Below are 115,343 nucleotides of genomic sequence, written 5' to 3' on the forward strand. Positions count from 1 at the left end.
GGGACCTGCGGTCCGGGGCGATGCGCGGGTGAAAGGTCAGAAGATCCGCGCCGGCGTCCTCGAAACGCCTGGCCAGATCCACGGCCAGGTCCGGAGAATTTTCCCAGCCGCTGCGAAACTTGACCATGACCGGACAGCGCACGGCCTGCCGCACGGCCCGCACGATGGCCACGGCCCGCTCGGGATCTTTCAGCAGCGCAGCCCCGTAGCCCTTCTTGCAGATGGCGGCCACGGAACAGCCCATGTTGATGTCCACGCCCATGAGCCCTTCGGCCTCGATGCGCCGGGCCGCAGCAGCCATGACTTCGGGCTCGCCACCGAAGATCTGGCAGACAAGACGCGCCGCCTCCTCGTCGCGCCAGCGGAACACGGGAGAATGATGGCGGCTTTCCTGCGGCACGGCGCGGGCGTTGCACATCTCCGTGACCATGAAACCATACCCTCCGAATCCGTCAAGCACTTCCCGGAAGGCCGCATGCCCAAGACCGGCCATGGGCGCCAGGACAAGGCGCGAAGGCAGGATCATGGAACCGATGTTCAAGGGATCTGAAAAAAAGTCGGGATGCTGCATGGACACGGTCTCCACAAAACCGGAAAAACAGGGGGCCAGAGCCGGAACGGCCAGGAGTGGGAAAGCTGAAAAAGCGCCCTCCACCGTAGGGGGAAGAGCGCTTGGGGGACAAATCGGACGAGCAGGGATCAGGACATCAAGAATAAACGAATGACGCCGATTCCGGTGACCACTTCCGCCAGCGCCAGAAGCACGGCCAACGTGTTGAAAACAGCGTGCGCCAGAGGCAGATAGCGGCGTTTCTTCCTGTTGCGGTCCATGATCACGCCCGTGATGTAGCCGCCCGCGATACAGGGCATCATCAGTTGGCCGATCCAGTAATGGTTGCCGGTGATGGTGTTCTGACCCCAGTGCTGGGCAACGGCATAGAGGCCAAGAACCAGTCCGCTCATCCAGAGAATATGCGCGTACTTGCCGAACCGGACATGCTCGGCCCACATGAACTTGCCTTTCTTTCCCAAGTGGTTGGCCTGAAAACGCGGCCACCCGAGGGACAAGACGTACAGGGCCAGACCGGTGGCCACGAGTTGAAGCAGAGGATGAATCCAGAGCATTGTGCACTCCTTGAAAGGCAATGTGTGAGCGAAAGCTTCCGCCTTGGTGGAAGCGGGCTGGTGAGTGCATAGATGAGGGGGGCATGATTGACAAGGTCCAACCCCCCGCATCCAGCGCCAGGCAGGCGACCTAGGCTGGCGTTTCGGTTCTTGCCGCCCTGCGGCGGGCCCACCACCCCCTGGCTCCGTCCTGCAGGGAGCAGAGCACCGGCACCACGACCAGAGTCAGCAAAGTGGCCACGAGAAGGCCGAAAATGACCGCCACGGCCATGGGACCCCACCACTGCGCGGACTCCGATTCCGTGATCAGCGCCAGCTTGAAGAAGTCGAAGCTCACACCGAGAGCCATGGGCAAGAGACCAAGGATCGTGGTCACGGCCGTAAGCAGTACCGGACGGAAACGGGTCAGTCCGGCCGTCATCAGCGCCTCGCGCGTCTCCATGCCCGTGGCTTTGAGCTGCTCGAAATAGTCGATGAGCACGATGGCGTTGTTGACGACCACCCCGGCCAGGGAGATGACGCCAACGCCGGTCATGATGACCCCGAAAGCCGTGCCGGTGAGCAAAAGGCCCGCGAACACGCCGATGAAGGACAGCACCACCGAGGTCAGCACGATGAGCGGAGTGATCATTGAATTGAACTGGGCCACCAGCACCATGAAGATGAGAAAAATGGCGATTACAAAGGCCTCGCTCAGGAATTCCTGGGCCTTGCGCTGTTCTTCCTGTTCGCCCGCGAAGCTGTAGGTATACCCGCGCGGCCAGGCCATGGCCCCGAGCTTGCCGTCCAGTTCGCGGATGATGTCGTTGGCGAGCCTGCCGCTGACGTCCGACGAAACCGTGACCACTCTTTTCTGGTCCTTGTGATTGATGGCCCCGAGCCCGCTGGCCAGCTCCACCCGGGCCAGGGTGGTCAGGGGTACCGGCTCGCCGTCCGGTCCCGAAACCGTGATGCGTTTCAGTGACTCCACCGACTCCCTGTCCCTGCGCGGCAGCTTGGCGACGATGTCGTATTCATCCTTACCCTCGCGGAACACGCCGACCTTGGCCCCGTTGATGGCCGCTTTCACGGTATAGGCCACGGTGTAGGTGTCCAGTCCAAGGAGCGCCGTCTTCTCCTTGTCCACCCGGATCTGGATCTCCGGTTTGCCGGTGACCAGGTTGTCCTTCATGTCGACGATGCCGGGGATGTCGCGCATGAGCGCGCGGACCTGCTCCACGATCCCGGCCAGCACCTGCATGTCGTCGCCGTAGATCTCAAGGCTGACGGGATCGCCGGTGGGCGGCCCTTCGTCTTCCTTCTCCACGCGCAATTCCACCCCGGTGATCTGCGCGGCAAGTTTCTTTCGAACCTCCGAGACTATCTCCGATGAGTGCCTTGTGCGTTCGCTGATGGGTTTGAAATCGAGGGTCACGGAGCCCAGATGGGTGCCGCTTCCCCCGCCGCCGAAATCCCCGCCCGTGGCCGCACCCGTACTGCCGATGACATAGCGCACGTCTTCATATTCGGAGCAGACGCCCTCAATGATCCTTATGTAACGATCCGTGGCGTCGAGGCCCGTGCCCACGGGCAGCTTGATGTTGGCATAAGCCCGTTTGGGTTCAGTTTCCGGAAAAAACTCCACGCCCTTGCCGAATTTGCCAAAAGCCAGGGCCGAACCGAAAAACATGACCACGCAAATCCCCAGAACCAGCGCTCTGTGATTCAGGGCCCAGTCCAAAAACCACATGTAGACTCTCTTGGACCGGGACTTGGCAACGTTTCCGTCACCGGCGAAGCGCGGAGGGGCGGCGGTCTGATAGCGCGCGGAGAGGACCGGATTGATCACCAGGGCCACGAAAAGAGAGCCCATGAGCGCCAAAATGACTGTCTTGGGCAGAAAGGACATGAATCCGCCCATGATTCCGGGCCAGAATATCATCGGGAAAAACGCGCCGATGGTGGTCAGGGTCGAGGTGATAACCGGCCAAGCCACTTCACTGGTACCGTCGAGGGCCGCCTGGAAGCGGTCCTTGCCCTCCTGCATGTGACGATAGATGTTCTCCACGATGACGATGCCGTTGTCGACAAGCATGCCAAGGGCCAGAATGAGGGAAAAAAGCACGACCATGTTCAGAGTGATGTCCAGGAGGCGCAGGAGCGCGAAGGTGATGAGCATGGACACCGGGATGGCCACGGAGACGAACACGGCGGAACGCCCTCCGATGAAGATGAGCACCACGAACAGGACGAGAATGAGTCCGGTCAGGATGTTGTTCTCCAGATCGGCGACCATGTTGCGGATATCCTCGGCCATGTCCGCGGTCAGGCTGATGGTCAGGGTGGGCGGCAGATATTCGCGCATCTCCTCGACAACGGTCGCTATCCGGTCGTTGATGTCGATGATGTTCTCGCCGCTGCGCTTGATCACCTGCAGGGTAACCGCGTTCTCCCCGTTCAGGCGGCTGAGCGTGGTGGGGTCCTTGTAATGATCGCGGATGCTGGCCACATCGCGCAGATAGACGGGCTTGCCGTCACGCACGAAGGCTACGATAGAATCGATCTCCGCCGGATTCTGAAAATCCTCGGGAACGCGCACCTGATAGCGCATGTCGCCGATGTCCATGGAACCGCCGGGCATGTTCACATTGCCCCTCTCCACCGACTGCAGCATGGCTGTGAAAGGCACCCTGTATGCGCCGACGCGGTCGAGGTCGAATTCGACATGAATTTCGCGTTCGAGCCCACCAATGATCCGGGCGTCGAGCACTCCGGGAATGGACTCGAACCTGTCTTCCAGATCCTCGGCGAAGACCTTCAGCCGTTTCAGGCTGAAAGGGCCGGACAGGACCACCTGAATGATGGGCATGTCGGAAAAGTTCATCTCGCTGACAACCGGATCGTCCTCAAGGTCAGAGGGCAGGTCTCCGGAGGCCTGATCGACCTTGTCCCGGACCTTCTGCAGGGCGTCGTCGATGTCTTCGCTGGGCAGAAACTTGATGGCGATGGTGGACTCGCCGTCATTGGACTGCGAGGTCAGCTCCTCTACGCCCTCCAGCCCCTTGAGTTTGCGCTCCAGGGGAATGGTGACGAGCTTCTCCATGTCCTCCGGGGCCACGCCCTCGTAAGTGGTGGTCACGAAGATGTAGGGGATCTGGATGTCGGGGGCGGCCTCGCGCGGAAGCTTCACGTAACCGTACAGTCCGGCCACGATGATCAGCAGCAGGGAGACCAGGACCAGGGGCTGCCTGCGCTGCGCTGTTTCGTTGACAATCATCGCACGTTCACCTTTGTCCCGTCCTCGACCTCGGTGTGTCCGGCCACGATGAGCCTGTCACCCGCGATGAGCCCGCTGAGCACCTGCACATGATCACCCTCGATAACGCCCAGCTCAACGGTGCGGGCCTGGGCCACTCCGTCCTGCTCCACGAAAACAACCCGCTCTCCCCCCTTGTCCTGCACGGTGAAGAGAGGCACGGTCACGGCGTCCTCGATCAGGCGTCGCAAAAACGCCGCCCGCGCGATCATGCCGGGCCGGATCTTGCCGTCGGCATTGTCCACTACCACCCGGACCTGAAAAGTGCGGGTCGCGGGGTCGGCCTTCCAGGCCACGAAATCGATCTCGCCTGTCCACTGCCGCTCGGGATAGGTGTCCACGAGCACCGATACCTTTTGTCCTTCGGCCAGAAAGCGCACGTCGCCTTCAGGCACGTTGAAGTTGATGCGCATGGTGCCCACGTTGACGATATCCGCCACGGGTCCTCCCTCGGCCACGAATTCGCCGGGGTCGACGTGAACCTTGTTGACCACACCGTCGAGAGTCGACGAAACCGTGCCGTGGTCATACTCGACCTCGGCCTCGCGCAGCCGCGTCCTGGCCGAGGTCAGCTCGTTCTGGGCCTGCTCCAGCTCCTCCCGGGCAAGAACGCCCTGCTTGTGAAGCTCGGTTCTGCGCCGCAACTGATCTTCGGCCAGCCGCACGTTTGCCCGCGTGCGATCGCGGGCGGCGCCAAGAGCCGAGAGGTCTATGCGGGCGACATGATCTCCGGTGCGCACGAGGCTCCCCTCGGTCACACCGACCCATTCCACGACACCGCCGCGCTGGGCGGCCAACCGCACATCATGCAGAGCCTCGGTCTCCCCGGGCAGAACCAGGATGTCACGCATGGTGACGGTCCTTATCTGCTCGATCATGACATTGACCACGTGCACAGGCCTTTCAGGCCCAGAAGCCTCTGAGGCAGGGACAGCCTTGCCGTCTCCGACAGCGCCGGAAGTGTCCGCAGGCGCATCCGAGCAACCGGCCAGAAGGCCGAAAAGGCAAAGGACAAGTGCGATGCGATTCAACATATTCTTTTCCCGAATCATTTTCATTTCATGTGCTCCGAAATATGTGTGATCCCGCCCAGCGAAAAACGGGTGATGTGCAGGGCCGCCTCCGAAACCTCGTCGGGAGTGAAAGGCAGGCCGTCGCGCTGGGCCATGAGCGCATCCCTGTTCGTGTTGTAAAAAAGAATCTGGGCCACGATGGAGCGCCCCATCATCTGGATGCGCATGTCGTCACGGCCGTCCGCAACCATGCCCCCTTCCAGGGCAAGATCAAGCAGCAGAGGAGCCAGATAATTCCGGACATCGGCCCTGTGCCTGCGGGCGTGGACCTCGAAAGGTGGCATAGGCCGGACAAAAGCCTCGGACAGCATCTGCCCGAGCATGCACTCGTCCTCGCGGCCCGCGGGGAGCAAAATGCGGCACAGGAACGCAAACACGAATCCATGCAGGCGCTCGGCCGCAGGGGCGTCGTCCGCCACTCCTCCGTTCATGGGATATATTGCCAGCAGTTCGTCCAAAAGGATGCGCAGGACCTCCGCCAGGAGTTCCTCCTTGCCGCCGAAATGATAGTTCACGGCAGCACCATTGGCCCTGGCGGCGAGGCATATCTCCCGGACCGTGACCGCACGCCCCTTGCGCCCGAACACCTCCCGCGCGGCCAGCAAGAGCCGGTGCCGCGTCTGGACGTCCGCTGCCGAATCCCTGCCGTCCTGTCCGCAGCACGGACCACAGCCTTCAATAACTCCCCGCGCGGCCGTCAACAACCGCTCCGCAACCCTTTGCAATGTCATGGGCACCCCTTGTTTCAAACGGCGTTTGAAACAAGGTTTTGTTTTCGTCAAGCATAAAAATGCTCAACCTTCGCGCCCTGGCGCCCAAAAAAACCCGTCTGGGCACGCGCACAGACGGGAAAGCAGAATTGCGGAAATAAAGCCTCAAGGCGCTTTCAGCGCCCGTAGACGTCCTCGAAGCGCCTACTACATTAAGCTCAGCTTTTGCCCGCAGCAACGCGGCGACGCAGCAATCGGGCCTTTATCGCCCCTCACCGGCCGTAGACGTCTTCGAAACGGACGATATCGTCCTCGCCAAGATAGCTCCCGACCTGCACCTCGATCAGCTCAAGCGGAATCTTGCCCGGATTGGCCAGGCGGTGCACCGCGCCAAGAGGCAGGTACACGGATTCGTTTTCGCGCAGCATGATCTCCTCGCCGTCCCGGGTCACCACCGCCGTGCCATGGACCACCACCCAATGCTCGGCGCGATGAAAATGCTTCTGCAGGGACAGGACCTGCCCCGGGAGGACCGCAATGCGCTTGACCTGATAGCGCGCGCCGTCGCCGATGGACTCGTAATGTCCCCAGGGCCTGAAGACCTTCTTGTGCGAGACGGCCTCGATGCGATTCTCGGCCTTGAGCTTGTCCACGATCTTCTTGACTTCCTGCACCCGGTCGCGCGGCGTGATGAGCACGGCGTCGGAGGTCTCGACCACGATGTGGTTCTCAAGTCCAACGGCAGCCAGGAGGCGCGTCTCGGCGTGCAAATAGGAATTGTGCACGTCGCAGAGCACCACATCTCCCCTGGTCACGTTGCCGCTATCGTCCTTGCCCCCGGCCTGCCACAGGGCGTCCCAGGAGCCAAGATCGTTCCAGCCGCAGGACAGCGGGACCATGACACCCCGGTCCGTCTGCTCCATGACCGCGTAATCAACGGAATCCTCGGGGCAGGCGGCAAAGGTTTCCCGGTCCAATCGCAGAAAATCGAGATCCTGTCCGGCAAGCTCAAGAGCCTTGCGGCAGGACACGACGATGGCCGGTGCAAAGCGGTCCAGTTCGGTCAAAACGGCTTTTGCCCGGAACACGAACATGCCGGAGTTCCAGAAATATTGTCCCGAGGCGACATAGCCCTCGGCCGTAGGCAGATCGGGTTTCTCCACGAAACGCTCGATGGCGCGGGCCGTTGAGTCCGGAAGCGCCGGTCCCTGCAGGATATAGCCGTACCCGGTCTCGGGGGCCGAAGGGACGATGCCGAAAGTGACCAGATGATCCGCAGCGGCATGCACGGCGGCCTGACGCACGGCATCGTGGAACCGCTCCGGATCGCCGATGAGGTGATCCGCCGGAAGCACGAGAAGTACGGCCTCGGAATCGGTCTCAAGAGCCTTGAGGGCCGCGATGGCCACGGCCGGTGCAGTGTTTCTGCCGACGGGCTCGAGGATGATCGCTGCCGGGGACACGCCAAGGGCACGCATCTGCTCGGCGATGATGAAACGGTGATCTTCGTTGCAGATGATGATGGGCTGCGCGACTTCGTCCAGGCCGTGCAAGCGCAGCAGCGTGTTCTGGACCAGGGTCCGGTCGTCGACGAGCGGCAGCAGCTGCTTGGGATACAGTTTTCGCGAGAGGGGCCAAAGCCTTGTGCCGGACCCTCCGGCAAGAATGACTGGTATGATCATGTTCTGCTCCAAAAAAAAGAAATGGGGGACATGCGCGCCAAAACCTGGCCTATGTACCTTGGATGATGACAAAATCAAATGGCAATTTCATGGCCCCTTGCCATGCGGGGCGGGGCATGCGCCAACCGCCGACCCCTGCCCGGTTCTGCCCGGCAAGGGGTCTGGATTTATGAAAGTCTTTGCCGTACAGGGAGGGCTAACGCCAACCGCGGCACACAAAGAGGCAGGGTGATGAGCAGACAAGTGATAGATATCTTTCCCGATGAGCTTGAAGAACTCAAAAGCAAGACCAGAGAGCGCGACTATCTGCTGATCGACGTCCGTCAGCCTGGAGAATTCGCCCAGGGCCACATCCCTGGCGCCCAGCTCATCCCGCTGCCGGAAATCGAAAGCCGCATGACGGAGCTGGACGGAGAAAAAAACCTCATCCTGTATTGCCGCACCGGCGGCAGGTCATCCGTCGCGGCCGCCCTGATCAAGGACGCAGGACCCAGGCAGGGGGCGCTCTACAACCTGGTCGGGGGGATCGCCGGGTGGGAAGGCAAGGGCCTCAAGGACATCCCGCACCTGGAACTTTTTCCCCGGGACATGGCCCTGAACCAGACCCTTTACCGGGCCATGAACATGGAAAAGGGTGCATGGCTGTTCTACAATGAGCTGGCCCAAGAATACAAGGGCGCGGAACTCGGCGACATGATCAAGGACCTTGGCGGCATGGAAGAGGTTCATGCCCGCGCCATCTTCACCTACTGGAAGAAAAACAGCCCCACGCCCATCACCGACGGTTTCGAGGAAACGTTCGAGCGCCTGGACGGACGGATCATGGAAGGCGGCAAGCCCATCTCGGCCTGGATGGCCCGCCTGGGCAAGGACCCGCAGGATCGCATGCTGCGGCTTCTGGAACTGGCCTGCGAGATCGAGTACTACGCCTACGATCTCTACCGGGGCCTGGCCAAGCGTGACCGCGACACCGAGGCGGTCAAGACCTACCTGCTGCTGGCCGAGCAGGAAAAAGCCCATGTCCGTGTCGTCACCAAAGCTCTGGACCGGTTTTTTGGTGATTGAGGTCTTCCTGAGGCAGACGCCGGACTACACCCATGCCGCTGGCATGATCCCGGAACTGCTCGACAACGTGCTCCCGGACATCGCCGGTTCCCGACTGCTCATCAAACCCAACTTCGTGGCGCTGCGCGGCTCGCACCTGTGCTGCACCCATCCCGCCGTCATCGCCGCCGCCGCAGGACACTGCGTTGCACGCGGGGCGCAGGTCACCGTCGGGGATTCGCCCGCCTTCGGCACGGCCCAGACCATAGCCAAGGGCATCGGACTGACCGAACTGCTGCGCCCCCTTGGCGTGGAGGTGGTCACCCTGAACAACGGGGTTTGCGTCAAGAGCGGACCCGTGCAGGTCCAGGTCTCGTCCGTCGCTCTGGGCGCCGACCTGATCGTAAATCTCCCCAAGTTCAAGGCCCACTCGCAGATGCGCTTCAGCGGCGCGGTGAAAAACCTGTTCGGATGCGTGACCGGCGTGCGCAAGGCCTGGCTGCACGCCCGGCACGGCGACAAAAAGAACCGCTTCGTCGACATGATCTGCGGACTCATGCAGGTATTGCCACCCACGGTCAGCCTCATGGACGGCGTGCAGGCCATGCACCGCACCGGGCCCATTGCAGGCGATGCATATGCGCTGGGTTTCATGGGGGCGAGCTCCAGCCCCGTGGCCCTGGATACCGCAGCGGCAATGGTTTTGGGCACGGGGCCCGAATTCATCCCCATCTGGGCCCACTGCCTGCGCGAGAAGCTGCCCGGAGCCGAAACGGCAACCCTGGACTTTCCCCTGCAAAGACCCGAGGATTTCGACGCTGCGGACTTCATCCTCCCTGCGTCCCTCAAACCGGAATCGTTCCGGCCGGACATCCTGATCAGGAGTCTCATCAAACGCATGTGGCTGGCACGATTCAAGCCCTGAAACAGACGGCGCAGGATTCAATCCAACAATACGGACGTTACAACACCGGATTCTTCAAATGCTCATGCAACGCTGGAAATGGATCATCACCGGAGGGGTGCAAGGGGTAGGCTTTCGGCCCTTCGTCTACAAGGCGGCCCTGCACGCAAAGGTCACGGGGCGGGTGCTGAACACCCCCGAAGGAGTGCTCATCGAGGTACAGGGCACCCTGGACCAACTTGCCACCTTCGAAGACACCTTCTCCGCCACCATCCCGCCCTTGGCACGCATCGTGACCTTGGACCGGGAGGTGATCCCGCCGCTGTCCGGCGAGGACGCCTTCCGGATCCTCAAGAGCACGGGCGGACACGGACATCAGGTGCTCATCAGTCCCGACGTGGCCACCTGCGACGACTGCATCGCGGACATGCGCGACCCGTCGGACCGCAGATACCGCTATGCCTTCACCAACTGCACCAATTGCGGACCGCGCTACACCATCACCCGCGCCATCCCCTACGACCGCGCCTGCACCTCCATGAGCTGTTTTCCGCTCTGTCCGGACTGCCTCGAAGAATATGAAAATCCACTGGACAGGCGCTTCCATGCCCAGCCCAACGCCTGCCCCGCGTGCGGCCCGAAACTGTGGCTGACGGACAGGACGGGCCGGACACTGTGCGAGAACGACGAAGCCGTGCGCCGCACCTCCGCCCTGCTGCTCAAGGGCGGACTTTTGGCCATGAAGGGTCTGGGCGGATTCCATCTCGTCTGCGACGCCCGCAACCAGGTGGCGGTGCAGGAACTCAGGACCCGCAAGAACCGCAAGGACAAACCCCTGGCGATCATGGTTGCGGACCTCGATGCGGCCCGGGCCTTCTGCGTCCTCAGCGAGGCCGAAGAGGAGCTGCTAATCGGCAGGCAGCGGCCCATCGTCCTGGCCAAGGCCCGCAAAGGCTCGGGACTCGCGCCGGGCCTGTCCCCGGACACCGCCTTTTTGGGAGTGATGCTGCCTTATACGCCCCTGCACCACGTGCTCTTCGACTATCTCGGACGCTCCGAAATTCTGCCCGCGGCCCTGGTCATGACCTCGGGAAACCTGAGCTCTGATCCAATTTGTCTCGGCAATCGCGAGGCCCTCAGGCGCCTTGGAAGCATTGCCGACAATTTCCTGCTGCACGACCGCGACATCCTGATCCGCTGCGACGATTCGGTGCTGCGGGTGGTAGACGAAAAACCCCAGTTCATCCGCAGGGCGCGCGGCTACACCCCCGCCCCCATCGACCTGGCCAAGGACGGCCCCGTGGTGCTTGGCGTCGGCCCCCTGCTGAAGAACACTCTCTGCCTGACCAAAGGGCGACAAGCCTTTGTTTCGCAGCATATCGGCGATCTGGAACACCTCGAGGCCTACGGCTTTTTCCGGGAGATCTGCGCCCATCTGCAAGACATCCTGCAAGTGGAACCAAAGGCCGTGGTCCATGACCTGCATCCGGATTTTCTGAGCACCGGCTTTGCCCGCGAGTCCGGGCTGCCCTGCCTGCCCCTGCAGCATCATTTTGCGCACATCCATGCTGTCCTGGCCGAAAACAGATACATCGGGGCGGCCATCGGGCTGGCCCTGGACGGAGTTGGGCTGGGCGACGACGGAACCATGTGGGGCGGCGAGGCCCTGCTGGTCGATACGTCAAAGCTCGAACACAGGCGGCTGGCGCGCTTTTCACAAATCATGCTGCCCGGCGCGGACGTGGCCACACGCGAACCCTGGCGGCTGGCGCGGGCCCATCTGCATGCCCTGAACATCCACGTCCCGGACGAAAAACCCTGGCCATGGCTAGAGAAACATGCCGCCGCCGACAAGGTCGTCGGGCAGGTGCTTGAGCGCCGCATCAATTCGCCGCTCTCCTCCAGCTGCGGACGACTTTTCGATGCAGTGTCGGCCATGCTCGGCCTTTGCGAATGCATCTCCTACGAGGGTCAGGCGGCGATCCGGCTGGAGGCGGTGCAGGACAAAGATGAAAAAGGTGTTTATTCGTGTTCCGTAATCGAATATGACCAAATCGTGGAACTTGATACCTTGGAACTTTTTGCGCAGGTTCACGCACAGTGGCGCGAAGGTGAATGCCCGGCAAAAATAAGCAGGCGCTTTCACCTTGGTCTCATTGACGGTCTGAGCAGGCTTTACTCCCATCTGGCCGCACGGTGCTCATGCAACACCGTGGCCCTGAGCGGCGGGGTCATGCAGAATCTGACCCTGGCCACTGAGCTTCCCAAGGCTCTGGCCGCACAGGGAGCAACCGTGCTGACCCACTGCGAACTGCCGCCCAACGACGCCTGCATTTCTCTTGGCCAGGCCGCCTACGGCCAACTGGTCCTGCAACCCTAACAGGAGCGCATCCCGTGGAAATATTCGCCCGCCTGAAAACAATCCTGAGCTTCCTGTGGAAGGTCCTTGGCACCACCAGAGTCGTGATGGCCAACATCTTCTTCCTGCTGGTGGTCATCATCATCTTAGGAGCCTTTTTCTTCGACTCCGAGGAATCGTTGCCCCAGAACTCCGTGCTGGTAATCAACCCGGCCGGCTCCCTGGTCGAACAGCGCAGCACGCCGGAAGCGGCCGAGGCTCTGCTCAAAAAACTGGGCCGGGAGACAGCCAGGGCCGATGAGACCAAAACCCAGGACGTCATCGACGCAATCCGCAGGGCCGCCACTGATCCGAAAATCCTGGCCATGGTCATCGATCCCCGGGACCTTCAGGGCTGCGACACGACCAAGCTCCTCGACATCGGCAAGGCCATCCTCGATTTCAAGGAGACGGGAAAACCCGTGCTCGCGCACTCAATGGTCTACACCCAGGGCCAGTATCTGTTGTCGTCCTATGCCGACACGATCTCCGTCAATCCGCTGGGAGGAGTGCTGATCACCGGATTCGGCATGTACCAGACCTATTTCAAGGGCCTGCTGGACAAGACCCGTATCAATTTTCACGTCTTCCGCGTGGGCGACTACAAGACTGCCGTGGAGCCCTTCGTACGCGAATCCATGTCCGAGGAAGCCCGGGAGGCCGGCCGGGACTGGCTGAACGGTCTCTGGCAGGCCTATCTTGACGAAGCTTCCAAGAATCGCGGCGTCTCCCCTTCCGACATCATATCTTATGTGGAGAATATCGACACCAGACTCGCCGCCACGGGCGGAGATGCCGCGCGCCTGGCCGTGAATGCGCAACTGGTAGACGAAATCAAGACCTCCACCCAGTTCGACCAGCTGCTGGCCGGCAAGACCGGAAAGAAACTCGAAAGCCTGCACCGGATCGACTTTCAGGACTACCTCGCCATGTCGCCCCCGGTTCAGCCCAGCGGCAAGGAACTCATCGGCATCATCAGGGCCCGGGGAGCCATCCTGCCCGGCAAGCAACCGGAGAACATGACCGGCAGCGAATCCATCGCCGAACTCTTTCAGAAGGCGCGTCAGGATCCCGCCATTCTGGCCGTGGTGCTGCGCCTGGACAGCCCCGGCGGAAGCGCCGCCGCTTCCGAGGAAATCCACCACGAGATCGCCCGCACCCAGGAGGCCGGCAAGCCCGTCGTGGTTTCCATGGGCAGCGTGGCCGCATCGGGAGCATACTGGATCGCTGCCGGCGCCAACCGCATCGTGGCGGCCCCGACCACATTGACCGGCTCCATCGGCATTTTCGCGGCCTTCCCCACTTTTGAAGATACGGCCATGAATCTGGGCATCACCACCGATGGTATCGGAACGACCCCTCTTGCCGATCTCGGCAACCCGCTGCGTCCCCTGTCCGCCCAAAGCGAGAGGGCCATCGGGCAGTTGCTGCGTTTCGGCTACGACCTCTTCATAAACCGCGTGGCCAACGGCCGCAGACTACCCGCCGCCGAAGTCGAAAATTCGGCTCAGGGACGGGTCTTTCTGGGTCAGGAAGCCCATGGCCGCAAGCTGGTCGACCAGCTCGGCAATCTGGACGACGCTCTGAAAACCGCCGCAAGCCTGGCCGGACTGACCGTGGTCAACAGCAAGGAACTGCGCCGCGAGCCTTCATCCCACGAAAAAATCTTGCAGGCCTTCACGTCTTCGGCAGAGGCCATCTTCCCGCAGCAGTCCCCGGCCGTCTCAAGATTGCTGAACATGGTCGAGACCCAGGCCCGGGTTTTTGAAAGCTTTGCCGATCCGAACCATATCTATGCCCGCAGCCTGGAATGCGAAGGGTCCCTCTTCTGATTAAACTCCCCGCCCGGCGCTGGTCGCCGGGCGGCCTCCCTCTTTTTGCGCCTTGCCAACCCATCGCCTTATGTTTAAAAATTTAGTTTTGCCTGACCGCGAACCTTTTTTTCGCGTCCCGTCCAAAAACCGCAGCGGCCGCCTGCCGGCCTTTCATATGGAACCGACATGCCTCAAAAAGGACCACATATCTCCCTTGCTCCCGAACGCCTGGTCAAACGCGTTCTGGGACTCCCCCTTGAAGAATTCCAGACCTGGCCGGAATATCTGCAACAGTTGGCGCTGGATTTGGCCGAAGAACTGTTCATCATCCGCTATAACCCCTTCATTCCGGCCAAGGATGTACGCCAGAGCGTAAACGCCCGCCTGCAGGCCGAACGCGCGGCCCTGTCCCCCGAATACTACCGCGAGCTGTCCGGTTGCCTGGAGCGTTTCTGGCAAAGCTATGAAGCCGACCAGAAGTTCAAGGCCACGCTGATCTCGCGCCTGTCCTCGATCATGAACAAGGAACAGGTCGTCTCGACCTCGAACAACCTCATCGAGTGCTCTACCGACGCCACCGACCTGCGCATGGAACTGCCTGCCCTGGTAGTCTTTCCGGAAAACACCTCCCAGATTCAGGGCATTATCCGTCTTGCCAACGAGATGGGCTTCCCCCTCGTGCCCCGCGGCGGCGGTTCCGGCCTGACCGGCGGAGCCGTGCCCGCCAAGCCGCGCAGCGTGATCCTGAGTCTGAGCCGCTTCAAGGATATCCTCGACATCGACGTGCAGGCCCGGACCATCACCGTGCAGTCCGGGGTCATCACCCTGACCGCCATCCAGGCGGCTGCGGCCAAGGGGCTGCTCCTGACCGTGGACCCGGCCTCCAAGGCGGCCTCGTCCATTGGCGGCAACGTCTCGGAGAACGCAGGTGGCCCTTTCGCTTTCGAATACGGCACCACCCTCGACAACCTGCTGTCGTACAAGATGGTCCTGCCCACGGGCGACGTGATCCAGATCAACCGCGTCGATCACCCCCGGCACAAGATCATGCCGGAGGACACTGCGGTATTCGAGGTCCTGGACGAATTCGGCAACAGCCGAGACGTCATCACCCTGCAGGGCGACGAGATCCGTGGCACGGCGCTGGGCAAGGACGTGACCAACAAATTTCTGGGCGGTTTGCCTGGCGTGCAGAAGGAGGGCGTTGACGGCATCATCACCGAAGCGACCTTCACCCTCTACCCCATCCTGCCTCACTCGCGGGTCATGTGCCTGGAATTCTACGGGAATTCCATGCGCAACGCCATGTTCGTCATAAAAGACATCGTGGCCCTGCGCGACGAGATCCGCAATCAGGGAGACCTGGTCAAGCTCTCGGCCCTGGAGGAGTTCGGGATCAAGTATGTCCAGGCCATCGAATATTCCAAGAAATCCCAGAAGTTCGACGGCATCCCCATCTCGGTTCTCATCGTGCAGCTCGACTCCATGGATGAATCCGCGGTCTTCGATGCGGTGCGCCGCATCACCCAGATCTGCGAACGCTACGACAACGTGGACAGCTTCATCGCGGCCGACGCCCACGAAGCCGAGGTTTTCTGGCACGACCGTCACCAGCTTTCGGCCATCTCCAAGCGCACCAGCGGATTCAAGCTCAACGAGGACATCGTCATCCCCCTCGAGGTCATCCCGGATTTCGCGGATTTCTTGGAAGAGCAAAATCTTTATTACCTGGCCATCGCCTACCGCGACGCCCTGCACCAGGTGCAACTGCTGCCTGGCATCGAGGTCGACGACGAGTTCATCCGCATGGAAATGGACGTGGCCTCGTCCATCATCAAGGGCAAGACCACCAAGGAGAGTCTGCCCGAACAGGAACTGGAGCTGCAGACCTCCTTCTTCTTCCAGCATTTGAAATCCAAGTACACAAAGCTGCATGAAGAACTGACCAAAATCTTCGACAACATGCAGAGCACTCGCGTGGTCATCGCCAACCACATGCATGCCGGCGACGGCAACTGCCACGTCAACCTGCCGGTCAACTCCAATGACCCGCGCATGCTGGGGCTGGCCGAAGAGGCTGTGGAAAAGATCTTCCACAAGGTACTCGAATTCAAGGGACAGGTTTCGGGCGAACATGGCATCGGCATCACCAAGATCGGCTTTCTGGCCGAGGAAAAAATCGCGGCCCTGCGCACCTACAAAAAAAAGGTCGATCCCAACAACATCTTCAACCCCGGCAAGCTGACCCAGCGCGACCTGGTCGTGGTGCCCTACACGTTCTCCTTCAACCGGCTGATAAAAGACATCAACAAGACCGCGCTGCCGGGCAAGGAGAGCCTGATCAATCTGCTCCTTAACGTCCAGACCTGCACCCGCTGCGGCAAGTGCAAGCAGGTCTGTCCCATGTATCTGCCCCAGAAGGGACTGCTCTTCCACCCGCGCAACAAGAACATCACCCTCGGCGCGCTGGTGGAGGCCATCTACTACTCGCAGCTGCAGAACGGCGAACCCGAGACGCGGCTGCTGGGCGAGCTGCGCAAGATCCTGGAACATTGCACGGCCTGCGGCAAATGCTACGCCATCTGTCCGGTCAAGATCCGCACCCAGGACGTGACCCTGCAGATGCGCGCCTACCTCGAGGAAAAGGGCGCAGGGGGCCATCCGTTCAAGAACAGGGTTCTGAATCTTTTAAGCCAGGACCCCCAGACCACCCTGCCCAGGATGGCCAAGATCGCGGGCATCGGTCAGGAGATGGGCAACCGCGCAGTAAACCTGTTGCCCGCCAAATGGAGGGAGCGCCTGGACAGCCCGCTGCTGCGCGGCAAGGGACCAAGCACCCAGTTCAGAAATCTGAAGGAAGGCCTCGGTCTGGCCAGGGGCAACATCATCACCGCCGAGAACCTCGGAAGCAAGCGCGCGGTGATCTATTTTCCGGGTTGCGGCGCGGGGCTCTTCTACCGCTCAATCGGCATGGCTGCGGTGCGGCTGCTCCTCGACGCCGGCGTGAGCGTGATCCTGCCGCCGGATCACCTGTGCTGCGGCTATCCGCTCCTGGCTTCGGGCTGCAAGGATCAGTTCGAGCGCATCGGCATGGAGAACCAGAAGGTCATGGAAAGGCTGGTCCGCCAGGCCGAAGCGGCGGGATTCGTCATCAAGTCGGTGCTGACATCGTGCGGCACCTGCCGTGAAGGCATCCGCAACTACCGGCTCAAATCCCTGGAGACACGGCAGGTCGAATTCCAAGACGTGGTCCAGTTCGTCATTCAGCAGGGCAAGGGCGGTTTCGGGCAAGGCCCCGAGCAGCTGCTCTACCATGCGGCATGTCATCACGAATGGACGGGAGTTGCGCCCCTCAAGGCCGGAGAAATCTACGCTTCGGAGCTGGGCAAAATGGTCGGCTCGCAGGTCGCCATTTCGCCTCATTGCTGCGGAGAATCAGGCCTGGGCGCGCTGACCTCGCCCAAGATCTACAACCGTCTGCGACTGCGCAAGAAGGAGCAGCTCTCCTCCGACCTTTCCGGCTACCCCTCAGACAGTCCCGTGATCGTCGGCTGCCCTTCCTGCAAGATCGGCATCAGCCGCACGCTGCTTGAGATGGGCGTCAAACGCGAGGTCGTACACACGCTCGAATTCCTGGCCCGTCTCAGACATGGCGACACCTGGCGCAAGGATTTCCACAAGCAGCTGGCCAAAGCTGCCGTGCAGAACGAAGTGCAGACGCTCACGCGGATTCCATGAAGATACTCGGCATCGATTACGGACAAAAGAGAATCGGACTGGCCATGGCCCGGCACGGCATGGCCTTTCCGTACAAGACCGTGGAAAAAAGCACCCGCGACAAGCTCTTCGCCGACCTCATGGGCATCATCGAGGTCGAAGGCGTGGAGACCATCGTGCTGGGCCTGCCCCTGGACATGAATGGAGAAGAAACCCTCACCACACGGCAGGTCCTGAACTTTCGCGACAGTCTGGCCAGACGGACAACGCTTCCGATCCATCTCGTCAACGAGGCCCTGACCTCTTTTGACGCCCGGCAACGGCTGCGGGAAGCCGGCGTGCCGGAGCGGAAGCACAGGGAAATGCTCGACCAGATGGCTGCCGTCTGCATTCTTGAAACATATCTGGGGAATTCATGAAACTTTGGCTGAAGCTCTTCCTGGCAGGACTTGCGCTCATGCTGCTCGCGGCGGGAGCCACGTTCTTCGCGGCCCGGCAGTTCATCGAAACTCCTCTGGACCTGGCCTCAAACGGAACGGTGATTTTCAATGTGGAACCGGGTGAAAACCTGTTCACGGTCTCAACGCGACTTGAGCGGGAGGGGCTGGTCCGCTGGGGTGAGGCTTTCCGGACCTACGGCCGCTTCAGGAAGGCCACCCTTCAGGCCGGAGAATTCGAGCTCTCCGCGAGCATGTCGCCAAGAGAAATTCTTGAAGTCCTGGCCTCCGGCAGACCAATCCTCTACCGCCTGCACTTCCCCGAAGGCCTGACCATGCGTGAAGTGGCCCTGGCCGTGAACGCCACAGGGCTGAGCACTGCGGAAAAATTCCTCGCGGCCTGCCGCGACCGTGACTTTCTTTTGAGCCAGGGGATAAACGCCACCGACGCCGAAGGCTATCTCTTCCCGGAAACCTATTTTTTCCCGCGCATTCCGGGTCAGAATCCGTACCCCATCCTGAAAACCCTGCTGGACCACTTCAAGTCCACCGTCGCGAACCTGCCCCAGTCACGGGACCCGGAAGAACTGCACCGCATGGTCATTCTGGCCTCGCTGGTGGAAAAAGAGACGGCCGTTCCCTCCGAACGCGGCACCGTGGCCGGTGTTTATGCCAACCGTCTTCGTGTCGGCATGCTCCTGCAATGCGACCCGACCATCATCTACGGTCTGGGTGAAAATTTTGACGGCAACCTGCGCCGCTCCCATCTGCAGGACCCCAAAAACCTCTACAACACCTACGTCCACCCGGGCCTGCCCCCCGGCCCCATCTGCTCTCCCGGCGCTGCTGCCCTGCAGGCCGCGTCCAGCCCTGAACAACACGACCTGTTCTATTTCGTGGCCAGACAGGACGGATCCCACCACTTCAGCCGGTCCCTGCGCGAACATACCAACGCGGTCATCAAATACCAGCGCCGGGGCAAGCCGTTCCCGAGCAACCAGAGCGGGCAAGGCAATTGACGGCGCGGCGGGCAGCCATTTCCAATCCCTGATCTGACAGTTCGTCCTGAATTCCTGCGACCATTCATGGTCCGCCCTTTCGACCAAACAAAACCGATTATATATCCGTAAGGAAAATTTTTCGCTTCAGTTATTTTTCATAATCAGCTATATGTATCGCCGCCTCGCCATCTACGGCCAGGTACTGATCAGATCGTTTTGCCAAATACTTACCAACCAACCCAAGCTCATGTGAACCCCCCGTCGGGATGTTCCCGGCAGGACGTTATACCGCTTCATCATTCAAGGAGGTTGTTTGTGAAAAAACTGCTCTTTTTCGCACTGGCATTCATTTTTCTGGCCACGGCTGCCCAGGGCAAAACCCTGAAGATGGCCCTCGACGCCGACCCGGAGTCCATGGACCCCCATGTTCAGCTCTCCGGCGGCATGCTGCAGTACACCCATCTGTGTTTTGATCCGCTCATCCGCTGGACCAAGGACATGAAATTCGAGGCGCGTCTGGCCACCAAGTGGGAGCGCATCGACGACCTGACAGTGCGTTTTCATCTGCGCGAAGGCGTCAAGTTCCACTCCGGCAACACCTTCACCGCCGCCGACGTGGCGTGGACCCTGGACCGCCTGAAGAAGAGCGAAGACTTCAAGGGCCTCTTCACCTCTTTCGCCACGCCCAAGATCATCGACGACTACACCATCGACATCATCACCACCGAGCCCTATCCGCTGGTGGAAAACATGGCTACCTACATCTTTCCCCTTGATTCCAAGTTCTACACTGGCACCGACGAAAAAGGCCTGGCCAAGGACGCCATCGTCAAGACCGAGTACTCTTTTGCCAACCAGAACCAGTCCGGCACCGGCCCCTTCTACGTGGAATCCCGCGAGCAGGGCGTAAAGTTGGTCTACAAGCGCTTTGCCGACTACTGGGACAAGGACAGCAAGGGCAACGTGAGCGAGCTCATCCTCACCCCCATCAAGGAAAACGCGACCCGCACGGCGGCTCTTTTGTCCGGCGGCGTTGACTTCATCGCCCCTGTTCCGCCCCAGGATTTCGATCGCCTGAGCACCAACAAGGACATCAATCTGGTCAGCATGGCTGGCAGCCGCATCATCACCTTCCAGCTCAACCAGAAGAGAAAGCCCGAATTCGCCAACCTCAAAGTCCGTCAGGCCGTCATCGCGGCCATCGACAACGCCGGCATCGTGGCCAAGCTCATGAAGGGCACCGCCACCGCCGCCCAGCAGCAGGGCCCCGAAGGCTTCGACGGCTATGTGGAAGGCCTGGCTCCCCGCTTCGATCTGGCCAAAGCCAAGCAGCTCATGAAGGAAGCCGGTTTCGAAAACGGCTTCGAGGCGACCATGATCGCCCCCAACAACCGTTATGTGAACGATGAAAAGATCGCCGAAGCCGTTGTTTCCATGCTCTCCAAGATCGGCATCAAGGTCAGCCTCAAGACCATGCCCAAGGCCCAGTACTGGGATGAATTCGACGCCCAGGTGGCCGACATCCAGATGATCGGCTGGCATTCGGACACCGAAGACTCCGCCAACTACTCCGAATACCTGCTCATGTGCCCCAACAAGGACACCGGCAAGGGCCAGTACAACAGCGGCAACTACTGCAACCCCAAGCTTGACGAACTGGTCAACCAGGCCAACGTCGAGAACGACCGCGCAAAGCGCAAGGCGCTGCTGCAGGAAGTTGAAAAGCTCGCCTACGAAGATGCCGCCTATGTGCCCCTGCACTGGCAGAATCTGTCCTGGGCGGCCAAGAAGGGCGTGAACATCGAGCCCGTGGTCAACATCATGGACTTCCCCTACCTTGGCGACCTGGTCGTGGAATAGTCCTCTTTGAAGACTTGATCCATTTGCCAAGACTGTGTACGCGGGGCAGGCTTTTCACGAGGCCTGCCCTTTTTCGAACAAACACCCCCCGTCCGCGCGGCCGCCAGCGCTCCTGACCGTCAGGACGGCAACGGATTCACACATGTTTGCATTCACTGTACGCCGTATTCTTCAAGCCATCATCGTCATGCTCATCATCAGCTTCATCGGCTTCGCCCTCAAGCAGAGCGTGGGCGACCCCGTCCGCGAGCTGACCGGCATTTCGGTTTCAGCCGCAGAGCGAGACGCCATCCGCGAGAAACTCGGGCTCAACGACCCGTTTTTCATTCAGTACGGACGATTTTTGAAAGGCGCCATGCAGGGCAACATCGGCCAGTCCTTCTTCTACAAGAAGCCGGCCATGGAGGTCATCCTGAACAAGGCTCCGGCCACCATCGAGCTGGTCATGTGCTGCACGGTGCTCATTGTCATCCTGTCCATACCCATGGGCATCTACAGCGCCATCTATCCCAAAAGGCTGCTTTCAAGGCTGATCATGGGCCTGAGCACCATCGGCGTGTCCGTACCCATTTTTCTGATCGCGATCCTGCTCATCTATGTCTTCGCCATCGAACTGAACTGGTTGCCGTCCTACGGGCGCGGAGAAACCGTGAACGTCTGGGGCTGGGAATCGGGGCTGCTGACCCTGGACGGCCTGCGGCACCTCATCCTGCCGACCACGGCCCTGACCGCGCTGATGCTGCCGCTCTTCGTACGCCTCATCCGCTCGGAGATGATGGAAGTTCTGGAGAGCGAATACGTCAAGTTCGCTTGGGCCAAGGGCCTGCCGCGCATGCGCATCTGGTTCGTGCATGCCTTCAAGAACACGCTCCTGCCCGTCATCACCGTCGGCGGCGTGCAGATCGGCACCATGATCGCCTTCACCATCCTGACCGAGACGGTTTTTCAGTGGGGCGGACTCGGTTTTCTTTTTCTCGAAGCCGTCGAGCGGGCCGACACCTCGCTCCTGGTAGCCTATCTGATTTTTGTCGGCGTCATCTTCGTCGTGGTGAACACCGCCGTTGACATCATCTATGGCCTGGTCAATCCCATGGTCCGCATCACAGGAAGGAAATAATGAGACTTTGGAAGCAATTCCGCGGCTCGTACTTTTTGTACAGTTTTCTGCATGACCCCGTGGCCATGAGCAGCTTCGTCGTGCTGGCCGTCCTGGCCCTGTCCGCCTTCGGCGCGCCGGTCATCGCTCCCCACGACCCCTACGACACCACAACCATCAACATCATGGATTCGGAAATTCCGCCCGTGTGGATGGACGGTGGCGACAAAAACTTCACCCTCGGCACCGACGCCCAGGGCCGGGACATGCTCAGCACCATGCTCTACGGCATGCGCATCTCGCTGATCATCGGCATCGGCGCGACCTTCCTGCAGGCCGTCATCGGCATCGTTCTCGGGCTCCTGGCCGGATACAAAGGGGGCAGGATCGACAGCTTCCTGATGCGCATGGCCGACGTGCAACTCAGTTTCTCCACCCTCATGGTGGCCATCTTCCTCTCGGCCATCTTCCAGGCCGTCTTCGGCGTGGCGTCGTTCGAGCGCATGGCGGTGCCGTTTCTGGTGCTGGTCATCGGCATCGCCGAGTGGCCGCAATACGCACGCACCGTGCGCGCCTCGGTCCTGGCAGAAAAAAAGAAGGAGTACGTGGAGGCGGCGCGGGTCATGGGCCTGCCAGCGAGCCGCATCATGTGGCGGCACATCCTTCCGAACACCATGTCGCCCATCCTGGTCCTGTCCACCGTACAGGTGGCCCACGCCATCATGAGCGAAGCCGCCCTGTCCTTCCTGGGGCTGGGCATGCCCATCACCAAGCCGTCACTGGGGTCGCTCATCAATTCCGGCTTCGACTACATTTTCAGCGGCTCGTGGTGGATCACCATGTTCCCCGGATTTCTGCTGGTGCTCCTCATTCTGGTCATCAACCTGCTCGGCGACTGGGTGCAGGACGTCCTCAACCCCAAACTGTACAAAGGATGACCAATGACCCATCTTCTTGAAGTGCAGGATCTGGTGGTCAAATTCGGGCTGCGTTCCGGAGACCTCACGGCCCTGAACGGCATCAATTTCACTCTGAATCCCGGCGAGCGCATGGGCCTGGTGGGTGAATCGGGCGCGGGCAAATCCGTGGCCGGATTCTCCATCATCAACCTGATCAGCAAGCCCGGCTTCATCGCCTCCGGCCGCGTCCTCTTTGAAGGCGAGGAGATCAGCTCCTATCCGCTGGAACAGATGCGCGACATTCGCGGCAACCGCATCAGCATGATCTTTCAGGACCCGATGATGACCCTGAACCCCGTGCTGACCATCGGCACCCAGATGGTCGAGACCATCCAGGCCCACAACCAGGTCAGCACCGCCCATGCCCGCGAGATCGCGCTCGAAAAACTCCAGAAGGTCTACATCTCCTCACCCGGCAAGCGCCTCGGCCAATACCCGCACGAACTCTCGGGCGGCATGCGCCAGCGCGTGGTCATCGCCATTTCGCTCTTGACCAACCCGAGCCTGATCATCGCCGACGAGCCCACCACGGCCCTGGACGTGACCATCCAGGCCGAGGTCATGGCCCTGCTCCTTGAACTGTGCAAGCACGAGAACATGGGGCTCATCCTCATCACCCATGATCTGGGCGTGGTCTCGCAGGTCACGGAGAAAATCGCGGTCATGTACGCCGGACGCATCGTGGAGCAGGGGTCGACGGCAAGCATCGTCACAAATCCACGGCACCCGTACACCAAGGGCCTGATCCAGGCGCTGCCCCAGGGCGGAAGCGGACGCGGACGATTGCACCAGATTCCGGGCATGATGCCCAACCTGACCAGCATCCCTCCGGGCTGCGCCTTCCACCCACGCTGCGAACACGCCATGGACATCTGCCGGCGTGAAACACCCCAGCTTTTTGGCGACGCGGAAAATTCGGCCCTTGTGGCCTGTCATCTTTACTCGCAAACCAGGTAGACCATGACAGATAACAAATCCCTCGTGCGCATCAGCAATGTGGTGAAGCACTTCGACATCTCCGGCGGCTTTCTGGACCGGATCAGCTTCTCCGGCGCCATGCCGACCCTGACCACGACCACGGTCAAGGCCTTGAACGATGTCTCCCTCGATATAGTGCAGGGCGAGATCCTCTCCGTTGTCGGCGAATCGGGCTGCGGCAAGTCCACCCTCGGACGCACGGTACTGGGCCTTTATCCGCCTACCAGCGGTGAAATCGCCTTTCGCGGACAGCGCATCGACAATCTCTCGCCACAGGAGATGCTCCCCTACCGCCGCAAGATGCAAATGGTCTTTCAGGACCCCTACGCGTCGCTGAACCCGCGCATGACCGTGCGCCAGATTCTCGAAGAGCCGACCCATTTCCACTTCCCCGACCTTTCGAACTCCGAGGTCCAGGACAAGGTGGCCGAGGTCATGCGTCAGGTGGGAGTCGACCCGGCCTGGGCCGGACGTTTCCCCCATGAATTTTCCGGGGGCCAGCGCCAGCGCATCAGCATCGCACGCGCGCTGATGGTCGACCCGGAGTTCATCGTGGCCGACGAGCCCATCTCCGCCCTGGACGTATCCATCCAGGCGCAGATCCTGAACCTGATCATGGACTGTCAGGAACGCTTCGGCCTGACCTACATGTTCATCACCCACGATCTCTCGGTGGTCGAGCACATCAGCACCCGCGTGGCCGTCATGTATCTTGGCACGCTCTGCGAACTGGCCAGCAAGGAAAACCTCTACGGAGACCCCAGGCACCCCTATTCCCGCGCGCTGCTTTCGGCCATCCCCAAGCTCGGCGGCAAGGGGTTTTCGCACATCCGCCTGAAGGGCGAGGTACCCACGCCCATCCTGCTGCCCACGGGCTGCGTGTTCCACACCCGCTGCCCGTTCGCCGACGAACGCTGCCGCCGTGAAATTCCGCCTCTTCTGCCCCAGCCGGGCGGGAGCCAGGCAGCCTGCCACGCACTGGAAGAAGGGCGACTCACATGACCGCCCCCGCCCGCAAGGTCAGCGAAAGCGAAACCCTCATGACCCACCGCGCCCTGCCCGAAGACGCCAACCCCGCCGGCAACGTGCACGGCGGGGTGATATTGAAGCATCTCGATTTGGCCGGAGCGGTCTGCGCCATGCGCCACGCGCGCATGAGCGTGGTCACGGCCTCCATCGACCGCATGGAGTTCAAGGCCGCCGTGAAGGTGGGCGAGCTCATGTTGCTGCACGCCAGTGTAAACAGGGTCGGCAAACAGTCCATGGAGATCGGGGTGCGCGTGGTGGTGGAAGAGCTCATGACCGGCGAGCAGCGTCATGCGGCTTCGGCCTACCTGACCTTCGTGGCCATGGGCCCGGACAAAAAACCGGCATCCGTGCCGGATCTGATCCTCGAAACTCCGACCCACCAGCGCCGCAACCGTGAAGCCATGATGCGCCGCGAGTTGCGCCTGGAAGAGCGCAAACGCGAACGCCTGGCCCAGGAGTCCGAGCAGATCTGAACGAAAAAGTCCGAAGAACGCCTTTTCCTGACCAACCGCCCGCTCCAATCCGGCATTTACAGTCCAGCCTCTTCAGTCTAGGGAAAAGCCCGAATTCATCTTCCGGAGCATCCCATGAACGCAATCGTCATTCTCGTGGCGTCCTATATCGCCCTGCAAATTTTTTCCGATGTCGGATCCCTGCGCATCGTCATGCTCGGCGGCATGTCCATTGACGCCGGAACCTTCATCTATCCCCTGACCTTCACGCTGCGCGACATGGTCCACAAGACCATGGGCAAGCAGGGGGCGCGACTCATGATCGTCACAGCCGCGGCCTTCAATCTGCTCATGGCCGCCTATTTCTGGATGGTTTCCGTATTGCCGCCGGACATGGGCGTGGGCACGCAGGCAGAGTTCGGACAGGTGCTGGCCCCACTGTGGAGGCTTGTCTTCGCGTCCATCATCGCCGAAGTCATCTCCGAACTGACCGACACGGAAATCTACAGTCTGTGGAAGGAAAAGGTCACGGCCCGACACCAGTGGTCCAGGGTGCTGGTCAGCAACGCGGTCAGCATTCCGCTGGACAGCCTCATCTTCTGCTGGATCGCCTTCGGAGGCCTGTTCGAGGGGGCCGTGGTCTGGTCCATATTCTTCAGCAACACCCTGATCAAATTCGTCACCACCCTCGTCTCCCTGCCAGCCATCTACCTGGTCAAGGAAAAGGACAGCAACTCCGACGTCGCAAACCACTGCTGACCGCAGCGGCACACCAAAATCGAGTACTCGAATACTCCTGAAAGCCGGGCAACCGGCTTTTTTTCATCCTCTTTTCTGTAGCGATCAGGCATTCATGCCCGTCAGCAAAATGCGTTTGAGAAGAGTATTTCCTCTTAAAAAACGCTGGATTTATCTTGTTCAATTCGTATATGCATACAGGTGATATCCCCTTGATTCCAGCCACCACATCAACCCATTCCCAGCGCGGAAGGAGAACCGAATGAAGCTGTCCATTCGAAAAAAGCTTCTGTTGGCCTTCACCATCACCATCCTGACCTCGATCCTGATCATCTGTGTCGTATTGGGACTCCAGATTAGGGATTCGTCCATCACCACGTTTCACGATTCGGCTGGCAAGGAATTGTCCCAGATTGACCGGGCCATCGGCATCTTTGTCGACAAGGCGCTGAAGATGACGACCATGATCGCCCGCGACGCTCTGGTGCGCCAAGCCGATGAATCCCTGCACAGCTATGTGAACGAGACCGTGAAGAAAGCGCCCAAGGACATCGACCGCAGTCCACTGGAAGATCAAATGGCGCAGTTTTTCAAAAACATTCACGTCTCGCATCCTGAATACGTCGAAGTATTCATCGGCACCAAATGGGGAGGCTTCGTCTCTTCAGGAGAGAGCGAGATGCCGCCCGGTTACGATCCGCGAAAACGACCTTGGTACACCACGGCCATGGCAACACCTGACAAGGCTTCCATTTCTCCCGCCTACCTGTCGACTACCGGCGAGGCGGTCATCAGCAACATGTTCCCCATCACCTCCGATGGCGGAGAGATCATCGGCTGTACGGGACTGGACGTGGGGCTTGGGGTGCTGACCGAATTGATCGAAAAATCTCCAATGGGCCAGACCGGATACGTGATCCTCGTGCAGGACGACGGGACAATCCTGGCAAATCCCAGGCATGAAAATCTCAATTTCAAGAAAATGAACGAAAGCGACGTCCCGGCCCTGGCACAACTGGACACGATAGACCAGGGAGGAATGGACGTGCGCATGGACGATAAGGACTGGTTTGCCCAGGTGCACACCATCGAGGGCCTGGGCTGGAAGCTCATCGGAGTCATCGAAAAAGAGGAGGTCATGACCGGATTCAACGCCATGCTGCGCAAGATGGCGATCATGGCAGTGATCCTCGTGGCTATATTCCTGACCTTGGCCGCATTCTTCGCCAACTCCATGGCCAGACCCGTCATCAACGCCACCGGCATGCTCAAGGATGTGGCCGAGGGAGAAGGAGACCTGACCCGCAAGCTCGAAGTGACATCAAGCGATGAGATCGGCGAGATGGCCCGCTGGTTCAACACCTTTCTGGACAAGCTGCGTGCCATAATCAGCGAGGTCATTTCAAACGGCGGCAGCCTGAACAACGCTTCGGACCGTCTGCTGTCCATCTCCCAGGCCCTTACCTCCGGCGCGAACGAGGCGGCCCGCAAGGCCGAATCCGTGGCCTCCGCAACCCTGGACCTCAACTCCAGGTTCAGCAGCGTGGCCGCCGCCATGGAGCAGACCACCCAGAACACCAACATGGTAGCCACGGCCACCGAAGAAATGGCCGTAACCATAACCGAGATCGCTTCCAACACCGAGAAGGCCAGAACGGTTGCCGGAAGGGCAATGACCGAAGCCGACGCCGCCACTGCCGCCATGAGCGCACTGGGTGATGCGGCCATGGATATCGGCAAGGTTACCGCGATCATCACCGAGATTTCGGATCAGACCAACCTGCTGGCCCTTAATGCCACCATCGAGGCCGCAAGGGCTGGAGAGGCTGGCCGCGGATTCGCGGTTGTCGCCAACGAAATCAAGGAACTGGCCAAGCAAACCGCCACGGCCACCGAAGAAATCAAGGAGCGTATCGTCGAGGTACAAGGAACCTCCAAGACGACCGAAGGCCAGATTGTCACCATTTCCAAGATCATCGAGGAAATCAACAGCATCATCGCCAGCGTGGCGGCCGCCATTGAAGAGCAGTCCGTGGCCACGCGCGACATCGCCGGCAACGTGGCCCAGGCTTCGCAGGGGTTGCAGGAAATCAACGTGAACGTTGCCCAGAGTTCGGCGGTCATCAAGGATATTTCGGACGAAATCGCAGACGTGAACAGCGCGGCAGAAAGCACCAACCAGAACACGGCGGAAGTGGCCCGTAACGCTGAAGAACTTCGCCGGCTGGCCTCCAATCTCTTCAGTCTTCTCGGACGGTTCCGGACTTGAAGGCGCCCTGACAAAAAAAAGAAGCCGTCTTCCTTACGCCAAAAAAAAGCCATGAAAAAACGCCCCGCATCGCAGGGCGTTTTTTTATGGTCCAAAGAATCGCGAGATCTTGAAAAACTAGAACTTGTAACCAACGGACAGACCGACCATGTGTGCGTCGGCATTGTCGATTTCACCTTCAAGCACGCCATCGGCGAGTCTGGCATCAATGTCGCGATCCATGATCATCAGATAGGTGTAGTTCACGTCCACAACCCAGTTGTCCCAATGAAAACCAAGACCACCGTTGAGCAGATGGCGATCGTTGGCTGGGACAAGGTAGTCGATGGTTTCGTCCTGTACGGGTGACTGGTCGTAAACGTAACCAGCACGCAGATCGAGCCAATCCAAAGCGGCGTATTCCACGCCAATGTTGAAACGCCACACATCGTCCCAATTCTTAGGCGACGTAGTCTGAGTGGTCACGCCATCTGCAGTGATGACAGGATCACCATAGTCGATGGTCAGTTCATTATATTTGCTCCACATTGTGTATACGGCGCCAACTTCAACGCTCAATTTTTCTACAGGATATAGAGCAATTCCAAATGCAAATGAATCTGGCAACTGCACAGTACCGCTAACAGAAGTATCTTTGAAAAAACCGCCACCAGTGAGAGCGGGATTTATATCTGAAAAATCTGCTTCGCCTGTAACCTTCATTGTCACGGGGCTTCTATAGGAAAGACCAACTTTAGCGTATTGACAAGGCTTGTAGTGCAAGGCCATGTTGAATCCATATCCCATCCCGTCTGCTTCCAGATGAGCATCACCTTCTGAAAAAGCTGGATTGATCATTGCCAAATTTAACTTCTTTTTCAAAGAAAAATTCAAATACGTGGCGTCCACGCCAAAGGCGGCGGAAAATTTGTCCGAAAATTTCAGTGCTACGTTCGGATTGATGGACATGGATTCGATGATGGCTTCATAAGAGTTGTAACGCCCAGACCAATCCTCATCGAAGACCGAACCCAAGCCAAACCGGGAAAAAGTGCCCAATCCGATGGTATATCGGTCATTGACCTTCCAGGTTGCATAAAAATGCGGAGGAATCCAGAGTGAATCCTCATCTGAAGAGGTCCAATTGTCATTGGTCCTGACATCAAGCACCGGATGAATGGCCGTAAACCCACCCAGAACCTGCAGTCCGTCAAGCTGGGTTATACCGGCAGGGTTTGAAGCAAGGGCTGATGGATCATCTGCCCGGCCTACCGTGGCACCGCCCAGGGCGTTGCCGCGAGCGCTCCATTCATAAATGCCGAATCCCGCCGCAAAGCTGAATTGCGCTGTTAGCAGCACCAGACACCAAGCCATGACCCACGATTTCAAAGTTTGCATCCATCCTCCCCTTTGTTGCACTGTTTTCGCTACAAGCGCAGCACTTTTAAGTGCACGCTCAATATATTTTTGCTAGAGCGCTAAATGAAGAAGGATACTGCGTCAAGAGTTTTGCAACATCCCGCCATTAAAGAGCATTGCCCGTATTCATTCTCATGATTGGCAGACCGGTAAAATTGAATGGGCGAGCAGGAATGAAGCGGAAAAATAGTGGACTGGTCAAAAGTGGCTGGTTACAAGACAGAAAAAAACAGGGGGAAAAGGCAAGTGGCCATAGGCAACAAAGAACGCATTCTGAAAACGGCCAAACGGCTTTTTGGGGAACTCGGGTACGCGGAAACGACCTACAAGCGCATTGCCCAAGAGGCGAGCATTGCCGACGGGCTCATCGCCCATCACTACGGGAGCAAGGAGAACCTGTTCCAGTTGGTGGAGATAGACATTCTGACGAACCTGCTGATCAAGATCGACGAGAGCCAGTACTATGCGTCCGACGGTCTGAGCGGCGTACTCAATTTTGCCAAATGCATCCTGAAGGCATCCACTGAACCCGAATCAGGATTCCTGACCCTGCTGCGCTGCTCCCCGTTTCTGGCCAATACCGTCGACGCGGACAATTCAGAAATCCTGGTTGTCTGCTCAAGAGTGGTGGACAAGATGCTTGAGTGTCTGCGCAAAGGCATCGAAGACGGCTCCATCCGCGCGGACCTGGAGCCCAATCTGGCCGCCAGCGTCATCTTCTCCACGGTCTTCGGCTCGACCCGCGCTCGCCTGCTGGCCAAGGAAAACATCCTGGGGCTTAATTTTTCAGCCGATTTTTATCCTGAAATCCTTCGGATTATCACCAGATATCTGGAGCCCATCGATAAGACCCTGGCACAAGGCTACGAATCATCGTCATCATCCGAGCTACCCTGAACCATGGCATAGGCAACCAGGCATCCGAGCAAAAATCCGCCAATCGTAATCCACCAGACCATTCCTGCCCCCTGTCGGCAATCAACCCAGATGAAAAGACCGGCCGCGCAACATCCATCCGCCTGCGACGGCCGTAAAAAAAACATTGGCCGCCCAGGCTGCCAGCATCGGTGGCACAAGGCCTTTTTCCCCGGCTGAGGCGCATAGCACGAACAATCCGTAATAACAGAATGTGGCCACCAGCCCGATGGGGATGATGACGAAAAGCGACCCGAAAAGGGACACCACGGCCAGGGCGATGAGCGCCATGACCAGAACCGAGGCGGCATAGGCCAGCTTCATGTGCCAGGCGGTCTGTAATCGCTCGATATTCGATCCGGAATCCTGCAGCCGTCTTATTTCGGCGCCCAGTTGCCAAAGCGGCAACGACTCGAGCCGGGTCTTGGGGTCGACGATCAGAAAGCTGCCCAGGTCGGTGCGCAGATCAAGCTCCATCTGCGCCGTTTTTTGCACCTCAAAGGAGGCGGGAAAAGTACGCGTCACGTCTGTCAGAAGCCAACCGGCGGCAGTCGATTTGAAGGTCCGGGCCTGCAGTATCTCTTCTATGCTCCCGGCGTCGTCATCTTCCAGGACATGCACCGTCAGCCTTGAACCCTGCCCAGCGGCCGGGGTCACCTCACCCATGTGCACGATGCGGTTGCCTTCACGGAACCAGATGTCAGAAAGCTGCCGTTTTTCAATCTGTCGGTTGCGCACCTCCTCGTTCCAGATCCGATCCGCCGCCCTGTGACCGCTCACGCCAAGCGCTTCGGAAAACAGGAGCTGCACCACGCAAAGGGCAAGGGCGTACCAGATCACGGACTTGGCCACCGCCCCCGGCGACACGGAGCAGGCCTCCAGGGCCAGCAACTCGCGGCTGCGCAGCATGAGGCCCATCTGCACCATGAGTGCGATCAGGAATACCGCCGGAAAAATCTGGGCCAGGATAAAGGGCGTGCGGTAGAGAAAATAGGCGCCGATGGAAGAAAACCCCACGCCCGCCTCCAGAAAATCATCCAGCCGGTCGAACAGATCGATGAAGACATAAATTCCAAGGCCGATGCCGCAGACGAGAAGCAAAAGAAAAAGATTTTGCCGCAGAATATAACGTGTCAGCAAATTCATGCGTCAGCCCCCTTCATGCCCAGGATTCTCAGCAACCAGAACCGGAACGCCCTGAAATTGACCTCCCTCTCCGTCGCGACCAGCCACATGCCTACCGCCGCAGCCAGCATGAAAACGATATTGGGCAACCACAAGGCCAGGGCCGGAACCAATACCCCGCTTTCAGCCAGGGACATGCCCCCGGACAAAAGCACATAATAGAGAAAAAAAGCCCCCAGACAGACGATGAGCCCGTACTGACGTTTCATGCCCTGAAAGAAAAATGCCAGCGGCAGTGCAAAAAATCCGAGCACGATGCAGGCTGCGGGGAGGGAAAAGCGCTTGTGCAGTTCAATCTCCACCCGACGCTGAAAATTGACACTCGTGTCCTGGAATCCGGCGTCCTTCAACGCCTGCAGATCCTTCCAGGACATCTCCTTGGGGGCCTTGTCCTTGAGTTCGAAACCTCCCAAAAGTCGCGTCATGTCCAAGGAAAGGATGTAGCTTTCAAAGCTGATGACGCTCAGCTCCCCGCCCTCCTCACGGTAGACATGCCCGTCCTCCAGGCGCACGAAGACCTGACCGAGTTCCGGGTCGGAATCGATCTGCCCCACGGGGGCGACAATCGTCGCGCGGGCCTTTGATCTTGAGCTGTCGAGAACGAAGACGTCAAGCAATGCGCCGCTGCCCGGGTCGGCCTGGCGGGCATAGACGGTCAGGCCGGGAAAGGAGGTATTGAAGACTCCGGGCTGCACGTTGACGGAAGTCTTGTGCCGGGCCAGTTCCACGACCGTCTGCCGGAAATTGTCCATGCCCCAGGATATGCCCGAGAGGGAAATCCACACCGTCAGCGCGGAACACAGCAGGCACAGGAGCATGGGCGCGGGCAAAAGAGGCCAGATGCTGACCCCTCCGGCGCGCAGTGAAATGAGCTCCCGGTCAGCCCCCATCCGCAGAAAAGTCAAAAAAAGACCGAGCATGCACGAAACCGGAATGAGCATGATCAGAAAAAAAGGGCTCAGGTAGGTAAAGAGCTTGACCAGATCAAAAAAAGTCACGCCCTGAGCCATGAACAGATCCCGCAGCTGCAGGAGGCGACCAAGCAGGATGAGACACAAAAAGCCTCCCAGACAGATGGAGGCAATGATCCCCATCTCCTTGAAAAGCTCCCGTTGCAGGAGAGGCACTCGAATCACCGGGACTCGGCCTCCTCACGGTAGAACCTCGCCAGAGCCAGCTCTTCCGGCGGGGTCAGATCGAACTGCATGCCCGCCTGGGCCGTGAGCTTCTTCAAATCGGGGTATTCGTGGCGACGCTCCTCGATCCAGGCAATGGCGTTGCGCAGGTTCTTGTCGCCGGGCATGATGGTTGTCATCAGGTTCTCCTTCAGGGGTTGTCCGTACCGACACGCCCATACAGGAAAGGCCCGCGAGGCACAATCGGATCAATTCCCGCGAAACGCCCCGAAGCGTGCGCTTTCGACACGCACCGCCTCTTCCCCTCGCCAGCGGAATCTGAGCGCGCCGTGATCGGCAGTGGTCAATACCTCAAGGCCCGCCCGCCTGCAGGCCCGCACTACGGAAGGGTGAGGAAAACCGAAACGGTTGCCCGGTCCGCAGGCAGCCACGGCCAAATTCGCCCCAACCTCGGCATAAAAACGCGGGTGCAGGCTCGATTTGGAGCCGTGATGGGGAAGCACCAGGACCTCGGCCGAAAGCGCCCGCCCCTGGCTTGTAAGCTGCTCAAGGGCGCGTTTTTCCAGATCGCCAGGCAGTAGGGCCAGCCCGCGCCCCTTCCAGACCAGACGCAGCACCAGCGAAGTGTCGTTGTCGGAACTGCCGGTCTCCGTGAAGGCAGGATGCAGCACTTCAAGATGCAGGTCGGGCTCTATGACAACATTGTCTCCGGCACGCAGCATTCGCACCGGCCATGGATTCTGATCCAGCCTGGCCACCAGCCGCCCCGAATCATTTGAGCTGTCCACAAGCCCGCTCCATCCGAACCAGCCCACATCAAAAGCCTCGAGAATGTAGAAAAGCCCCCGCAGGTGATCAGCATGGACATGGGACAAAAGCACCGCGTCCACCTGTGGAGGATGCATCCAGCTCAGCGCCGGCCCAACCACCGCACGCCCCGGATCATAGTCGGCGCTCCACCCTCCCCCGCCATCCACGAGGACTGTCCTTCCAGTCCTGCCGCGTACAAGGATCGCCTGACTCATCCCTGTATCAAGCACCGTCATTTCAACCTCGTCACGCAGTTGCCCACCCTCCTGCCACAATGACGGAACGGCCAGCAACGTCAGCCCAACTCCCAGAAACAGAAACGCCTTTGCCCGGGGCCGTGCAGCGTCCAGAAGCACGCTCCCCGCCACCAGCGCGACTCCGTACCCGACCACCTGCATTCCCGAAGGGCGCAGCACCGGCGTTACCGCAAGGTTGCCAGCCCCATCGAGAAACACCAGGCAGCGATCCAGAACGTCCACTCCCCAGGCCGCCGCGAAAAAGAATTTTTCGGCCAGAAACGAACACCATGGTGCCGCCGCAACCCCCAGAAAAGACAGGGGCAGCACTGCCAGACTGAGCACCGGCAGCCACAGGAGATTGAGCCACAGATGCGCCGTGACTTCGGAGAAATACAGAACCTGCGCAGGCAGGATGAAAAGATTGGCGCAGCATGTCACCGCCAAGGGTGTCAACAGCCAATGAAAGCTTCGCCAGAAGGCGCTTCGCTCACGTAAGGGAGCAAGCAGGGCCGCCGCCGCGGGCATGAAAAGGACGAGACCGGCGACGGCCAGCACGGAGAGCTGCAAGCTCAGATCGTGGACCGCTGCGGGATCGGCAATGGCCAGCACGGCCATGGCGGCAAAGAGTGCGTCCTGTGGATGCGACCTGGCTCCGATGAAGAGATGCAGGACCACGGCGGCAAGCATGACGAAAGCACGCAAAAGTGAGGGGGGAAAATCGCCGAGCCACAGATAGGCGACAACCGGCGGCAAAGCCAGAAGCGCGGCCAGTTTTCGGCGCGGGAGGAACAGGAGCAGCGTGGGGCAGACCCGACTCAAAACCCTGGCCGCGCCCAGGCCAAAGCTTGCGACCAGAGCCAGATGCAGCCCTGACAGAGCCAGGCTGTGGGACAGCCCGGCCCGACGGATGCGGTCCATGAAGGCGGTCCCAAGCAGCAGTCTGTCCCCGAAGAGAAGCGCCCTGACCGCCGCGCCGCCCTGCGTGTCCGGCACCAGCGTGCAGGCCAGATCCAGCAAGCGGCTTCTAAGACTGGTCCGCCCTTCACCCCAGATTACAGGAGCAGCGCCACGCGAATACGCCCGGTAACGAACATCCATGCGCATCCAGTATTCCTCGCTGGAGGAAAGGCCGAAATTGACCCTTGAGCGCAATTCACGAATGCGCAGATCGGCCGTGAATTCCCGGCCGATCTGCGGCACGAGGGGAGGATCCGTCCAGGTCCAGAGCAGTCGACCCGGCAGGGTCGCATTCATGTCCACCGCCGCCACATCGCGGACGAAAACACTGACCCTGCGCCCCGGATGCGTGCGCACCTCATCCACGACACCATGTATCCGCACCGGGGCGTTCCATACCACCGCCGTATCATGCTCTGCAGCGGGCGCACCCGCAAGCAACCCCAGGCAGAAGAATGTCGCCATGAGCACAAGGGTTCGACCGCGACGGGCAAATGCCAGCGCGGTCAATGCGCTGGCGATCGCGACTGGCAGGACATGGGCCCAGGCAAGAATTCCGCCGAGATAGCCCAGTACCCAGAGCTGCCAGGGAAGAGGGGGGATGGGTTTTTGAATGCGCGTTTGCTGAACCTCCTGACCAGCAAGGCTAGCAAATCGCGTTTCATGTGTCGTACGCAGAAGTCAGTATTATCGGCGACAAAGGACCAAGAAGGGCGTTGCCTCCCGGCCGCATCTCGGGCTATGCATACTCATGGGCCGACCCGATGTGTCCAAAGCCCATTCCAAAGACTTCAAGGAGCCCAAATGGAAGAGTTTTCAGTACTGCTTGTGGACGATGAGGAAGACTTCCTGCGCACGATCATCAAAAGACTGGCCAAGCGCGGCCTGAAGGTCCAGGGGGCGTCCCGGGGCGAGCAGGCGCTGGCCATGCTCGCCGAGGAACCACGCGACGTGGTTGTGCTCGATGTGAAGATGCCGGGCATGGACGGGCTGGAAGTGCTGAGAAGAATCAAGGCAGACTGGCCCAGCACCGAGGTCATCATGCTCACCGGTCACGCCAGCATCGACGCGGCCATGGAAGGGATGAACCGTGGAGCCTTCGACTATCTGATGAAGCCTGCCGATCTGGAAGACCTGCTCTACAAGCTTGAAGACGCGTATCGCAAAAAGAGCATCAACGACAGCCGTCAGGCCGCATCCACCACAAACAGCGATCCGGCCTAGGCCGGGCTCTTTTACAACAGGACTTGACGTGGCGCATTCCCGTCTCTTCTTCGATTCCAACGACTATACGCTGCTGCGCATCGTCAATGATGTTCTGGACCGCACGGCGCAGAACACCAATATCCGTTCCCTGCTCGATTCGTGCATGCATCCGCACGGCATCAAGGAAATGGCCGCGCCGCGCGTGCTCCGCATCGCCTATGCCATCGCGAGCCTCCTCGGTTCCCTGGAAGTGGGCATGTCCTCCGACCGGCTCAACGCATTGCGCGCACTCAAGGACGAGGTGCTGCTCGCGGGCAACGCCTATCTGCAGAAGAACACCTCACGGGTGCTCCTGCAGATCATGAAGGAGCTCATACGCCATCGGGAGGACGAGCACACCCAGCTGCGCCTCGCGCATGACTTTCGCATGGCCTCCTCCGGCAAGCCCCGCGTGGTCCGGGCCGAGCTCGACAAATACCACCTCCTGGAAATGCCCGAGGAGTGGAACCAGCTCGCCTTCGACCACCATGTCCACGACGCCAACACCAAGGGCCGCAAATCCCCGACCCACCTGGTCATGGACGCCTGGATCAAGGGCGTGCGTTTTCTGACCGTGGTCTACTACAACTATGTAGACGCCGAAGTGGCCGAGGAACTCCTGGAAGCGGGCTGCATACTGGGCATGCACATCCGCATCGGCATCGATGTTTCCTCCCGCTTTCGAGGCAAGTATGTACGCGTGATCTGGGAGCCCCAGAGCTACACCGATCCCAAATCCTTCCGCGCCTTTCTCGGAGAGCAGCCGGTCAAGGCCTTCATGAAGGAAGGGCGGATGGTTTCCGCCTATCAGCAGAAATACGTCTTCGAAGCCTTGCAGGCATACAACCGCATCCACCGTATCGAACTGGCCAAGGAGTATGGCCTTGAACTCGACATGCTCGACGAAAAGGCCTTCGCCACTTTCGTGGGCACGGGGCAGCCGTCCCTCCTGCATCTGGCCAAATACATTCAGAGCGGGATGCATCCCAAGCTCAAGCAGGCCGCGCAGGGCATGGCCCAGGAGTACGAAACCGCCACACCTAAGCGGCGCCAGGAGCTGGAGGAACATCTCAAGGCCCTGAACGCCATCGATTCGGAACTGCTCATCAACCGCTACCTGCAACCATGCCGCAACCCGGAGTTGCACGACCCGACCATTCCCCAGGATACTCCCGAAGTCCCGCCCCTGCTGCGCCTCAACATCGGAGAACTGCTGCCAAGGCTGGCCAAATTTCACTCCACGTCTCATTTCACGCTGAACCTGAGCAACCTCTCCACGGCCGATGCCCTGGAAATTCTGTACGACTGCCAGGGACACATCAGCAACATCGAGCTCTACAACCTCAAGGACGCGGCCAGAGGCAAATGGTCAATGCCCGTGTCGTCGCATCTGGTCTGTCCGGGCGACGTCGTGGATGCCATCAGCCCGGAACGTACGTGCGCCCAGATTGCGGAACTGCAAAAGGCTCTGAACGAAGACAACGTCATCGCCTTGAAACGCGCCATCCGTGCCGTGATATGGTCCTTCGAGGAAGATCGGCTGTCACTGGAAAACACTCTGGCCCATGCGCGAAACAAGAACGTGCTCTCGCATGCGACCGGGCTTGAACGAGAACGTCTGCTCATGGAGGCGCGCAAGAACAAGCTTCTCGACATTCTTTTCAACATCGAAACGTTCCACAAATACTACAAGAAGCGCCCCCTGGGCTCACGCATTGGAAGTGGTTCCACGGGCCAGTCGCGGCATCAGTTCGGAATGGGTGTGGTGGTGCTTGAAACTCTCCCCAAACGAGCCCAGAGAATCGCGCTGAATCAGTCTCAAAGGCAGCGCAAACAGCTCCCGGTCACCGCCAGGATGACGGTTCATTTCCGCACCCGCTGTCACACAAAAAAGGAAGATCCTTTTCTTTTGAGGCTGGCCCGGAGGATACCCGGAATGGAACTGGCCGGGTGCTGCCGGGAGCAGGAATGGTTTCTCGACAGCATCGACATCCATCCCAAGCGCCTGGGCAACATCGTCACCCTGGGCGGCGTGCAGCTAGAGCACGACAACGGACTACGCATCACCAAGAAAGATGGTTCCGACGACGAAAACCACATGTCCCTGAAGTACCTGAACACGGGGCTGAAGAACGTCCTCAAGATCCTGATCGGGTTCATTCCGGCCTTCCTGACCTTTGCCCTGACCAAGGACTGGTGGGTGCTGGCCTATTTCGGGGGGCTGATCTGGTTCGCCATCACCGGCGTGCGCAACATTCTGCAGGCAGTGCTCGGCGGGGGCGGCTTGACGCGCTCACCTCTTTTACAGTGGAACTCCCTGATCAGTTGGAGCCGCGTTGCCGACGATCTGCTCTACACAGGCTTCTCCGTCCCCCTGCTGGATCTTTTGGTCAAGACCATTATCCTGGATCGTGGTCTCGGCATCACCACGGCCACGGACCCGGTTTTGCTTTTTGCGTCCATGGCCCTGGCCAACGGCATCTACATCTCCAGCCACAATACCTTCCGCGGCCTGCCGCGTGCAGTGGTCCTGGCCAATTTCTTCCGCAGCATCCTGTCCATTCCGCTGGCCGTCCTCTTCAACAGCGGCATAGCCGGAAGCATGCACATGGCAGGACTGACCGGGGTGGAGCAGACGCTTCAGAAATGGGCCGCTATTATCTCAAAATTCGCCTCGGACTGCGTGGCCGCGGTCATCGAGGGCCTCGGCGACCGTCACAACAATGTGCGGGTGCGCCTGGCCGACTACCGTGCCAAACTCATCGCCATGTTCGACGCCTTTGCCCGTCTGGATGTCCTTTTCCCGGAAGAAGACGTGCTAGACATGCTCCAGTCCCCCAAAATGTTCATGGAGACCATTTCCTACGAAGCGCGCGACCTGGAAAAGGTGCTCATCGTCAACGCCCTCGACCTCATGTACTTCTGGCTCTACCAGCCCCGGGCCGCGAAGGCCCTCGAATTCATATCCCAGGACTTGAGCAAGGAGGAGTGGCTCATCTTTCTACGCTCCCAGTACGTGCTCAAGCGCTACCGCGAGATCAGCCAGATGTTCGTGGACGGACTGGTAGGCAAGAACTTTTCCCGGGCGCTGGCCTTCTATCTGGACAGGTCGGATGAATACCTGCTGGATATGGAAAAAATGGGGCGCAGCCGCAGGCTGCGTTGAGAGGGCCGGGCCCGAAGGCTTTAGCGGGCATGACGTGCCGGAGAAGCATGGATTCCCACTTTCGCGGGAATGACATCGAAGCGGGTTCCGCGGCTCATTCCTCGAACGTTTTCCCGGCATTGCCAGGAAAGGCTTTCAGTCGCCCGGATGAAGAAATTGTTCACCCGCAGGGTACAGGCACCCCACTTTTCAAGTCCATTTCCTGTCGATCATCAGGTGCGAGAAGTAACCCAGCACGGCAGCTCCGTAGAATGGGGCCATGGATTTCGGCGTTGCGCCATAAAGCCAGACCGGAAGCAGTACCAGAGGCAGGGGAACTGCAAGCATGGCCCACCAGGTATGGGTCCAGCCGCGGTGCGGACCGATGGCCGGAAACATGGCCGCCAGTCCCAGAACCGCCGCCCACTTGTAATAGCCCTGCACGATGAGGGCAAAATCGAGTACGGCCAGGGTCAGGTAAAAGATGTGCTGGCCCTTGGAATCCGTATCGACATCCGGAAAAAGGCTCCCAAGCAGCACCAGAGCACCGAGCACGGCCAGTTGCGGCAGCTCCGGAACATACGTCCCGCTCCAGAACAATCCCCCCAACACCGCGCCTCCGGTCAGCACCCCACCGACCAGATGTCCCTTGTATCCTGGCATGACAACCTCCAGAAATGCAAAAGCCCGGTCAAGCCGGGCCTTTGCTCATAAGTAAAGACGATTACATGGCGTCGCTGGCGTCCAGTTCGGCGATGGTCTTGTCAATGGACTCGCGCAATTCCTGGGGCAGGCCCATGATCTCAACGTTCAGAAAGCCGCGCACGATGGTCGAGGTGGCTTCATCCTCGTCCAGGCCGCGCGCCATGAGGTACTCGATCTCCTCCTGGGCTATCTTGCCCACGGCCGCCTCATGGGACAGCTCAACCCCGGTCACGCAGCCCTGCAGTTCGGGGATGGCATGGATCAGCCCGCCGCCAAGGATCAGCCCCTTGCATTCCAGATGTCCGCGCGCCGGAACCGCGTTGCCGATGATCTCGCCGCGCGCGATGATGGTCCCGCCGGTGGTGATGGTGCGGGAGATGATTTCACCGCGCGTGTTCGGGGCATTGAGGACGATGCGGTTGCCCGTGTCGACGTGGGACCCGGTGGGGGTCACGATGACTGAGTTGAAGCGGGCCACGGCCCCGTCTCCATTCAGATATATGGTCGGATAGGACTGCACGGACTTGACCTTTTTCAGCAGCACATAGTTGTTCTGCAGGACTCCGTTCTCCTCCACTATGCCCACCGTGCGAGGCCGGACCATGACGTCCTCGCCCCAGTTGTGGACCATGGTGAAGGTCAGCTTGCCGCCTTTCTTGATGTAGAATTCGGAGATGCCAAGATGCAGGGCCGAAGTCACGTCGTGGGAGGTGGCGCAACCAGTGATGATGTGGACTTCGGAGTCTTCTTCGACAACCACGATGTTGTGCACGTTCTGGCCCACGTTCTGGCCCTTGATGAACAGGCAGGTCTGGACCGGTTCGGCCACCTTGACCCCTTTTTCGGTGCGGATGAAGTAGCCGCCGTGCAACTCTTCCTTGGCCGCTGCGCGGGTGAAGTCGTCCTTTTCCGGGTCCATGGCATTCCAGAAATATTCGGGCAAGCCGTCGTATTTCTTGAGCGCCTGACGAATGCCCAGCACCTCCACACCCTTGCCCGAACTCTTGCAGTGCACGGTTGAGTGGTCAAATTGCAAAAACGTGCCCGAGCGTTCGTCGGTGGCGTCAACATCCACCCCAACCATGCGCAGTTCGCGCTTGCTCTCTTCGGACAGGGTGGAAAAATCGGGCAACTCGGCGCTCTGCCGACCGGTAAAGGAATAGGAGTTCAGATCGACCAGGGTTTGGCTTAGTTCAGACATCTGATGCACTCCTTGTAGCCGTACTTGCTGATGTGATCCAGAATATCGCGAGGTCTGGTCGGACGCGTATCGCAGCACAGCACCCCGTTGTACATGACCTGGCCACGGTCGGCATTGACGTAGTCGAGGATGTAGCCGGTGTGGGTAATGATGAGGCCGGAAGTCCTGTTGCGGCGACGCAGGTCGCGCATGCACGTCTCGGGCGACGGAGCAGCCGCGCCGTCGAGCAGGGCTCGGGCCGTGTTGCCGATAAGGACCATGTTTTCCAGATCCACGCCGGATTCCGGTTCGTCGAAAAGGATGAGATCCGGATTCTGGGCCATGAGCTGCAGGAGTTCGGAGCGTTTGATTTCGCCGCCGGAAAAGCCCGAGTTGATATCGCGGTCCAGAAAGTCTTCGAAATTGACGGTCTTGGCCATGCCGTCCACATCCATCTCACGTCCGCGGGCGCACATGGAGACCAGATGGCGGGTTTTGAGGCCGTGAATGGTCGGCGGTCGCTGAAAGGACATGCCGATACCGAGCCGGGCCCGTTCGTAGGTTGGCATATTGGTGATATCGACACCCTTGAAGACAATCTTTCCCGCGGTCACGGTGTAGCCGCCAAAGCCCATGAGCGTCATGAGCAGGGTGGTTTTTCCGGAACCGTTGGGACCGAAGAGAATGAACGTCTCTCCGTCGTCGATGTTCAGGTTGATCCCTTTCAAGACTTCCCTGTCACCGATACTGACATGCAGGTTTTCAATCTGAAGCATATGGTATCCTTGTGGTATGAAAGGCAGGACGGCGCGACAAAACAAGACCCTGCGCTTAATTGAGGCAGGGCCAAATGTCCAGTCGCCCTACTTCCACTCCTTCCAGGTTTCGGAACGGTAGCAATAATAGCAGCGCGAATCGTCACGGAAGAAACGCAGCAGCAGCATGCCGACCACGAACCCTCCAATGTGGGCCCACCAGGCCACTCCCCCGCCGCCCGCCGGGGCCAGCATCCCGGAAAGGACCTGGGTCATGAACCAGGCTCCCAGATAGAAAACAGCCGGAAGCTCGAAGATGAAGGGGATGATCAGGATGGGCAAAAAGGTGACCACCTTGGCATGGGGGTACAAAAAGAAATAGGCGCCCATTACCCCGGCGATGGCCCCGGAGGCCCCGACCACGGGAATGGTGGAAGAAGAGTTGGTGAGCATGTGCACCGCGAGCGCTCCAAGGCCGCAGAGCAGGTAGAAAACGAGAAACTTGAAGGGGCCCATCACGTCTTCCACGTTGTCACCGAAAATCCAGAGGGTCCACATGTTGACGATGAGATGCAGCCATCCCGAATGCAGGAACATGTGTGTGCCAAGAGGCAGCAGCAACCCCTCGGGATAGCCCTGAAACATGGCCCACTGGGCGTCGAAATAGCGAGCCGGAACCACGCCGAAAAGATGAAAGAGCTTGAATTCCTGGACGTCGCTGAGGCCCAGCCCGCCCAGAAAAAAAGCGATGTTCAGGGCCACAAGAGTCCACATCATGTAGGATCGATGCCTGGAAGGGATGTTGTCGCGCAGGGGAAACATGGGTCAACCAGCCTCTTCCATGGTGTCCGGATTTTCAAAAATGGCCTGCAGCTCGTCCATGCACTGCTCGGCATGGCCGTGCAGCATCTCGCGCACGACCCGGATCAGGGCCTGCGCACGAGTCTGAAGCTCCTCCAGGGAACCGGAATTGTCGACCACCAGCTGCGCCAACCCCACCTTTCTTTGCTGGGGCCATTGCCAGGCATCGACCATGGCTATCCGTTCCGGACTCCAGCCCCGGCCCCGGAGCCTGTCATGCCGCAGGCTGTCAGGACAATACACCACCGCCAGCAGGTCGATCTCTCCGGCAAGGCCGGCTTCGCAAAGCAGGGGGATCTCGGCCAGGATCACGTCCTCGTCATGCGCGGCCCGAAAGGCGTGCAGGGCATGTCGCACCAGAGGATGGACCAGTCGTTCAACCTCGCGGCGCAGGCTGTCGGATTCGGCCAGGGCGCCCAGCAGCAGGTCCTTGTCCACCCCGCCTCCGGGATGCGTGAAACGGGTTCCGAAATGATGCTCCAGAATGGCGCAGCCCTCGCCTCCCTTGGCGTAGGACCCGGCCACCACCCGGTCCGCACAGAAAACCGGCACGCCCATCTCTTCGGCCACCGCCCGCACGGTGGACTTGCCGCTGCCCACGGCGCCGGTCAGGCCGATGCAGGCCCGCTCCCGGCAAAGCCCGCGCAGAACCTGCAGAAAATCCTCCGGCGGAGGAGCGCAAAATTCAAGAGGCTCAAGACCTCGGGGATGTTCGAAACGCAGTTGCCAGGCATGCAGCATCTGCCGGGGAGCGCGTGCGGCGGTCATCTTGTCGGCATAGACCGCGTCCCCCAGCAGGGGGTGACCCAGCGCGGCCAAATGCACACGGATCTGGTGAGTGCGCCCGGTCATGATGCGCACCCGTAGCAATGAAACACTTCTGTCCGATGCACTCCAGAGCACTTCATACCGGGTTTCCGCCACGCGGCCGCCGCGTTCGACCACGGCCATGCGCGTCTTGATGCTCGGATGACGTCCCAGGGAAAGATTCACGATTCCGGTGGGCTCGGGCACTCCGGCGACAAGGGCCAGATATTCCTTGTAGACCTCACGGGAGGCGAAGGCCTGAGTCAGATTCAGGCGCGCCGATTCGGACAACGCCAGCACGATGAGCCCGGAGGTGTCCTTGTCCAGTCGGTGCACGATCCCGGGACGTTCCCCGGACTGTGACAGCAGGACTGGAAAATGATGCGCAACGCGATGCACAAGGGTCGGTTCAGCCACCGAAGGCGCCGGATGAACGGTCATGGCCGGGTTCTTGTTGACCACAACCAGATCGTCATCGGCGAAAAAGACATCCAGCGGACCTTCATCGGGAACGATGGTCGAATCAGCATACTCGGGAGCCAAGGTCAGGGTCTGACCGGGCATGAGCCGGGTCGCCGCCTTGCTGCAGACCTGCCCGTTGATGCGCGCCCGCCCGTCCTTGATCCAGGCCTGGACGCGGCTTCTGGCCACGCCCTCCTCCTCGAGGCAAGCCTGCCAGAAAACATCCAGACGCTGCCCGACGTCCGCGACGCCAACCTTTTCCACGTATTCCTGCATGCAACCTTCCCGATTAAACCGTCACCAGCCGCGCTGAAATCTTCAGAACAGCCGAAAAACCACGATGTCATGACAACATGCCTTGCGTAGTCACCTTTCGCGCCGCTGACAAATAAAAAGGCGGCCCCATAAGGGGCCGCCTTCGGCAATTCCAACGTCAGGGAAGACTATTTCTTCTTGAAGACGCCTTTCAGCTCGGCGAGGATGCGACGGTTTTCGGCGCGACCTGCTTCGGTGTCGTTGCCGGCAATGGGCTTGCTCTCGCCGTAACCAACAGCGGAGAACAGCTTGTCGTCCATGCCGAGTTCGTTGACCATGTAGTCGCGAACGGCCTTGGCGCGACGCTCGGACAGCTTCTGGTTGTATGCATCGCTACCGACGGAGTCAGTGTGACCGGCAATCTCAACAACAGTGAAGGACTGCTGCTGTCTCATGTAGGAAGCGAAATCGGCCAGTTCCTGATAGTACTCGGGCTTGATGTCGGACTTGTCGAAGTCAAAGTTGATCTTGAGGGTCACGATATCGGCAATGGGGCAACCTTCGGCGTCAACGGCCAGACCCTTGATGGTGTCGGGGCACTTGTCGATGCAGTTGTTTACGCCGTCGTTATCGTCGTCCAGTGCACAAGGATCAGCAGCGGACTTTTCATAGAACACGTCCTGTACGAACTGCTTCAAAGCGGCGTCATCGGCCAACTGGGCAGCGGAAGCTCCAACACCGCAAGGCTTCAGAGCGGTGATGGCGTCAAGCAGGGCCTGGTTGCCGTTGACGGTGTCGGCAAAGCTGATGGTGTGGAAACACACGCCGTATTTTTCAGCCAGGGCGGCGGCAACCTTCAAGGAGCCTTCACCGAGGTTTTCCTGGCCGTCGGACACGATGATGACTGCATTGCGGCCCACTGCGCTCTGCAGGGCGGGCTCAAGAGCGGCCAAGCCGGTTCCAAGCGGGGTGGGATTGGCGCCAATCAGCGTCGGAACCTTGGCGAGGGAAGCACCGTAGCCGGCATTGGAATATGCTTCCAGCGCCTGGAGTTCACCCGCCGGAGCGGCAGTGTTCAGGCCGCCCATGTACCCAAGTTCGGGAATCATGCCGTTCATGCGCTCGAGCAGGGCCTTGGCCAAAACGATTTTCTTGTCCTTTGTGCCAACATACTTTTCATCCATGGAACCGGAGCGGTCCACCAGAATGATGAAGTTGTCGACCTTACGTACGTAACTCTCTGCGGCTACCGCCACGGAGGCGGAAAACATGGCCACGAGCAAGGCCAGAAGAACCAATTTTTTAACTTTCATACGTCCTACTCCTCAGGTTGATATTGCTACTCAGATGAAAAAGGGACAATTCTCTAAAAACGTGTCTCATTATCTTTAGCTCTATCGCATTTTATTGTCAAAGGCAGAAAAATGAAAGAAATAAAAAAAAGCCATCGGCAAAGGGCGACGCTGTCGCAAATATGACTTGACCCACGACTGGCCTGCATCGACAATAACAAACATGGAAAAACTTTTCAAGGATGCCCCGGACTTCAGGCGAGTCATTTTGCACCTGGACATGGACGCTTTCTTTACCTCCGTGGAACAGGCCGACGATCCCCGGTTGCAAGGAAAGCCTGTTGTGATCGGACAATCCCTGCGTGGAGTGGCGTCGGCTGCGTCATACGAAGCAAGGAAATACGGCATCAAATCCGCCATGCCCATCGTACAGGCAAAAAAACTCTGTCCCCACGCAGTGTTTCTGCCCGGACGCATGTCCCGCTACCGAGAAGTCTCGGGACAGATCATGGGCATAATGCGTGCACTGTGTCCCGTGGTCGAGCAGGCTTCCGTCGACGAGGCGTATGCGGACATAAGCGGTACGCTGCGAATCTTCGGTCTTCCCGAAAACATCGCCCGGCGACTGAAGGCCGAGATTCTGTCAGTCACCAATCTGACCTGTTCCGTGGGCATCGCCCCCAACAAGTTTCTCGCCAAGATCGCTTCGGACTGGAACAAGCCGGACGGCCTGACCAGCATTCGCCCCGCCGACGTTCCCGCATTCCTGCACGACCTCTCGCTGGGCAAGATTCCCGGAGTTGGCAAGCATTTTCAGGAGGAGCTGCACCGAATCGGTGTGACTACGATCCCTCACGTGCTGGCGCAGCCCCGGGCATACTGGAGCGAGACCATGGGCAAGCGCGGAGCGTTCCTGCACGACAGGGCCCTTGGACTCGATGATTCGCCAGTTGTTCCAGGGAACGATCCCAAGTCCTGCAGCGCGGAAAACACGCTGGACCGCGACACGCTGGACCGGACCCTGCTTGAGCGGTGGTTGCTGATCCAGGCCGAACGCATCGGGCGGGAGCTTCGCGGCCTCGGCAAGAAAGGGCTGACAGTGACTCTCAAGATCAAGTTCCAGGATTTCTCTTCCATCACGCGCAGCAGGACCCTGCCCAGACCCACGGACATCACCACGGAAATCCTCCAGGCCGCGCGCCAACTCCTCGCAGCCGAAAAACTCACCCAACCCGTACGTCTCATCGGCACCGGGGTTTCCAATTTCCGCTTCGTGCAGGCCGAACTCCCGCTGATGCCCAACGAGGGCCGCAAACGCAGTCAAAAGCTGGACCAGGCCATGGATCGCATCCGGGACAAATTCGGAAACACGAGCATCCTGCGCGCCGAGGCCGCCGTCAGGGAAGTCGAAGCCATCGATGACCTTTTGTCCCAAAAAAACCGCACTTTGAACGGACAATAATACTTGCCAAAGAAGATTTTTCTTGCTTGGGATTTCCGCTTCGAACTTCAAGCATACAAGGATATCCCATGTTCTCTCATGCCATCACCCGCATTCCCGGCTCTGATTACCCCAAAGGCCTGACCACCTCCGCGCTGGCCGCCCCCGACCTTGAACTGGCGCTCCAGCAGCACGGCGCATACGTGCGCTGCCTTGAATCGCTGGGACTGACCGCTCAAGTCCTGCCCGCCGCCCCCGGCTTTCCCGACGCCTGCTTTGTCGAGGACACCGCCGTGGTCACGCGCGAGATCGCAGTCATATCGCGGCCAGGGGCGCCTTCACGCCAAGGCGAGACCGAGTCCATGACCGGGCCCCTGTCCACTCACCGCCCCCTGGCTCACATCGAAGCCCCGGGCACCCTCGACGGCGGAGACATCCTGCAGGTCGCAAAGCGCTTCTTCATCGGCGTCTCCGACCGCACCAACGAAGAAGGCGCGCGCCAGCTGGCCGCCATACTGGCCGCCTACGGCTACCAGAGCAGCATCATCAAGGTCGCGGCAGGCCTGCACCTCAAGTCCAGTCTCAACTTCGTGGGCGAGAACACCATGCTCGTCACCCGGGACTTCGCCGGACATACGGCCATATCGGACTTCAGGCAGATCATCTGCCCCGAAGGCGAGGAATACGCTGCCAACACGCTGCTCGTGAACGGCACCCTGATCATGCCCACGGGCTATCCCCGGACCAGAGGCCTGCTCGAACCCCTGGGTCTGCCTATCGTGGAACTGGACACCAGTGAATACCGCAAGATGGACGGCGGGCTGACCTGCCTGTCGTTGCGTCTCCAAAGCCCTGTTTCTTGAGTTTTCGGCCATCACGGCGTACGGGAAGCAACGCGAGGGGGAATATATAATGGAACTGTTCAAAAATCGGTACAAGCGTGAATTCATCGAAGTTGCCTGCCCCAAATGCAAGCAGACCAAAATCATCTGCCTGCCCGAGGAGGAGATACCCACCTGTGAATACTGCAAAGTGAAGATGAACATCAAAGAGGTTCTGACCGAGGGAAAATATTGACCCCGGGCAAGCCTTGTAACCAAAGAGGAGGCTCTATGCGTTTTATGACGAAGATTGTTTTGGCCCTGCTCCTGGTCGCGTTTGCGGCCATGCCTGTCATGGCCGCGGATCACGAACTCGCCCAGAAATCCACCCTGAACGAAATCCTGAAGCGCGGCGAGCTGCGTGTCGGCCTCGACGCCGGCTACATGCCCTTCGAGATGACGGACAAAAAGGGCGAGATCGTCGGCTTCGACGTGGACATGGCCAAGGAAATGGCCAAGGCCATGGGCGTCAAGCTGACCATCGTCAACACCGACTATGACGGCATCATCCCCGCGCTGATGGCCGACAAGTTCGACATCATCATCAGCGGCATGACCGTGAACCAGGAACGCAACCTGCAGATCAATTTCGCCGATCCGTACATCGTTGTCGGCCAGGCCATCCTGCTGAACAAGAAGCATGAAGGCACGGTCGCCTCCTACAAGGACCTGAACGATCCCAAGTACACCGTGGTCTCCCGCATCGGCACCACCGGGGAACAGGCCGCCAAGCGCATGATTCCCAAAGCCCAGTACAAGAGCTTCGAAAAGGAATCCGACGGCGCCATGGAAGTGGTCAACGGCCAGGCCGACGCCTTCGTCTACGACCTGCCCTTCAACGTGGTATTCATGGCCCAGCAGGGCGGCAGCAACCTGGTCCTGCTGGACAAGCCCTTCACCTATGAGCCCCTGGGCTTCGGCGTGAAGAAGGGCGACCCCGACTTTTTGAACTGGCTGGACAACTTCCTGACCCAGATCAAGAACGACGGCCGCTTCGACCGTATCTACGACAAATGGATCAAGGGCACCGAGTGGCTCAAGGACATCCAGTAATCAAGCAAAGTTGAGGGATCCGGCTTCCGCGCCGGATTCCTCGTTTTCATGACTTAAGCATCACCAGGACGGATAATGGCCACCTACACCGGACTCGATCGGCCCAAAAGCAAGTTTTATTACCAATTCTGGAGTTTCGCCTTCGTGATCGGGCTCTGCAGCGCCATGGCCCTGCTCTATTACTCCACGAAAAAAGTGGAGTACACGTGGAGATGGAACCGCGTGCCCCAATATTTCATCTACGATGACAAGGTGAACATCCGCGCGGAGATGGAAGGAACCATAACCTCCATAACGGAGTCCGGCGAGAACGTGCTCGTGACGGTACAGGGCGATGATGGGGAGGAGAGCCACACCCTGCCCAAGACCTCGCTGCTGCTGGCTCAGGGCGACTATGTCTACGCGGGCGACAACATCGGTTTCTACACCCAGACCAAGCCCGGCATCCTTATCGAAGGGTTGCTGCTGACTCTCGAGGTCAGCGCCCTGGCAATTGTCTTCGGCATCCTGCTCGGCCTGTTCACGGGCCTGGCCCGCATATCCGACAACCCGGCCCTGCGCTGGAGCGCCATCGCCTACATCGAACTCATCCGCGGCTCACCGCTGCTGGTGCAGATATTTCTCTGGTACTTCGTGGTCGGCACGGTCATCAACAGCATGATGTCCCAATACGGGATCGGACAAATCCCGCCGCTCTGGTTCGGCGTCATGGCACTGGCCATCTTCACCGGCGCCTACACCGCCGAGATCGTGCGCGCGGGCATCCAGTCCGTGCACCGCGGCCAGATGGAGGCCGCGCGCTCGCTCGGGATGACCTACAACAAGGCCATGCGCAAGGTCATCCTGCCGCAGGCCTTCCGCCGCATACTGCCGCCCCTGGCCGGACAGTTCATCAGTCTGGTCAAGGACTCCTCGCTGCTTGGCGTCATCTCCATCCGCGAACTGACCAAGGCCTCCCGCGAGGTGGTCTCCTCGTCCCTGCAGCCCTTCGAAATCTGGATCGTGTGCGCCATCCTGTACCTGGTCCTGACCTTTACCCTGTCCATGTTCGTGCAGTATCTCGAACGCAAGGCCATCTAGAGGATATTCATGCACAAGCCGCCCATCATCGACGTTCAAAGCATCGACAAGTTCTTCTATACCCCGGAACGCCTGCAGGCGCTGAACCGGGTATCCTGCACCGTGGCGCACGGCGAGGTCGTGGTCATCATCGGACCGTCCGGTTCCGGAAAATCGACCTTCCTGCGCTGCCTGAATCGGCTGGAATACGCAGACACCGGCCACATCATCATCGACGGCGTGGACATTCTCGATCCCAAATGCGATATCAACGCAATTCGCGCCGAGGTTGGCATGGTCTTCCAGTCCTTCAACCTCTTCCCGCACAAGACGGTGCTGGAAAACCTGACCATGGCCCAGATGACGGTCCGCGGACGTTCCAAAAAGGAGGCCGAGGCCAAGGGCATGGCGCTTCTCGAAAAGGTCGGCATCGCCGAGAAATTCGCGGCCCGGCCCGAACAGCTTTCTGGCGGCCAGCAGCAGCGCGTGGCCATCGCGCGTTCCCTGGCCATGGACCCAAAGATCATGCTCTTCGACGAACCCACTTCCGCGCTCGATCCGGAAATGGTCGGCGAGGTTCTTGACGTCATGAAGAACCTGGCCCGCGAAGGCATGACCATGGTCGTGGTCACCCACGAAATGGGCTTTGCGCGCGAGGTGGCGGATAGGGTCCTCTTCATGGACAAAGGCGAAATTCTGGAACAGGGCGCGCCCGAACATTTCTTCACCGCGCCCACCCTGGAACGAACCAAGGAGTTTTTGGGGCAAATTCTCTGATCTGACAACGACAAACCGAGGAAGGAGCGAGATGAGCAAGGCGCTACAGAATCAATTGGCCAAGACCATCAAGGAACAGGGGGACATGGCCCGGGACATGGCCATCGCGGAACTCAAGGATCTGAAAAAAGACCTCTTGGAACTGGAAAAGGCCCTCGGCACCAAGAAGACTCCGGATCAGGGTCTGCTGATGGACATCTCCCACGGCGCCTTCGAGCTCTTCCGCACCGCCTCCATCGTCCTGGAAACGGACAACCTGCAGGAACAGCTTCAGCACGCTGCCGAAGCCGGGAAAGACCTGGAATACCTCGAAAAGAAAGGGGCCATCCTGCTCACCAAACCCGAAGGCTGGCACTGGTTCACGCCCAAGGGCGAGATGCTCTTCCTGGCCGCACCCAGCGAGACCCGACTGGCCGCCCAGAAACTGCAGGAACGCATCAGCCGCAAGACACCCGCCAAGACGCCCCCAAAGCCCCAGGCAGCACCCAAAGCCCCGCCCATTTCATCTGAAGATTGATGGTGGCTTAAAAGCTAGCAGGCCCGCCGGACCGGAAAGTTCGAGCGGGCTTTTTTAATATTTCATTTTAATTCAAGATATTATCGACCTGCTCTACCCAAAACATAAAAAACTTGTTTTCTGGTCTGCAGAAGTTGTTCCTCTTGCCCTCGGTACTTTTGACGGATGCCCCTATTGTTGCAAAAAATGCCCGTTTACAGAACCTCGGCTGATCCGTATGTGAACTTCGCTCTGCATAGAGCAGTTCCTCCTATCCATGCAGGAGCGATCCTTCCTGCGCGTCCCCGTAGCCGCTTCGGGGCCTTGGATTGCTTCGATTTTTTCCTCTCACTGCTATCGGAAATCTGGCGTCTTCCAGCCATGGGTTTTGCGGTTGGCGCGATGGAGCCGTGTTCATGCGTTTTCGTTCAGTCTCGTTTTGGGGCCCCCTTGTTTCCTTAATTCTCATTGCTGCTGCGCTTCAGTTCCTGAGTCAGGAATTGCGCCAGGTCAGCATTAATCAGATCTGGTCGGCCCTGACCGACATGCCCGGTCGAATCCTGATTCCCGCTTTCGCCCTGGCCGTGCTCAATTATCTGGTGCTGGCCGGATACGAGCACTTCGCATGTCGTTACGCCGGCGTGCCCCAGCCCATGAAGCGTATCGCCATCTCGTCCTTCATCGGCAACGCATTCGCCAACACCCTGGGTTTTTCCTTTCTGTCCGGGAGTTCCATCAAGTTCAGGCTGTATTCCGCATGGGGGCTGACCGCAGCCGACGTGGGACGGGTCACCATCTTCACCACTGTGAGCCTCTGGCTCGGGCTGGTGGGACTGGGCGGACTGGCCCTGGTCCTGAGTCCCGAAGCCGGGCGTCTTCTAGCTCTGGGCAGCGACATCCTCGGAGCCGGACTGGCGGCCCTCCCCGTGCTGTATCTTCTGGCCTCCCTGCGCTGGCGCAAACCGCTATCGCTGTTTGGCTTCCAGATTCCTGCTCCCGGTCCCGGCACCGCCGCGGTGCAGGTGCTTTTTTCCGTGCTGGACTGGGCTCTTTCAGGCCTGATCCTGTACGTCCTCCTGCCTGGGGAGGTTGGTCTGTCGGTCTTCTTCACCCGGTTCATGCTGGCCCAGCTGGCCGGGGTCATGAGCCAGGCCCCGGGCGGAGTGGGCGTCTTCGAAACGGCGTTCATGCTGCTGACTCCCGATGCGGGAGACAACGGCCAGCTTTTTGCCGCGCTTCTGGCCTTCCGGGTCATCTACTATATTCTGCCTTTGCTGCTGGCCGCGCTCACCCTGGCCGTGCGCGAACTTTTCGAGACTGTCCCCGTGCTTCGCCTCCTGGCTCACGCGGGCATGCGCGGGAGCGCAACGCTGCTGCCGCAGGTTCTGGCCGTCGCCACCTTCACAGCCGGGGCCATCCTGCTGCTCTCCGGCGCCGCACCGGCCCTGGAATGGCGGCTGCTCTGGCTGAAGACCCACCTGCCCGAATCCGTGGTCGGCGGTTCGCACCTGCTCGGGAGCATCATCGGGATGTGCCTGCTGTTTCTGGCCCGGGGCATTCAGCGTCGCCTGGACGTGGCCTACCATCTGACCATTGTCATGCTCGCCCTGGGCATGCTTGCCGTCCTGTTGCGCGGCGGCGACTATGAAGAGGCCATCCTGCTGGGATGCACGTTGCTTGTGGTGCTGCCGAACCGGCGGCGATTCTCCCGTCATTCGAGCCTGTTTTCCGACCGTTTCACGCCGGGCTGGCTGGTGGCCATGGGGCTGGTGGTGGCGGCCACGACGGGGTTGGCCGCATATTCTTACGGACACTCCAAAGAGGTCGCGGAGTTCTGGGTGACGTTCACCATGGACGGCTCCATTCCCAACGTGGTCCGTGCCTGGGTCGGCGCGGCAACCGCAGGGCTGTGCCTGGCAGTCATGCGTCTCCTGGCTCCGGCCCCGTACAGGCCCGCGCCGGTTACGCGGGAAGATCTGGGCCTGGTGCGGGACATCATCGCAACGAGCACGCATACACGTGCGAACCTGGCCTTGCTGGGCGACAAGATGTTCATGATCAGCCAGAGCCGAAAATCCTTCCTCATGTTCGGCGTCACGGGCAGGACCTGGGTCACCATGGGGCCGCCCGTGGGCCGGGAGGACGAGGCCCAGGAACTGATCTGGCAGTTCCGTGAAGCCTGCGACCGCCATTGCGGGCGTACGGTGTTTTATGGCGTGCCGCAGGACCGCCTGCACCTCTTCTGGGACACGGGCCTGAATCTCCTCAAGATCGGAGAGGAGGCCATCGTCGATCTCCCGTCCTTTCATCTCAACGGCGCGTCCCGACAGGGGCTTCGCTACAAGAAAAACAATCTGGAAAAGAACGGCTGCGTGTTCGAGGTCATTCCCCCGGCCGGATTCTCGGATATCGCATCGGAGATCCGGAAAATTTCCGAGGCATGGCTCTCGTTCAAGAATGCGCGTGAAAAGCGATTTTCCCTGGGATGTTTCGATCCCGAATACCTGACCCGCTTCCATACGGCGGTGGTGCGCCAGAACGGCAGAATCCTGGCGTTCGGCAATGTCTGGATGGGCGGCCGAACCGAACTGGCCATCGACCTGATGCGCTTCGACCGCCATGCTCCACGCGGGGTCATGGACTATCTTCTCTTCATGCTCATGTTCTGGGGACAACAGCACGGCTTTGCCAGGTTCAATCTTGGCGTCGCGCCCTTTTCGGGGCTGGAAACCCATGCCCTGGCCCCCGTCTGGAACAAGGTCGGCAATTTTCTGTATTCTCACGCTGAGGATTTCTATAATTTTCGAGGACTGCGTAGCTATAAGGAAAAATTCGGTCCCACCTGGGAACCCAGCTATCTGCTGGCTCCTGGAGGCCTGGCGCTACCAGGGATTCTGACCGAGGTCGCCGCGTTGGTGGCTGGAGGAGTTCGAGGGATGGTGGGAAAATGAAAATTCTGATGTACCTTCTGCTTTTCGTTGCTGGCATGCCCCTTGCCGCTTCCGGCGAGCCTCTTTCCTTCGGCCCTTTCGGAGAACTGATCCTGCGCGGGCAGACTGCGAACCCGCAATTGGTCGCCATTGTCCTGTCGGACGCCGGGGGCTGGGGAGTCGTGGAGGAGGAGATGGCCCGGGTCGCCGGGGACGCGGGAGCCCTGGTCATCGGGGTGGACGTGCGTCGTTACTTCGCCCATGTCGAAGAAAAGAAATACGAGCCCAATGTCTCCCACGAATTGTCTTCGGCAAGCAAGTATGTCCAGAAAACCCTGGGCCTCCCCCAGCTTTCTCCTGCGTTCCTGCTCGGACATGGAGTCGGAGCGGGGATAGTCTACGCAAGCCTCGTCCAGGCTCCGGAAAATGTCTTTCTGGGCGGTTTCAGTCTGGGTTTTCGACCCGTGATGCCCGTATCGCAACCTTTCGGATGGGGCCGCGGGCTGGTCTGGAAGCGGGCAGGGGAATACATAGCCTACGATGCGGTCACGAAGTACGAGCTGTCATGGACCGTGGTTCAGGCCGAAAGGGATCCGTTACTCTCCGAATCCGGGGCCAGGGATTTCGTCCGGGGCATGCGCGGAGTGACGCTGCATGGTCTCCCCGGAATACGCGGCTACGCTGACGCGACGGCATGGCGAGAATTTCTGGGAGAGTCGCTTGAAACGATGGTCACGGCCCGGACCTCCATGGAACCGGAACATCCCCTGGATCTGGGGGATCTGCCCCTGATCGAAGTGCCGCCCATTGGCCCGGCTACCGACAGCCTGGCAGTGTTCGTCACCGGCGACGGCGGTTGGGCCGGAATCGACAAGGACATCGCAGCCATTCTGGCCGACAGCGGACTGGGTGTGGTGGGTCTTGATTCCCTGCGCTATTTCTGGACCAGACGCACTCCCGAAGGGGGCGGCGCGGACCTGGCCCGGATCATGCGCCACTATCTTTCCGCCTGGGGCAAAAGCAAAGTTGTCTTCATCGGCTATTCCCTGGGCGCGGACGCTCTTCCCCCCATGATCGCCAACCTTCCGGAGGACTTGCGAAAGAAGGTCCGGCAGGTCACGCTGCTGGCGCCGAGCAAATCCGTGGAACTTGAATTTCACGTAACCAATTGGCTTCATGATGACGAGGTCACTCAGGACATTGCCCTGCTACCCGAAATCCGCAAACTGGAACCGATACCCATGCTCTGCGTGTACGGGCAGAAGGAGAAGTCATCCCTGTGCACAGACCTGCGCCCAGACCAAGCCACGATCATCCCCCTTCCCGGCGGCCATCACTTTGACGGTGATTACGCCAGGGTGGCGGCCCTTATTCTGGCACATCTGCAGCGGCACTGAAGCGATAGCTTGATGGTTGATGCAACCCCTGTACATGCCCCGCACGCAGCATCCCCGCCCATTGAAGCTGCAAACCTCATGGCAATTTACTGCAATCTGAGCATATAAATATAAAAAATAATTATTTTTATACATATTTTATATAAAAAATACCGTGCTCACGTACCATCTCTCCTGAATAAAACTGCTCAAAATACTGTACAGTCCTTACTGACAAACATGTAATATATGTGCTTTCATTCTATATCATGCATAAACGATCACGCCCTACGGATTGAATGGTCATTACCAGACCGGAGCTGAACAAGACCGCAAATGACTCGATAACATTCCGCGGCATCGAGCATCCAGGATTACCTTCGGAACCCTCACCCCGGAGCACCTACCATGACAGCTGACCACGAAGTCATGCAGCAACGCATTCGAGGCGCCCTTGTCCGCAAATTCATGGAACAGATCGAACTCCAGCCAGTCGAGTCCCTGCCTTGCGACGCCTACACAACCGAGCCAGATGGATGGGAATTTTACTACATTCGTTGGGTCGGCCGTTGCGCGGTCGGCGGAGGGGAGTATCTGGCTTACCATCCGGGACTGGACGACGTGATCTTGCTGGGCGTGCTTGGCAAATAGGCATAAGGGCCATCAATCAACAACCCAACGCTTCCTTCCACTTCTCCTCCTTTTTGAGCCGCTCAGGCATGTCCCTGTAAGCTTGATGGACGCCAGTCGACCGCATGCGCGGGACAAGCGGGTACACTCCCGATCTAGCCCCGATATCTCCTTTTTTTGACATGGCTCAAAGCGGCCATATATCAAAGCCCATAGACAGGACTCACGCAACAAACAGCGGAGGAACGCATGAAAAGAAAAATCATCGAGATAGACGAAGAAAAGTGCACGGGCTGCGGCCAGTGCGTGACTGGATGCGCCGAGGGCGCTTTGGCCATCATCGACGGCAAGGCCAGAATTGTACGAGACATGTTTTGTGACGGGCTTGGAGCCTGCATCGGGCATTGCCCGGAGGACGCCCTGCACATCATCGAGCGCGAAGCAGTGGAATTCGACGAGGAGGCCGCCATGGAACATGTACGCAAGATGGGCGGCATCGGACATGACCAGCATTCGCCTGCAGGCGCCGGATGCCCTTCAGCCCAGATTTCGACCCGCGCTCCCGGTCACGGGGGATGCCCGTCGGCCGGCATGATGCAGATGAACCCCTGCGAGCAGGCCAACGTGCCCGCCGGTCAGGTCGGTTCCGCCCTGTCCCACTGGCCGGTCCAGATTCGGCTCATTCCGCCCCACGCGCCGTTCCTGCAGGACGCGGAGCTCTTGATCGCGGGCGACTGCTGCCCTGTGGCTGCACCGGATTTCCACGCCCGTTTCCTTGCCGGTCGGACCATCATGCTCGGCTGCCCGAAATTCGACAATGCCGGGGAATATGTGGAGCGGTTGACGCAGGTCTTCGCCCAGAACAGGATCAAGTCCGTGACCATCCTGGAGATGGAGGTGCCCTGCTGCTCAGGGCTGTCGCGCATCGTCGCCCAGGCCCTGGCCGGAAGCGGCAAAGACATACCCTGCGTGCGGGCCATCGTGGGCCGCGACGGCAAGACCATTGAAGAAAAGTTCACCCCTGCAGTCGCGACTCCCGCAGGACTGACCCGGCTCTAAACTCCCCCGTCCGGTTCAGGGCAGTGCGCCTTGAACCGGTCGTACGCACGCACCATCATTCCTTTACTCGCACGGGTACGAGGACACTTTCAAGAGCCGTCCCGTCAAGGGACATCGGCACAGGTTCAGCCAGGGCACCCTCTTCCGTCAGATCGCGGATGAGGGTGTTCCTGCTTCCACTCGCCGGCCACTGCTGACACAGCAGCACGCCGGCAAAAACCACTCCCACACCCGCAAGCTGCGAAAAATTGAGCCGCTCATCAAGGCAAAGCCAGCCCAAAAGCATGGAAAAGACAGGAATGAGATTGACGAAAGCCGAGGCCTGCCAGGCCGGGAGCTTGCTAATCCCGTAGTTGTAGAGACCGTACGCGCCGATGCTGATGCACACGCACAGGTAAAGCACTGCCAGGCTTGGACCGGCCGGGAAGACCACCGGTATCGTCGTCGATGGCAGAAAAAGAAGCGGCAGAAAGAAAACCGTTCCCACCATGGACTGCACGGCGGTCAAAAACCATGGGGAATAGCGGGCGCAGAGCTTTTTCATGCTCACGGTGTAGCCCGCCGCGCAGAACATGGCCAAAAGTTCGAGAAAATTACCCATAAGCGGACGCGGAGCGGCCTCCGTGGCAACTCCCGAGATGCTGACCCAAACCACCCCGGCCAGGGCCAGAATCAGCCCGGTCCATGAGCGAAAATTCAGTTGCTCGCCAAGGAAAAAGCCCGCGCAGACCGCCACCAGAATCGGCAATGTGGCCGCGACCATGCCCGCCTGGGAAGCCGAGGTCATGGTCAGGGCCTGACCCTCGAAGACGAAATAGAAGCACGGCTCGCACAGGGCCATGAAAACCATGAAGCCCATATCCTCCCTGCGCAGATTCCGGGGACGCCAGCGCGGCAGCACGAGCAGAAACAGGAAAGCCGAAAGGGCCATGCGCATGAATACGACGACAATGGGATCAAAGAACATCACGGCATACTTGAAGGCCACAAAGGAACTGCCCCACAGCAGCATGCCGACAAACAGGGAAATAAAGGGAAGAGCTGGAAAATATGCCATCGTGATCCACCAAAGCATGCATAATAGCAGTATATTTTAAAAAAAAGCTTGCATAGAATTAAGGGTGCACCTACGTATTAAGCGAAGACTCATAAATACGCATGAGTATCCGGAGCCACCCAGAAAACTTTTTGAAAAGCAGACATTCCATGCACGACTCACCTTTTGAAAACATGTCCGAAACTGCACAGCACTTCAGTACGCCGCAGCTTGAAGACATTTTTCAATCTGTCTTGAGCGACATACAAAACCATCGTCTGCTGAGCTGTGTGATCGGATTTCCAAAGTCAGGCAAGACATTTTTCCTGAACCGTCTAAAATCAACCCAAAAGTCCCATACATTAAGCATCAACGCATCATCCGGGCGAACACTTTCTCAAATGATAAATGAAAATTTATCCCCCGAGAAGGAAAATAAAGCGGCGTTGACCCAACTGCTTCGCGAAAAAAAGCACGTCATTCTCTTCGTCGACAATGCCCATCTGCTCACGGATGCGGATTTTGCCTTTCTTGGAGGCCTCTTCAGCCTGACAAAGCATCTCTCGGCAGTCCTCCAGGTTGTCCTGGTCGGAAACGGCGAGATCGTGCACCGGCTGGCCCGGCCCGAAAACAGACCCATCTACAACATGCTCGGAGCCATTTGGACTCTCCCCAAGCTGACCCGCGAGCAGTCCCTGGCCTATATCCGCTTTCTTCTCGACGGCGCCGGAATGGCGACAGACCTCATCGGCACTCCTGACGCGGTGGCCAAGCGCGCGGCAGGAGTGATCGGAATCCTGCGCATGCTGACCATTACGCTCGCGCTCAAGGCCCTGCATTCGGATCAATCCTGCGACGCGGAAGAAGCCCTGAATTTCAAAAGCAACTGCCCCGGAGCGCAGGAACAGATGCCCGAGGAGACCATGCCGACCCAGAAGATGGGCTCCGGCAACTCCCTGATGGCCGGTTTGGCCCTGGTCCTGAGCATGGGGGCAATCATCGGGGCATTCCTGTTCTTTTTTTCCTGGCTCATGCCGGAGGTGCGCCTGGGCGATCTTTTCCATGCACTGACCGGCACGCCACGGGAGACAAGCGTAGAACCCGCGCCAAGCCCCCCCGCCGCCCCGCAAAACATCCACACGGCGTCCGGCCCCGTACACTGGCAGAGCGTGGCCAAAACCGTATTTCGCAAGCGCACCACGGACGGCCCCTATTCGCTTCAACTCGGTGCCTATCCGACCATGGAATCCCTTCTGCTGCACCTGCCGCGCTTCATGGACCAGAAACAGCCCCTGTTCTGGAACCGGGACCAGAGTGGCGAGGTTCCTTTTTCCCTGTTCGTGGGCCGCTTCGAAAGTTTCGAGGCGGCCGGGGAATTCGCGTCGCAGAACAGCCTCGCAGGTTCACCGGTGGTCTTCAGACCCTTTGTGGCCACGGTGGGTCCGCTCACGGATCAGCAGCAGATCGACCGCGCCAGCATGAGCCTGGGCCTGCCCGAGCAGCTGAACATTTTCGAACGCGAACTGGTCAGCGGCATCGAGATCCAATTCGCCCTCGAACGATCCCGCGACGATGCCCTGGCGCATTGCGCACGCGCCGAGCAGAAAGGGCTGTCCTGCGCCGTAACCCAATACGAATGAAAAAGGGACGGCCCTGGCCTTTTGCGGCCGGGGTCGTCCCGAGCTTCTGATCTGAATCAGTCGGCGAAGGCTCTTTATCCGCGAAGGTCCTGAACCCGTTGCGCCTTACCTTCCGACTTGGGCAAGGAGTTCTGCTCCACCAGGTCGATGCGCGCGGTAATGAGGATCTCATCGCGCAGCCTTGAGCTGATGCGGCTTTGCAGGCTCTTCAGCTCGCGCATGTCTTCCACGAAATACTCTTCCTTGACCTCCACCTTGACCCGCATCTGATCCAGATAGCCGTCCCGCTCCAGTACGATCAGATAATTCTGACCCACTTCCGGAATGCTCATCAGCACCTGCTCGACCTGCATGGGATAGATGTTGACCCCCTTGAGGATGATCATGTCGTCGGAACGGCCCATGATGCGATCCAGGCGGCGATGCGTGCGGCCGCAGGCGCAGTCGCCGGGAATGAAGCGGGTCAGGTCCTTGGTGCGGTAACGGATGAGCGGCATGCCCTCGCGGCACAGTGTGGTGATGACCAACTCGCCGACTTCGCCGTCTGGCAGCGGTTCGCCGGTTTCCGGATTGACAATCTCGGGAAGGTAGGCGTCTTCCCAGATGTGCATGCCGTCCTGCTCAAGACACTCGAAAGCCACTCCCGGCCCGTTCATCTCGGACAGCCCGTAGGAGTTGTAGGCCTTGATCCCGTAGACTTCCTCGATGCGCTGGCGGATGGCCGCAGTGTGCGGCTCCGCGCCGATGAGGGCCACGCGCAGGTTCAGGCGATCAGGTGTGTAGCCCAGTTCGTCTTTGACCGTGCCCAGATGCAGTGCATAGGACGGGATGATGTGGATGACGGAGACATTGAAATCTTCCAGGAGCTTGAGCTGGCGTTTGGAATTGCCGGCTCCGGCCGGGATGGTCAGGCAGCCCAGACGCTCGGCCCCGTAATGGATGCCAAGCCCGCCGGTGAAGAGGCCGTAGCCGGACATGTTCTGAAAGGTGTCCTCGGCCCTGATTCCGACCATGTGCATGCACCGGGCCATGAGATCGGCCCAGGAATCGATGTCGTTTCTGGTGTAGTAGATGACCGTGGCCGAGCCAGTGGTTCCCGAAGATGCATGCAGGCGGACCATGTCGGTCACGGGCCGGGTCAGCATGCGCGCGGGATAGGCGCTGCGCAGGTCGTCCTTGGTGGTGAAGGGAAGGCGCGTGATGTCGGCGGCGGAAGTGATCGCCTCGGGGCGTATCCCCATTTCGGCAAAGCGGCGACCATAAAATTCGGATCTGGCGGCACGCTCGAGAGTGGTTGCAAGACGCGTTTTCTGAACCTTGTCCAATTCGCTGCGCGAAAAAAATTCTTCCGGGCAATAGGCTTTCATGGATTCGTCCGCTTTGTGTTGAAGGTGCGCGGGATTGATCAGTACACGCCGCCGCTCTCGGACGGCAAACCTACCTCGGTGAGATTCTCGAACACGGTGTACTGACCGAAATAGCCCAGACGGATGGCCCCGACAGGACCGTTACGCTGCTTGCCGATGATGATCTCGGCAATATTCTTGTTCGGGTTGTCCTCGGCCTTGTTGTAGGCCGCGTCACGGTAGATGAAGACAATGACGTCGGCGTCCTGCTCGATGGCGCCCGATTCGCGCAAATCCGAGATCATGGGCCGCTTGTCGGAACGTTCCTCGACCTTGCGGTTGAGCTGCGACAGGGCGATGACCGGGACCTCAAGCTCCTTGGCCAGGGCCTTGAGGTTACGCGAAATATCGGAAATTTCCTGTTCGCGCGAGTCGCTCTTGTGGGAGGAGCGCATGAGCTGCAGATAGTCGACGATAATGAGCCCCACGCCCTTCTCGGCCTTGAGCCGCCTGCTGCGGGCCCGTATTTCCATGGTCGAGAGTGCCGGAGTGTCGTCGATGTAGATGGGTGCCCGGGAAAGATCTTCGGCGGCCTGATAGAGCCTGCTCCAGTCCTCGTCGTTCAGGTAACCGCTACGCAGACGGCTCAGGTCCACACGCCCGTGACAGCCCAGAAGACGCATCATGAGCTGGTCCATGGACATTTCAAGCGAAAAGACCGCCACGGGCACATCGTGCTGGATGGCCGCCCGCATACCCATGTTCAGGGCCAGAGCGGTCTTGCCCATGGAAGGCCGGGCCGCGAGAATGATCAGGTCGGACTTTTGCAGCCCGGCGGTCATCTGGTCGAAATCGGTGTAGCCCGTGGGCACGCCCGTGACCAGTTCGCCCTGGCCGGCCCGCGTCTCAAGCTGCTCGAAGACCCGCTGGACCAGATCCTTGCTGCTCATGAAGACGGGCTTGCCCTTGGACTCGGCGATGGAAAAAATCTGCTGTTCGGCCTGGTCCAGCAGAGATTCGGTCTGCTCGCCGGCCTCGAAGCAACTGGTCAGGATTTCGGAGGAGGTCTGAATGAGCCTGCGACGCACGGACTTGTCACGCACGATCTGGGCGTGAAAGACGGAGTTGGACGCCGAGGCCACGGACTCGGCCAGGGAGGCGAGATAGACCGTGCCGCCGACCTCGTCGAGTTGCCCCCTGGTCTGCAGATATTCGGCCACGGTGACCAGATCAACAGGTTCGCGACGACGGTAGAGTTCCTGGAAGGCCTGATAGATGGTGCGATGCACCGGCGAGTAGAAGTCCTCGTCGTTTATCGTGTCGACCAAGGTATGAAAAATGTCGTTACGCAGAAAAACCCCGCCCAGCACCGCCTGTTCGGCTTCGGTGTTGTGCGGGGGGACTCGGCGCAACAAATCAGAAGAGGCCTTTTGCAAGGCCTCCTCTGGTTGGATTCGAGTTCCGAGGCGCTGCCCGAACTTATTCTGCGACTGCTTCTTCGGTTGCATCGGCCTGCGGTTCGGGTTCGGTCACTTGTTCAACACGACCATACTTGACCACGTTCACGGTCAGCTTGGCCACGACCTCGGGGTGCAGCTTCACATCGATGACGTATTCGCCCAGGGAGCGGATGCCGTCTTCGAGCTGGATCTTGCGACGATCCACTTCCACGCCCTGCTCTTCCAGGATCGCGCCGATCTGGGAAGAAGTGACGGAGCCGTAAAGCTTGTCACCGTCGCCCACGCGCACTTCAATGACGACCTTGGCGGCCGCGATCCTGGCGGCCAAAGCGGCGGCCTCGGCCTTGACGGCGTCGTTCATGGCCTGCAGCTTGCGGCGTTCCTGTTCAAAGACCTTCAGGTTGCCGGGACTTGCCATGGAAGCAAGACCCTGAGGCAACAGATAATTTCTGCCATAACCGGGACGGACCGCGACGATGTCGCCCAGTCGGCCCAGATTATCCACGTCTGCTCTCAAAATGACCTTCATGATCAAATCTCCTAGACTCTAGATTTTTTGAGCACGTCGGTGCTGTGGGTAGCCGTGTAGAACATCAGAGCCATCTGGCGGGCGCGCTTCACTTCGCGGGTGAGAGCCCGCTGGTGCTTGGCGCAGGTGCCGGTGATGCGGCTGGCAATGATCTTGCCGCGATCCGTCACGAAATCGTTCAGGATTTCGGGATGCTTGTAGTTAAGCAGGATCTCGGGATTCTCGCAGAAACGGCAGTACTTTCTCCGGGGTGCGAATTTCTTCTTAAAGGACATGTTATGCCTCCTCGGTTGCCGCAGCGGGGGTCTCGGCGAGTCTGACGGTGATGAACTTGAACACACCGTCGGTGATGCGGACATTGCGTTCCAATTCCGCGACAGCCTGGCCAGGCATGTTCACTTCCATGCGCACGTAGCGACCACGATTGAACTTGCGCACCGGATATGCCGTATCCTTGACGCCCCAGTCATCGACCTTGAGGACGGTGCCGCCCTCGCGCTCGACAATGGCGCTGAAGTTGTTCACGATTTCGCGGCATTCTTCCACACCCAGCTCAGGGCTGAGCAGGATCAATTCCTCGTACCTTGTCATCATTATAAATCCTCCTTACGGGTAAAAGCCCACCCCATTCCATTCGGGGGAGCAAGGAAACAAGGATCGTTATTCCCATCCGCAACCCCTGTCAAGGACAGCGCTCCCCAGACTTGAAGGTCGCACGGTTTGCGCTTACACCGAGCCCATGACGCGCATCATTCTTTTCCTCCTGCTGCTCCTGCCGCCCCTGCCGCTCCTGGCCGCGCCTCCCAGCGTGCTCGTCCTGCACTCCTATCATCCGGGGCTATCCTGGACCGACACGCTCAACACGGGCATCAGCGAAACTTTTCGCGCCGAGATGCCAGGCGCCCTGCTGTGGGTTGAATATCTGGACACCAAACGCAACACCGACACGTCCTATCTCTCTCTGCAGGCCGCGCTCCTGCGGCACAAGCTCGCCGAAAGCACCTTCAACCTGATCGTCACCACCGACAACGACGCCCTGGACTTCGTGCTTGAATACCGGGACAGCATTTTTCGCGGCGCACCCGTTGTCTTTTGCGGCGTCAACGACTTCACGCCCGGGCAATTGCGCGGCCAAAAGGGCATTACCGGCCTGGCCGAAAATCCGGCCTTTGCCGAGACCATGCTCTCGGCCCTCTCCCTGCACCCGGGCACGAGGGAGTTTGTGGTCATCGGAGCCGACCAGTCCATCACCGACCTGCTCACGGACCGCTCCCTGCACGCACTGGAGCAGCAGTTCCCGGCCATCCGCTTCACCTACTGGAACAACCTCGACGCACTGGAACTGCGCTCCCGGCTCAAGGAACTGGGCCCCGGCCAGGTCATCCTCATCCATGGGGTCATGCGCAACGAGGAAGGGGTGCTGGTCGATTACCGCGGCAAGAACCTCTTTCTCTCCACCCACACCGGGGTGCCCATTTACGGGTTCTGGGATTTCGAGATGGGCACGGGCTGCGTAGGCGGCAAGATGGTGCAGGGAAGGACCGAGGGCGAACGCGCGGCCAGGCTGGCCATGGAAGTCCTGGGCGGGGCCGATCCCGACGATATTCCCGTGCACACGAAGACTCCTTCACGCTACATCTTCGACTACATTCAACTGCAACGCTTTGGGCTCAGCGAAAAGGCCCTGCCCCCGGACAGTCTGGTTCTCAACCAGCCCGTCCGCTTCTACCAGATCGACAAGCGCTACATCTGGACGGCCACCGTGGGCGTGGCCGTGCTGCTGGCCGCCCTGGCCATGCTCCTGAGCTCCATCCGCCGTCGTCAGGAGGCCCAGGAAGTGCTGCGTCGCCACAAGGAGCAGCTCGAAGAGGCCGTCCGCGCCCGCACCGAACATCTGCGCACGGCCAATGACGAACTCGAACGCGAGGTCCACGAACGCAACCGTGCCGAGGGCGACCTGCGCAAGGCGCGGGCGAGCCTGGAGATCGAGGTGGATCGCCGCACCACCGACCTGCGCTTCGAGATCGAACAGCGTCGCCTGGCCGAAGCCCATATCCGCGACCGCGAGGCCAAGGCCCGGGCCCTCATCAACGCCCCCACCGAAACCCTGCTGCTCATGGATCAGGCCGGAATCATCCTCGACATCAATGAAACCGGGGCTTCGCGTCTGGGCAGAAACCGGGAATCCCTCTACGGACTGTCCATCTTCGCCCTGCTCCCCGAAACGCGCGCGGAGCGGTTCCGCCAGGCCGCGGACACAGTCTTCACCACCGGCGAAGTCCGTTCCATCAACGAATACGGGGAAGAGCGCGATCTGGACCTGCGCTTCTATCCCGTTTTTGACGACCTGGGGCAGGTCACGCGCGTGGCCGTGTTCATGGCCGATGTCACGGGGGCCCGGCGCATGGCGCGGCAGATCATGCTCCTCGACAAGATAAACTCCCTGGGCCGCATGGCCGCAGGCATCGCCCACGAGATCCGCAACCCCCTGACCGGCATCCACGGGTATCTCTACGCCATGGACGAAATCTGCGACGACCTTCCGGACACGGAACCCGCCTCCGTCCTGCGCGCGACCATCGCCAAGATTCGCAAGGCCGCAGGCAAGATGGAGTCCGTCATCCGCAGGGTGCTGGATTTTTCCAAACCCGGCACGCCGCGCCTCGAACTTCTTGACCTTTCGATTCCGGTACAGGAGGGCCTGAGCCTCATGCTCCCGACCCTGCGCAAGGCCGGGATCACCGTGGACACGGAGTTTACCGCCGCGCCGGCAATCCTCGGAGACCGCATGCAGCTTGAACAGGCGGTCATCAACATCGTGGACAACGCGGCCCGGGCACTGCGCCACAACGAGGGGGCCAAGAACATTGCCCTGCGCATCCTGTCCGGACAGGACCGCCTGAGCCTCTGCATAGCGGACAACGGGCCGGGCATAGCCCCGGCCGATCGGGAACGGATTTTCGACCCATTCTATACAACGGCGAGCGACGGCACGGGCATCGGCCTGTCCATCGTGCAACGCATCGTCGCCGACCACAGCGGCACCATCCATGTGGGCGAAAGCCTCGCCGGCGGAGCGGAGTTCAGGCTCGAATTCCCCCTGCCGGTCCCGGAGCACTCATGAACTACTCCCTGCTCATCATCGACGACGAAGAATCCATCCGCGACAGCCTGTCCATGGCCCTCGGCCGCCACTACAAGGTCAGCGCCCTGGCCAGCGGCAAGGAAGCCCTAGAGGCGCTGCCCTCCCTGGCCCCGGATCTTGTACTCCTGGACATCGGGCTGCCCGACATCAGCGGCCTTGAGGTGCTGGATCACATTCGCAGACAGTCGCCTCATGCCGCCGTGATCATGATCACGGCCTTCGAGGATTTGGACACTGTCATCTCGGCCATGAAGCGCGGCGCCTTCGACTACCTCCTGAAACCGCTGCGCATGGACGCTCTCAAGCTCTGTCTGGAACGGGCGGGGAGTTCCATCCGGCTCGGCAAGGAGATCCGCCTTCTGCAGGACAAGGCCCTGCGCGAGCAGATTCCCTTTTTCGTGGCCGAGAGCGAGGCCCTGACCGATGTGGTTCAGACAGTGGCCAAGGTCGCGGTCAGCCCGGACACGCCGGTGCTGGTCGAAGGCGACACGGGCACGGGCAAGGAACTCATCGCCAGCGCCATCCATTACCGCAGTCCAAATTTTCGCGGCCCTCTGGTCACGGTCAACTGCGCGGCCATCCCGGCGGAACTCATCGAGAGCGAACTCTTTGGCTATGCGCCGGGGGCCTTCAGCGGTGCAGGGAAGAAAGGCAAGTCGGGGCTGGTGGAGGAAGCGGCGGGAGGCACGCTCTTTCTGGATGAGATCGGAGAGCTGCCGGGCAGCGCCCAGGCCAAGCTGCTGCGCTTTCTGCAGGAAGGGGAATTCTACGCCCTGGGCTCCACGGCCAAGCGCACGGTACGCACCCGGGTCGTGGCCGCGACCAACCGCGACCTCGAAGACATGGTCCGCACCGGCGCTTTCCGGCAGGATCTCTTCTACCGGCTGGCCGTGGTCCGCATCCGGGTGCCGTCGCTGGCGCGGCGCAAGGAGGACATCCTGCCGCTGGCGCGGCTTTTCCTGCATCAATACGGGGAGAAATTCGGCAAGAAATTCAACGACCTCACCCAAAGCGCCCGCGACGCCCTGCTCGGCCATTCATGGACAGGCAACGTGCGCGAGCTGCGCAACATCATGGAGCGGGCCACTCTGATGGCTTGCGGACCGGATCTGGACGCCGAAAATCTGGGACTTGCGGCGGAATGCCCACCGGGCGCCGAAAACCGGGAACCGCTCACCATGGAGGGAGTGGATCTGCCGGCCCTGCTGCACGCTTTTGAGCGCGAATATTACGAAGAGGCCCTGACCCTGGCGGAAGGCAACGAATCCCAGGCCGCCAGGCTGCTTGGCGTCTCCAGGGACACCTTCAGATACAGGCGCGGCAAATTGGGCCTCTAAAGCATGTGCCCTCTACCTGCCTGCCCAGCTAACGCCCCTCTTCCGAGCCGATACCGTAGATCTTGAGCTTGCGGTACAGATACGTCCGCTCCAGGCCGATGTTTTCCGACAGACGCGCGACGTTTCCGTCCGCGCGGGCCAGCTCCCGGCGCAGGAAGGCCTCCTCGAACCGGGCCCGGGCCTCCTTGAAATCAGTGATCCCGTCCGGCACCATGACCAGGGAGTCAAGAGCGGCGCCGACCCTGTATTCCGGCGGAAGCATGGATACGTTCACCTCCTGGCCCTGATACAGGATGAAGAGCCGCTCCACGAAATTCTTGAGCTCGCGCACATTGCCGGGCCAGGCGTAACGCTTGAGCAGATCCAGGGACTCCCGATCGAAGCGCACGGGCCGCAAGGTTTGTTCCTCGATCATGCGTCGCGAAAAAAACTCGATCATCTCCGGAATGTCCTCGGCCCGTTCGCGCAAAGGCGGGACGCAAATGGGAAAGACATTGAGCCGGTAATACAGATCCTGCCTGAAACGCCCCTCGACCATCTCCTGCACGAGGTCCTTGTTGGTGGCCGCGATGACGCGCACGTCAACCTTGAAGGTCTTGGTGCCCCCGACCCGCTCGAATTTCTGTTCCTGCAGGATGCGCAGGATCTTGGCCTGGGTCTTGAGACTCATGTCGCCTATTTCATCCAGAAACAGGGTGCTCTTGTCGGCCAGCTCAAATTTGCCCTTCTTGGCCTTGTCCGCACCGGTGAAAGCGCCCTTTTCGTGACCGAACAGCTCGGATTCGATCAGCTCCTCCGGGATGGCTGCGCAGTTGACGCAGATCATTTCCTTTGCTGCCCGTCTGCTCGCCCGATGTATGGCTCTGGCCGCGATCTCCTTGCCAGTCCCGTTTTCACCGGAGATGAGCACCCAGGCCTCGGTGGGCCCGACCTGGGCGACAAGCTCACGCAGACGGACGATGCCCGGTGACGACCCGGTGATGGTCGGAGTCTCGTCGGGCTGGATACGGGAACGCAGCTCCCTGTTTTCACGCTTGAGCAGGGACAGCTCCAGGGCCTTGCCTGCCGTGACCAGGACGTTGTCCAGGGACAGGGGCTTCTCGATGAAATCGAAGGCTCCTTTCTTGAGGGCCGTGACCGCCGTCTCGATGTTTCCGTGACCTGAAATCATGATCACCGGAGTATCCACGCCCTTCTCCCGCAGCGCGCACAGAACAGCCATGCCGTCCATGCCGGGCATCCAGATGTCGAGGAAGATGAGGTCGAAATCTCCGTCCAACGCCAGCCCAAGGCCCTCGGTTCCGGTACCGGCCTCGGCCACCTGCCAGTCTTCGTCCTCGAAAATTCCGCGCAGGGACAGGCGGATGTCCTGTTCATCGTCGATGATGAGAATGGAAGCGTTGGAATGCATCATGCCTCGCTGCGTGCGGCCGGAAGTTCAATGACAAAAGTCGTCCCCCCCGGCTCGTTGGGTTTGACCCGGATATGACCATGATGGTCGCTGACGATGGATTTGACGATGGCCAGGCCAAGGCCGGTGCCGCTACGTTTGGTCGAATAATAGGGCTCGAACATGCGGGACTGCTCCTCGGGCTTGATGCCGGGACCGTTGTCACTGATTTCTATGTAGATCCGGCCCTTGCGCTTGCGTGCGTAGAGCACTGTCTCGACCCGCCCGTCTTTCTGATCCGCCAAGACCTCGGCCGCGTTCAGCAGGATGTTGTAGATCGCACGGCCCATGGCTTCGCGATCCAGCATGACCGCCGGCACGTCCTCGGTCCGCAGAATCCAGCGAATGGAGGCATGGCTGTTCGAGAAAACGGAGAGGGCCTCCTGCAGCAGCGGCTCGACGCGACCGGTGGTCAGCATCACCTCGGGCAATTTGGCAAAGCTGGAAAACTCCCGCACCATCTCCTGCAAGTGCTCGACCTGCTTGACGATGAGCCCCGTGCACTGGGTGAAGACGGGGTCCGCCACCACGGGCCCGAACTTGCGCTCCAGGCGCTCGGCCGAGAGCTTGATGGGCGTGAGCGGATTCTTGATCTCGTGGGCGATGCGCCGGGCCACTTCCTTCCAGGCGTCGATGCGCTGCATCTTTTCCAGTTCGGAGATATTTTCGAAAACCGCGACGATGCCGCTGTCCCCGCCTTCGTTGTCCATCAGCGCCACCGCGTTGATCAGAAGCTTGATCGTCTCGCCGCGCACCTCCAGATCGAGCCTGCGCTGCCACTGGGAACCAGGGCTGCCGCGCAGCAACTGGCTGACCTCCTGCACCAGCCCGCGATGGGCCGGCCCCATCAGGTCGAGCGCGGACTCACCGATGAGCGCTCCGGCTTCCAGACCGAGGATGCCCTCGGCCGCGCGGTTCATGGTCGTGATCCGCCCGGATCTGTCCAGGGAGACGACTCCTGCGGTGATGTTCTCCAAGATGGCCTGCACGTAGTGATTCTTGGCAATGAGGGTCTGATACTGCTCTTCGAGCTGCAGGTTTGCGCGGGTCAGATGCGTGCGGCTCTGCTCCAGATCCTCGGCCATGCTGTTGAAGGATTGGACCAGAAGTCCGAGCTCGTCGCGGGACTCGTCCACGAGGCGAACCGAAAGATCCCCTTGGGCGATGCGCTGGGTCCCCGCCGCCAGCGCCTGAATGGGAGCGCTGAGTTCCCTGGCCAGCCGAAAACCGAACCAGGTCGCCCCGAGAAAGATGAGCATGGTCATGAGACCAAGGACCATGTAAAGTGTCATTTTCAAGGGATACTTGAGACTACGGAGCTGTTTGTACTCGCCGACACCCTTGGCGATCAGCTCCAGGCGGTCCAGAAAGCCGGGCCCCACCTCCACGCCCACGACAAGAAAGGCCGACCCGGCCTTGTCCACGGGCATTACTCCGACCGCCAGATCCGAATCCGGATGCGGCCAAAGCGTGGCCCAATATTTTGAGCCCTTGCCAAGCTCCCCAAAAGGCACCTCGTCCCTGATCCGGGGCCAGGCGTCGTTCCAGACCGGAGCGGCCTCCCAGTATTTTTGCTGCATGGTCCCGGTGATCAAACCGCTCAGACTCAATTTATATTCCCGGCTTTTTTGCCGCAGGGCCTCATTGGCTTTCTTGGCGTTAAAATCCAGCCCCCGTTCCCGCATGTGTTCCAGGATACCCAGCGCCTTGATTTCGAGCCCGGATTCGGCGGCCGCGTAAAAATCCTGCCCCACGCTCAAGGCCTGATCCATGGACGTCTCGACCTGAGCCTGGAACCAGTAGTCGACGGAAGTCTGCACAAACCATGTCGAGAGGATGAACATGATGAAGGTCGGCACCATGGACAGGGTCACGAAAATGAGGACCAGTTTGGTCCTCAGGCCCGATCCAAGCACGCGTCTGCGCCTGTCGAGCACGAGTTTTATGACATTGCGCAGGACCAGAAAGAGGACAAGGATGAGAAGAATCAGATTGACGTTGAAGAGGGCGAAGAAAAGATAGGAATTGAGGCCCAGCAGGCGCAGCTCGATCCAGGTCAGGACGACGATAAGAAAGATGCCCACCGCGGCCAGGGTGATTTCCCGTTGCCGCTTGCGACGTTCATGAGCGGTGCGTTCCTGCACAGGAATGTGACGGGATGACTTGTCCATGCTCCTCGCGTTTGTTTGAAATCAGAAATCGAAATCCAGAACGTACACCACTTCGGGGACCAGGTCCCAGCTGACGAAAAAGAGAGGTTTGCTGACCCAGCCGGGTACATTGGTGCGCGTGACGCTGAAAGTGAGCACAACGCGGTAGGCCTTGCCGCGCTCGATGATGTCCCAGCTGCCCATGGGCAGGGACAGGCGCGACCAGAAACGGTTCAGTTCGTCCTGCAGTCCGTCAAAATCGAAGGTGTGGCTGCCCCGGTGATCCGTGACCACGCATTCTCGCGCGATGGGCTTGCTCGCCACCGTGCACAAATACTCGGCATCGGCCAGAAACTCGTCCCAGAAACCAAGGCGGCGCTTGTACAGCTTACCGGAACAACGCACCTCGTATTGCCCGCCGTTCTGTAGGGCCTCCATGAGGGGGGCCATGTCGCTGATCGCGACGCTGAAGCCCAGGGAAACGGAGCCCTGGGCGTTGTCCACCCCGAGGTCGGCAATCGCAATGGAATCGGCCCTCAGCACGGACGCCAAAAAAAGATTCGACGTCAAGACCAATCCAAGGATGATTAAAATTCTTAATTTTTGCATTTTTGACGGATTACATGAATGAAAAAAGAGTGTTGTCGTAATTTTTCTTGATTTTCAACCCAAGGCAGGTATGCAACAGACAAAATCGCGCAGCCTGGGCCGGCCCTACCCCAAAGCCCCGCCCCCGAATGTCATTTCGCGGTGATAGTCCAAGGCATGGTGTTTGACAACAGTTGAAGCGAGGAGAGAGTCATGAAGCTCAATGAACACAACAGCAAGCAGCTTTTCCATGAAGCCGGCATCCCTGTGCCCCTGGGCACGCTTCTCGGCCCGGGAGACGATCCGGCTCCCTCCTTCGCGCTTCCATGGGTCCTTAAATCACAAGTCCTTAGCGGCGGCCGGGGCAAGGCCGGCGGCATCCGCATGGCGGACACCCCTGAACAGGTTCGCTCCGAACTGGCCAAGCTTTTCACGCTGACCATCAAGGGGGAAAAGGTCAAGCTGGTGCGCGTCGAACCCAAGGCCGCCTACATCCGCGAAATCTATCTCTCCATCACCCTTGACCGTCAAAGCCGATCTTTCTGCGTCACCGCCGGTCGCTTTGGCGGCGTGGACATCGAGTCCTGCGACCCGCAGACCCTGCTGATCGAACACGCCGCTCCCGACACCGGGCTGGCGCCTTTTCAGATCCGCAATATTTTCTTTCACCTGCAGTTGCCCAAAGAACTGCTGAAGGCCTTTTCCTCCCTGCTCGCCAACCTCTTCGATTGCTGCCTGCGCCATCGCCTGCTGCTGGCCGAAATCAACCCCCTGGTCATCACGACGGACGGCCAGCTTCTGGCCCTGGACGGCAAGGTCGAAATCGACGGGCACAGGATCGGCATCGACCCGTCCCTGAACCGTTTCTTCGAATCCGCGCACTTGAGCGAAGAGGAAAACAGATCCTGCGAGGCGGGACTGAGCTACCACAAGCTCGACGGGTATGTCGGGCTCATGGTCAACGGCGCGGGCCTGGCCATGGCCAGCATGGACATCCTCAACTACTCCGGGCTCGAGGCGGCCAATTTCCTGGATCTGGGCGGAGGCGCGGACAGCGAGGCCATGCGTACGGCCCTGGACATTCTTTTTGACGACACCCGCGTGGGCATGGTGTTCATCAACATTTTCGGCGGAATCCTGTCCTGCCACAAAGTGGCCCAGTCCATGCTGGAAGCGCTGGACGGCCAGGAGCCGCGCAAGCCCATCGTGGTCCGCTTCGCGGGCAACGGTTCGACCCAGGGGCTGGAACTCCTGAACCAGGCGGCCCTGAACGGCCTGCATCTGTGTCCCGACCTGGCATCGGCCCGCACTGCGCTGGAAAAACTCAAAGGCGACAGGCCTGCGGCTCGGCACAAGCCCCTGATCGTCGAATCCACAACTCCCCTGCTCCCGGCCCGGCCGCGCCAGACAAGCAAACCCTTTCCCCTGCCGGAGGGCTGCCGCATCCTGGTCCAGGGCCTGACCGGCAAACAGGGCCAGCTGCACTGCCGCCTGATGCAGGAATACGGCTCGAAAGTCGTGGCTGGAGTGACGCCCGGCAAGGGCGGAACCGAGGTTCTCGGGGTCCCGGTCTTCGACACCGTGCGCGAGGCCGCCAAGGCCATGCGCATCGACGCGTCCATTATCTTCGTACCCGGGGCCATGGCCCCGGACGCGGTGCTCGAGGCGGCGGCCGCGGGGATCGGCTGGGTGGTCTGCATCACCGACGGCATCCCCCAGCTCGACATGCTGCGCGCCCTGGAACGACTGAAAGGAAGCCCGACACGCGTCATCGGACCCAACTGCCCCGGCCTGGTCATGGCCGGCAAAACCAAGATCGGCATCATGCCCGGCGACATCTTCACTCCCGGCCCCGTGGCCGTCTTCTCACGCAGCGGCACGCTGACGTATGAATGCGTGGACCGCCTGACCAAAGCGGGCATCGGACAATCCGTGTGCGTCGGCATTGGCGGAGATCCCTTCGTCGGCACCTCCTTCACGGACCTGTGCAAGCTGGTTCGCCACGATCCGCACACCAGGGCCGTGATCATTCTGGGCGAGATCGGCGGAAAGGCCGAGGAAGAGCTTGGGCAATACATGCAGGAAAGCGGCTTCGAGCTTCCGGTCTTCGGCTTCATCGCAGGGCGCACGGCCCCTCCCGGCAAACGCCTGGGCCACGCCGGAGCCATCCTCGAAAATGGAGCGGGCGGCATCGAGGTCAAGCTCCAGGCCATGGCCGACTCCGGCTTCCACCTCATCGACGACCTGGATCAGATCGCGGGAGCCGTGGCAAAAGTTCTCTAGACAGCGTTCGGGCCGGAGTCCGGAACATTCACGAAACAGACGGCCCCTGCCGACGCGCCTGTGAGGGATCTTCCTTTTCCCGTCCGGAGCGTCCGTCAAACGCGAATCCGCTGCCGGGCAGCTACGAATATGGAGGAAAAAATGGACGAACCGACACGAAAATTCCGGCAAATGACCGCCGAGCGGCTCATCGCGCACTTCAAGAAACGCCGCATGCACGGCAGCTACGTCGAAACAGCCGGGCAGGCTCGCGAGCTCGTGTTGTCAATGATACAGGGGCCGTGCTCCGTGATCCGTTGCGGCTCCGAATCCGTCGGCGCTCTCGGGCTCTGGAGGGACATCGCCGCCCTGCCCCAGGTCGAACTGATCGATCCGTACGTTGCGGGCCTGACGCCCCAGGAAGGGGACGCCCGCCGCCGCCGGGGACTGACCGCCGACATCATGGTCACCAGCTGCAACGCCGTGACCCTGGACGGCCGACTGGTCAACCTGGACGGCACGGGCAACCGCGTCGCGGCCATGATCTTCGGCCCCCGGAAAGTCATTCTGGTGGTGGGCATGAACAAGATCGTCAGCGACCTGGACTCGGCCATGGACCGGGTGCGGGACTTCGCCGCGCCCATGAACAACCTGCGCCTCAACGCCCTGAACCCGGCCCACGAGCCTCCCTGCGCCAAGGACGGACGCTGCCACCGCTGCGCAAGTCCGCAGAAGATCTGCAACGCCTGGAGCATCATCGAAGGCCAGAGGGACGAGGGACGAATCCATGTGGTGCTGGTCGGGGAAGATCTGGGATATTGAACGCCCGGAAGGGTCCAGGGCAGGTTCATGGCCGGGCTGCCGGTGCCGCCCAGGCCTGCCGGAGCCTCGCCCAAGGTGGACGGGCAGATCCACAAATCAAGGCCGAGCCCTCCTTGAGCGGCCAAAACCTATCCCCCGCCCTCCATCGGCTTGAATCTGGCCCCGACCAGATTGGCCAGGATGACCAGAATCGTGGAGATGAAAATCATCATGATCCCCAGGGCCGAAAGCCTGCCCCACAGCCCGTCCTCGGCGAAACGCAGGATCTGCACGGCCAGTACCTCCGTGCCGGGGCGGGACAGCACCACCGAGAGAGTCAGTTCGCGCACGAACATGGTGGCCATGAGAATCCACCCCGAGACCATGCCCGGCACCAGCAGCGGAATGATGATGCGGCGCATGGTCGTCATGCGGCTGGCCCCGCAGACCAGTGACGATTCCTCCAGATGGCTGTGCACCTGGATGAAAGCGCTGGCCAGGGGGCGGATGCCGTAGGGCAGATAGGTGGCGATGTAGCCGATGAGCAGCGCCCAGATGGTGGCATAGAGCGGCGTGCGCACGAAAAACCACATGAACCCCATGCCGATGACGATGCCGGGAAAGGAAAAGGACAAAAAACTCAACGATTCAAGGATGCCTGCGGCCCTGGTCCGGACCTTGACGATGGTGTAGGCCACGAAGACCGACAGAGTCACTCCCAGCGTGGCTCCGCCCAATCCGAGCATCAGACTGTTCTTGAGCGACAGCAGGGAGATGGGATCTTTGAGGACCTCGATCCAGTGCTTCCAACTCATGAGCGAGAAGGCGCGGGCGCTGGGCACCATGGAGTACGGAACCAGGGAGGTATAGAAGAGCACCACCACCGGCAGGACGATGAGCACGAACGACAGCAGGGCCACCACGGCGAAAAGGGGAATCCGCGCTCCTTTGAGGGGGATGACCGTGGGTCGGTAGCCCCGGCTGGAAATGGTCACGTATTTTTCGCTCTCGCTCGTCAATGCCCGATAGACCAGGATGAGCGTGACGGACGCGGCCAGAACGCTCATGCCGATGGCCGCCGCCTTGCCGTAGTCCACGGAAAACCCCGTGGCGATCATCTGGTACAGATGGGTGGCCAGGACGTAGACCCGGCCGGGCATGCCGATGACCGACGGCACTGCGAAGGAAGCCAGGCTGCGCACCACGCCCAGGATGAACGCGGCCAGGATGGCCGGACGAAGCACCGGCAGGGTGACGCGCAAAAGGGTTCTCAAGGGGCTGGCCCCGCAGACCTTGGACGACTCTTCCAGGGCCACATCGAAGGAAGCCATGGCCGGGGCGATGATGAGATAGGCGATGGGCAGGTCGAGCAGTCCCTCGACCAGAATCATGCCCCACAGGGAATAGATGTTGAGAGGCGCGTGATCAAGGAACAAGACCTGCTTGAGCACCAGGTTGATGAGCCCGTTGGAGGGGTTCAAGAGCAGCGCCCAGCTCACGGAAAAGAGAATGTGCGGAATCATCATGGGAATGATGGAGATGATCCGAAACATGAACTTGCAGGGAATGTCCGTGCGGTTGTTCAGATACGACAGAAACAGGGCCAGGACCGTGGCCAGGGTCGACGAGCCCAGAACGAAAACCACGGTGTTGAGGATGATTTCCGCCAAGGCGGGGTCGGTGTAGGCCTCGACGTATTTCTGCAGGGTGAAGGTTCCAAAAGCGGTCAGGCCTTCGGAAAAGCTGCCGATGACGAGCATGACCACGGGACAGACGGTCAAGACTCCCACAATGAAAATCAGGGAAAACGTCAGTTTCGATCGATTGGCGTCCATGATTTCCCCCTAAACCGCGACCAGCAGGCAGTGGGCGGGATCAAGGGTGAAGTGCAGCGTGTCCCCGACCTGGGTGCGGGTGTCGGCATCGACCTTGGCCAGCAGCAGTTCGCCACCGGCCCGTATCTCCATCTCAAAAGCTTCGCCGATGAAGACCAGGGTTTCGACCTTGCCCCGAACCACATTGGCTCCCGCCTCGCCGCTGCCCGGAGCCACGCGGATGAACTCCGGACGCAGGCACAGGGTCACCGACGCGCCCTCGGCCAAATCGCGCTTCTGGCAATTGATGACGCCAAGGGGGCTCTCGACCACGGTGGCGTTTTCGGTCTGCTTGACGACCTTGGCCGGGATCAGGTTCGCCCGGCCAATGAAGTCGGCCACGAAACGGTGATCCGCGTCGAAATAGATTTTCTGCGGAGAACCGATCTCGATGATCCGCCCCGAGCGCATGACCGCAATGGAATCGGACAGGGCCAGGGCCTCGATGCGGTCATGGGTCACGTACACCGCCGTGATGGACAGCTCGGTCAGAAAGGTCCGCAGCTCCTTGCGCGTCTCCTCGCGCAGCTTGGCGTCCAGATTGCTGAGCGGTTCGTCGAAAAGGATGACCTTGGGCTCGGCCACCAAGGCCCGGGCCAGGGCCACGCGCTGCTGCTGGCCTCCGGAAAGCTTGGTGGCCGGACGTTTCTCGAAGCCTTCCAATTGCACGAAATGCAGGGTCTTCTCGACTTTGCGGCGAATGACGTCCCGCGGCACGTTCCGGGTTTGCAACGGATAGGCGACGTTGTCGAAAACGTTCATGTGCGGCCAGATGGCGTAGGTCTGAAAAACCATGCCCAGGCCCCGCTCTTCCGTGGGCACGTAGATGCCCTTGTCCCTGGACCAGACCACCTCGTCGCCGATGCTGATCTCTCCGCAATCGGGCGATTCAAGGCCCACGATGCACCGAAGCAGCGTAGTCTTCCCGCACCCGCTCGGACCGAGCAGCGTGAAGATCTGATTGGCCGGGATGGTCAGGGTGACGTCATCCAGTGCCTTTATGGTCTTGCCTTCGGAAAAATAATGCTTGCTGACGCCTTGGATTTTGATCTCCATGGTGAGTTTCCATAAGCGCCTTCGCACCGGACCCGGCCGGGTACGAAAGGCGGTGAGGTTTAGGCTGATGGACTCTGCGCCCGGAAGAGGAGGCCGCCCGGACCGATGGTCCGGACGGCCTGCCGCTGATCACTGCACGTCGAAGATGACCTTGAACTGGTCGCCCCACTTCTGGATCTCCTCGTCGGAGAGATCGCGGATGGGCATGACCGTGGCCTTGTCCATGCCGTCAATGGGCGGATAGACACCGGGCGCGAGGACGTATTCGCCCACGTCCTTGGCCAGGACGCCCATGGCCTTTTCAGACAGCCAGTAGTCCACGAAAAGACGGGCGGCGTTGGGATGCGGGGCCTTGGAGGTCACGGCGATGGCGCGCGGAGTGCCGAGCAACGGCTGTTCCACCCGAGCCCAGTCCAGGGGGGCCGGAGCCTTGGTGATAATGTACTTGGGCATGGAGATGGCGATGAGCTTCTCGCCGCTCTCCACCGGAGCCGGCGTGGGGCCGAAAGAGGCCACGAACATGGGCTTGTTGGCTGCCAGCCCCTTGAGAAAGCTCATCCATTCCTCTTCGGACGCGAAAACGGTTTCCTTGAGGCCCACCAGCCAGGAGATTGTGGTGGCATGATTGGCGGGGTTGGCCATGACGATCTTGTCCTTCCACTTGGGATCGGCCAGATCCTCGTAACGTTTGGGAACGTCGGCCGCCTTGACCAGTTCTTTATTGTAGATGAGCCCCACATACTCGATGCCGAAAAGCTGAATGGTGTCGTCCTTCCTGGTCCAGTCCGCGTAACCCGCGGCGGCGGGTGAACTGTAGGAGGCGAGCACGCCCTTGGATTTAAGGATCTCCAGGACCGGAAGCGGCCCCTGCACCACGTCGGCCATGAGCTTGCCCGCCTCGAATTCCGTCAGGACCGTGGCGAGGAATTTCGAAGTGGAAATTCTGGTGTACGCGCCCTTGACCCCGGTGTCGGCCTCGAAAGCCTCCATGATCGGTTCCACCGCAGTGATGTTGGCATAAAAGGTCGCCGTGCCCTCGGCCTTGGCCTTGGCCGGGTCCAGTTCCGCCGCCTGGGCGGACAGAACCGGGCACAACAGAATCGCGATCACAACCACCAATCTTTTCATCGACACAACCTCCTTCGGACCCGACAGGCCCCAATGTTACGAAACTGTGACACAAGAATGACAATTATGCGCAAAAACTTAGCCCTGCGGCAGGGGGATGTCAACGCGACAAAATCAATACAAATGCTCGGACGACTGCTTGGTGCGCAACGCCGCAAAGACATGGAAAAAGGATGCGCTCCCGCTGCGCGCAAAACTGCGAAGGCCCCGCCCGGATTTCTCCGAACGGGGCCTTGATTCATGAAAACGACCAGGCCTAGCGGCCCACGCAGAAATAGGCGAACCCCTCCGCCGCCATGAGGGCCGGGGAGTAGAGGTTGCGGCCATCGAAGAGGATGGGGGCACCCAGGGCCTTCCTGATCCTGGCGAATTCGGGGTTGCGGAACTGGTTCCATTCCGTGACCACGGCCAGGGCTTCGGCGCCCTGAAGCGTCTCGTACTGGTCCTCGCAGATTTCCACCAGCGGGTTGTCCTGCAGAATGCGGCGGGCATTGGAGCCGGCCACGGGATCGAAAGCGCGAATCTTCATGCCCAGGTCCGTCAGGTGGCGGATCAGTTCCAGGGACGGAGCCTCGCGCATGTCATCGGTGTTGGCCTTGAAGGCCAGGCCCCACAAAGCCAGGGTCTTGCCCTTCACCCCGCCCTGCTCGGCGAAATAGGCCTCGATCTTGCGCGCTATGACGGTCTTCTGGCGGTCGTTGACCTCGTCCACGGCATTCAGGAGCTGCGGTTCGTAGCCCACACCCTGGGCCGTCCCGATGAGGGCCTTCACGTCCTTGGGGAAGCAGGACCCGCCGTAACCCACGCCGGGATAGATGAACTGGTAGCCGATGCGATGGTCAGCCCCGATGCCATGGCGCACGTCGCGCACGTCGGCCCCGACCTTCTCGCAGATGTTGGCGATCTCGTTGATGAAGGAGATCTTGGTGGCCAGCATGCAGTTGGCTGCGTATTTGGTCATTTCCGCGCTGCGCACGCCCATCACGATCAGCTTCTCGCGACTGCGGGCGTAGGGTGCGTAGAGGCTCTTCAGGAGCTCAGCCGTGCGGACGTTGTCCGTGCCCACGACCACGCGGTCGGGTTTCATGAAATCGTTGACCGCGTCGCCTTCCTTCAGGAACTCGGGGTTGGAGACCACGTCGAACTCGATCTGGAGCCCACGCTTGTCCAGCTCCTCCTGCACGGTGGCGCGTACGCTGTCGGCGGTGCCGACGGGTACCGTGGATTTGTCCACGATAATCTTGTAGTCGTTCATCTGGCGTCCCACGTCGCGGGCCACCTGATGCACGTAGCGCAGGTCGGCGGTGCCGTCCTCACCCTCGGGGGTGCCTACGCAGCAAAAAACGAAGAGGCTGTCTTTCAATCCCTCGGCCAGTTCCGTGGTGAAGGTCAGGCGGCCTTCCTGGGAATTGCGACGGACCATGGCCTCAAGGCCGGGCTCGTAGATGTGCACCTCGCCTTTCTTCAGCCGTTCGATGACATCGGGGTTGATGTCGACGCAGGTCACCGCGTTGCCCATCTCGGCGAAGCAGGCCGCTGACACCAGCCCTACGTAACCCGTTCCTACAATGCATATGTTCATTGGAATGTACTCCTTTTGGCTGGCGCCTTGAATCAGAATCCGGAGAAGCGTTTGGCCAGCATTATTTTTAAAATGGTCCGGTCGGTCTCGATCATGCCTTCGGTGCTGAGCATGCCTATGTTCTGCATGGTCTGCTCGGGCGAAGTGCCGATGATGCCGTCGGTATCCATGACATTGACGCCTTGCAGCGAAAAAAGCGCGGCCTGCACGGCCGTTCCCGCAGCCGTGGCCAGCTTCAGCGAACAGCCGGCCTTGGCTCCATCGCAGATGACCCCGGCCAGGTCCTCGATGATGTTTTTGATGGCCCCGGCGATATGGGCCAGGTTGCCGCCCAGCAGGTAGGCCACTCCGGCGCTGGCTCCGGCCCCGGCCGCCACGGAGCAGCCGCAGATGGCGGAAAGGCGTCCGGTATGGGCCTTGACGTAGGCCGTGACCAGATGACTGAGCGCCATGGCTTCGAGCACGTCCTTCTCTTCGCAGACGATGAATTCGCGGATGGCCCAGATGGGCAGGATGGCGGTCAGCCCGTGGTTGCCGCTCCCGGCGGAACTCATGGCCGGAAGCTTTACCCCGCCCATGCGCGCGTCGGAGGCGGCCGAGGTCAGGATGCGGGCGGCCAGAATCATGTCCCGGCAGACGAGCTTCTGCCGGACCAGCCGGTCCAGGGCCTTGCCTATGCCAAGACCGGGCCCGAACTTGAGGCCATGCTCGGCAAGACGCACGTTGGTGCGCACCCCTTCCATCAGAAATTCACGGTCCTCGTCGTCCAGGTCGTCGAGCAGACGGACCAGATCCTCCAGGGACAGGCCCTTGATCCAGGCTTCGAGGCGCGGCATCTCGCTCGATGCGGCGACTTTCCCCGAAGTCTGGGCACGCGGCAGCAAGGCGCCGTCCAGGCTCACGCTGACCACGTTGTCATGCATGTCGCGAACGACGGCTTCGGCCACATGCGAGCCGTCAAAAACCTCGGCGCGGATGAAAAGACCGCGCTGCTCATGCAGCAGATTGAGGGTCACCCCGCCGTCGCGCACCAGGGTCCGGGCGGTCTGCACGGACTCGTCGGTCAGCGGTTCGAGAACTTCCAGGCCCAGCGCGGCATCGCCGCCGAAAACGCCCAGCGCCCCGGCCAGATCCAGGCCGCTGAGACCTCCCGTGCCGGGAATGATCACGGCCAGACCATTCTTGTAAATATTGGGATCGACCCACAAATCCAGCCGCTCGGGCCTGCCCGGCAGCACGGCGGCGGCAGCGGCGGCGGCCAGGGCCACGGCCACGGGCTCGGTGCAGCCCAGTGCCGGCGCGACCTGCATACGCAGAATATCCTTGACGCAAAAGCTCATTGAAGCCTCACGAAAATGTTCGCAAAAGCCGAGTTCATGGCCGACTTGGGCAGGGCTGTCAATTCAGCGCTAGTCGCGGACATCAAGCCGGGGCTCGAAAAGCTGAACCAGACGCACAAAAAGATCCGGAATCTTGTCCGGATCGGCCGCCGCCGACCCGGCGTAAATCTTGGTGATCTCCAGGGCCGTGTCGATGCCGGTGGTCTTGCCGAAACCCACATCGAAAAAGTCATCCAGGCGCTTGCGCAATTCGGAATCCATGGTCACCCCCAGAATAAATTCATGTAAGGCAAAGATGTTTACCACTTTGATGCATTCGCTGAACCTTCTAACATGTCCAGGCGCGAATTCCAACGGCAATCCCACAAAAAGGCGATTTGCAACACGATCGGCACATACGTGCCCGACAAATACAGCAAAAAAGGCGCGCCCCCGCCGGGACGCGCCTCGAAGATCCATCCAAGTCTTCCTGCTACTGCGTCTTGAGCCGCATCCAGCATTCCTCATACGCCTTCACGGCGGGTCCAAGGTCGGTCTCGAATTCACCCCGAGCCATTTCTTCTGACGCAGGGTAGACAATGGCGTTGCCGCGCACGTCTTCGGGCAGGATCGCCTGGGCTGCCAGATTGGGAGTGGAATAGCCCATCTCCTGACAGATGAACGCCGCCACTTCGGGGCGCAGGAGATAGTCGATGAAGAGATGGGCGTTGTCCGCGTTGCCCGCATTTTTGGGGATGCACAGATTGTCGATCCAGAGACTGTAGCCTTCCGCCGGGTAGACGTAGCGGATATCCGGATTTTCACTGGTGGCGATGTACGCCTCGCCGTTCCAGAGCACCGCCGCCTGCACCTCGTTGTTGAGCAGGGCCTGCTTGGGCGAGTCGGAATCAAAGACACGCACGCTGGCCATGAGCGGCAGCAGAAGCTCGCAGGCCTCGGCGACCTTGGCCGGGTCGGTCTCGTTCAGCGAATAACCGAGCCGTTTGAGGCCCATGCCGATCACGCCGCGCATGTCGTTGGGCAAAAGGATCTTGCCGGCCAGTTCAGGCTTCCACAGGTCGGCGAAGGAAGTCACCGAGGCTGCGGCAGGATCCTTGGTGTTCACGGCGATGGCCGTTGATCCCCACATGTAGGGCACGCTGTAGGTGTTGTCCGGATCAAAGGACTGGTTCATGAGCTTGGGATTGAGGTTGCCAAGATTGCCAAGCTTGGACTTGTCCAGCTTCATGAGCAGGCCTTCCTTGTGCATGCGCGCCACAAAATCGGTGGACGGCACGACAAGATCGTATCCCTTGGCTTCGACCATCCTGATCTTGGCATACAGGGCCTCATTGCTGTCGTAGGTCGACATGATGACCTTGACCCCGGTCTCCTTCGTGAAATCCTCAAGCACACTGTCCGGCATGTATTCGGACCAGTTGTAGACATAGAGTTCCTTGGATGCCGCAAGAACCTGGGTGGCCAGCATGAGGCACAGGACCGTCAGTACCAATCTTTTCATGATTTCTCCTTCAGAAAGCGCTGCGACACGAAGACCGCCACAACGGTTATAAGAATCATGATCGCGCACAGGGCGTTGACCTCGGGCTTGAGTCCCAGGCGGACCATGGAATAAATTCGCAAGGGCAGGACCTCGAAGGTGGGTCCGGTGGTGAAGAAACTGATGATCACGTCGTCGATGGACAGGGTGAAACTCAAGAACCAACCGGCCAGGACGGCAGGAAAGACCATGGGCAGGACCACGTGGCGAAAGACCTCGTACTCCCCTGCCCCGAGATCCCGGGCGGCTTCCACCACATGCGGGTCGAACCCCTGGAGCCGGCCGTAGACGGTGATGCTGACAAAGGGCACGCAAAGAGTGACATGGGCCATGAGCAGGGTCCAGAAGCCCAGCGGCAGGGACAGGGCCATGAAGAGCACCAGAAGCGAAATGCCGATGACGATGTCAGGTGACATCATCATGACGAAAAGCGAGGTGCGGATGATCTTGCGCGTCGGAAAACGCCAGCGCTGCAACGCCATGGCGACGAGCGTGCCGAGGATGCTGGAGCAGGTCGCCGCCAGGGCCGCGATCAAGAGCGAATGCAGGGCCGCCTGCATGAGCGCGGTGTTGCCAAAAAGTTTCACGTACCAGTCCAGGGTCAGGCCCTTCCAGGCCATGGAAAACCGGGACGAGTTGAAGGAATAGGCGACCATGACGCCAAGCGGCAGATACAGGAACACAAAGACCAGCGTGGCGTAAAGAGCGCGCAGTTTTCGCATCAGGCCTCCTTCCTGCCCAGCCGGGCGGCGCTTTTCCAGTACAGGAGGAGCATGAGTCCCATGAGCACGGTCAGGGTCACGCTGGCCGCAGCGCCAAGAGGCCAGTCGCGGGTGGTCAGGAACTGGTCGCGGATGAAGTTGCCGAGCAGCATGGCCTTGGCACCGCCCAGCACGTCGGACACGTAGAACATGCCGATACCCGGCAGGAAAACCAGCATGCAGCCGGAGACGATGCCGGGCATGGTCAGGGGCACGACCACTTTCCAGAACGCCCGCCAGGGGCTTGCGCCCAGATCCCGCGCCGCTTCGAGATAGCGGCGGTCGAGCCGCTCCAGAGCCGCGTAAAGGGGCAGGATCATGAACGGCAGCAGCGTGTACACAAGCCCCAGCACCACGGCCCCGGGGGTGTACATCATGGCCAGGGGCGAATCGATGATGCCCAGAAACAGCAGCACGTTGTTCACGATGCCGCTGGAGTTGAGCATGGCGGTCATGGCGTAGGTGCGCACCAGGGAATTTGTCCAGAAAGGGATGACTACCAGGAGCAGCAGTGTGTTGCGAAGCGGCTTGCGGGTCCGGGCCAGAATGGCGGCGAAAGGATAGGCCGTGACCAGGCAGATGACCGTGACCAGGCCCGAAAGGCGCAGGGATGACAGCAGGATGTCCAGATGCGTCGTGTCCATCAGCCGGGCGTAGTTGTTCAGGGAAAAGCCGGGCTCGATGAAATTGGCGGACGACGTGGAGCTGAAACTGGCCAAAAAGACCAGTATGTTGGGCACAAAAGCGAAAATCGCCATCCAGCAGATGACGCCGACAATGACGGCAAGCTTGAAGAAGCCGTCATTTTTCATATGGCAGCACCACTTCCCAGCCCTCGACCCAGCTCACGGCCACCCGGTCCGAAGCCTTGAAATAGACGGTCTCGTCGTCCTCGTTGAAAAATTCCGTGGCCGTGACGGTGCCACCTGCATCCAGCCTGACCACGACATCGTAGGTCGCGCCCTTGTAGATGGTCTCTTCCACCGTGCCTACCAGGGAACGATCGCGAGAAAAGACATCCTCCAGTTCGGGGTCCTCGGCCAGGTCCTTCAGGGTCTCGACTCGCAGATCCTCCGGACGCAGCAGGATGTGGACCTTCTCCTGCGGCCGGAAGGCGTGGCTGGTGCGCATGAACACGTCCAGTCCCTGCGCCCGCACCCTGGCGCGTCCCTCGCCCAGTTCCACCACCTCGGCATCGATGATGTTGATCTCGCCCACGAAGCGGGCCACGTAAAGGTTGCGGGGTTCCTCGTAGACGCTGACCGGAGTGCCGATCTGCTCGATGTGGCCGTTGTTCATGACCACAACGCGATCGGACATGGAAAAGGCCTCCTCCTGATCGTGGGTGACGAGGACGAAGGTGATGCCGAGCTTGCGCTGCAAATGTTTCAGATCGAGTTGCATCTGCTTGCGCAGCCGGTAATCAAGGGCGGAGAGCGGTTCGTCCAGAAGCAGCACGAGCGGCCTGTTGATGATGGCGCGTGCGATGGCCACCCGCTGCTGCTGTCCGCCGGAGAGCTTGCCGACCATGCGCGACTCGAAGCCCTCGAGCTGAACCAGGCGCAGGGTCTCACGCACTTCGATGCCGATCTCGGCGGCAGAACGCTTCTTCATGCGCAGCCCGAAGGCGACGTTGTCGAAGACATTCATGTGCGGAAAAAGAGCGTAGCTCTGAAAGACCGTATTGACGTTGCGTCGCTCCGGTGGGAGATCGGTCACGATCTTGCCGTCAATGGAGATGACTCCGGCGGTGGCGCTTTCAAAACCGGCCACGAGACGCAGGATGGTTGTCTTGCCGCAACCGGAAGGCCCAAGGATGGTCAGAAACTCTCCGCGCTGCACGTCGAGAGACACGTCCGTCAAGGCATGCTGCCCCTCGTAGCTCTTTGCCACGTTCCGTAATTGAACCACCGGCAATGCCTGACTCTGCGCCGCGCAATCCGTCATGACCCCTCCAGACAAATAATTCAGCCGGGGCGCAGACATGGCGACAATTCCCAGCAAGCCCTTTTTTTTGGAGAAGATAGAGTGCCGAGTCAAGGACAATTTTCCCGTATGCGGCCTGACCCGGGGACAAGATCGTGAGGAAAAGGACATGGGTGGCGCATGACGAAAAATAATGGCACAGAGCCCTCTCATATCAAGCAGGCCGCAACCGGGCCCTGGATTCCACTTTGGAAGACAAAGACGAAGACCTCACGTGAAGGAGATCAAATGGTTACCCTTTTGCCCACTCCCGAGGAAATGTCCCGCTGGGACAGACTGACAATTGATGAATTCGGACTGTCCGGACAAATCCTGATGGAAAACGCCAGCAGGGCCGCTCTTTATGCCCTCAAAAAAGAATTCGGGCCCCTGCGTGGTGCCTCGGTCATGGTTTTTGCCGGTCCCGGCAACAATGGCGGCGACGCCTTCGCCTTCGCCAGGCATCTGGTCAATCTGGGGGCGACAGTCCTCATCCTGCACGCCAAGCATCTCGCGCAGTATACCCATGACTCCGCCTACCACCTGAAACTGGCCATGGACATGGGCATCCCCTGCTCCTACCTGCCCGAATACGAAATGGATCTGGTGCCAAAGATCGACATCATCGTGGACGGCCTGCTCGGAACCGGCTTCGAGGGCCCGCTGCGCCCGAGCATGAAGGATTGGATCAAGTCCATCAACAAGCTCGGCGCAGAATCCTATGTCCTGTCCCTGGACATCCCCTCGGGGCTCAGCGGCACCACGGGCCAACCCATGCCCATCGCGGTCGAGGCCGACCTGACCGTGACCTTCGAGGAGGCCAAGCTCGGGTTGTTCCTGCCACCAGCCAAAGGCCATATCGGCAAGCTGGTCACGTCCAAGATCGGCATTCCGCGACACATCAAGGAACAGCACCCGCCCACCCACATCGCCCTGGGACCGAATCTTGCGAACCTGCTGCCCGAACCGGGCTCGACCATGCACAAGGGAGAAGCGGGGCACATCATGATCCTGGGGGGCTCCCCCGGGCTGACCGGAGCGCCCATGCTCGCGGCCCGTGCGGCTTTCCGCTCCGGCGCGGGTCTGGTCAGCATAGCCTGCCCAAAGGCCCTGACTCCGGCTTACGGCAGCTTTCCCGAAGTCATGACCCTGGGCCTTGGCGATTCGGATCAATGGAGCGCCGATTGCTTCGATTCCCTCCTGCCTAGCCTTTCGCGCTTCTCGGCCGTGGTCTTCGGGCCCGGCCTTGGACGCAGTGATGGAGCCATGGCATTTTTGGAGCGCTATCTGACCAATCCTCACGCCAGGACCCTTTACGACGCCGATGCCCTCTTTCTGCTGGCCCAGCGCCCCGATCTCCTGACTCTCACCGGTCCGGACGCCGTACTGACCCCGCATCCCGGGGAGATGGCCAATTTCTTCGGGGTCACGCCTGGGGACATCAATCTCTCAAGGGCCAGCTTTGCCAGGGAATTCTCTTTTGGACACCGCGTCAATCTGGTCCTCAAAGGCGCGGCGACCATTGTCGCCGGGCACGAGGACCCCATCGCCATATCTCCGTTCTGTGCCCCCAACCTGGCCATTGCCGGATCGGGCGACGTGCTCGCCGGAATCATCGGCAGTCTCATGGCCCAGGGGCACCCGCCATTGACCGCCGCCCAGATCGGCGTGTACTGGCACGGGTATGCGGGCACTCAGCTCGCCGATGATTTCCCATACCGGGGCAACACACCCATGGAAATCGCCGATCACCTGCCAACCGCCCTGAAGGAGTGGAAAAAATGCGTACAGCTCAAGATATCATGACCACCGAGGTCATCACCATCAGCCCCGAGGCAGACATAACCGAAGCCGTGAAGATCCTGCTTGACAAGGGTGTCAACGGACTTCCCGTGGTCGATGAAAGCGGCCACCTGGTCGGCATTCTGTGCCAGAGCGATCTGGTCCGCATGCAGAAAAGCCTGCCCATCCCCTCTCTTTTCACCCTGCTGGACGGCTTCGTGCCCCTGTCCTCCTCGGCCCTGCTCGAGGCGGAAGTCAAACGCATCGCCGCTTCCAAGGTTTCCGACGCCATGAGCACCAAAGTGGTCACCATCGGCCCGGACATGACCATCGACGAGATCGCGGCCCTCATGGTCGACAAGAAGTTCCACACCCTGCCCGTCACGGACAACGGCAAACTGCTGGGGGTTGTCGGCAAGAAAGACGTCATCAAAACGCTGATTCCGCATTCATGATCCTTGTCCTGACCTCTCTTGAAGCGACGGCCGCCCTGGCGCAGGCCTTTGCGGCCTGCGTCGCGGACAGCCCGGCCCTCCCCCCCGTGCTGCTGCACGGCCAGCTCGGGGCCGGGAAAACGACCTTCATCCGGGAACTGGTCCAGAATCTGCCGGGAAGCGAAAACGCCGAGGTCAGCAGCCCCAGCTTCAACATCCTGAACCTCTACCCCACGACGCCGCCCGTGGGGCATTTCGACCTTTACCGCACCGAGGGCCGGGGCTTTGATCCCGATCTGGAAGAGACCCTCTTCGCTCCGGACCACTTCTGCCTGCTGGAATGGGCCGAATTCCTCCCTAAGGACAGCATGCCAGACTCCCACATCGACATGTTCTGGACAGCCGAGGCAGAGGCCAGAACCGTGCAGATCACCGCCCACGGGCCCGAAGCCCAGGCCTTTCTGGATTGCCTGGAAAAGGCCGCAAGCATTTAGCCGGAATTATCATCGTGTCCCAAAAAAGACCTCTCGCCGAATCCCTGCGCCCGGAGTCCCTCGACGACTTTATCGGCCAAAGCCATTTTCGCCAGCGCCTGCGCACCCTGATGCAGTCCAAGGACCTGCCGAGCCTGCTGCTCTTCGGCCCTCCCGGCTGCGGCAAATCCACGGTGGCCCTGCTGCTGGCCAAACACGCGGGCAAGCCCTTCGTGCGGGTCAGCGCTCCCGAGGTGGGCATCACCGCCCTGCGCAAACAGCTTCAGGACAAGGAAATCCTGATCCTGGACGAATTGCACCGCTATTCCAAGGCCCAGCAGGATTTCTTCCTGCCGCTCCTTGAGACGGGCGAACTGACGCTCATCGCCACGACCACGGAAAACCCGTCCTTCAGCGTCACGCGCCAGCTTCTTTCCCGGCTGCACGTATTGCGCCTGCGCTCGCTCGGCATGCCTGAACTGGTGGATGTGGGCAAGCGGGGCATGGAAAAACTCGGCTCGCTCATCCCGGAAAAAAGTCTGGAGCTTTTGGCCACGCTCTCTGGTGGGGATGCGCGCACCATGCTCAATCTGGTGGAATTTGCGGCGGGACTCGAAGAAAAGGATCTGGAACCCGATCAGCTCAAGACCCGATTGCCGGAGATCGTGCTGCGCGGAGACAGGGAAGGCGATTCACATTACGAGCTGGCTTCGGCGCTGATCAAGTCCATCCGGGGCTCGGACCCGGATGCGGCACTGTACTACCTGGCCAGCCTGGTTGAGACCGGCGAAGACCCGCGCTTCATCTGCCGCAGGCTGATCCTCTCGGCCGCCGAGGACGTAGGCCTCGGCGACCCAATGGCCTTGCCCCTGGCCGTATCCTGCGAGCAGGCGGTGGAACGCGTCGGCATGCCCGAGGGCTGGATTCCCATGGCCGAAACCACCGTGTATCTGGCCCTGGCGCCCAAGAGCAACTCGGCCTACGCCGGATACCTCTCGGCCGTGAAGGAAATCCGCACCAACGGCGCAAAGCCCGTGCCGCTGCACCTGCGCAACGCCTCCACCAGCCTGCAAAAGGAGTGGGGCTACGGCCAGGGCTACAAGTATCCCCACGCCTATCCCGAAGCCTGGGTCGAACAGGACTACCTGCCCCCGGAACTCAAAGGCCGCGTCTTCTATCAGGCCAAGAACCAGGGCCACGAGGAACGCCTGGCCCTTTGGACCCGCAAACTCAAGGCCTCTCGCCTGAGACCCAAGGGAAAGGATGCCAAGGATTGGACGGGATGACTTAATGCAAAAGCCCGAGCGTTCCGGTGCGGCCCGGGCGAGGGCCGTCGACTGTTTGACTGAGCCAGGCATCGCAAGGCTCACGCGTTGCCTGACGCGCTGTCACGGCCTCGCGCCTTGTCACGCAACGCTTGAGCCTTACGAGGCCCGCGAAGGAGTTTCGACGGCCATCGCCCGGGGTGCACCGGAGCGCGACCGCGCCGTCGCTATTCCCGTTTCATGGAAAGGCATGGATTCCCGCCTGCGCGGGAATGACATTGAGGCGTATCAGAAACGCGGTATCCCTAAAAATAACCCAGGCTCCTGAGCTGTCCCATCCTCTCCTCCTTGGCCGAATCCCGCCCCGAGCGCTCTCCCCGGGCCGAGCGCAAGGTGCAGGGCATGCAGCCCAGCGACCGGTAGCCCTGGTCGTAGAGGGTGCACCACGGGATGGACTCGCGCACCATGAAGGTCCAGACGTCCAGCTCCGTCCATTCCAGGATGGGCAGGGCCCGGACGTGATCTCCGTGATCCTCCAGCCATGGCCGGTCGGCCCGGTCCGGATTCTCGTCGGCGCGCACGCCGGTCAGCAGGGCCGGAATTTCAAGTCGTGCGACGGCCTCGTTCAGGGGACGGATCTTCAGATCGCCGCAGCAGGCCACCGGGTCCACGGCCAACGCATAGCGTGTCAGCTCGACTTCGGGACGTGCGACATGCAGTTCCAGATTCCACTCCCGGGTCAGGCGATCGCGAAAGTCCAGTACTTCCGGAAACTTGCAGCCTGTATCCAGGTTCAGGACACGCACCGGCGCCGGACCTGCATGCTCGCGCAGCACCTCCCGCCACAGGGCCAGCACCACGGTCGAATCCTTGCCTCCGGTCCAGCCCACGGTCGCGCCGGGACCGAAACGCTTCAGCACTTCGACCATGCGATTCCTGGCGAGGGCCTCTTTTTCGGAAAGAGTCATGCCCCGACCCGCCCAAGGCAGACCGCGTCCCGTACACATTTCAAAAGACAACGCATTATTCCCGCCTTTGATTTTCCGCCGGAAGTTCAATGATGAAGCGCGTCCCACGCCCCGGATCGGACTCGACATCCATGGTGCCGCCATGCCCCTTGGTCACTATGAAGTAGGACACGGAAAGCCCCAGGCCCGTACCCTGTCCGGGCGGCTTGGTGGTGAAGAAAGGCTCGAAGATGCGCCGGCTGATATCCGCCTTCATGCCGGGTCCGTTGTCCTCGATCTCGATCCTGACCCGATCGCCAACGCCGAACGCCCGGATCTCCAGACGCGGATTCTCGACGGGGGGCGTGACCTCGGCCATGGCCTGGGCCGCGTTGCGCAGGATGTTCAGAAACACCTGTTCGATCTCCGTCTCGGTGCAGGGCAGCTTGCAGAGCCCCTCCTCGACAACTACCCGCAAGTCCATTTTCTTGAAATCGTAGAATTTCTTCAGATCGTAATCATTCCTTGCCAGCGTCAGGGAGTGTTCGATGATGGTCCCAAGATCGCACTGGGAGCGCCCCGATTCCGCCAGTCTGCTAAAGTCCAGCATGCGCCGGATGATACCCGCAGCCCGCGTGGCCGCCTCCTGAATGTCAGCGATGAAGAGGTCGAGCTTGCGTGCGCGCATGTAACGCGCCATGAGCTCCATATCCAGTCCTATGCTCTGCGCAATCTCGTTGTTCTTCGGGAAATCGGGCCGCGTGCGCCGCACGAGGTTGTAGGATGCCTGCAGGATGATGCCCAGGGGATTGTTGATCTCGTGGGCGATGCCCGCGGCCATGCCCCCCACCGAGCGCATCTTCTCGCTCTGGATCATGACCTCCCGCAACTTCTTCATCTGCGTGATATCGCGCAGCACGGCCAGCAGGTGCGGAACTCCGTCGAGTTCCAGGGTCTGGCAGGTCATGGCGCTGACCACGGTGGAGCCGTCCTTGTGCAGGGCCTCGAATTCAAAGTCGCGCAGAAAACCGTCGTGCTCAAGACGTCTGTAGATTTCTTCGCGTTCCCCGGAATTACGGTAAATGCTCAGATCCATGAGCGTCCGGCCCAAAGCCTCTTCACGGCTGTAACCAGAGATGTTCGTAAAGGACTCGTTGACGTCGACAAGGCGTCCGCTGCCGACGACGAGCAGCACGATGGCATCAGGCGAGAGGCGGAAAAGCTGGGAAAACTTCTCTTCGGACTGACGGAGCCTCTCCTCGGCCAGACGCCGCTCGGTGACATCGGTATGGGTCCCGCTCAAAAGCAGCGGCTTTCCGGCGGCGTCGCGTTCGATGACATCGCCGCGTCCCAGAATCCATCTCCAGTCCCCGTATTTCGTATGCATGCGAAATTCGGAGTTGTACGACTTGGCCCCGTTGGAGTTCACGACATCTTGAATCTGCGGATAAACCTGTAAAAAATCCTCGGGATGACAAAGATCCTTCCAGGTCTGAAAGCTCATGGGCAGTTCCTGGTCCGCGTAGCCGAGCATCTCGTACCAGCGAGGGCTGAAATAGGCCTGTCCGGTGTCGAAAGACCATTCCCAGATGCCGTCGGAACTTGCCAGAATGGCACGGGAAAGCCGCCGCTCGCTCCGGGCCAGGGCCTGATGCGCGTCATCGAGATCGCGGTAGGAGGTGTTCAGACGTTCCAGCAGCTCCTGAAAGGCCCGGCCAAGATTCGCGATTTCCTCATCAGCCTTCAAAGCCGGAACCTTGAAATTGCGGGTCTCGGTGTTCACTTGCCGCATGGCCGTTCCAAGGCTGCGCAGGGGACTGACCACAGACTTTCGCAAACGGCGACGCAACAACAGCTGCGTGCAGAGCAGGGTCATGACGAGAATGCCGAACATGAAGACGAAAAAACTGAGTGTCTGCTTGCGCAAAAGAGACAGGTCATGGTTGATGCGCAGCCACCCGATGGTTTCGCCCGCCGCGACGATCGGCCGGGTGAAGCGCAATGCCGAGAAGTCATGATCGAAGGCATAGCCCAGAGCAGGGTCCCAGCGATCAACGTCAAGCGGCTTTGAGACCTCCACCGCCGTGCCCTTCGACGCGGCGGCCAGAGGGAGACCCTGTGCATGGTACAGTTCGACCCGCAACACGTCCTCGACCATGCTGATCTCGGCCAGACGCATGTCGAGGGCCCGGATGCGCCGCTCGAAGAGTTCATTGGCCAGACTGTCCTGCTCCCTGGCGGCCAGGGTATCGAGGATGCGGCAGACGATATGGATATTGTCGTCCTTCCAGCGCACCAGCATGAAACTGGCCAGGGCGACAAAAAGGACTGCGATCACGGCGAAGGTGATCAGGATATCCTGATTCATTCGCTGGGAGATGCTTTTGTTCATCGCTCCGGATCCACCCTTTTCACGAATTCGACCTTGTCGGGGGTAATGCGCAGAACGACCAGAGACTTTTGGGGATCGCGCGAATTCTTGAAGGTTATGAGCCCCGTCACGCCCGGATACTTTTCGGTCACGGCCAGAGCGTCGCGAATGGCGGCCGGAGAGTCGCTGCCGGCCCGCAAGATCGCGTCGGCCAACAGGCCCATGGCGTCATATGCATTGGCGTTGCCGGCGTCGATCATCTGCAGGGCGTTCGGCCCGAACTCCTCCAGCAGGAGGGCAAGGAATTCTTGACCGGCTTTTGAACCGGAATCGGGGTGCCAGTGGGAGACGTAATAGTTTTCGCCCTTGGCCGGATCAAGATAGGGATAGTGTTCCAGTGCCGTCCATCCGTCGCCGCCCAGGATGGGCATGTCCAGACCTGCGCTACGCGCCTGCTTGAGGAACAATCCCGAATCGCGGGTGAAACCAGCCACAAAAACCAGATTCGGAGCTTTTTCGCCGACGACGCGAACCTGCTCATCAAAGTTCATGGCGTTCTGAAGATAGCGCAGCTGCGCCTCGACCTTGCCTCCGCGTGCGGCGAACCGCTCGATGAAACCGGCGCTCAGCCCTTCGCTGTAGACATCTCCGGCGATGGTCACCACTATGGCCCGTCGGGCTTTCAGCTCGTCATAGGCAAAGCCGGCCAGCGCACTGGCCTGCAGGGCGTCGGTATAGCAGACCCTGAAAATGAAATCGCCGATTTCGGTGACCTCCGGAGCGGTAGTGGTCGAGCCGAGCATGGGAATTCCCGCCTCCTGAAGCACGGGCCCCATGGCCATGGCCTGCGAACTCCAGGAAGGGCCGACTACGGCCGCGACCCTGGCTTCAATGGCTGCCATGGCCGCCTGCCGTGCTCCAAGGGCCGAGCTCCCGGTGTCGAATTCCAGCACTTCGACGGGGCGACCCAAAAGACCTCCCCCTGCATTGATCTGTCTGGCGGCGAGCATGACCATTCGGTAATTGGGTGAATTTTCCTCCGCGCCAGGCCCGGTCTTGGCAAAGATGCTCCCGATCCTGATGGGCTGGACCGGCTGAGCCTGGCAGATGGCGGACATCCAGAAAAAAAACGCCACCACGCTCACGGCGCAGATCATGACTGCCCTGGCGCCGGGCCATGAAAATGGAATACGGCGACCCGAAAAAAACACGGAAAAAAAATCGTGTCTGCGCACAAAATCCTTCATGATCGCCCCTCGCATTGACGCCATCGCGCCTGCATCCGCCGAGCATGGCACAAGGCCGGACAAAACTCCATCCACTTGTCATACATTAAAATACGACTCGAGCACCGGCAAGCACAAGAGCCAAGTCTTACAAAAACAAGTACGCTTGTCTTCATGGAATCCTGAGTTGACACTAGGCCACAGTCATTGCAATGTACTGAAAATTCGGTATAAACTTCATAAAACCAAATAGTCCGACAACCCCTGCAGGCAGACGTCATGAACAATCCAGCCCAGCTCCCCGACGACCAGCGTGCCTCCGGCTTGCGCCGCAAGGTCGGGACCCTGCTGCTGTTCATATCAGCGGCGGTCCTGCTGCTCTCCTTCGCGGTAGGTCAACGGGTACTGAGCGACCTGACAACGGACCTGAGCCGCAGACTGGCCGTTGCGGAAGCGCAGCTTACCCGTGAGAAAATCCAGGCCCTGGTCGGCCGCGAACTGGCCATAGCCCAGCGTTTCGCTGGCCTCAGCGCCCTTGAGGACTGGCTGCTGAAAGAACAGGATGCCTTCTCTCGCTCCCACTTTCTGGCCGAGGCCACGGGATTTCGCCAAGCGTTCGCCGACCAGTCCTATTTCGTCATACATCACCGCACGCTGGCCTATTATTACGCCGACCCCAAAAGCCCCAGCGCCAGATATCGCTACACACTGGAAGCGGGCAAAGCCGACGACGCCTGGTATTTTTCGACCATGGACGTCCCGGTCCCCTACACCCTGAACGTCAACCCCGACGCCACCCTCAAGGTGACCAACCTGTGGATCAACGTGCAGGTGCGCAACGCGGCGGGCATGCCCCTCGGGCTGGTCGGCACCGGCATGCAGCTGGACAGGTTCCTCAGTACCATGCTCGCGCCCCGATCGGCCGGCGCCATGAGTTTCATCATCGACTCCCAGGGACGCATCGTGGCCCATCCGGACCCGGACAGGATCGAGTATGGGGCCATGGGCAAACAGGAATCCTCCAAGACCGTTTTCGCCGAACTGAACGGAAACCGCGACCACGAGGCCTTTGCCCACGCCCTGGCCGAGACCAGGCGCAGGGGCGAGCAAGTGCTTCCGCTGCAGGTCGCCACGGAACAGGGGACGCGCATGATGGCCCTGGCGCACCTCCCGGAGCTGGGTTGGACTGTTGTCAGCAGCGTCAATCCGGCGGCCGAGGGCATCCTTTCTACGGATATCATTCACCTGGCCCTTGCCGGGGGTGCCGTGATTCTGCTGCTGGTCATTCTGACCCTGACCCTGGGCTTTGACCGCCTTGTCCTGCACCCGCTGCTGGTTCTGACCGATTCGGCCCGCAGCATCGCCGAGGGGCGTTACGACACCCGGCTGCAATCGAACCGGAACGACGAACTCGGAGCCTTGTCGCGCGCCTTCGACAGCATGGCCTCCCAGGTCCAGGCGCACACCAGGGAACTGGAACAACGGGTGGCCGAACGTACAGCCGAGCTGGAAGCGACCCATGCACAGCTGTCGAACACGCATCGCCAGTTGACCGAAAGCATCCGCTACGCGAGCCTCATCCAGCGGGTCATTCTTCCGGATCGGCAACTCGGCGAGCGCCTGCACGGACAGTATTTCGTGGTCTGGCATCCGCGCGACGTGGTCGGCGGCGACTTCTACCTCTACCGGGAACGTGCCGAGGGCTGTCTGTTCGGCGTCATCGACTGCGCGGGTCACGGAGTGCCGGGAGCCTTCATGACCATGATCGCTCACGCGGCCCTTGAACGAGCCACCCTGGAGCAGAGCTGGAACAACCCGGCCGCGCTGCTGGAGAGTGCGGACAAGGCCGTGCGCGCCATGATGCCGGACACCAAACGCCTGGAGCGTCTGGCCACGTCCATGGACGTCGGGCTGTGCTTCGTCGAATGGGAGACCCGAAAGGTTCATTTCGCGGGAGCACATATCGACCTCTTCACTGCCAGGGGAGCGCAGGTCGAACACTACCGGGGAGATCGGGGCGGAATCAACGACCGCAGGTCCAGAAGCTTCACCTGCCGAACTCTGGAGCTTGAACCGGACAGTGTTTTTTATCTTGTCACGGACGGAATTCTGGACCAATCCGGGGGAGACAGGGGTCTGCCTTTCGGACGAACCGGCTTCGTGAACTGGCTTGAGGCCCACTCCGGCCTGGCGCTCGAAGCCCAGGAAAAAGCCCTTGCAGCAGCCCTGCAGGAGTACCGGGGAGAATACCCGCAACGCGACGACATCACCGTGCTGGCCTTTCGTTTCGACCAGACGCCGGCAGATTCCTCCGAGGAGACCGTTTCATGAGCACGCCAGACCTATACGACCTGCGCGAAATTTTTGACCGTCAACAGATCATGGTCTGCTTCAACGGCCCCATCAACGCCGCCCTGATCGAAGAGATCGGCCGCGCCCTGCGCGACTATCTCAACCATCAGCAGGAAGCGCCCAGTGCCGTGGCCGACATTTTTTCCGTCTATATCGAAATGACCCAGAACATCCGGCGCTACGCGGACCAGCACCCGGATTTGACGGGCGCGGCCAGCGCGGCCATCGTCGTATCCCGCGAGAGCGAACACTACGTGATCAGCGCTGGCAATGTCGTCACCCGCGAGGACGGCATCACCCTGAAGGATCGCGTGGACGAACTGGCGGTCCTTGACCGCGCCGCACTCAAAACCCTTTTCAAGACCCAGCTGCGTCAGCCGCGTGAAGGCCTGAACGGCAGCGCCGGTCTGGGACTCATCGACATGGCCCGCAAGGCATCACGCCCTCTTACCGCCACGGTGCGCGACATTGACGTTCAAAGAAGCTTCCTGAGCCTGCGTGTGATGTTGTAGAAAGAATCAATAAATGTACGAGAAGAGCATGAACAACCTAGAAATACACCAGACATCCAGCACCCCGATGGTCCGTGCCGACAACGAGCAGGGACGTGTCTTCATGGCTGGAGATTCATATCCCGAGAACCCCTTTGAATTCTTTCAGCCGATCATCGACTGGATCGACGATTTTCTGAAGAACGACGACCGGCCCCTCGCCTTCGACCTGCAGCTGATCTATCTGAACACCAGCAGCATCCGGGCCATGATGGACATTTTCGACCGTCTGGAGGAGTCCCATCTGGCAGGGCGCCCGGTCAGTGTCGACTGGTGCTACGATCCCGACAACGAGCGCGTCGGCGAACTGGCCGAGGAATTCAAGGAAGACTGCACCTTTCCTTTCACCATCGCCCCGAGGTCATGACCATGCAACAGTATCCGCCCGAAGACAGTCTGGAGCGGAGCATCGAGACCATTCTGAGCGCGGACACACCTCCGGACGGATGGAAGGAGGCCCTGGGAGAACTCTTCGAGCGCTATCTCGACCAGCAGCGCCTGCTGGACCGCCTGACCCACATCGCGGACCGTTTTCAGGCCGCCGAACGTGAACGCAGCCAGGGCTATCTGGCCAACTACGAGAAGAAAGTCAGGCAGTTGGAAAAGATCGTGCGCATTAGCGACCAGTACCAGACCATGCTGCATCAGCTCAAGGAACGCCTGGAGCACGCCTCCAACTACGATTCCCTGACTAGCCTGCCCAACCGCCGCTACATGACCGTTCGTCTGGAAGAGGCCGCTTCCCGGGCAACGCGTGAACCTGACGGCGGATTTGCCGTCATGATCGCGGACCTGGACCATTTCAAGACGGTCAACGACAACTTCGGTCACGCTGCCGGAGATCGGCTGCTGCAGGCCGTGGCCCGTGCCCTGGAACTCTCCCTGCGCGAATACGACCTGTGTGCACGCTGGGGCGGAGAGGAATTCCTGTTCCTCTTCCCGTCCTGCGACCAGACCAACGCCCCGATCGTGGCGGAACGGCTGCGTCAGTCCGTGACAAAGGCGCAGAGGATCAACGACGAGATTCCTGCCCCGACGGTCAGCATCGGCTTCACGATCCACCGTCCCGGCGAGCGTGTCGACACCACCCTGCTGCGCGCGGACCAAGCCCTGTACAAGGCCAAGGACGCCGGGCGGAACTGTGTCGTCGGTGAGTGAGCTTGACAGCCAATCCGGCTTGTCCTAGCCAGAAATGAGTTTTTTGCAGGGGTGGCGAGGAGCCTGAGATGATACCCGTTGAACCTGATCTGGATCATGCCAGCGAAGGGAATTGCAAGACGTAAGGCCGTAACCGGCCAATCCCCCCATTCCTCGCCCCTGCTGCCCCAAACACCAACAGCAGTGCGAGGTGCACCGTGTCCGATCTTGCCATGAAGGCCGCAGAGAACCTGCGCGTCCTCCGTCAGACAAAGCCCCTGATCCACAACATCACCAATTTCGTGGTCATGAACTACACCGCCAACGCCCTTCTGGCCTGCGGTGCATCCCCGGTCATGGCGCATGCCGAAAACGAAGTCGAAGAGATGGTCGCCTACGCCGGCGCGCTGGTGCTCAACATCGGCACCCTTACCGACCTGTGGGTGGCGTCCATGCTCAAGGCCGGACGCAAGGCCACGGCGCTGGGCAAGCCCATCATCCTCGACCCGGTGGGCTCCGGGGCGACGGAACTGCGCACCGAGGCCGCCAAATCCATTCTGGCCTGGACAAAGGTCAGCGTGGTGCGCGGCAATGCCTCCGAAATCCTGTCCCTGGCCGGACAGAATGCTGCAACCAAAGGTGTGGACTCCACAAACTCCATCGAGGAGGCGGCCAAGGCCGCAGGGGCCCTGGCCCGCGAACTGGGCACGGTCCTGGCCATCACCGGCCCCACCGATCTGGTCACCGACGGCCGCCGCACGCTTGTCATCGAGGGCGGACACTCGCTCATGCCCTACGTCACGGGCACGGGCTGCTCCGCCACTGCCTTGGTCGGCGCCTTCCATGCCGTTGATCCCGACCCCGTCTCCGCCGCCGCCTCGGCCCTGGCCTTTTTCGGACTGGCCGGAGAAAGGGCGGGCGCACTGGCGGACGGCCCCGGCTCCTTTCAGATTCATCTTCTGGACGCCCTCTTCAACCTGACTCCCGAGGAACTGGCCAATGAATGCCGTATCCGCGAGGAACACCATGCCTGATCTGTCCCTGTACCTGGTCACGGACCGGGAACTGTCCCGTGGCCGCTCCACCGTGGACATCGTCCGCGCCGCCGTGGCCGGCGGGGTGACCTGCGTGCAGCTGCGGGAAAAGCGCTGCGCGACCCGCGAATTCGTGACCGAGGCGCGGGCCGTGCGTGAACTGCTGGCCGGAACCGGCGTCCCGCTCATCATCAACGACCGCATCGACGTGGCCCTGGCCGTTGGTGCGGAGGGCGTGCACCTGGGCCAGACCGACATGCTCATCGCCGACGCCCGCCGCCTGACGGGACCGGACATGCTCATCGGCATCTCGGCCGAATGTGTGGCGGACGCGATCCGCGCCGAGGCCGAAGGCGCGGACTATGTGGGCGTAAGCCCCGTCTTTTCCACGCCCACCAAGACCGACACGGCCCCGGCGCTGGGGCTTGACGGCGTCGCCGCCATACGCGCGGCCGTGTCCCTCCCGCTCGTCGGCATCGGCGGCATCGGTCCCGGCAACGCGGCCGAAGTCATCCGCGCCGGGTGCGACGGGGTGGCCGTGGTCTCGGCCATCGTCTCGGCCCCCGATCCCGGGAAAGCCGCCGCCGAACTCAAAACCATCATTCATGCAGCCAAGGAGCTTTCATGAACCAGCGCAAATATCACCGGGTACTGACCATCGCCGGGTCCGACAGCGGCGGAGGGGCGGGAATCCAGGCCGACCTCAAGACCATCGCGGCCCACGGCTGCTACGGGGCCAGCGTCATCACCGCCCTGACCGCCCAGAACACCCTGGGCGTGACCGGCATCCACGCAGTGCCCGTGGAATTCGTGGCCGCACAGATGGACGCGGTGCTGGGCGACATCGGGGCCGACGCGGTCAAGATCGGCATGCTCTTCTCTCCGGAGCTGATCCGCACCGTGGCCATGGGCCTGGCCAGACACGGGGTGGGGATCATCGTGCTCGACCCGGTCATGGTGGCCCAGAGCGGAGACAAGCTGCTCCAGGACGAAGCCATCGACGCCCTGAAATCGGAACTCATCCCCATGGCCACGCTCATCACGCCCAACCTGCCCGAAGCCTCGGTGCTGCTGGGCCGGGACATAGCCACCCCGGGGGCGGCCATGGAGGCACTGACCGACCTTGCGGCCATGGGCCCGGGGAGCGTGCTGGTCAAGGGCGGACATCTGGAATCGGGAGACAGCGACGACGTCCTCTACATCGGCTCCGAAAAGCGCGTCGTGACCCTGCCGGGAGTGCGCATCCCGACCCGCAACAATCACGGCACGGGCTGCACCCTGTCCTCGGCCATCGCTTCGAACCTGGCCAGAGGCGAAGACATGGAAACGGCCGTCCGCAACGCCAAGGAATACATCAGCCAGGCCATCCGGGCCGGAGCCGCCTACGTCATCGGCCAGGGACACGGGCCGGTGCATCACTTCCACCGGTTCTTCGAATAGCCGTGCACGCTCCCGCCACCGTGCAGGCCGCGCCAGGAATCGCCCTCGAAGGCATCTCCCTCGACTTCGAAGGCCGCCCGCTGTTCTCGGATCTGAGCCTGACCCTAAGGGGCGGCCGCACGAGCTGCATCCTGGGCCCAAGCGGCTGCGGCAAATCGACCCTTTTAAAGCTCATGGCCGGCGCTCCGAGCCTGGGGTTTTCCGGGCAAATCCGTTTCGACTCCGGCGGGAATACCTCGGAACAGGTGGCCTGGATGAGCCAGAACGACCTGCTCCTGCCCTGGCTGACCTTGCTGGACAACGTCCTGCTCGGAGCCAGGCTGCGGGGCGAACTCTCGCCCGAAAAGCGTTGCAGGGCCCTGGAACTGATCCACGAAGCGGGCCTTGCCGGATACGAGGGCAAGCTGCCTTCCGCCCTGTCCGGAGGCATGCGTCAGCGCGGGGCGCTCCTACGCACCCTCATGGAGGAGCGGCCCGTCATTCTCATGGACGAGCCCTTCTCCGCCCTGGACGCCCTGACGCGGGTGCGCCTGCAGAATCTTTCCGCGCGCCTGACCACGGGAGCGACCGTGGTGCTGGTCACTCACGATCCCATGGAAGCCCTGCGCCTGGGTCACGAAATCATCGTGCTCGGAGGCACGCCGGTGCGAGTGCTGGAAGTCATCGAACCCGCCGGTCCGCCTCCGCGCGAAGCCGGAGACTCGGAGGTGACCGGACTCTACGCCGGGCTCCTGAGACGGCTCATGAGCGGGGAGGCGGCATGAACTTCCTGCGCCCCTTGATCCTGGCGGCAGGCTTTCTTGTCCTGTGGCAAATCCTGGTCACCCTGACCGGAGCTCCGCCGTACATCCTGCCCGGCCCCCTGCCCGTGGGCGAGGCTCTGGTCGAAAAGTTTCCCCTGCTGCTCTCACATCTGAGCACGACCCTGGCCGAAATCCTGCTCGGGCTGGCCCTGGGCACGATCCTTGGCACGAGCGCGGCCCTGGTCATGGTCCTCTCGCCGCTGCTGAAGCGCTGGATGCTGCCCGTACTGGTGATCAGCCAGGCCATCCCGGTATTCGCCCTGGCCCCGATCCTGGTGCTGTGGCTCGGCTATGGCATGGCCTCCAAGGTGGCCATGGCGGTGCTGATCATCTTTTTCCCGGTGGCGTCATCCTTCTACTCGGGCATGCAGCGCACCGAACCCGACCTGCAGGAACTGGCCCGCATCATGGGAGCGGGGCCACTGGCCGTGCTACGCAACATCATCATCCCCTCGGCCCTGCCCGCCTTCGCCTCGGGCCTGCGCGTGGCCACGGCCGTGGCGCCCATCGGGGCAGTGGTCGGGGAATGGGTCGGATCAAGCGCAGGCCTTGGCTTCTACATGCTCCACGCCAACGCCCGCATGCAGATCGACGTCATGTTCGCGGCCTTGACCGTCCTGGCGGTCACATCCCTGACGCTCTACTTCATTGTGGACCGACTGTTGGACAGGCTGGTTTTCTGGCAGCCCAGGCAGGGGATGCAGTGACAGCGACGTCGTGGCCAAGCGTCATTGCGAGCCCCTTAGGGCGTGGCAATCCATGTCTTTTCAGCCTCTGACCGTGACACCGTCCCAGCGTGCCGGTTCGGTCCGGGTCGGGGGCGGCAACTGTCTGACTGAGCCAGGCATCGTTTGTTTTCCCGTCGCCTCTCGCCCGGAGCGCGGCTTTATCTTCGGCAGCAACGACGGGAAAACATTACGAGGCCCGTGAAGGAGTTTTGGCGCCCCCGGCCCGGATCGAACCGGAACGCGGCCGCGCTGCACAAGCCTTTTTCTGAAAGGACGCCAAGCTTTTGTACCGAAACAAGATTTTGCTTTGCTCATTCTCCCATTCTTCAAACCACAAGGACAACCACATGAAAAAAATCACCCTCTTCCTCGCAACCCTTCTCCTCCTGGCCACCCAGGCCCAGGCCGAAAAGCTGACCGTCCTCTTGGACTGGTTCATCAATCCCGACCACGCCCCCCTCTACGTGGCTCTGGAAAAAGGCTTTTTCAAAAACCACGGCCTGGACGTGGAACTCATCGCCCCCTCCAACCCCAACGACCCGCCCAAACTCGTGGCCGCGGGCAAGGCCGACATCGCCGTGTCCTACCAGCATCAGCACCAGATGCAGGTTGCCGAGGGACTGCCGCTGACCCGCATCGCCACCCTCGTAGCCACCCCGCTCAACTCCCTGGTCGTGCTTGAGGACGGGCCCATAAAGTCCATAGCCGACCTGAAGGGCAAGACCATCGGCTATTCCGTGGGCGGTTTTGAGACCGTGCTTTTGAAAGTGATGCTTGAAAAAGAAGGCCTGACCTTGGACGACGTCAAGCTGGTCAACGTCAACTTCTCCCTGTCCCCATCCCTGTTCACGGGCCAGACCGACGCCGTCATCGGCGCGTTCCGCAACTTCGAACTGAACCAGATGGATATCGAGGGGCGTCCCGGAAGAGCCTTTTTCGTGGAGGAGTACGGGGTTCCGGCCTATGATGAACTCATCCTCGTTGCGGCCGGCAAGAACGTGGCCGACCCGAAGCTGCGTGCCTTTGTCGATGCCCTGGAGGAAGGCGTGCAGTACATGATCAATCATCCGGAAGAAAGCTGGAAGCTCTTTGTCGGCAATGGCCGCGAAAGCCTCGATGACGAACTGAACCGCCGCGCCTGGAGAGACACCCTGCCCCGCTTCGCCCTGCGTCCCGGCGCTCTCGACAACAGGCGCTACATCCGTTTCGCGGAATTTCTGATGCGCGAAAAGATCGTGACCGAAGTGCCTGCGCTCGACACTTGGGCGGTGGAATTGCGCTGATCGGATCGAAAATCCCCGCCTTGAATATGTCGAAGCCGGGCGGCTGCATTCTCGCAACCGCCCGGCTTCATTTTGTGTCAGGCTGGAGTATACCGGACAATACGACTAGATTTCGCGCTCCCGCGAAAAGAATGCCCCGCCCAGCATGATCACGCCAAAGATGGCCAGATAGGCAACAACGGCCATGCCATGAGAAAAACAGGCGGCGAACATCATGAACAGGCTACCGAACACTGCCAAGGAAGGCATTATGTAACGCTTGAACGTCGAGAGATCGGCTTCCTTTTTCATGAACACCACGAAAATCGGGATGTACAGGGCATAGATTGTGACAATCGGAAGTTCCGAAGGATCGAAGCAGAAAAAACCGAACCACGGTTTGGTGAGGTTCGCCCCGTAGAAATACACCAGCCAGAACGCGGACAACAGTAGTCCCAGCACGGCGGAGTTGGTGGGCATGTTCGTCGCGTTGTCGATCTGCTTGTACATGGCCGGAAGCGGTCCCTGGTTCCTGGCGGAGATGGAGTAGATGCCTCGGGTACACCCGAGCATCAGGCCATTCAGGGTGCCAAGGCAGGAGATGATGACGAAGACGAAGATGAGCGTTCCGCCAAGACTCGAAAAGACGGTCTCGAAAGCCAGTTTCGCGCCTTCCTGACCGCCTTCCATGAGGGTCTGATTGGTGACCGCGCCCGCGAGGCCAACGTAATACAATATGTACACGACCATGACCGTGAAGGTTCCGGCCATCAGGGCCAGGGGGAGATTCCTCTTGGAATCCCTGAGCTCGGCGTTGATGCTGGTGGCGATGATCCATCCCTCGTAGGCGAAGGACGTGGCGACGACGGCGGTAAACACCGCGATGAGCGGATCGACTTCAGTCACGGAGGTGGTGAAATTCTGTACGATCATGCCGTTGCCTAGGCCGAAGACAGTGCCAACCACCGCCATGAGAAGGAGCGGGATGAGCTTGATTACGGTCGTCGCGACCTGGAATTTACCGGCCAGAACGGGCGACAGGGCGTTCAGGGCATAGCTGGCCACCAGAAAAAAACCGGAGAAGGTCATGCACTCGCCCCCGGTGATATCCCATCCGAACAGTACGGCGGTGTAGCGGGCCGAAACCCACGCCAGGACGGCGGTCAGGGTCGGATAGTAGATGAGCGCCATGAACCAGCCGACATAATAGCCGTATTTCTTGCCCATGGCGGCTTCGGCGTAGTCGACGATCCCGTTCACGCGCTCATACTTGGTGGCCATCAGAGAGAATGTGTAGGCGCAGGAGATCATGATGAATCCGCCAATGATCCAGGCAAGAATTCCAAGGGGCAGATTGCCTCCGGTGGCGGTGAGAATTTTTTCCGCCTTGAAAAAGACGCCGCTGCCAATGACAATGCCTACAACCATCGCAATCGCGGTAAAAAGGCCGAACTTCTTGTTCAACTCCGATCCCATTGTCCGATTCTCCTTATCGTTTCAGAACCAACACTTTATGCAAACAATATATTATCGAAAAAATATTGCCGGTCATTCCATGCATCGTCACGCCAGGGCACTGCAACCGCATCGGGGATAAAATCAGATGGCCGAAATACCGGAGGCCGTGCTTCCGTAAAAAAAGACTCTCAAAGTCGACATTGATCCATTGGACTAAAGATGCAGAGGGGCCGTAACCGATGAAAGGAATATTGTAAACGCGGATAATGCATCAAAATTATTAAACCCGTAATCGCACGATTTTTAATAAATTTCAGGAACGGTATTCACGCCGTGTGTAAAAAATACAAAAAATGGACGTCCCGGGCATATCCTTTGCTTCCGGGGAAAGCCTGATGGGTAAAGAATTCTCACTTCAAGACCGATAAGAAGGAAAATGGGCAATTGTCCAAGGAGCACAGATCATGAACGTGCACGGCGCCGGAAATCAGCATGCCTGGATGAAGGCAAACCATGTCGAACTCATAGGCAACACCTCGGAAAAAAAGGTCAAAGCTGCCCAAACCGAGGTCACTCCCCAGCCCGCCGCCAGCGACGAGCAAGAAAGCAGAGGAGTGATTCGCCTCTTGCAGGCTGGACACTTCCAAGGAGTGGCGGACGTACGACTGCGCATCAATTTCCACGACGAGCTGCAGCAGGCGGGAGAGCAAAACGCCGCCAACGATTTCCAGAACGCAAGCACGGGGCTATTTGACGATCTGGCCGCGAAACTGGGCGCTCTCGGAGAAGAGCACGGCATGCCCGGACAGACAGCGGCACTCTCCGAAGACTTCGCGGCCGACATCAGGCAATTGCTCGAAGATGCAAAGGCGGAGCAGACGCCGCTGTCCACCAGCCTTGAGAACATAAGCTCCAGATTTTCCGAGCTCCTTGAGTCTCTGAACGGGGCGTACTCCGGACTGATCTCTCCTGCCGCCCCGCAAGAGCCGGACGATACGGAACCGGAACTGGCCGGGCTGCTTGAGGACGAGGACGCACTCACTCCAGAGGAACAGGCAGCCGAACAGATGGCCGCAGATCCGGATGAAGCGCTGACGGAGGAACCGGGGGGAGAAATTGCCGTGAACGAGGACCCGGGGCTCACGGCCTTCAAGGCGGGCATGCAGGAGCTTGAAGGCTGGTTCACCCATAGCCTGGCCGAACTGCACGGCGAAGTGACTGCCGCAAGCGAGTTGCCGCCGCTGAGCGAACCACGGGGCAACGGCGCGGCCTATGCCAAATTTCTGGAGATATACCGAAACATGAACGCAGGAGGGGAAATTCCCGGTGCGCAGCCTGAATCGTCCGCAGGGGAGCTGCTCGCCGTGGTCTAGGCCGGGTCAGGAGACTACCCACGCAGGGGCGTTCTCGCATTTTTGACAATGCATGGGCGCCCTTTGTTTTTATAAAAATCCTGCACGACCCTCCCTTCAACGGGCCGCGCCCTTGGCACTGCGCTGTTTCGGCATCTACGCGAAAAATGTCCGACAACATATTGGCATCGTGATCAAAAACGAATATGTTCGTCTGACAAAACAGGGTCATTGAGGAAGTTGCCATTACGCGTTGCCAGCCAGCTCCGCGCACGCAACCGTTTGCCACTTTTCCACACGCGGAGCACCATATGCCAGAAAACAGAAAATACAACAGAACCGCAAGCCTGCAGCGCTGCGCTGTTGTATCCCCTTCCCTGGGCACTCCCTGCCCGGCCAGGATCATCAATCAAAGCCCGGACGGCCTGCTGCTTGAAATGGATTGCGAGCTGCCCATCGACGACGTGCCCGTAAGCATCTACCTCGCCGACGAGTTGAGGGGAACCGTGGATTACGAGAGCAGCGCCTTCCTGACAGGCTTCATCCGCTGGTGCAAGAAAGAGGAAGGTGGATGGTCCGGCTTTTTTCAGGCGGGAGTGCAGCTCGTGGCCACGGCGCCGCGAAAGGACTGGAGATAGGCGCGGACAATCCAGGCAAACGGGAAAACCTTGCCGGGTCAGACCCTGATCGAGGTCACACCCTTTGATCCGGCCTGCAACCGCGAGAGGATGTCCAGCACGCGTTCGTCCTGGCCGGCGGATGAGCTGTCTCCTTCCTTCTTGTGCTTGGCCAGACGAGCCTGAAACTCGCCCATCCAGTCCACGCGGCCTGAGCCGTCGGCCGCTGTCAGAAGGTTCGTGGAACCCGCAAAGCTGGGATCAAAACTCAATGTAGCATGATCGCGCAGACTGATGAGGCCGTTGTCGTAGAGCATGGACGAGACCTTGGCCAGTTCGTCCCTGGTCATGGAACTCAAATCCACCTCCTTGCCGATCTGGTGCCATAGAGACTCCTGCGCCGGGGCCGCAGTCATGGCGGAACCGGTTGATTCGGGGGCGGGACGCTTCATTGCGTCGGCCAGGGAACCGATGATCGAAAAGGCTGTCTTGGCGATGCCGAGGGCAGCCAGGGGTGCTATGCTCATGTGATACCTCCGGAAAAATCTTCCTGCACGGTCATCATTGTGCAGGGATTGTTCCACCCATGCTCCCGCCGTTCCCCCCCCCCGAACAAAAGCGAAAATAAAATCCCCCGGAGTTTTGCTTGCCTGCCCACCACGCGAAGAGTAGGCGAAGCCCTCAAACACCAAATAACACCATGACAATACCAGCCCCCCTCAAAATACGAGCCCTGCTCATTCTGGCCCTGCTCGCGGCCTTTCCGCCGCTGTCCACGGACATGTATCTGCCGGCCCTGCCGACCATGGTCGCGACCTGGCAGACCACGGAAGCAGTCATCAACCTGACCCTGGTCGGCTTTTTCATCAGCTTCAGCCTGGCCCTGCTTTTCTACGGCCCGCTCTCGGATCGCTATGGGCGCAAGCCGGTGCTCCTTGGCGGCATCTCCCTCTATGTGCTGTCCTGCCTGGTCTGCGCCCAGGCCCAGAGCCCCACGGCCCTGATCGTCGGACGCATCCTGCAGGGCATGGGCGCGGCCTCGGCATCGACCCTGTCCCTGGCCATGACCAAGGACTATTTCGTGGGCGCGGAACGGGAAAGAGTCCTGGCCCACATGGCCGTCATCGTCTCCCTGGCCCCCATGCTCGCGCCCGTGCTCGGCGGAATCATGCTCACCTTCGCCGACTGGTCCGCCATCTTCCTCGCCCAGACGCTTCTTGGCGTCGTGGCCATCTGCGGAGTCTGGAGACTCAAGGAACCGGCCCCTGCCACGACCCGCACCCTGGCCCAGGTCATGGGCGGTTACTTCAGACTGATGTGCAACCTGCGCTTCATGACGCAGTGCACCCTCATCGCCCTGGGCATGACCCCTCTTTTCTGCTTCATCGGCGGATCTTCCTTCATCTTCGTGACCTATTTCGGTCTCAGCGAGCAGGAATACAGCTACTTCTTCGCTTTCAATTCAGCCGCGCTCATGCTCGGATTCTGGATCTGCGGCAGGCTGCTGCGACGCATGCCCGGATTTCGCATCATCCTGCTTGGCTACGTCGGAATCCTGGTCAGCTCGGCGATCCTGGCCCTTTGCTCGGACCTGGGCCCCTGGGGCATGGCCCTGCCCATGGCCTGCCTGACTTTCAGCCTTGGCATGTCCCGCCCGCCGAGCAGCAACTTCCTGCTCGAACAGGTCAAGAACGATGCCGGCTCGGCGGCCTCGCTCATCATGTTCACGTATTTCGTGGGCGGCGCCACGGCCATGTGGTTCATCGCCCTGCCCTGGGACAACAAGATCCTGACCTTGGCCCTGGTGGGCATGGCCACGAGCGCGCTAGTCCTCACGCTGCTGCCGAGGCTGGGACGGGTGCGGCCGGAGTGATGATTTTTTGAGTTGATGCGGGTCTGCAAAGATACTCGGGGTTGGTCGTCAGCGATCAGTCATTGGCCTGATCCGCCAGAAACCATCGCCCCTTTTCGGTCAGGCGGTATTGCTGCAGACGGCTGCTGGGTTTGGCGGGAAGGGTCATCTCGATCAGGTCAGCGTCCAACGCCGGCCTGAGATACCTTTCGTGGAACGATTTACGATCACGCAGCCCCAAGGCGGACTGCAGGACTTCGCGGCTCATCTCCCCGCGCATCGCCGCAAGCAGTTCGCCGACCTGGGGGGTGACTTGGGGGGTGACCTGGGGGGTGACGCAGTACAAGGTGTCCAGAATCATCTGCAGCATGAAGGTGATAAACGGAGCGGAATCGGCCTGGCCGGAGCTCTCCTGCAAGGCCTGATAGTATTCGCGCTGGTGGTCAAAAACGAGGCTTTCCACCGGCATATCCGCGAACAGCGGGTTCCAGTGCGCCAGAATGAGGCTCTGCCACAGACGCCCCACACGGCCGTTACCGTCGGCAAAGGGATGGATAAACTCAAACTCGTAATGAAAGACCGAAGCGGCGATGAGCGGATGGACATCTGCCGTCGCCAGCCAGTCGAACAGGTCGCCCATCAACTGCGGGACCCGACCCGCCGGAGGAGCCATGTGGACCACCCGCAGGCCCGCCATCACCCCCACTCCGCCGCTTCTGTACCTGCCCGCTTCATCGATCAGGCCGGACATCAGGATGCGGTGCGCTTCGAGTAGATCCGTTTCGCTCTCCGGACACCAGATTCCGAAAAACTCATAAGCCGCCAGCGCGTTTTTGACTTCCTGCACCTCCCGGGGCGGAGCAATGATCCGCTTGCCATCCAGGATCGCGGTGATCTGCGCCTCGCTCAGGGTATTGCCTTCGATGGCAAGGGAGCCTTGAATGGTGCGCACCCGGTTGATGCGCCGCAGTCGCAGCGCTCCGGACTGTTCAGCAGGCACGGTCAACCGACCGACAGCCTCGCTGATCCCGGCGACCAGGTTCAGAATGTGCGGAGTAATGGTAAAGGGAGGCAGGTAGTTCATGCCCAATCCTCTTGATCTTGGACGCGCGGGCGTGGAAAATCGAAAACAAAGTACAATCGGCGAATACGGTTATCCACGCAATAGAATACGTTCATCGGCTTTTCTTGGTGACTTGAAGCCAAGCCATGCCGTTGGTGATAATGGATTTGAAAGCAAAGGTCATTATGTCTCAGCCCTCATTTCAAGAGGCAACCACTGCAAAACGCGTAAATGACCCGTGGCATCGGAAAGTACACGCATGACGCCGGGATTCTTTTCGACCATTTCGATGATCTCCTCGAGATGGTCTTCAGAGCCGTTTCTTGGTGTTAAGCTTGACTGTCATTGCAGTCGTCGGTGCAAAAAGTAGTCATCCCTTTGAAAAAAAGGACTCATGACTTTTAACCACGAAACGACGCCCAGGGTTCCTTCGTAACTTTGCGCGGTGCCGGCACAGCATGGAATCGCGCCCAAAAGAGCACACAAAACAAAAGAACCCGCCAAAGACTTGTTCGTCCGTGGCGGGTTCGTGAGTGCAGCTGGTGGGCCAACAAGGAATCGAACCTTGAACCTGCTGATTAAGAGTCAGATGCTCTACCAATTGAGCTATTGGCCCGGCTTGTTGATCGGAATATGCAAATCATGTCAAAGTATTAGCTCTAAAACTTGCTTTGCGCCGACAACGAAAAGGCTTCTACGGTTTTCCAGGTTGCCCGTCAAGGGGAAATTTTGCGAATGCTGAATTGTGAAGGACGATTGAAGAAAAAAAAGGGGGCGAGGCAACGTAACCATCTGAAATAATACTAATTCCATCCTACGCTCCGGGCTGTTCGAATCCCAAGCTTGCCCAGGTCAGCCTCCGCCCTGCCTTTTTCCACGCACCATTCACTGTTCATCATCAATCAGAGCAGATACTTCACGCCTTCGCAGCCTGCCAGAGCGGAGCTCAGGGCGTCGAGGACGTCACGACTCTTGATGTGCATGCGCACGGTATAGGTCACGTAGGAACCGTTGCGTGAAACGTTGCTGGCGCGGGGTGTTTCAGCAAAGCCCTGGCTTTTTATGACATCGCAGATGGCGGCAAAGGCCTCGTCAGTGCGCACGGCTATGATTTTGTACTCCCAGTGCAGGGGAAACTCGAGTTCCGGCTTATTCATCGGGGCTCCTTGTTGACGGATGTGTGCGGTACAGCTAGTCCAAGGACCAGCGTCCGTGACGGACTCCATGGCCCAAGCTTTTTCGGACAGTCAATACCAAATTTCCACATGGCGAGGTGCGGATGGAATCCATCCGGGAAATATATCGAATTGGCGCAGGTCCTTCCAGCAGCCACACCATGGGCCCCAAGCTCGCCGCCGAGCGATTTCGGGCCCGCGCCAAGGGTGCGGCCTCTTTCCAAGTGGTCCTGTACGAGAGCCTGGCCGCCACCGGCAAGGGGCATCTCACCGACAAGGCCATCCGGGAAGCCCTGACCCCCTTCCCCGTCGAAATCCTCTGGGCCCAGGACCAGCAGCAGCCTGAGCATCCCAACGCCATGGACTTCACGGCCCTGGACGAAAGCGGACAGGTCGTGGACAGCTGGACGGTTTTCAGCATTGGAGGCGGCGCCCTGCGCGACCGGGGATCGACCTTCACCACGCCCGAAGTCTACCGGTTGCAGAGCCTCACGGAAATTATGGAGCTTTGCGGCGAGGACGGCATCACCTACTGGGAGTTCGTGGCACGTCAAGAGGGCGAGGACATCTGGGTCTTCCTTGAAGAGATCTGGACCGCCATGCAAAGCTGCATGGAGCGAGGTCTGACCACCGAAGGCGTGCTGCCCGGCGGTTTGAAACTGGCCCGCAAGGCCAGCTCATACCATCAGAAGACCCTGCTTGGCGGGGCCGAGATGCGCCGGACCGGACTTCTGGCCGCCTACGCCCTGGCAGTTTCCGAGGAGAACGCCTCCGGCGGAACCGTCGTCACGGCGCCGACCTGCGGTGCGAGCGGCGTCTTGCCCTCGGTGCTGCGCTACCTGAAGGAAAACATGAAGGCCCGGCCCAGGTCCATCCTGCAGGCGCTGGCCACGGCAGGATTGATCGGACTGATCATAAAGAAGAACGCGTCCATCTCCGGGGCCGAAGTCGGCTGCCAGGGCGAGGTCGGCTCGGCCTGCGCCATGGCAGCTGCTGCCGCGGCCCAGCTCATGGGCGGCACCATCCGCCAGATCGAGTACGCCGCCGAGATGGGGCTCGAGCATCACCTGGGCCTGACCTGCGACCCCGTCGGGGGGCTGGTTCAGATACCCTGCATCGAACGCAACGCAATGGCCGCCTCCAAGGCGGTCAGCATCGCGCACATGGCGCTTTTATCGGACGGCTCGCACCGCATCCCCTTTGACGAAGTGGTGCGAGTCATGAAAGAAACAGGACACGACCTGCCAAGCCTCTACCGGGAAACATCCCACGGGGGCCTGGCCAAAGCATATGGCGAACGCAAGGAAAAACGAGGATCCGCATGAAGAGAGATGAAGAAGATTTCGAAGAGCTGCCTACCACCAGGGAATCAGAAGAACCGACCAGCCGTGGCAAGGAACTCAAACTCTTCACGATGTGCCTGAAGAAATTCATAAAGAAGATCTTTCAGCACATGGTCGCGACCCGTTTCGCTTCCTGGAAGGAACTGGCCATCCACGACCAGGACGGCCTGGCCTATCCTATCTACAACTACGTTCTCGACGCCGCCGACCCCCGCCTGCGCCAGTCCTACGCCGAGTTCGGCCTGGAAATAGACGGCGGCACGCTGCTTGCGGACCTGTCCGTTTCCGCCATCCTGGAGGAGGAAGGCTCCATTGGCCTGGAATTCTACCTCTACGAGACCACATCCATCGTGCCCTATGTGTGCGAGGATTTCGAAGCCGTGGAAAACGAACGGCCGGACATGTCCCATTTCCGCAAGATCAACCACGCTGACTTCGAGACGCTCTACGACGAATTAAAGGAGAGCGGCATCTTCGACGACATCTATTACGAGCTCAACAAGTCCATCCTGCTCATCGAGCTTTCCGAACGCGAAGCACTGGCCCAGATGAAAAAAGACAGCCTGCGCATCATCTCCGGCATCTTCGCCCGCGCCAAGTCCATCTCGAACCTGAACACCATCACCAACACCGACATCAAGGAATTCAAGCTGGATTTCGAACTCGATGGACGCAAATTTTCCCTTGTGGTCCTGAACGGCCATGACGCGGACAACCTGCCGGTCTACTCTTCCGTGCTGACCATGCCAGAATACAAATCCGTGGCGCAGTATGTGGATCTGGACACTCTTTATGAAAAATTTCTAAAGGTGCTGCGCGCCAAAAACATCGCCGACCCCGAGGCGATCCTTCTTGAAGCGCTCAAGCCCCACGATCGCGCAGCACAGATCGCGGCATTGGCAATGTCCACTCCATGAACCGATTGCAATCGGCGCGGCGAATCCTTGACCACCATCGCCAAACCACTATAGATTGATTCCATGATTCTTTTCCATGCGTGGTTCAAAGAAACCCCGCGTCTCAAATTGCAACCCAGGAGCCTATTATGCGCCATAACAAGACGTTGCTCATTCTTTGCCTCTTCCTGATCGCAAGCACCGGCCTTATCACGTCATGCGCCTCCAGCCGTTCGGCACAGGTCTATTCCCGTGACCAGGCCATGCAGGAGATGCGGGTCAATTACGGGACGGTGCAATCGGTCCGGGCCGTACAGCTCGAAGGTACAAAGAGCGGAATCGGCGCGGTGGGAGGCGGCGTGACCGGCGGCGTCCTCGGCAGCATGGTCGGCGGCGGCCGGGGTCAGGTGCTTGGTGCGGTGATCGGCGCCCTGGGCGGCGCGGCTGTCGGCGCCATGGCCGAGGAAGGCGTGACCAGAAAAAACGCGCTTGAAATCACGGTGGAACTGGATTCGGGCGAAATTCTGAGCGTGGTGCAGGAAGCCGACCTGGACTTCTATGCCGGTGAAAGAGTGCGCGTGCTGCGCGCCAACGACGGCTCGTCCCGAGTCCAGAAGTAACTTTCCCGAACGCTTTTGGCTGACTGCTCAAAAATACAAAATTCACAGGCCGTTCAAAAATGGTGAGATGCAAGGAAACAAAGAAATCCAGGACGCGCAGTGTATCAAGCATACATAAGTGGTCTGGATTTTTTCGCTGACGCAGCAGATTGCCGTTTTTGAGCGGCCTGTCAGGAGATGAAGATGGAACTCTCGCTCGTACCCATCAAGAATCCGCACGGCCTCAATCTGATCCTCGGGATGTCCCACTTCATCAAGACCGTGGAAGACGTGCATGAGGCCATGGTCAACACCGTTCCCGGGGCAAAGTTCGGCCTGGCCTTCTGCGAAGCCTCGGACGTCTGCCTGATCCGGACCACGGGCACTGACCCCGAACTGATCGAACTGGCCACCCAGAACGCCCAGGCGCTCTCTGCCGGACACAGCTTCATCCTGTTCATGCGCGACATGTTCCCGGTCAATGTGGTCAACACCATCCAGAACGTGCCCGAAGTGGTGCGCCTCTTTTGCGCCACGGCCAATCCGGTCCAGGTCATCGTGGC

Annotated in this window: 98 protein-coding genes, 1 tRNA gene and 1 riboswitch (2 of these 100 cut by a window edge); of the genes, 55 read left to right on the forward strand and 44 right to left on the reverse strand. The window is 60.1% G+C overall.

Going from position 1 to position 115,343, the window contains the following annotated elements; all coding sequences use genetic code 11:
• From CVU60_00285 to CVU60_00310, 6 genes are all read right to left on the reverse strand, one after another.
• On the reverse strand, window positions 1-577 hold the 5' portion of the coding sequence (locus CVU60_00285) for a tRNA-dihydrouridine synthase (GenBank protein ID PKN43718.1). The gene continues 449 nt to the left of window position 1, outside the view; 577 of the gene's 1,026 nt are visible here — the first part of the coding sequence; its start codon is at window positions 575-577; the stop codon falls past the left edge of the window.
• 122 nt (window positions 578-699) lie between these two features.
• On the reverse strand, window positions 700-1,125 hold the full coding sequence (locus tag CVU60_00290) for a DUF4079 domain-containing protein (GenBank protein PKN43499.1): 426 nt from the start codon (window positions 1,123-1,125) through the stop codon (window positions 700-702).
• A gap of 130 nt (window positions 1,126-1,255) precedes the next feature.
• Window positions 1,256-4,381 carry an AcrB/AcrD/AcrF family protein gene (locus tag CVU60_00295; protein PKN43500.1) on the reverse strand — a complete coding sequence of 1,042 codons (3,126 nt, stop codon included), beginning with the start codon at window positions 4,379-4,381 and terminating at the stop codon, window positions 1,256-1,258.
• A complete protein-coding gene (locus tag CVU60_00300; protein ID PKN43501.1) occupies window positions 4,378-5,478 on the reverse strand; it encodes an efflux transporter periplasmic adaptor subunit in 1,101 nt (366 codons plus the stop codon). The genes CVU60_00295 and CVU60_00300 overlap by 4 nt, the downstream gene beginning before the upstream one ends.
• Window positions 5,475-6,224 carry a hypothetical protein gene (locus CVU60_00305; GenBank protein ID PKN43502.1) on the reverse strand — a complete coding sequence of 250 codons (750 nt, stop codon included), beginning with the start codon at window positions 6,222-6,224 and terminating at the stop codon, window positions 5,475-5,477. The genes CVU60_00300 and CVU60_00305 overlap by 4 nt, the downstream gene beginning before the upstream one ends.
• Before the next feature lie 251 nt (window positions 6,225-6,475).
• Window positions 6,476-7,885 (reverse strand): mannose-1-phosphate guanylyltransferase/mannose-6-phosphate isomerase, encoded by a 1,410-nt coding sequence (locus CVU60_00310; GenBank protein ID PKN43503.1) that lies wholly within the window; start codon window positions 7,883-7,885, stop codon window positions 6,476-6,478.
• 78 nt (window positions 7,886-7,963) lie between these two features.
• Here CVU60_00310 and CVU60_00315 point away from each other — a divergent pair, with 78 nt between their 5' ends.
• The 15 genes from CVU60_00315 (at window position 7,964) to CVU60_00385 (ending at window position 28,581) form a co-directional block, all read left to right on the forward strand.
• Window positions 7,964-8,950: a hypothetical protein gene (locus CVU60_00315; GenBank protein ID PKN43504.1), complete on the forward strand. Its 987-nt coding sequence runs from the start codon at window positions 7,964-7,966 to the stop codon at window positions 8,948-8,950.
• Window positions 8,613-9,854: a hypothetical protein gene (locus CVU60_00320; GenBank protein ID PKN43505.1), complete on the forward strand. Its 1,242-nt coding sequence runs from the start codon at window positions 8,613-8,615 to the stop codon at window positions 9,852-9,854. The genes CVU60_00315 and CVU60_00320 overlap by 338 nt, the downstream gene beginning before the upstream one ends.
• A 58-nt stretch (window positions 9,855-9,912) precedes the next feature.
• Entirely contained in the window at window positions 9,913-12,213 is a 2,301-nt protein-coding gene (gene hypF, locus CVU60_00325) for a carbamoyltransferase HypF (GenBank protein PKN43506.1), read from the forward strand.
• Between the two features lie 14 nt (window positions 12,214-12,227).
• Window positions 12,228-14,063, forward strand: coding sequence for a signal peptide peptidase SppA (sppA, locus tag CVU60_00330; protein ID PKN43507.1), 1,836 nt, complete (start codon window positions 12,228-12,230; stop codon window positions 14,061-14,063).
• A gap of 168 nt (window positions 14,064-14,231) precedes the next feature.
• Window positions 14,232-17,783: an FAD-binding oxidoreductase gene (locus CVU60_00335; GenBank protein PKN43508.1), complete on the forward strand. Its 3,552-nt coding sequence runs from the start codon at window positions 14,232-14,234 to the stop codon at window positions 17,781-17,783.
• Window positions 17,780-18,181 (forward strand): Holliday junction resolvase RuvX, encoded by a 402-nt coding sequence (locus tag CVU60_00340; GenBank protein PKN43509.1) that lies wholly within the window; start codon window positions 17,780-17,782, stop codon window positions 18,179-18,181. The genes CVU60_00335 and CVU60_00340 overlap by 4 nt, the downstream gene beginning before the upstream one ends.
• Entirely contained in the window at window positions 18,178-19,218 is a 1,041-nt protein-coding gene (locus CVU60_00345; protein ID PKN43510.1) for an endolytic transglycosylase MltG, read from the forward strand. The genes CVU60_00340 and CVU60_00345 overlap by 4 nt, the downstream gene beginning before the upstream one ends.
• A 297-nt stretch (window positions 19,219-19,515) precedes the next feature.
• Window positions 19,516-21,060 carry a nickel/dipeptide/oligopeptide ABC transporter substrate-binding protein gene (locus tag CVU60_00350; GenBank protein ID PKN43511.1) on the forward strand — a complete coding sequence of 515 codons (1,545 nt, stop codon included), beginning with the start codon at window positions 19,516-19,518 and terminating at the stop codon, window positions 21,058-21,060.
• Window positions 21,061-21,202: 142 nt separating this feature from the next.
• Window positions 21,203-22,177, forward strand: a complete 975-nt coding sequence (locus CVU60_00355; GenBank protein ID PKN43512.1) for an ABC transporter permease — start codon at window positions 21,203-21,205, stop codon at window positions 22,175-22,177.
• On the forward strand, window positions 22,177-23,094 hold the full coding sequence (locus CVU60_00360; protein PKN43513.1) for an ABC transporter permease: 918 nt from the start codon (window positions 22,177-22,179) through the stop codon (window positions 23,092-23,094). Before CVU60_00355 ends, CVU60_00360 begins: the two co-directional genes overlap by 1 nt.
• Window positions 23,095-23,097: 3 nt before the next feature.
• On the forward strand, window positions 23,098-24,072 hold the full coding sequence (locus tag CVU60_00365; GenBank protein ID PKN43514.1) for a methionine ABC transporter ATP-binding protein: 975 nt from the start codon (window positions 23,098-23,100) through the stop codon (window positions 24,070-24,072).
• A 3-nt stretch (window positions 24,073-24,075) separates the two neighbouring features.
• Complete coding sequence (locus tag CVU60_00370) at window positions 24,076-25,095, forward strand: ABC transporter ATP-binding protein (protein ID PKN43515.1); 1,020 nt, start codon at window positions 24,076-24,078, stop codon at window positions 25,093-25,095.
• Window positions 25,092-25,595 carry an acyl-CoA thioesterase gene (locus CVU60_00375; GenBank protein ID PKN43516.1) on the forward strand — a complete coding sequence of 168 codons (504 nt, stop codon included), beginning with the start codon at window positions 25,092-25,094 and terminating at the stop codon, window positions 25,593-25,595. Before CVU60_00370 ends, CVU60_00375 begins: the two co-directional genes overlap by 4 nt.
• Window positions 25,596-25,709: 114 nt before the next feature.
• Window positions 25,710-26,333: a hypothetical protein gene (locus CVU60_00380; GenBank protein ID PKN43517.1), complete on the forward strand. Its 624-nt coding sequence runs from the start codon at window positions 25,710-25,712 to the stop codon at window positions 26,331-26,333.
• 241 nt (window positions 26,334-26,574) lie between these two features.
• Complete coding sequence (locus CVU60_00385; protein ID PKN43518.1) at window positions 26,575-28,581, forward strand: methyl-accepting chemotaxis protein; 2,007 nt, start codon at window positions 26,575-26,577, stop codon at window positions 28,579-28,581.
• A gap of 117 nt (window positions 28,582-28,698) precedes the next feature.
• On the opposite strand, the gene CVU60_00390 is transcribed toward CVU60_00385, so the two are convergent.
• A complete protein-coding gene (locus CVU60_00390; protein ID PKN43519.1) occupies window positions 28,699-29,958 on the reverse strand; it encodes a transporter in 1,260 nt (419 codons plus the stop codon).
• A 207-nt stretch (window positions 29,959-30,165) separates the two neighbouring features.
• Between CVU60_00390 and CVU60_00395 the strand changes: the two genes are divergently transcribed.
• A complete protein-coding gene (locus CVU60_00395; protein PKN43520.1) occupies window positions 30,166-30,876 on the forward strand; it encodes a TetR/AcrR family transcriptional regulator in 711 nt (236 codons plus the stop codon).
• Window positions 30,877-30,957: 81 nt separating this feature from the next.
• Here CVU60_00395 and CVU60_00400 read toward each other — a convergent pair whose 3' ends face one another.
• The 4 genes from CVU60_00400 to CVU60_00415 all read right to left on the reverse strand — a co-directional run bounded on the left by CVU60_00400 (window position 30,958) and on the right by CVU60_00415 (window position 35,899).
• On the reverse strand, window positions 30,958-32,040 hold the full coding sequence (locus tag CVU60_00400; protein ID PKN43521.1) for an LPS export ABC transporter permease LptG: 1,083 nt from the start codon (window positions 32,038-32,040) through the stop codon (window positions 30,958-30,960).
• Window positions 32,037-33,215 (reverse strand): LPS export ABC transporter permease LptF, encoded by a 1,179-nt coding sequence (lptF, locus tag CVU60_00405; GenBank protein PKN43522.1) that lies wholly within the window; start codon window positions 33,213-33,215, stop codon window positions 32,037-32,039. The genes CVU60_00400 and lptF overlap by 4 nt, the downstream gene beginning before the upstream one ends.
• Window positions 33,212-33,394, reverse strand: coding sequence for a hypothetical protein (locus tag CVU60_00410; GenBank protein ID PKN43523.1), 183 nt, complete (start codon window positions 33,392-33,394; stop codon window positions 33,212-33,214). Before CVU60_00410 ends, lptF begins: the two co-directional genes overlap by 4 nt.
• A gap of 69 nt (window positions 33,395-33,463) precedes the next feature.
• Entirely contained in the window at window positions 33,464-35,899 is a 2,436-nt protein-coding gene (locus CVU60_00415; GenBank protein ID PKN43524.1) for a DNA internalization-related competence protein ComEC/Rec2, read from the reverse strand.
• Between the two features lie 126 nt (window positions 35,900-36,025).
• Here CVU60_00415 and CVU60_00420 point away from each other — a divergent pair, with 126 nt between their 5' ends.
• On the forward strand, window positions 36,026-36,445 hold the full coding sequence (locus CVU60_00420) for a two-component system response regulator (protein ID PKN43525.1): 420 nt from the start codon (window positions 36,026-36,028) through the stop codon (window positions 36,443-36,445).
• A 28-nt stretch (window positions 36,446-36,473) separates the two neighbouring features.
• Window positions 36,474-39,632: a hypothetical protein gene (locus CVU60_00425; GenBank protein ID PKN43526.1), complete on the forward strand. Its 3,159-nt coding sequence runs from the start codon at window positions 36,474-36,476 to the stop codon at window positions 39,630-39,632.
• Window positions 39,633-39,821: 189 nt separating this feature from the next.
• Here CVU60_00425 and CVU60_00430 read toward each other — a convergent pair whose 3' ends face one another.
• The 6 genes from CVU60_00430 to CVU60_00455 all read right to left on the reverse strand — a co-directional run bounded on the left by CVU60_00430 (window position 39,822) and on the right by CVU60_00455 (window position 45,949).
• Window positions 39,822-40,274, reverse strand: coding sequence for a hypothetical protein (locus CVU60_00430; GenBank protein PKN43527.1), 453 nt, complete (start codon window positions 40,272-40,274; stop codon window positions 39,822-39,824).
• Between the two features lie 61 nt (window positions 40,275-40,335).
• The gene (locus tag CVU60_00435; GenBank protein PKN43528.1) at window positions 40,336-41,517 is read right to left on the reverse strand and encodes a hypothetical protein; all 1,182 of its coding nucleotides are present in this window, start codon (window positions 41,515-41,517) and stop codon (window positions 40,336-40,338) included.
• A complete protein-coding gene (locus CVU60_00440; protein PKN43529.1) occupies window positions 41,505-42,272 on the reverse strand; it encodes an ABC transporter ATP-binding protein in 768 nt (255 codons plus the stop codon). Before CVU60_00440 ends, CVU60_00435 begins: the two co-directional genes overlap by 13 nt.
• An 87-nt stretch (window positions 42,273-42,359) precedes the next feature.
• On the reverse strand, window positions 42,360-43,073 hold the full coding sequence (locus CVU60_00445; protein ID PKN43530.1) for a rhomboid family intramembrane serine protease: 714 nt from the start codon (window positions 43,071-43,073) through the stop codon (window positions 42,360-42,362).
• Between the two features lie 3 nt (window positions 43,074-43,076).
• Window positions 43,077-44,657: a dephospho-CoA kinase gene (coaE, locus tag CVU60_00450; GenBank protein PKN43531.1), complete on the reverse strand. Its 1,581-nt coding sequence runs from the start codon at window positions 44,655-44,657 to the stop codon at window positions 43,077-43,079.
• Between the two features lie 167 nt (window positions 44,658-44,824).
• On the reverse strand, window positions 44,825-45,949 hold the full coding sequence (locus tag CVU60_00455) for a flagellar motor protein MotB (protein PKN43532.1): 1,125 nt from the start codon (window positions 45,947-45,949) through the stop codon (window positions 44,825-44,827).
• A gap of 202 nt (window positions 45,950-46,151) precedes the next feature.
• Here CVU60_00455 and CVU60_00460 point away from each other — a divergent pair, with 202 nt between their 5' ends.
• The 11 genes from CVU60_00460 (at window position 46,152) to CVU60_00510 (ending at window position 57,630) form a co-directional block, all read left to right on the forward strand.
• A complete protein-coding gene (locus tag CVU60_00460; GenBank protein PKN43533.1) occupies window positions 46,152-47,390 on the forward strand; it encodes a DNA polymerase IV in 1,239 nt (412 codons plus the stop codon).
• Window positions 47,391-47,458: 68 nt separating this feature from the next.
• On the forward strand, window positions 47,459-48,232 hold the full coding sequence (locus tag CVU60_00465; GenBank protein ID PKN43534.1) for an amidinotransferase: 774 nt from the start codon (window positions 47,459-47,461) through the stop codon (window positions 48,230-48,232).
• 49 nt (window positions 48,233-48,281) lie between these two features.
• Complete coding sequence (locus tag CVU60_00470) at window positions 48,282-48,446, forward strand: hypothetical protein (GenBank protein ID PKN43535.1); 165 nt, start codon at window positions 48,282-48,284, stop codon at window positions 48,444-48,446.
• Window positions 48,447-48,481: 35 nt separating this feature from the next.
• Window positions 48,482-49,303, forward strand: a complete 822-nt coding sequence (locus CVU60_00475) for an amino acid ABC transporter substrate-binding protein (GenBank protein ID PKN43536.1) — start codon at window positions 48,482-48,484, stop codon at window positions 49,301-49,303.
• A gap of 75 nt (window positions 49,304-49,378) precedes the next feature.
• Entirely contained in the window at window positions 49,379-50,383 is a 1,005-nt protein-coding gene (locus CVU60_00480; GenBank protein ID PKN43537.1) for an ABC transporter permease, read from the forward strand.
• Window positions 50,384-50,392: 9 nt separating this feature from the next.
• Window positions 50,393-51,139 (forward strand): peptide ABC transporter ATP-binding protein, encoded by a 747-nt coding sequence (locus CVU60_00485; GenBank protein PKN43538.1) that lies wholly within the window; start codon window positions 50,393-50,395, stop codon window positions 51,137-51,139.
• 31 nt (window positions 51,140-51,170) lie between these two features.
• A complete protein-coding gene (locus CVU60_00490; protein PKN43539.1) occupies window positions 51,171-51,656 on the forward strand; it encodes a hypothetical protein in 486 nt (161 codons plus the stop codon).
• A gap of 395 nt (window positions 51,657-52,051) precedes the next feature.
• Window positions 52,052-54,586: a hypothetical protein gene (locus CVU60_00495; protein PKN43540.1), complete on the forward strand. Its 2,535-nt coding sequence runs from the start codon at window positions 52,052-52,054 to the stop codon at window positions 54,584-54,586.
• Window positions 54,583-55,962, forward strand: coding sequence for a hypothetical protein (locus CVU60_00500; protein ID PKN43541.1), 1,380 nt, complete (start codon window positions 54,583-54,585; stop codon window positions 55,960-55,962). Before CVU60_00495 ends, CVU60_00500 begins: the two co-directional genes overlap by 4 nt.
• Before the next feature lie 387 nt (window positions 55,963-56,349).
• Complete coding sequence (locus CVU60_00505) at window positions 56,350-56,592, forward strand: hypothetical protein (protein ID PKN43542.1); 243 nt, start codon at window positions 56,350-56,352, stop codon at window positions 56,590-56,592.
• Between the two features lie 228 nt (window positions 56,593-56,820).
• Window positions 56,821-57,630, forward strand: a complete 810-nt coding sequence (locus CVU60_00510) for a 4Fe-4S ferredoxin (GenBank protein ID PKN43543.1) — start codon at window positions 56,821-56,823, stop codon at window positions 57,628-57,630.
• A 55-nt stretch (window positions 57,631-57,685) separates the two neighbouring features.
• On the opposite strand, the gene CVU60_00515 is transcribed toward CVU60_00510, so the two are convergent.
• Window positions 57,686-58,687, reverse strand: a complete 1,002-nt coding sequence (locus CVU60_00515; protein PKN43544.1) for an EamA family transporter — start codon at window positions 58,685-58,687, stop codon at window positions 57,686-57,688.
• Window positions 58,688-58,788: 101 nt separating this feature from the next.
• Here CVU60_00515 and CVU60_00520 point away from each other — a divergent pair, with 101 nt between their 5' ends.
• A complete protein-coding gene (locus CVU60_00520) occupies window positions 58,789-60,306 on the forward strand; it encodes a hypothetical protein (GenBank protein ID PKN43545.1) in 1,518 nt (505 codons plus the stop codon).
• Window positions 60,307-60,380: 74 nt separating this feature from the next.
• Here the strand turns inward: CVU60_00520 and CVU60_00525 are convergent, their stop codons facing one another.
• From CVU60_00525 to rpsF, 5 genes are read right to left on the reverse strand one after another with little or no spacing between them, the layout of a single operon-like run.
• Window positions 60,381-61,673 carry a phenylacetate--CoA ligase gene (locus tag CVU60_00525; GenBank protein ID PKN43546.1) on the reverse strand — a complete coding sequence of 431 codons (1,293 nt, stop codon included), beginning with the start codon at window positions 61,671-61,673 and terminating at the stop codon, window positions 60,381-60,383.
• Window positions 61,674-61,711: 38 nt separating this feature from the next.
• Window positions 61,712-63,160: a replicative DNA helicase gene (locus tag CVU60_00530; protein ID PKN43547.1), complete on the reverse strand. Its 1,449-nt coding sequence runs from the start codon at window positions 63,158-63,160 to the stop codon at window positions 61,712-61,714.
• Window positions 63,132-63,647, reverse strand: a complete 516-nt coding sequence (locus CVU60_00535; GenBank protein ID PKN43548.1) for a 50S ribosomal protein L9 — start codon at window positions 63,645-63,647, stop codon at window positions 63,132-63,134. The genes CVU60_00530 and CVU60_00535 overlap by 29 nt, the downstream gene beginning before the upstream one ends.
• Window positions 63,648-63,652: 5 nt before the next feature.
• On the reverse strand, window positions 63,653-63,916 hold the full coding sequence (gene rpsR / locus CVU60_00540; protein ID PKN43549.1) for a 30S ribosomal protein S18: 264 nt from the start codon (window positions 63,914-63,916) through the stop codon (window positions 63,653-63,655).
• Between the two features lies 1 nt (window position 63,917).
• Complete coding sequence (gene rpsF / locus CVU60_00545) at window positions 63,918-64,232, reverse strand: 30S ribosomal protein S6 (protein ID PKN43719.1); 315 nt, start codon at window positions 64,230-64,232, stop codon at window positions 63,918-63,920.
• Window positions 64,233-64,380: 148 nt separating this feature from the next.
• On the opposite strand from rpsF, the gene CVU60_00550 reads away from it, so the two are divergent.
• Together CVU60_00550 and CVU60_00555 are read left to right on the forward strand one after the other, a co-directional pair.
• A complete protein-coding gene (locus CVU60_00550) occupies window positions 64,381-66,765 on the forward strand; it encodes a hypothetical protein (GenBank protein ID PKN43550.1) in 2,385 nt (794 codons plus the stop codon).
• Window positions 66,762-68,123, forward strand: a complete 1,362-nt coding sequence (locus tag CVU60_00555; protein PKN43551.1) for a sigma-54-dependent Fis family transcriptional regulator — start codon at window positions 66,762-66,764, stop codon at window positions 68,121-68,123. The genes CVU60_00550 and CVU60_00555 overlap by 4 nt, the downstream gene beginning before the upstream one ends.
• 28 nt (window positions 68,124-68,151) lie before the next feature.
• On the opposite strand, the gene CVU60_00560 is transcribed toward CVU60_00555, so the two are convergent.
• From CVU60_00560 to CVU60_00570, 3 genes are read right to left on the reverse strand one after another with little or no spacing between them, the layout of a single operon-like run.
• Complete coding sequence (locus tag CVU60_00560) at window positions 68,152-69,534, reverse strand: Fis family transcriptional regulator (GenBank protein PKN43720.1); 1,383 nt, start codon at window positions 69,532-69,534, stop codon at window positions 68,152-68,154.
• Entirely contained in the window at window positions 69,534-71,744 is a 2,211-nt protein-coding gene (locus CVU60_00565) for a PAS domain-containing sensor histidine kinase (GenBank protein PKN43552.1), read from the reverse strand. Before CVU60_00565 ends, CVU60_00560 begins: the two co-directional genes overlap by 1 nt.
• A gap of 21 nt (window positions 71,745-71,765) precedes the next feature.
• A complete protein-coding gene (locus CVU60_00570) occupies window positions 71,766-72,332 on the reverse strand; it encodes a hypothetical protein (protein ID PKN43553.1) in 567 nt (188 codons plus the stop codon).
• Window positions 72,333-72,524: 192 nt separating this feature from the next.
• Here CVU60_00570 and CVU60_00575 point away from each other — a divergent pair, with 192 nt between their 5' ends.
• Both CVU60_00575 and CVU60_00580 read left to right on the forward strand, forming a co-directional pair.
• Complete coding sequence (locus CVU60_00575; GenBank protein ID PKN43554.1) at window positions 72,525-74,594, forward strand: succinate--CoA ligase subunit alpha; 2,070 nt, start codon at window positions 72,525-72,527, stop codon at window positions 74,592-74,594.
• Window positions 74,595-74,765: 171 nt separating this feature from the next.
• Window positions 74,766-75,395 carry a lactate utilization protein gene (locus CVU60_00580; GenBank protein PKN43721.1) on the forward strand — a complete coding sequence of 210 codons (630 nt, stop codon included), beginning with the start codon at window positions 74,766-74,768 and terminating at the stop codon, window positions 75,393-75,395.
• Window positions 75,396-75,523: 128 nt separating this feature from the next.
• Here the strand turns inward: CVU60_00580 and CVU60_00585 are convergent, their stop codons facing one another.
• The 10 genes from CVU60_00585 to CVU60_00630 form a co-directional block, all read right to left on the reverse strand.
• On the reverse strand, window positions 75,524-77,209 hold the full coding sequence (locus CVU60_00585) for an ABC transporter permease (protein ID PKN43555.1): 1,686 nt from the start codon (window positions 77,207-77,209) through the stop codon (window positions 75,524-75,526).
• Window positions 77,210-77,218: 9 nt separating this feature from the next.
• Entirely contained in the window at window positions 77,219-78,304 is a 1,086-nt protein-coding gene (locus CVU60_00590; protein PKN43556.1) for an ABC transporter ATP-binding protein, read from the reverse strand.
• Window positions 78,305-78,433: 129 nt separating this feature from the next.
• On the reverse strand, window positions 78,434-79,432 hold the full coding sequence (locus CVU60_00595; protein ID PKN43557.1) for an ABC transporter substrate-binding protein: 999 nt from the start codon (window positions 79,430-79,432) through the stop codon (window positions 78,434-78,436).
• Between the two features lie 256 nt (window positions 79,433-79,688).
• Window positions 79,689-81,014 carry a UDP-glucose 6-dehydrogenase gene (locus tag CVU60_00600; GenBank protein ID PKN43558.1) on the reverse strand — a complete coding sequence of 442 codons (1,326 nt, stop codon included), beginning with the start codon at window positions 81,012-81,014 and terminating at the stop codon, window positions 79,689-79,691.
• A 32-nt stretch (window positions 81,015-81,046) separates the two neighbouring features.
• A complete protein-coding gene (locus CVU60_00605; protein PKN43559.1) occupies window positions 81,047-82,354 on the reverse strand; it encodes a serine dehydratase subunit alpha family protein in 1,308 nt (435 codons plus the stop codon).
• 69 nt (window positions 82,355-82,423) lie between these two features.
• On the reverse strand, window positions 82,424-82,813 hold the full coding sequence (locus CVU60_00610; protein PKN43560.1) for a hypothetical protein: 390 nt from the start codon (window positions 82,811-82,813) through the stop codon (window positions 82,424-82,426).
• Window positions 82,814-82,826: 13 nt separating this feature from the next.
• Window positions 82,827-83,855, reverse strand: a complete 1,029-nt coding sequence (gene potD, locus CVU60_00615; protein ID PKN43561.1) for a spermidine/putrescine ABC transporter substrate-binding protein PotD — start codon at window positions 83,853-83,855, stop codon at window positions 82,827-82,829.
• Entirely contained in the window at window positions 83,852-84,616 is a 765-nt protein-coding gene (locus CVU60_00620; GenBank protein PKN43562.1) for a spermidine/putrescine ABC transporter permease PotC, read from the reverse strand. Before CVU60_00620 ends, potD begins: the two co-directional genes overlap by 4 nt.
• A complete protein-coding gene (locus CVU60_00625; protein ID PKN43563.1) occupies window positions 84,616-85,467 on the reverse strand; it encodes a spermidine/putrescine ABC transporter permease PotB in 852 nt (283 codons plus the stop codon). Before CVU60_00625 ends, CVU60_00620 begins: the two co-directional genes overlap by 1 nt.
• A complete protein-coding gene (locus CVU60_00630) occupies window positions 85,457-86,602 on the reverse strand; it encodes a spermidine/putrescine ABC transporter ATP-binding protein PotA (protein PKN43564.1) in 1,146 nt (381 codons plus the stop codon). The genes CVU60_00625 and CVU60_00630 overlap by 11 nt, the downstream gene beginning before the upstream one ends.
• A gap of 267 nt (window positions 86,603-86,869) precedes the next feature.
• Between CVU60_00630 and CVU60_00635 the strand changes: the two genes are divergently transcribed.
• The 4 genes from CVU60_00635 to CVU60_00650 are packed head-to-tail and all read left to right on the forward strand — an operon-like array spanning window position 86,870 to window position 90,595.
• Window positions 86,870-88,426, forward strand: coding sequence for a bifunctional ADP-dependent NAD(P)H-hydrate dehydratase/NAD(P)H-hydrate epimerase (locus tag CVU60_00635; protein ID PKN43565.1), 1,557 nt, complete (start codon window positions 86,870-86,872; stop codon window positions 88,424-88,426).
• A complete protein-coding gene (locus CVU60_00640) occupies window positions 88,402-88,857 on the forward strand; it encodes a hypothetical protein (protein PKN43566.1) in 456 nt (151 codons plus the stop codon). Before CVU60_00635 ends, CVU60_00640 begins: the two co-directional genes overlap by 25 nt.
• Entirely contained in the window at window positions 88,854-89,330 is a 477-nt protein-coding gene (locus CVU60_00645; protein PKN43567.1) for a tRNA (adenosine(37)-N6)-threonylcarbamoyltransferase complex ATPase subunit type 1 TsaE, read from the forward strand. Before CVU60_00640 ends, CVU60_00645 begins: the two co-directional genes overlap by 4 nt.
• 5 nt (window positions 89,331-89,335) lie before the next feature.
• Entirely contained in the window at window positions 89,336-90,595 is a 1,260-nt protein-coding gene (locus CVU60_00650) for a recombinase RarA (protein ID PKN43722.1), read from the forward strand.
• Window positions 90,596-90,879: 284 nt separating this feature from the next.
• Here CVU60_00650 and CVU60_00655 read toward each other — a convergent pair whose 3' ends face one another.
• From CVU60_00655 to CVU60_00665, 3 genes are read right to left on the reverse strand one after another with little or no spacing between them, the layout of a single operon-like run.
• Window positions 90,880-91,542: a phosphoadenosine phosphosulfate reductase gene (locus tag CVU60_00655; protein PKN43723.1), complete on the reverse strand. Its 663-nt coding sequence runs from the start codon at window positions 91,540-91,542 to the stop codon at window positions 90,880-90,882.
• Window positions 91,543-91,597: 55 nt separating this feature from the next.
• Window positions 91,598-93,913, reverse strand: coding sequence for a hypothetical protein (locus CVU60_00660; GenBank protein PKN43568.1), 2,316 nt, complete (start codon window positions 93,911-93,913; stop codon window positions 91,598-91,600).
• Window positions 93,910-95,163, reverse strand: a complete 1,254-nt coding sequence (locus CVU60_00665; protein ID PKN43569.1) for a hypothetical protein — start codon at window positions 95,161-95,163, stop codon at window positions 93,910-93,912. The genes CVU60_00660 and CVU60_00665 overlap by 4 nt, the downstream gene beginning before the upstream one ends.
• 234 nt (window positions 95,164-95,397) lie before the next feature.
• Here CVU60_00665 and CVU60_00670 point away from each other — a divergent pair, with 234 nt between their 5' ends.
• The 10 genes from CVU60_00670 to CVU60_00715 all read left to right on the forward strand — a co-directional run bounded on the left by CVU60_00670 (window position 95,398) and on the right by CVU60_00715 (window position 104,446).
• Window positions 95,398-97,449, forward strand: a complete 2,052-nt coding sequence (locus tag CVU60_00670) for a hypothetical protein (protein ID PKN43570.1) — start codon at window positions 95,398-95,400, stop codon at window positions 97,447-97,449.
• Window positions 97,446-97,982 carry a hypothetical protein gene (locus CVU60_00675; protein ID PKN43571.1) on the forward strand — a complete coding sequence of 179 codons (537 nt, stop codon included), beginning with the start codon at window positions 97,446-97,448 and terminating at the stop codon, window positions 97,980-97,982. The genes CVU60_00670 and CVU60_00675 overlap by 4 nt, the downstream gene beginning before the upstream one ends.
• Window positions 97,983-98,010: 28 nt before the next feature.
• Window positions 98,011-98,388, forward strand: a complete 378-nt coding sequence (locus tag CVU60_00680; GenBank protein ID PKN43724.1) for a hypothetical protein — start codon at window positions 98,011-98,013, stop codon at window positions 98,386-98,388.
• 2 nt (window positions 98,389-98,390) lie between these two features.
• The gene (locus CVU60_00685) at window positions 98,391-99,179 is read left to right on the forward strand and encodes a GGDEF domain-containing protein (protein ID PKN43725.1); all 789 of its coding nucleotides are present in this window, start codon (window positions 98,391-98,393) and stop codon (window positions 99,177-99,179) included.
• 37 nt (window positions 99,180-99,216) lie between these two features.
• Window positions 99,217-99,310, forward strand: a riboswitch (TPP riboswitch).
• Window positions 99,311-99,376: 66 nt separating this feature from the next.
• Window positions 99,377-100,192 (forward strand): hydroxyethylthiazole kinase, encoded by an 816-nt coding sequence (locus CVU60_00690; protein ID PKN43572.1) that lies wholly within the window; start codon window positions 99,377-99,379, stop codon window positions 100,190-100,192.
• Complete coding sequence (gene thiE, locus CVU60_00695) at window positions 100,185-100,820, forward strand: thiamine phosphate synthase (GenBank protein PKN43573.1); 636 nt, start codon at window positions 100,185-100,187, stop codon at window positions 100,818-100,820. Before CVU60_00690 ends, thiE begins: the two co-directional genes overlap by 8 nt.
• A complete protein-coding gene (gene thiD / locus CVU60_00700) occupies window positions 100,817-101,632 on the forward strand; it encodes a bifunctional hydroxymethylpyrimidine kinase/phosphomethylpyrimidine kinase (protein PKN43574.1) in 816 nt (271 codons plus the stop codon). The genes thiE and thiD overlap by 4 nt, the downstream gene beginning before the upstream one ends.
• A 20-nt stretch (window positions 101,633-101,652) precedes the next feature.
• Complete coding sequence (locus CVU60_00705) at window positions 101,653-102,396, forward strand: ABC transporter ATP-binding protein (GenBank protein ID PKN43726.1); 744 nt, start codon at window positions 101,653-101,655, stop codon at window positions 102,394-102,396.
• On the forward strand, window positions 102,393-103,142 hold the full coding sequence (locus CVU60_00710) for an ABC transporter permease (GenBank protein ID PKN43575.1): 750 nt from the start codon (window positions 102,393-102,395) through the stop codon (window positions 103,140-103,142). The genes CVU60_00705 and CVU60_00710 overlap by 4 nt, the downstream gene beginning before the upstream one ends.
• A 368-nt stretch (window positions 103,143-103,510) precedes the next feature.
• Window positions 103,511-104,446, forward strand: coding sequence for an ABC transporter ATP-binding protein (locus CVU60_00715; GenBank protein ID PKN43576.1), 936 nt, complete (start codon window positions 103,511-103,513; stop codon window positions 104,444-104,446).
• A 105-nt stretch (window positions 104,447-104,551) separates the two neighbouring features.
• Here the strand turns inward: CVU60_00715 and CVU60_00720 are convergent, their stop codons facing one another.
• Window positions 104,552-105,901: an amino acid permease gene (locus CVU60_00720; protein PKN43577.1), complete on the reverse strand. Its 1,350-nt coding sequence runs from the start codon at window positions 105,899-105,901 to the stop codon at window positions 104,552-104,554.
• Between the two features lie 446 nt (window positions 105,902-106,347).
• On the opposite strand from CVU60_00720, the gene CVU60_00725 reads away from it, so the two are divergent.
• Both CVU60_00725 and CVU60_00730 read left to right on the forward strand, forming a co-directional pair.
• Window positions 106,348-107,256, forward strand: coding sequence for a hypothetical protein (locus tag CVU60_00725; GenBank protein PKN43578.1), 909 nt, complete (start codon window positions 106,348-106,350; stop codon window positions 107,254-107,256).
• Between the two features lie 290 nt (window positions 107,257-107,546).
• Window positions 107,547-107,873 (forward strand): hypothetical protein, encoded by a 327-nt coding sequence (locus CVU60_00730; GenBank protein ID PKN43579.1) that lies wholly within the window; start codon window positions 107,547-107,549, stop codon window positions 107,871-107,873.
• A 38-nt stretch (window positions 107,874-107,911) separates the two neighbouring features.
• On the opposite strand, the gene CVU60_00735 is transcribed toward CVU60_00730, so the two are convergent.
• Window positions 107,912-108,379 carry a hypothetical protein gene (locus tag CVU60_00735; GenBank protein PKN43580.1) on the reverse strand — a complete coding sequence of 156 codons (468 nt, stop codon included), beginning with the start codon at window positions 108,377-108,379 and terminating at the stop codon, window positions 107,912-107,914.
• Between the two features lie 173 nt (window positions 108,380-108,552).
• Here CVU60_00735 and CVU60_00740 point away from each other — a divergent pair, with 173 nt between their 5' ends.
• Complete coding sequence (locus tag CVU60_00740) at window positions 108,553-109,725, forward strand: Bcr/CflA family drug resistance efflux transporter (protein ID PKN43581.1); 1,173 nt, start codon at window positions 108,553-108,555, stop codon at window positions 109,723-109,725.
• 55 nt (window positions 109,726-109,780) lie between these two features.
• Here CVU60_00740 and CVU60_00745 read toward each other — a convergent pair whose 3' ends face one another.
• The 3 genes from CVU60_00745 to CVU60_00755 all read right to left on the reverse strand — a co-directional run bounded on the left by CVU60_00745 (window position 109,781) and on the right by CVU60_00755 (window position 111,993).
• Entirely contained in the window at window positions 109,781-110,788 is a 1,008-nt protein-coding gene (locus CVU60_00745) for a cell filamentation protein Fic (GenBank protein PKN43582.1), read from the reverse strand.
• Window positions 110,789-111,307: 519 nt separating this feature from the next.
• A tRNA-Lys gene (locus tag CVU60_00750) sits at window positions 111,308-111,383 on the reverse strand.
• 286 nt (window positions 111,384-111,669) lie between these two features.
• Window positions 111,670-111,993: a hypothetical protein gene (locus tag CVU60_00755; protein PKN43583.1), complete on the reverse strand. Its 324-nt coding sequence runs from the start codon at window positions 111,991-111,993 to the stop codon at window positions 111,670-111,672.
• Between the two features lie 53 nt (window positions 111,994-112,046).
• On the opposite strand from CVU60_00755, the gene CVU60_00760 reads away from it, so the two are divergent.
• From CVU60_00760 to CVU60_00775, 4 genes are all read left to right on the forward strand, one after another.
• Entirely contained in the window at window positions 112,047-113,267 is a 1,221-nt protein-coding gene (locus CVU60_00760) for an L-serine ammonia-lyase (GenBank protein PKN43584.1), read from the forward strand.
• On the forward strand, window positions 113,264-114,202 hold the full coding sequence (locus CVU60_00765; protein ID PKN43585.1) for a hypothetical protein: 939 nt from the start codon (window positions 113,264-113,266) through the stop codon (window positions 114,200-114,202). Before CVU60_00760 ends, CVU60_00765 begins: the two co-directional genes overlap by 4 nt.
• A 128-nt stretch (window positions 114,203-114,330) precedes the next feature.
• Window positions 114,331-114,801: a hypothetical protein gene (locus CVU60_00770; GenBank protein ID PKN43586.1), complete on the forward strand. Its 471-nt coding sequence runs from the start codon at window positions 114,331-114,333 to the stop codon at window positions 114,799-114,801.
• A gap of 183 nt (window positions 114,802-114,984) precedes the next feature.
• A protein-coding gene (locus CVU60_00775) for a hypothetical protein (GenBank protein PKN43587.1) crosses the window boundary here: on the forward strand, window positions 114,985-115,343 show its 5' portion. Its footprint extends 124 nt past the window's final position; only the first 359 of its 483 coding nucleotides appear in the window; the start codon lies at window positions 114,985-114,987; its stop codon lies beyond the right edge, outside the window.

This window comes from Deltaproteobacteria bacterium HGW-Deltaproteobacteria-18 (assembly GCA_002841885.1).
Classification (GTDB): domain Bacteria; phylum Desulfobacterota; class Desulfovibrionia; order Desulfovibrionales; family Desulfomicrobiaceae; genus Desulfomicrobium.

Coding starts and splice junctions, on each gene's coding strand:
- CVU60_00290 (PKN43499.1), bottom strand. CDS start 1,125: ATGCTCTGGATTCATCCTCTGCTTCAACTCGTGGCCACCGGTCTGGCC.
- CVU60_00295 (PKN43500.1), bottom strand. CDS start 4,381: ATGATTGTCAACGAAACAGCGCAGCGCAGGCAGCCCCTGGTCCTGGTC.
- CVU60_00300 (PKN43501.1), bottom strand. CDS start 5,478: ATGAAAATGATTCGGGAAAAGAATATGTTGAATCGCATCGCACTTGTC.
- CVU60_00305 (PKN43502.1), bottom strand. CDS start 6,224: ATGACATTGCAAAGGGTTGCGGAGCGGTTGTTGACGGCCGCGCGGGGA.
- CVU60_00310 (PKN43503.1), bottom strand. CDS start 7,885: ATGATCATACCAGTCATTCTTGCCGGAGGGTCCGGCACAAGGCTTTGG.
- CVU60_00315 (PKN43504.1), top strand. CDS start 7,964: ATGGCAATTTCATGGCCCCTTGCCATGCGGGGCGGGGCATGCGCCAAC.
- CVU60_00320 (PKN43505.1), top strand. CDS start 8,613: ATGCCCGCGCCATCTTCACCTACTGGAAGAAAAACAGCCCCACGCCCA.
- hypF (PKN43506.1), top strand. CDS start 9,913: ATGCTCATGCAACGCTGGAAATGGATCATCACCGGAGGGGTGCAAGGG.
- CVU60_00335 (PKN43508.1), top strand. CDS start 14,232: ATGCCTCAAAAAGGACCACATATCTCCCTTGCTCCCGAACGCCTGGTC.
- CVU60_00340 (PKN43509.1), top strand. CDS start 17,780: ATGAAGATACTCGGCATCGATTACGGACAAAAGAGAATCGGACTGGCC.
- CVU60_00345 (PKN43510.1), top strand. CDS start 18,178: ATGAAACTTTGGCTGAAGCTCTTCCTGGCAGGACTTGCGCTCATGCTG.
- CVU60_00355 (PKN43512.1), top strand. CDS start 21,203: ATGTTTGCATTCACTGTACGCCGTATTCTTCAAGCCATCATCGTCATG.
- CVU60_00360 (PKN43513.1), top strand. CDS start 22,177: ATGAGACTTTGGAAGCAATTCCGCGGCTCGTACTTTTTGTACAGTTTT.
- CVU60_00365 (PKN43514.1), top strand. CDS start 23,098: ATGACCCATCTTCTTGAAGTGCAGGATCTGGTGGTCAAATTCGGGCTG.
- CVU60_00370 (PKN43515.1), top strand. CDS start 24,076: ATGACAGATAACAAATCCCTCGTGCGCATCAGCAATGTGGTGAAGCAC.
- CVU60_00375 (PKN43516.1), top strand. CDS start 25,092: ATGACCGCCCCCGCCCGCAAGGTCAGCGAAAGCGAAACCCTCATGACC.
- CVU60_00380 (PKN43517.1), top strand. CDS start 25,710: ATGAACGCAATCGTCATTCTCGTGGCGTCCTATATCGCCCTGCAAATT.
- CVU60_00385 (PKN43518.1), top strand. CDS start 26,575: ATGAAGCTGTCCATTCGAAAAAAGCTTCTGTTGGCCTTCACCATCACC.
- CVU60_00390 (PKN43519.1), bottom strand. CDS start 29,958: ATGCAAACTTTGAAATCGTGGGTCATGGCTTGGTGTCTGGTGCTGCTA.
- CVU60_00400 (PKN43521.1), bottom strand. CDS start 32,040: ATGAATTTGCTGACACGTTATATTCTGCGGCAAAATCTTTTTCTTTTG.
- CVU60_00410 (PKN43523.1), bottom strand. CDS start 33,394: ATGACAACCATCATGCCCGGCGACAAGAACCTGCGCAACGCCATTGCC.
- CVU60_00420 (PKN43525.1), top strand. CDS start 36,026: ATGGAAGAGTTTTCAGTACTGCTTGTGGACGATGAGGAAGACTTCCTG.
- CVU60_00430 (PKN43527.1), bottom strand. CDS start 40,274: ATGCCAGGATACAAGGGACATCTGGTCGGTGGGGTGCTGACCGGAGGC.
- CVU60_00435 (PKN43528.1), bottom strand. CDS start 41,517: ATGTCTGAACTAAGCCAAACCCTGGTCGATCTGAACTCCTATTCCTTT.
- CVU60_00440 (PKN43529.1), bottom strand. CDS start 42,272: ATGCTTCAGATTGAAAACCTGCATGTCAGTATCGGTGACAGGGAAGTC.
- CVU60_00445 (PKN43530.1), bottom strand. CDS start 43,073: ATGTTTCCCCTGCGCGACAACATCCCTTCCAGGCATCGATCCTACATG.
- coaE (PKN43531.1), bottom strand. CDS start 44,657: ATGCAGGAATACGTGGAAAAGGTTGGCGTCGCGGACGTCGGGCAGCGT.
- CVU60_00455 (PKN43532.1), bottom strand. CDS start 45,949: ATGAAAGTTAAAAAATTGGTTCTTCTGGCCTTGCTCGTGGCCATGTTT.
- CVU60_00460 (PKN43533.1), top strand. CDS start 46,152: ATGGAAAAACTTTTCAAGGATGCCCCGGACTTCAGGCGAGTCATTTTG.
- CVU60_00465 (PKN43534.1), top strand. CDS start 47,459: ATGTTCTCTCATGCCATCACCCGCATTCCCGGCTCTGATTACCCCAAA.
- CVU60_00470 (PKN43535.1), top strand. CDS start 48,282: ATGGAACTGTTCAAAAATCGGTACAAGCGTGAATTCATCGAAGTTGCC.
- CVU60_00475 (PKN43536.1), top strand. CDS start 48,482: ATGCGTTTTATGACGAAGATTGTTTTGGCCCTGCTCCTGGTCGCGTTT.
- CVU60_00480 (PKN43537.1), top strand. CDS start 49,379: ATGGCCACCTACACCGGACTCGATCGGCCCAAAAGCAAGTTTTATTAC.
- CVU60_00485 (PKN43538.1), top strand. CDS start 50,393: ATGCACAAGCCGCCCATCATCGACGTTCAAAGCATCGACAAGTTCTTC.
- CVU60_00490 (PKN43539.1), top strand. CDS start 51,171: ATGAGCAAGGCGCTACAGAATCAATTGGCCAAGACCATCAAGGAACAG.
- CVU60_00495 (PKN43540.1), top strand. CDS start 52,052: ATGCGTTTTCGTTCAGTCTCGTTTTGGGGCCCCCTTGTTTCCTTAATT.
- CVU60_00500 (PKN43541.1), top strand. CDS start 54,583: ATGAAAATTCTGATGTACCTTCTGCTTTTCGTTGCTGGCATGCCCCTT.
- CVU60_00505 (PKN43542.1), top strand. CDS start 56,350: ATGACAGCTGACCACGAAGTCATGCAGCAACGCATTCGAGGCGCCCTT.
- CVU60_00510 (PKN43543.1), top strand. CDS start 56,821: ATGAAAAGAAAAATCATCGAGATAGACGAAGAAAAGTGCACGGGCTGC.
- CVU60_00515 (PKN43544.1), bottom strand. CDS start 58,687: ATGGCATATTTTCCAGCTCTTCCCTTTATTTCCCTGTTTGTCGGCATG.
- CVU60_00520 (PKN43545.1), top strand. CDS start 58,789: ATGAGTATCCGGAGCCACCCAGAAAACTTTTTGAAAAGCAGACATTCC.
- CVU60_00525 (PKN43546.1), bottom strand. CDS start 61,673: ATGAAAGCCTATTGCCCGGAAGAATTTTTTTCGCGCAGCGAATTGGAC.
- CVU60_00530 (PKN43547.1), bottom strand. CDS start 63,160: ATGCAACCGAAGAAGCAGTCGCAGAATAAGTTCGGGCAGCGCCTCGGA.
- rpsR (PKN43549.1), bottom strand. CDS start 63,916: ATGTCCTTTAAGAAGAAATTCGCACCCCGGAGAAAGTACTGCCGTTTC.
- rpsF (PKN43719.1), bottom strand. CDS start 64,232: ATGACAAGGTACGAGGAATTGATCCTGCTCAGCCCTGAGCTGGGTGTG.
- CVU60_00550 (PKN43550.1), top strand. CDS start 64,381: ATGACGCGCATCATTCTTTTCCTCCTGCTGCTCCTGCCGCCCCTGCCG.
- CVU60_00555 (PKN43551.1), top strand. CDS start 66,762: ATGAACTACTCCCTGCTCATCATCGACGACGAAGAATCCATCCGCGAC.
- CVU60_00560 (PKN43720.1), bottom strand. CDS start 69,534: ATGCATTCCAACGCTTCCATTCTCATCATCGACGATGAACAGGACATC.
- CVU60_00565 (PKN43552.1), bottom strand. CDS start 71,744: ATGGACAAGTCATCCCGTCACATTCCTGTGCAGGAACGCACCGCTCAT.
- CVU60_00570 (PKN43553.1), bottom strand. CDS start 72,332: ATGCAAAAATTAAGAATTTTAATCATCCTTGGATTGGTCTTGACGTCG.
- CVU60_00575 (PKN43554.1), top strand. CDS start 72,525: ATGAAGCTCAATGAACACAACAGCAAGCAGCTTTTCCATGAAGCCGGC.
- CVU60_00580 (PKN43721.1), top strand. CDS start 74,766: ATGACCGCCGAGCGGCTCATCGCGCACTTCAAGAAACGCCGCATGCAC.
- CVU60_00585 (PKN43555.1), bottom strand. CDS start 77,209: ATGGACGCCAATCGATCGAAACTGACGTTTTCCCTGATTTTCATTGTG.
- CVU60_00590 (PKN43556.1), bottom strand. CDS start 78,304: ATGGAGATCAAAATCCAAGGCGTCAGCAAGCATTATTTTTCCGAAGGC.
- CVU60_00595 (PKN43557.1), bottom strand. CDS start 79,432: ATGAAAAGATTGGTGGTTGTGATCGCGATTCTGTTGTGCCCGGTTCTG.
- CVU60_00600 (PKN43558.1), bottom strand. CDS start 81,014: ATGAACATATGCATTGTAGGAACGGGTTACGTAGGGCTGGTGTCAGCG.
- CVU60_00605 (PKN43559.1), bottom strand. CDS start 82,354: ATGAGCTTTTGCGTCAAGGATATTCTGCGTATGCAGGTCGCGCCGGCA.
- CVU60_00610 (PKN43560.1), bottom strand. CDS start 82,813: ATGGATCTTCGAGGCGCGTCCCGGCGGGGGCGCGCCTTTTTTGCTGTA.
- potD (PKN43561.1), bottom strand. CDS start 83,855: ATGAAAAGATTGGTACTGACGGTCCTGTGCCTCATGCTGGCCACCCAG.
- CVU60_00620 (PKN43562.1), bottom strand. CDS start 84,616: ATGCGAAAACTGCGCGCTCTTTACGCCACGCTGGTCTTTGTGTTCCTG.
- CVU60_00625 (PKN43563.1), bottom strand. CDS start 85,467: ATGAAAAATGACGGCTTCTTCAAGCTTGCCGTCATTGTCGGCGTCATC.
- CVU60_00630 (PKN43564.1), bottom strand. CDS start 86,602: ATGACGGATTGCGCGGCGCAGAGTCAGGCATTGCCGGTGGTTCAATTA.
- CVU60_00635 (PKN43565.1), top strand. CDS start 86,870: ATGGTTACCCTTTTGCCCACTCCCGAGGAAATGTCCCGCTGGGACAGA.
- CVU60_00640 (PKN43566.1), top strand. CDS start 88,402: ATGCGTACAGCTCAAGATATCATGACCACCGAGGTCATCACCATCAGC.
- CVU60_00645 (PKN43567.1), top strand. CDS start 88,854: ATGATCCTTGTCCTGACCTCTCTTGAAGCGACGGCCGCCCTGGCGCAG.
- CVU60_00655 (PKN43723.1), bottom strand. CDS start 91,542: ATGACTCTTTCCGAAAAAGAGGCCCTCGCCAGGAATCGCATGGTCGAA.
- CVU60_00660 (PKN43568.1), bottom strand. CDS start 93,913: ATGAACAAAAGCATCTCCCAGCGAATGAATCAGGATATCCTGATCACC.
- CVU60_00665 (PKN43569.1), bottom strand. CDS start 95,163: ATGGCGTCAATGCGAGGGGCGATCATGAAGGATTTTGTGCGCAGACAC.
- CVU60_00670 (PKN43570.1), top strand. CDS start 95,398: ATGAACAATCCAGCCCAGCTCCCCGACGACCAGCGTGCCTCCGGCTTG.
- CVU60_00675 (PKN43571.1), top strand. CDS start 97,446: ATGAGCACGCCAGACCTATACGACCTGCGCGAAATTTTTGACCGTCAA.
- CVU60_00680 (PKN43724.1), top strand. CDS start 98,011: ATGAACAACCTAGAAATACACCAGACATCCAGCACCCCGATGGTCCGT.
- CVU60_00685 (PKN43725.1), top strand. CDS start 98,391: ATGCAACAGTATCCGCCCGAAGACAGTCTGGAGCGGAGCATCGAGACC.
- thiE (PKN43573.1), top strand. CDS start 100,185: ATGCCTGATCTGTCCCTGTACCTGGTCACGGACCGGGAACTGTCCCGT.
- thiD (PKN43574.1), top strand. CDS start 100,817: ATGAACCAGCGCAAATATCACCGGGTACTGACCATCGCCGGGTCCGAC.
- CVU60_00710 (PKN43575.1), top strand. CDS start 102,393: ATGAACTTCCTGCGCCCCTTGATCCTGGCGGCAGGCTTTCTTGTCCTG.
- CVU60_00715 (PKN43576.1), top strand. CDS start 103,511: ATGAAAAAAATCACCCTCTTCCTCGCAACCCTTCTCCTCCTGGCCACC.
- CVU60_00720 (PKN43577.1), bottom strand. CDS start 105,901: ATGGGATCGGAGTTGAACAAGAAGTTCGGCCTTTTTACCGCGATTGCG.
- CVU60_00725 (PKN43578.1), top strand. CDS start 106,348: ATGAACGTGCACGGCGCCGGAAATCAGCATGCCTGGATGAAGGCAAAC.
- CVU60_00730 (PKN43579.1), top strand. CDS start 107,547: ATGCCAGAAAACAGAAAATACAACAGAACCGCAAGCCTGCAGCGCTGC.
- CVU60_00735 (PKN43580.1), bottom strand. CDS start 108,379: ATGAGCATAGCACCCCTGGCTGCCCTCGGCATCGCCAAGACAGCCTTT.
- CVU60_00740 (PKN43581.1), top strand. CDS start 108,553: ATGACAATACCAGCCCCCCTCAAAATACGAGCCCTGCTCATTCTGGCC.
- CVU60_00745 (PKN43582.1), bottom strand. CDS start 110,788: ATGAACTACCTGCCTCCCTTTACCATTACTCCGCACATTCTGAACCTG.
- CVU60_00755 (PKN43583.1), bottom strand. CDS start 111,993: ATGGAGTCCGTCACGGACGCTGGTCCTTGGACTAGCTGTACCGCACAC.
- CVU60_00760 (PKN43584.1), top strand. CDS start 112,047: ATGGAATCCATCCGGGAAATATATCGAATTGGCGCAGGTCCTTCCAGC.
- CVU60_00765 (PKN43585.1), top strand. CDS start 113,264: ATGAAGAGAGATGAAGAAGATTTCGAAGAGCTGCCTACCACCAGGGAA.
- CVU60_00770 (PKN43586.1), top strand. CDS start 114,331: ATGCGCCATAACAAGACGTTGCTCATTCTTTGCCTCTTCCTGATCGCA.